General features: G+C 67.1%; 143 protein-coding genes and 4 tRNA genes (1 of these 147 cut by a window edge). 44 read left to right on the forward strand and 103 right to left on the reverse strand.

From position 1 onward, the window contains the following. Positions 1-114 precede the first annotated feature (114 nt). The 5 genes from LPA46_RS04815 to LPA46_RS04835 form a co-directional block, all read right to left on the reverse strand. Positions 115-185, reverse strand: a tRNA-Pro gene (locus tag LPA46_RS04815). Positions 186-237: 52 nt separating this feature from the next. Continuing rightward, on the reverse strand, positions 238-1,131 hold the full coding sequence (locus LPA46_RS04820; protein WP_230891640.1) for an RNA-guided pseudouridylation complex pseudouridine synthase subunit Cbf5: 894 nt from the start codon (positions 1,129-1,131) through the stop codon (positions 238-240). Positions 1,132-1,133: 2 nt separating this feature from the next. Beyond that, a complete protein-coding gene (cmk, locus tag LPA46_RS04825) occupies positions 1,134-1,712 on the reverse strand; it encodes a (d)CMP kinase (RefSeq protein ID WP_230891641.1) in 579 nt (192 codons plus the stop codon). 117 nt (positions 1,713-1,829) lie between these two features. Continuing rightward, positions 1,830-2,057 (reverse strand): Lrp/AsnC family transcriptional regulator, encoded by a 228-nt coding sequence (locus tag LPA46_RS04830; RefSeq protein WP_230887959.1) that lies wholly within the window; start codon positions 2,055-2,057, stop codon positions 1,830-1,832. Next, on the reverse strand, positions 2,058-2,738 hold the full coding sequence (locus LPA46_RS04835) for a potassium channel family protein (RefSeq protein WP_230891642.1): 681 nt from the start codon (positions 2,736-2,738) through the stop codon (positions 2,058-2,060). 88 nt (positions 2,739-2,826) lie between these two features. Between LPA46_RS04835 and LPA46_RS04840 the strand changes: the two genes are divergently transcribed. Beyond that, positions 2,827-3,063 carry an Lrp/AsnC family transcriptional regulator gene (locus LPA46_RS04840; protein WP_230891643.1) on the forward strand — a complete coding sequence of 79 codons (237 nt, stop codon included), beginning with the start codon at positions 2,827-2,829 and terminating at the stop codon, positions 3,061-3,063. Here LPA46_RS04840 and LPA46_RS04845 read toward each other — a convergent pair. Further along, positions 3,060-4,106 (reverse strand): thiamine pyrophosphate-dependent enzyme, encoded by a 1,047-nt coding sequence (locus LPA46_RS04845; protein ID WP_230891644.1) that lies wholly within the window; start codon positions 4,104-4,106, stop codon positions 3,060-3,062. The two genes, LPA46_RS04840 and LPA46_RS04845, sit on opposite strands and share 4 nt — an antisense overlap. A 64-nt stretch (positions 4,107-4,170) precedes the next feature. Between LPA46_RS04845 and LPA46_RS04850 the strand changes: the two genes are divergently transcribed. Then, positions 4,171-4,485: a hypothetical protein gene (locus LPA46_RS04850; protein WP_230891645.1), complete on the forward strand. Its 315-nt coding sequence runs from the start codon at positions 4,171-4,173 to the stop codon at positions 4,483-4,485. On the opposite strand, the gene LPA46_RS04855 is transcribed toward LPA46_RS04850, so the two are convergent. Together LPA46_RS04855 and tmk are read right to left on the reverse strand one after the other, a co-directional pair. Further along, positions 4,474-4,893: a hypothetical protein gene (locus LPA46_RS04855; protein ID WP_230891646.1), complete on the reverse strand. Its 420-nt coding sequence runs from the start codon at positions 4,891-4,893 to the stop codon at positions 4,474-4,476. The two genes, LPA46_RS04850 and LPA46_RS04855, sit on opposite strands and share 12 nt — an antisense overlap. A 2-nt stretch (positions 4,894-4,895) precedes the next feature. Further along, a complete protein-coding gene (gene tmk / locus LPA46_RS04860; RefSeq protein ID WP_230891647.1) occupies positions 4,896-5,486 on the reverse strand; it encodes a dTMP kinase in 591 nt (196 codons plus the stop codon). Positions 5,487-5,622: 136 nt separating this feature from the next. On the opposite strand from tmk, the gene LPA46_RS04865 reads away from it, so the two are divergent. The 7 genes from LPA46_RS04865 (at position 5,623) to LPA46_RS04895 (ending at position 12,998) form a co-directional block, all read left to right on the forward strand. Next, entirely contained in the window at positions 5,623-6,528 is a 906-nt protein-coding gene (locus LPA46_RS04865) for a complex I NDUFA9 subunit family protein (protein ID WP_230891648.1), read from the forward strand. Positions 6,529-6,701: 173 nt separating this feature from the next. Continuing rightward, positions 6,702-7,883 carry a tubulin/FtsZ family protein gene (locus LPA46_RS04870; RefSeq protein ID WP_230887967.1) on the forward strand — a complete coding sequence of 394 codons (1,182 nt, stop codon included), beginning with the start codon at positions 6,702-6,704 and terminating at the stop codon, positions 7,881-7,883. After that, positions 7,861-8,646, forward strand: a complete 786-nt coding sequence (locus tag LPA46_RS04875) for a hypothetical protein (protein WP_230891649.1) — start codon at positions 7,861-7,863, stop codon at positions 8,644-8,646. Before LPA46_RS04870 ends, LPA46_RS04875 begins: the two co-directional genes overlap by 23 nt. Positions 8,647-8,649: 3 nt before the next feature. Further along, complete coding sequence (cofC, locus tag LPA46_RS04880; protein WP_230891650.1) at positions 8,650-9,264, forward strand: 2-phospho-L-lactate guanylyltransferase; 615 nt, start codon at positions 8,650-8,652, stop codon at positions 9,262-9,264. Between the two features lie 51 nt (positions 9,265-9,315). Then, positions 9,316-9,762: a hypothetical protein gene (locus LPA46_RS04885; protein WP_230891651.1), complete on the forward strand. Its 447-nt coding sequence runs from the start codon at positions 9,316-9,318 to the stop codon at positions 9,760-9,762. Continuing rightward, on the forward strand, positions 9,759-10,883 hold the full coding sequence (gene cofG / locus LPA46_RS04890) for a 7,8-didemethyl-8-hydroxy-5-deazariboflavin synthase subunit CofG (protein WP_230891652.1): 1,125 nt from the start codon (positions 9,759-9,761) through the stop codon (positions 10,881-10,883). The genes LPA46_RS04885 and cofG overlap by 4 nt, the downstream gene beginning before the upstream one ends. 39 nt (positions 10,884-10,922) lie before the next feature. Continuing rightward, complete coding sequence (locus tag LPA46_RS04895; protein WP_230891653.1) at positions 10,923-12,998, forward strand: adenosylcobalamin-dependent ribonucleoside-diphosphate reductase; 2,076 nt, start codon at positions 10,923-10,925, stop codon at positions 12,996-12,998. Here the strand turns inward: LPA46_RS04895 and LPA46_RS04900 are convergent. Continuing rightward, positions 12,995-13,540 carry a metal-dependent hydrolase gene (locus tag LPA46_RS04900; protein ID WP_442908208.1) on the reverse strand — a complete coding sequence of 182 codons (546 nt, stop codon included), beginning with the start codon at positions 13,538-13,540 and terminating at the stop codon, positions 12,995-12,997. The two genes, LPA46_RS04895 and LPA46_RS04900, sit on opposite strands and share 4 nt — an antisense overlap. A 16-nt stretch (positions 13,541-13,556) precedes the next feature. Further along, a complete protein-coding gene (cofH, locus tag LPA46_RS04905) occupies positions 13,557-14,930 on the reverse strand; it encodes a 7,8-didemethyl-8-hydroxy-5-deazariboflavin synthase subunit CofH (protein ID WP_230891655.1) in 1,374 nt (457 codons plus the stop codon). Positions 14,931-15,080: 150 nt separating this feature from the next. Between cofH and LPA46_RS04910 the strand changes: the two genes are divergently transcribed. From LPA46_RS04910 to LPA46_RS04925, 4 genes are all read left to right on the forward strand, one after another. Beyond that, positions 15,081-16,133 (forward strand): phosphoribosylaminoimidazolesuccinocarboxamide synthase, encoded by a 1,053-nt coding sequence (locus LPA46_RS04910; RefSeq protein ID WP_230891656.1) that lies wholly within the window; start codon positions 15,081-15,083, stop codon positions 16,131-16,133. After that, positions 16,130-16,468, forward strand: coding sequence for a VanZ family protein (locus tag LPA46_RS04915; RefSeq protein ID WP_230891657.1), 339 nt, complete (start codon positions 16,130-16,132; stop codon positions 16,466-16,468). Before LPA46_RS04910 ends, LPA46_RS04915 begins: the two co-directional genes overlap by 4 nt. 62 nt (positions 16,469-16,530) lie before the next feature. Further along, positions 16,531-16,680 carry a hypothetical protein gene (locus LPA46_RS04920; protein WP_230891658.1) on the forward strand — a complete coding sequence of 50 codons (150 nt, stop codon included), beginning with the start codon at positions 16,531-16,533 and terminating at the stop codon, positions 16,678-16,680. 101 nt (positions 16,681-16,781) lie between these two features. Continuing rightward, positions 16,782-17,861, forward strand: coding sequence for an archaeosine biosynthesis radical SAM protein RaSEA (locus tag LPA46_RS04925; protein ID WP_230891659.1), 1,080 nt, complete (start codon positions 16,782-16,784; stop codon positions 17,859-17,861). A 19-nt stretch (positions 17,862-17,880) separates the two neighbouring features. Here the strand turns inward: LPA46_RS04925 and LPA46_RS04930 are convergent, their stop codons facing one another. The 3 genes from LPA46_RS04930 to purS are packed head-to-tail and all read right to left on the reverse strand — an operon-like array spanning position 17,881 to position 19,347. Then, positions 17,881-18,372, reverse strand: coding sequence for an MOSC domain-containing protein (locus LPA46_RS04930; RefSeq protein WP_230891660.1), 492 nt, complete (start codon positions 18,370-18,372; stop codon positions 17,881-17,883). 49 nt (positions 18,373-18,421) lie between these two features. Then, positions 18,422-19,096 (reverse strand): phosphoribosylformylglycinamidine synthase I, encoded by a 675-nt coding sequence (purQ, locus tag LPA46_RS04935; protein WP_230891661.1) that lies wholly within the window; start codon positions 19,094-19,096, stop codon positions 18,422-18,424. After that, positions 19,093-19,347, reverse strand: a complete 255-nt coding sequence (purS, locus tag LPA46_RS04940) for a phosphoribosylformylglycinamidine synthase subunit PurS (RefSeq protein ID WP_230891662.1) — start codon at positions 19,345-19,347, stop codon at positions 19,093-19,095. Before purS ends, purQ begins: the two co-directional genes overlap by 4 nt. Before the next feature lie 134 nt (positions 19,348-19,481). Between purS and LPA46_RS04945 the strand changes: the two genes are divergently transcribed. After that, on the forward strand, positions 19,482-20,495 hold the full coding sequence (locus LPA46_RS04945; RefSeq protein WP_230891663.1) for a formyltetrahydrofolate deformylase: 1,014 nt from the start codon (positions 19,482-19,484) through the stop codon (positions 20,493-20,495). A 56-nt stretch (positions 20,496-20,551) separates the two neighbouring features. Here the strand turns inward: LPA46_RS04945 and LPA46_RS04950 are convergent, their stop codons facing one another. From LPA46_RS04950 to LPA46_RS04995, 10 genes are all read right to left on the reverse strand, one after another. Continuing rightward, positions 20,552-22,396 (reverse strand): hypothetical protein, encoded by a 1,845-nt coding sequence (locus LPA46_RS04950; RefSeq protein WP_230891664.1) that lies wholly within the window; start codon positions 22,394-22,396, stop codon positions 20,552-20,554. A 67-nt stretch (positions 22,397-22,463) separates the two neighbouring features. Continuing rightward, positions 22,464-22,889 (reverse strand): CBS domain-containing protein, encoded by a 426-nt coding sequence (locus LPA46_RS04955; RefSeq protein ID WP_230891665.1) that lies wholly within the window; start codon positions 22,887-22,889, stop codon positions 22,464-22,466. A gap of 46 nt (positions 22,890-22,935) precedes the next feature. Then, entirely contained in the window at positions 22,936-24,690 is a 1,755-nt protein-coding gene (arcS, locus tag LPA46_RS04960; protein ID WP_230891666.1) for an archaeosine synthase subunit alpha, read from the reverse strand. Positions 24,691-24,747: 57 nt separating this feature from the next. Further along, complete coding sequence (locus LPA46_RS04965; protein WP_230891667.1) at positions 24,748-25,509, reverse strand: sensor histidine kinase; 762 nt, start codon at positions 25,507-25,509, stop codon at positions 24,748-24,750. Positions 25,510-25,588: 79 nt separating this feature from the next. Further along, positions 25,589-26,476, reverse strand: a complete 888-nt coding sequence (locus tag LPA46_RS04970) for a hypothetical protein (protein WP_230891668.1) — start codon at positions 26,474-26,476, stop codon at positions 25,589-25,591. 52 nt (positions 26,477-26,528) lie between these two features. Next, positions 26,529-28,001 (reverse strand): tRNA guanosine(15) transglycosylase TgtA, encoded by a 1,473-nt coding sequence (tgtA, locus tag LPA46_RS04975; protein ID WP_230891669.1) that lies wholly within the window; start codon positions 27,999-28,001, stop codon positions 26,529-26,531. 43 nt (positions 28,002-28,044) lie between these two features. Then, positions 28,045-28,218: a hypothetical protein gene (locus LPA46_RS04980; protein ID WP_230887987.1), complete on the reverse strand. Its 174-nt coding sequence runs from the start codon at positions 28,216-28,218 to the stop codon at positions 28,045-28,047. 41 nt (positions 28,219-28,259) lie between these two features. Continuing rightward, positions 28,260-28,817: an NUDIX hydrolase gene (locus LPA46_RS04985; RefSeq protein ID WP_230891670.1), complete on the reverse strand. Its 558-nt coding sequence runs from the start codon at positions 28,815-28,817 to the stop codon at positions 28,260-28,262. 56 nt (positions 28,818-28,873) lie between these two features. Beyond that, positions 28,874-29,410 (reverse strand): AAA family ATPase, encoded by a 537-nt coding sequence (locus LPA46_RS04990; protein ID WP_230891671.1) that lies wholly within the window; start codon positions 29,408-29,410, stop codon positions 28,874-28,876. A gap of 63 nt (positions 29,411-29,473) precedes the next feature. Beyond that, complete coding sequence (locus LPA46_RS04995; RefSeq protein WP_230891672.1) at positions 29,474-29,626, reverse strand: hypothetical protein; 153 nt, start codon at positions 29,624-29,626, stop codon at positions 29,474-29,476. Between the two features lie 314 nt (positions 29,627-29,940). Between LPA46_RS04995 and LPA46_RS05000 the strand changes: the two genes are divergently transcribed. Next, positions 29,941-30,384 carry a type IV pilin gene (locus LPA46_RS05000; RefSeq protein ID WP_230891673.1) on the forward strand — a complete coding sequence of 148 codons (444 nt, stop codon included), beginning with the start codon at positions 29,941-29,943 and terminating at the stop codon, positions 30,382-30,384. 207 nt (positions 30,385-30,591) lie between these two features. Here LPA46_RS05000 and LPA46_RS05005 read toward each other — a convergent pair whose 3' ends face one another. Genes LPA46_RS05005 through LPA46_RS05025 form a run of 5 tightly spaced genes read right to left on the reverse strand, consistent with a single transcriptional unit; the run spans position 30,592 to position 32,688 of the window. Further along, entirely contained in the window at positions 30,592-31,653 is a 1,062-nt protein-coding gene (locus LPA46_RS05005) for a tyrosine-type recombinase/integrase (RefSeq protein ID WP_230891674.1), read from the reverse strand. Further along, the gene (locus tag LPA46_RS05010; protein ID WP_230891675.1) at positions 31,650-31,793 is read right to left on the reverse strand and encodes a hypothetical protein; all 144 of its coding nucleotides are present in this window, start codon (positions 31,791-31,793) and stop codon (positions 31,650-31,652) included. The genes LPA46_RS05005 and LPA46_RS05010 overlap by 4 nt, the downstream gene beginning before the upstream one ends. After that, positions 31,790-32,029 (reverse strand): DUF7389 domain-containing protein, encoded by a 240-nt coding sequence (locus LPA46_RS05015; RefSeq protein ID WP_230891676.1) that lies wholly within the window; start codon positions 32,027-32,029, stop codon positions 31,790-31,792. The genes LPA46_RS05010 and LPA46_RS05015 overlap by 4 nt, the downstream gene beginning before the upstream one ends. Next, the gene (locus LPA46_RS05020) at positions 32,022-32,390 is read right to left on the reverse strand and encodes a hypothetical protein (protein ID WP_230891677.1); all 369 of its coding nucleotides are present in this window, start codon (positions 32,388-32,390) and stop codon (positions 32,022-32,024) included. Before LPA46_RS05020 ends, LPA46_RS05015 begins: the two co-directional genes overlap by 8 nt. Next, positions 32,383-32,688 carry a hypothetical protein gene (locus LPA46_RS05025; protein WP_230891678.1) on the reverse strand — a complete coding sequence of 102 codons (306 nt, stop codon included), beginning with the start codon at positions 32,686-32,688 and terminating at the stop codon, positions 32,383-32,385. Before LPA46_RS05025 ends, LPA46_RS05020 begins: the two co-directional genes overlap by 8 nt. A gap of 436 nt (positions 32,689-33,124) precedes the next feature. Here LPA46_RS05025 and LPA46_RS05030 point away from each other — a divergent pair, with 436 nt between their 5' ends. Then, positions 33,125-33,412, forward strand: coding sequence for a hypothetical protein (locus LPA46_RS05030; RefSeq protein WP_230891679.1), 288 nt, complete (start codon positions 33,125-33,127; stop codon positions 33,410-33,412). Positions 33,413-33,414: 2 nt separating this feature from the next. After that, positions 33,415-33,738 carry a hypothetical protein gene (locus LPA46_RS05035; RefSeq protein ID WP_230891680.1) on the forward strand — a complete coding sequence of 108 codons (324 nt, stop codon included), beginning with the start codon at positions 33,415-33,417 and terminating at the stop codon, positions 33,736-33,738. A gap of 24 nt (positions 33,739-33,762) precedes the next feature. On the opposite strand, the gene LPA46_RS05040 is transcribed toward LPA46_RS05035, so the two are convergent. The 28 genes from LPA46_RS05040 to LPA46_RS05170 all read right to left on the reverse strand — a co-directional run bounded on the left by LPA46_RS05040 (position 33,763) and on the right by LPA46_RS05170 (position 46,357). Beyond that, the gene (locus LPA46_RS05040) at positions 33,763-34,005 is read right to left on the reverse strand and encodes a hypothetical protein (RefSeq protein ID WP_230891681.1); all 243 of its coding nucleotides are present in this window, start codon (positions 34,003-34,005) and stop codon (positions 33,763-33,765) included. Between the two features lie 58 nt (positions 34,006-34,063). Next, positions 34,064-34,645 (reverse strand): tyrosine-type recombinase/integrase, encoded by a 582-nt coding sequence (locus LPA46_RS05045; protein WP_230891682.1) that lies wholly within the window; start codon positions 34,643-34,645, stop codon positions 34,064-34,066. A 166-nt stretch (positions 34,646-34,811) separates the two neighbouring features. Further along, positions 34,812-35,060 (reverse strand): hypothetical protein, encoded by a 249-nt coding sequence (locus LPA46_RS05050; protein WP_230891683.1) that lies wholly within the window; start codon positions 35,058-35,060, stop codon positions 34,812-34,814. Then, positions 35,057-35,716 (reverse strand): hypothetical protein, encoded by a 660-nt coding sequence (locus tag LPA46_RS05055; protein WP_230891684.1) that lies wholly within the window; start codon positions 35,714-35,716, stop codon positions 35,057-35,059. Before LPA46_RS05055 ends, LPA46_RS05050 begins: the two co-directional genes overlap by 4 nt. Positions 35,717-35,740: 24 nt before the next feature. After that, complete coding sequence (locus LPA46_RS05060) at positions 35,741-36,145, reverse strand: hypothetical protein (RefSeq protein WP_230891685.1); 405 nt, start codon at positions 36,143-36,145, stop codon at positions 35,741-35,743. Beyond that, positions 36,142-36,531, reverse strand: a complete 390-nt coding sequence (locus tag LPA46_RS05065) for a hypothetical protein (RefSeq protein WP_230891686.1) — start codon at positions 36,529-36,531, stop codon at positions 36,142-36,144. The genes LPA46_RS05060 and LPA46_RS05065 overlap by 4 nt, the downstream gene beginning before the upstream one ends. Beyond that, positions 36,524-36,787, reverse strand: coding sequence for a hypothetical protein (locus tag LPA46_RS05070; RefSeq protein ID WP_230891687.1), 264 nt, complete (start codon positions 36,785-36,787; stop codon positions 36,524-36,526). Before LPA46_RS05070 ends, LPA46_RS05065 begins: the two co-directional genes overlap by 8 nt. After that, a complete protein-coding gene (locus LPA46_RS05075) occupies positions 36,788-36,967 on the reverse strand; it encodes a hypothetical protein (protein WP_230891688.1) in 180 nt (59 codons plus the stop codon). Beyond that, positions 36,967-37,938, reverse strand: coding sequence for a hypothetical protein (locus LPA46_RS05080; protein WP_230891689.1), 972 nt, complete (start codon positions 37,936-37,938; stop codon positions 36,967-36,969). Before LPA46_RS05080 ends, LPA46_RS05075 begins: the two co-directional genes overlap by 1 nt. A 58-nt stretch (positions 37,939-37,996) precedes the next feature. Further along, on the reverse strand, positions 37,997-38,665 hold the full coding sequence (locus LPA46_RS05085) for a hypothetical protein (protein WP_230891690.1): 669 nt from the start codon (positions 38,663-38,665) through the stop codon (positions 37,997-37,999). Then, complete coding sequence (locus LPA46_RS05090; protein ID WP_230891691.1) at positions 38,662-39,282, reverse strand: H-type lectin domain-containing protein; 621 nt, start codon at positions 39,280-39,282, stop codon at positions 38,662-38,664. The genes LPA46_RS05085 and LPA46_RS05090 overlap by 4 nt, the downstream gene beginning before the upstream one ends. Position 39,283: 1 nt before the next feature. Further along, entirely contained in the window at positions 39,284-39,628 is a 345-nt protein-coding gene (locus LPA46_RS05095) for a hypothetical protein (protein WP_230891692.1), read from the reverse strand. Continuing rightward, on the reverse strand, positions 39,628-39,993 hold the full coding sequence (locus LPA46_RS05100; RefSeq protein ID WP_230891693.1) for a hypothetical protein: 366 nt from the start codon (positions 39,991-39,993) through the stop codon (positions 39,628-39,630). The genes LPA46_RS05095 and LPA46_RS05100 overlap by 1 nt, the downstream gene beginning before the upstream one ends. After that, positions 39,993-40,127 carry a hypothetical protein gene (locus LPA46_RS18790; RefSeq protein WP_269073606.1) on the reverse strand — a complete coding sequence of 45 codons (135 nt, stop codon included), beginning with the start codon at positions 40,125-40,127 and terminating at the stop codon, positions 39,993-39,995. Before LPA46_RS18790 ends, LPA46_RS05100 begins: the two co-directional genes overlap by 1 nt. Continuing rightward, on the reverse strand, positions 40,120-40,326 hold the full coding sequence (locus LPA46_RS05105) for a hypothetical protein (protein WP_230891694.1): 207 nt from the start codon (positions 40,324-40,326) through the stop codon (positions 40,120-40,122). Before LPA46_RS05105 ends, LPA46_RS18790 begins: the two co-directional genes overlap by 8 nt. 17 nt (positions 40,327-40,343) lie before the next feature. Further along, a complete protein-coding gene (locus tag LPA46_RS05110; protein WP_230891695.1) occupies positions 40,344-41,087 on the reverse strand; it encodes a hypothetical protein in 744 nt (247 codons plus the stop codon). A gap of 2 nt (positions 41,088-41,089) precedes the next feature. Continuing rightward, positions 41,090-41,617 (reverse strand): hypothetical protein, encoded by a 528-nt coding sequence (locus LPA46_RS05115; RefSeq protein ID WP_230891696.1) that lies wholly within the window; start codon positions 41,615-41,617, stop codon positions 41,090-41,092. After that, entirely contained in the window at positions 41,617-41,913 is a 297-nt protein-coding gene (locus LPA46_RS05120) for a hypothetical protein (protein ID WP_230891697.1), read from the reverse strand. Before LPA46_RS05120 ends, LPA46_RS05115 begins: the two co-directional genes overlap by 1 nt. A gap of 97 nt (positions 41,914-42,010) precedes the next feature. Next, positions 42,011-42,166: a hypothetical protein gene (locus tag LPA46_RS05125; protein WP_230891698.1), complete on the reverse strand. Its 156-nt coding sequence runs from the start codon at positions 42,164-42,166 to the stop codon at positions 42,011-42,013. Between the two features lies 1 nt (position 42,167). Next, positions 42,168-42,962: an ATP-binding protein gene (locus LPA46_RS05130; RefSeq protein WP_230891699.1), complete on the reverse strand. Its 795-nt coding sequence runs from the start codon at positions 42,960-42,962 to the stop codon at positions 42,168-42,170. A 3-nt stretch (positions 42,963-42,965) separates the two neighbouring features. Further along, on the reverse strand, positions 42,966-43,220 hold the full coding sequence (locus LPA46_RS05135; protein ID WP_230891700.1) for a hypothetical protein: 255 nt from the start codon (positions 43,218-43,220) through the stop codon (positions 42,966-42,968). Continuing rightward, positions 43,210-43,497: a hypothetical protein gene (locus LPA46_RS05140; RefSeq protein WP_230891701.1), complete on the reverse strand. Its 288-nt coding sequence runs from the start codon at positions 43,495-43,497 to the stop codon at positions 43,210-43,212. Before LPA46_RS05140 ends, LPA46_RS05135 begins: the two co-directional genes overlap by 11 nt. After that, complete coding sequence (locus tag LPA46_RS05145) at positions 43,494-44,072, reverse strand: hypothetical protein (protein WP_230891702.1); 579 nt, start codon at positions 44,070-44,072, stop codon at positions 43,494-43,496. The genes LPA46_RS05140 and LPA46_RS05145 overlap by 4 nt, the downstream gene beginning before the upstream one ends. Then, on the reverse strand, positions 44,065-44,619 hold the full coding sequence (locus LPA46_RS05150; RefSeq protein ID WP_230891703.1) for a hypothetical protein: 555 nt from the start codon (positions 44,617-44,619) through the stop codon (positions 44,065-44,067). The genes LPA46_RS05145 and LPA46_RS05150 overlap by 8 nt, the downstream gene beginning before the upstream one ends. Then, positions 44,616-45,278, reverse strand: coding sequence for a hypothetical protein (locus LPA46_RS05155; RefSeq protein ID WP_230891704.1), 663 nt, complete (start codon positions 45,276-45,278; stop codon positions 44,616-44,618). The genes LPA46_RS05150 and LPA46_RS05155 overlap by 4 nt, the downstream gene beginning before the upstream one ends. Further along, positions 45,275-45,502, reverse strand: a complete 228-nt coding sequence (locus LPA46_RS05160) for a hypothetical protein (RefSeq protein ID WP_230891705.1) — start codon at positions 45,500-45,502, stop codon at positions 45,275-45,277. Before LPA46_RS05160 ends, LPA46_RS05155 begins: the two co-directional genes overlap by 4 nt. Continuing rightward, positions 45,499-45,903 (reverse strand): hypothetical protein, encoded by a 405-nt coding sequence (locus tag LPA46_RS05165; protein WP_230891706.1) that lies wholly within the window; start codon positions 45,901-45,903, stop codon positions 45,499-45,501. Before LPA46_RS05165 ends, LPA46_RS05160 begins: the two co-directional genes overlap by 4 nt. Further along, positions 45,896-46,357 carry a hypothetical protein gene (locus LPA46_RS05170; RefSeq protein ID WP_230891707.1) on the reverse strand — a complete coding sequence of 154 codons (462 nt, stop codon included), beginning with the start codon at positions 46,355-46,357 and terminating at the stop codon, positions 45,896-45,898. The genes LPA46_RS05165 and LPA46_RS05170 overlap by 8 nt, the downstream gene beginning before the upstream one ends. Positions 46,358-46,479: 122 nt before the next feature. Here LPA46_RS05170 and LPA46_RS05175 point away from each other — a divergent pair, with 122 nt between their 5' ends. Next, on the forward strand, positions 46,480-46,728 hold the full coding sequence (locus LPA46_RS05175) for a hypothetical protein (RefSeq protein WP_230891708.1): 249 nt from the start codon (positions 46,480-46,482) through the stop codon (positions 46,726-46,728). A gap of 29 nt (positions 46,729-46,757) precedes the next feature. On the opposite strand, the gene LPA46_RS05180 is transcribed toward LPA46_RS05175, so the two are convergent. The 5 genes from LPA46_RS05180 to LPA46_RS05195 form a co-directional block, all read right to left on the reverse strand. Then, the gene (locus tag LPA46_RS05180) at positions 46,758-46,922 is read right to left on the reverse strand and encodes a hypothetical protein (protein ID WP_230891709.1); all 165 of its coding nucleotides are present in this window, start codon (positions 46,920-46,922) and stop codon (positions 46,758-46,760) included. Continuing rightward, positions 46,915-47,337 (reverse strand): hypothetical protein, encoded by a 423-nt coding sequence (locus tag LPA46_RS05185; RefSeq protein WP_230891710.1) that lies wholly within the window; start codon positions 47,335-47,337, stop codon positions 46,915-46,917. Before LPA46_RS05185 ends, LPA46_RS05180 begins: the two co-directional genes overlap by 8 nt. A 214-nt stretch (positions 47,338-47,551) precedes the next feature. Beyond that, entirely contained in the window at positions 47,552-48,139 is a 588-nt protein-coding gene (locus LPA46_RS05190) for an SWIM zinc finger family protein (RefSeq protein ID WP_230891711.1), read from the reverse strand. After that, complete coding sequence (locus LPA46_RS18795) at positions 48,136-48,258, reverse strand: hypothetical protein (protein ID WP_269073607.1); 123 nt, start codon at positions 48,256-48,258, stop codon at positions 48,136-48,138. Before LPA46_RS18795 ends, LPA46_RS05190 begins: the two co-directional genes overlap by 4 nt. A 186-nt stretch (positions 48,259-48,444) precedes the next feature. Then, positions 48,445-48,517: transfer RNA gene (locus LPA46_RS05195), tRNA-Pro, on the reverse strand. 172 nt (positions 48,518-48,689) lie between these two features. On the opposite strand from LPA46_RS05195, the gene katG reads away from it, so the two are divergent. Further along, positions 48,690-50,909 carry a catalase/peroxidase HPI gene (katG, locus tag LPA46_RS05200; RefSeq protein WP_230891712.1) on the forward strand — a complete coding sequence of 740 codons (2,220 nt, stop codon included), beginning with the start codon at positions 48,690-48,692 and terminating at the stop codon, positions 50,907-50,909. Positions 50,910-50,966: 57 nt separating this feature from the next. On the opposite strand, the gene LPA46_RS05205 is transcribed toward katG, so the two are convergent. Both LPA46_RS05205 and trmY read right to left on the reverse strand, forming a co-directional pair. Then, positions 50,967-51,410, reverse strand: coding sequence for a TIGR00725 family protein (locus LPA46_RS05205; RefSeq protein WP_230891713.1), 444 nt, complete (start codon positions 51,408-51,410; stop codon positions 50,967-50,969). Continuing rightward, positions 51,410-52,000 carry a tRNA (pseudouridine(54)-N(1))-methyltransferase TrmY gene (gene trmY / locus LPA46_RS05210; RefSeq protein WP_230891714.1) on the reverse strand — a complete coding sequence of 197 codons (591 nt, stop codon included), beginning with the start codon at positions 51,998-52,000 and terminating at the stop codon, positions 51,410-51,412. The genes LPA46_RS05205 and trmY overlap by 1 nt, the downstream gene beginning before the upstream one ends. Before the next feature lie 282 nt (positions 52,001-52,282). Here trmY and LPA46_RS05215 point away from each other — a divergent pair, with 282 nt between their 5' ends. Then, on the forward strand, positions 52,283-53,566 hold the full coding sequence (locus LPA46_RS05215) for a tRNA pseudouridine(54/55) synthase Pus10 (RefSeq protein WP_230891715.1): 1,284 nt from the start codon (positions 52,283-52,285) through the stop codon (positions 53,564-53,566). Next, positions 53,563-54,201, forward strand: a complete 639-nt coding sequence (gene rnhB / locus LPA46_RS05220) for a ribonuclease HII (RefSeq protein ID WP_230891716.1) — start codon at positions 53,563-53,565, stop codon at positions 54,199-54,201. Before LPA46_RS05215 ends, rnhB begins: the two co-directional genes overlap by 4 nt. Here rnhB and LPA46_RS05225 read toward each other — a convergent pair. After that, a complete protein-coding gene (locus LPA46_RS05225) occupies positions 54,198-55,805 on the reverse strand; it encodes a Na+/H+ antiporter NhaC family protein (protein ID WP_230891717.1) in 1,608 nt (535 codons plus the stop codon). The two genes, rnhB and LPA46_RS05225, sit on opposite strands and share 4 nt — an antisense overlap. A 112-nt stretch (positions 55,806-55,917) precedes the next feature. Between LPA46_RS05225 and nucS the strand changes: the two genes are divergently transcribed. Beyond that, positions 55,918-56,670, forward strand: a complete 753-nt coding sequence (gene nucS / locus LPA46_RS05230; RefSeq protein WP_230891718.1) for an endonuclease NucS — start codon at positions 55,918-55,920, stop codon at positions 56,668-56,670. On the opposite strand, the gene LPA46_RS05235 is transcribed toward nucS, so the two are convergent. The 4 genes from LPA46_RS05235 to LPA46_RS05250 all read right to left on the reverse strand — a co-directional run bounded on the left by LPA46_RS05235 (position 56,667) and on the right by LPA46_RS05250 (position 60,839). After that, complete coding sequence (locus LPA46_RS05235) at positions 56,667-57,719, reverse strand: sensor histidine kinase (protein WP_230891719.1); 1,053 nt, start codon at positions 57,717-57,719, stop codon at positions 56,667-56,669. The genes nucS and LPA46_RS05235 overlap by 4 nt on opposite strands. 67 nt (positions 57,720-57,786) lie before the next feature. Continuing rightward, entirely contained in the window at positions 57,787-59,325 is a 1,539-nt protein-coding gene (locus LPA46_RS05240) for a preprotein translocase subunit SecD (protein WP_230891720.1), read from the reverse strand. Next, positions 59,322-60,182, reverse strand: a complete 861-nt coding sequence (gene secF / locus LPA46_RS05245) for a protein translocase subunit SecF (protein WP_230891721.1) — start codon at positions 60,180-60,182, stop codon at positions 59,322-59,324. Before secF ends, LPA46_RS05240 begins: the two co-directional genes overlap by 4 nt. Positions 60,183-60,236: 54 nt before the next feature. Further along, positions 60,237-60,839: a metal-dependent hydrolase gene (locus LPA46_RS05250; RefSeq protein WP_230888001.1), complete on the reverse strand. Its 603-nt coding sequence runs from the start codon at positions 60,837-60,839 to the stop codon at positions 60,237-60,239. Positions 60,840-60,938: 99 nt separating this feature from the next. Here LPA46_RS05250 and LPA46_RS05255 point away from each other — a divergent pair, with 99 nt between their 5' ends. Then, positions 60,939-61,244: a hypothetical protein gene (locus tag LPA46_RS05255; protein ID WP_230891722.1), complete on the forward strand. Its 306-nt coding sequence runs from the start codon at positions 60,939-60,941 to the stop codon at positions 61,242-61,244. On the opposite strand, the gene LPA46_RS05260 is transcribed toward LPA46_RS05255, so the two are convergent. Both LPA46_RS05260 and LPA46_RS05265 read right to left on the reverse strand, forming a co-directional pair. Continuing rightward, a complete protein-coding gene (locus LPA46_RS05260; RefSeq protein WP_230891723.1) occupies positions 61,241-61,708 on the reverse strand; it encodes a DUF5812 family protein in 468 nt (155 codons plus the stop codon). The genes LPA46_RS05255 and LPA46_RS05260 overlap by 4 nt on opposite strands. An 8-nt stretch (positions 61,709-61,716) precedes the next feature. Further along, on the reverse strand, positions 61,717-62,283 hold the full coding sequence (locus LPA46_RS05265) for a hypothetical protein (protein WP_230891724.1): 567 nt from the start codon (positions 62,281-62,283) through the stop codon (positions 61,717-61,719). A 308-nt stretch (positions 62,284-62,591) separates the two neighbouring features. On the opposite strand from LPA46_RS05265, the gene LPA46_RS05270 reads away from it, so the two are divergent. From LPA46_RS05270 to LPA46_RS05280, 3 genes are all read left to right on the forward strand, one after another. Next, positions 62,592-63,869, forward strand: coding sequence for a glucose-6-phosphate isomerase (locus LPA46_RS05270; RefSeq protein ID WP_230891725.1), 1,278 nt, complete (start codon positions 62,592-62,594; stop codon positions 63,867-63,869). Between the two features lie 42 nt (positions 63,870-63,911). After that, the gene (locus LPA46_RS05275) at positions 63,912-64,943 is read left to right on the forward strand and encodes a CPBP family intramembrane glutamic endopeptidase (protein ID WP_230891726.1); all 1,032 of its coding nucleotides are present in this window, start codon (positions 63,912-63,914) and stop codon (positions 64,941-64,943) included. Between the two features lie 62 nt (positions 64,944-65,005). Next, positions 65,006-65,140, forward strand: coding sequence for a ribbon-helix-helix protein, CopG family (locus LPA46_RS05280; protein WP_230888007.1), 135 nt, complete (start codon positions 65,006-65,008; stop codon positions 65,138-65,140). On the opposite strand, the gene LPA46_RS05285 is transcribed toward LPA46_RS05280, so the two are convergent. Continuing rightward, positions 65,137-65,595, reverse strand: a complete 459-nt coding sequence (locus LPA46_RS05285; protein ID WP_230891727.1) for an NOB1 family endonuclease — start codon at positions 65,593-65,595, stop codon at positions 65,137-65,139. The two genes, LPA46_RS05280 and LPA46_RS05285, sit on opposite strands and share 4 nt — an antisense overlap. After that, entirely contained in the window at positions 65,595-65,837 is a 243-nt protein-coding gene (locus tag LPA46_RS05290) for a PRC-barrel domain-containing protein (RefSeq protein WP_059057654.1), read from the reverse strand. Before LPA46_RS05290 ends, LPA46_RS05285 begins: the two co-directional genes overlap by 1 nt. Before the next feature lie 144 nt (positions 65,838-65,981). Between LPA46_RS05290 and infB the strand changes: the two genes are divergently transcribed. Together infB and LPA46_RS05300 are read left to right on the forward strand one after the other, a co-directional pair. Beyond that, entirely contained in the window at positions 65,982-67,784 is a 1,803-nt protein-coding gene (gene infB / locus LPA46_RS05295) for a translation initiation factor IF-2 (RefSeq protein ID WP_230891728.1), read from the forward strand. 101 nt (positions 67,785-67,885) lie between these two features. Beyond that, on the forward strand, positions 67,886-68,065 hold the full coding sequence (locus LPA46_RS05300) for a hypothetical protein (protein ID WP_230891729.1): 180 nt from the start codon (positions 67,886-67,888) through the stop codon (positions 68,063-68,065). Here LPA46_RS05300 and LPA46_RS05305 read toward each other — a convergent pair. From LPA46_RS05305 to LPA46_RS05350, 10 genes are all read right to left on the reverse strand, one after another. Further along, positions 68,062-68,433, reverse strand: a complete 372-nt coding sequence (locus tag LPA46_RS05305) for a DUF5811 family protein (protein ID WP_230891730.1) — start codon at positions 68,431-68,433, stop codon at positions 68,062-68,064. The two genes, LPA46_RS05300 and LPA46_RS05305, sit on opposite strands and share 4 nt — an antisense overlap. A 68-nt stretch (positions 68,434-68,501) precedes the next feature. Further along, the gene (locus LPA46_RS05310; protein ID WP_230891731.1) at positions 68,502-68,975 is read right to left on the reverse strand and encodes a pyruvoyl-dependent arginine decarboxylase; all 474 of its coding nucleotides are present in this window, start codon (positions 68,973-68,975) and stop codon (positions 68,502-68,504) included. Positions 68,976-69,033: 58 nt separating this feature from the next. Next, positions 69,034-70,266, reverse strand: coding sequence for a proteasome-activating nucleotidase Pan2 (gene pan2 / locus LPA46_RS05315; protein ID WP_230888013.1), 1,233 nt, complete (start codon positions 70,264-70,266; stop codon positions 69,034-69,036). A 110-nt stretch (positions 70,267-70,376) separates the two neighbouring features. Next, positions 70,377-72,167: an oligoendopeptidase F gene (gene pepF, locus LPA46_RS05320; protein ID WP_230891732.1), complete on the reverse strand. Its 1,791-nt coding sequence runs from the start codon at positions 72,165-72,167 to the stop codon at positions 70,377-70,379. A gap of 78 nt (positions 72,168-72,245) precedes the next feature. Further along, a complete protein-coding gene (truA, locus tag LPA46_RS05325) occupies positions 72,246-73,040 on the reverse strand; it encodes a tRNA pseudouridine(38-40) synthase TruA (RefSeq protein WP_230891733.1) in 795 nt (264 codons plus the stop codon). 3 nt (positions 73,041-73,043) lie between these two features. Beyond that, positions 73,044-74,342 carry a histidine--tRNA ligase gene (gene hisS, locus LPA46_RS05330; protein WP_230891734.1) on the reverse strand — a complete coding sequence of 433 codons (1,299 nt, stop codon included), beginning with the start codon at positions 74,340-74,342 and terminating at the stop codon, positions 73,044-73,046. A gap of 50 nt (positions 74,343-74,392) precedes the next feature. Then, positions 74,393-75,268 carry an EamA family transporter gene (locus LPA46_RS05335; RefSeq protein WP_230891735.1) on the reverse strand — a complete coding sequence of 292 codons (876 nt, stop codon included), beginning with the start codon at positions 75,266-75,268 and terminating at the stop codon, positions 74,393-74,395. 56 nt (positions 75,269-75,324) lie between these two features. Continuing rightward, positions 75,325-75,918: a DUF7411 family protein gene (locus LPA46_RS05340; protein WP_230891736.1), complete on the reverse strand. Its 594-nt coding sequence runs from the start codon at positions 75,916-75,918 to the stop codon at positions 75,325-75,327. 3 nt (positions 75,919-75,921) lie between these two features. Continuing rightward, complete coding sequence (locus LPA46_RS05345) at positions 75,922-76,281, reverse strand: DNA-binding protein (RefSeq protein ID WP_230891737.1); 360 nt, start codon at positions 76,279-76,281, stop codon at positions 75,922-75,924. Between the two features lie 96 nt (positions 76,282-76,377). Next, a complete protein-coding gene (locus LPA46_RS05350) occupies positions 76,378-76,833 on the reverse strand; it encodes a 30S ribosomal protein S19e (RefSeq protein WP_230888020.1) in 456 nt (151 codons plus the stop codon). 140 nt (positions 76,834-76,973) lie between these two features. On the opposite strand from LPA46_RS05350, the gene thiL reads away from it, so the two are divergent. Continuing rightward, positions 76,974-77,834, forward strand: coding sequence for a thiamine-phosphate kinase (gene thiL, locus LPA46_RS05355; RefSeq protein ID WP_230891738.1), 861 nt, complete (start codon positions 76,974-76,976; stop codon positions 77,832-77,834). Here thiL and LPA46_RS05360 read toward each other — a convergent pair. The 4 genes from LPA46_RS05360 to LPA46_RS05375 form a co-directional block, all read right to left on the reverse strand. Then, complete coding sequence (locus LPA46_RS05360) at positions 77,831-78,946, reverse strand: site-2 protease family protein (RefSeq protein ID WP_230891739.1); 1,116 nt, start codon at positions 78,944-78,946, stop codon at positions 77,831-77,833. The genes thiL and LPA46_RS05360 overlap by 4 nt on opposite strands. Positions 78,947-79,076: 130 nt before the next feature. Beyond that, positions 79,077-79,331, reverse strand: coding sequence for a DUF7123 family protein (locus LPA46_RS05365; RefSeq protein WP_230888023.1), 255 nt, complete (start codon positions 79,329-79,331; stop codon positions 79,077-79,079). A 272-nt stretch (positions 79,332-79,603) separates the two neighbouring features. After that, positions 79,604-80,365, reverse strand: coding sequence for a molybdopterin synthase (locus LPA46_RS05370; protein ID WP_230891740.1), 762 nt, complete (start codon positions 80,363-80,365; stop codon positions 79,604-79,606). Between the two features lie 41 nt (positions 80,366-80,406). After that, a complete protein-coding gene (locus LPA46_RS05375) occupies positions 80,407-80,673 on the reverse strand; it encodes a hypothetical protein (RefSeq protein ID WP_230891741.1) in 267 nt (88 codons plus the stop codon). Positions 80,674-80,776: 103 nt separating this feature from the next. Here LPA46_RS05375 and pyrH point away from each other — a divergent pair, with 103 nt between their 5' ends. From pyrH to LPA46_RS05390, 3 genes are read left to right on the forward strand one after another with little or no spacing between them, the layout of a single operon-like run. Then, positions 80,777-81,502 (forward strand): UMP kinase, encoded by a 726-nt coding sequence (pyrH, locus tag LPA46_RS05380; protein WP_230891742.1) that lies wholly within the window; start codon positions 80,777-80,779, stop codon positions 81,500-81,502. A 2-nt stretch (positions 81,503-81,504) separates the two neighbouring features. After that, entirely contained in the window at positions 81,505-83,151 is a 1,647-nt protein-coding gene (gene lysS, locus LPA46_RS05385) for a lysine--tRNA ligase (RefSeq protein WP_230891743.1), read from the forward strand. A 51-nt stretch (positions 83,152-83,202) separates the two neighbouring features. After that, complete coding sequence (locus LPA46_RS05390) at positions 83,203-84,993, forward strand: site-2 protease family protein (protein WP_230891744.1); 1,791 nt, start codon at positions 83,203-83,205, stop codon at positions 84,991-84,993. Positions 84,994-85,007: 14 nt separating this feature from the next. On the opposite strand, the gene LPA46_RS05395 is transcribed toward LPA46_RS05390, so the two are convergent. After that, positions 85,008-85,529, reverse strand: coding sequence for a PadR family transcriptional regulator (locus LPA46_RS05395; protein WP_230891745.1), 522 nt, complete (start codon positions 85,527-85,529; stop codon positions 85,008-85,010). Positions 85,530-85,834: 305 nt separating this feature from the next. Between LPA46_RS05395 and LPA46_RS05400 the strand changes: the two genes are divergently transcribed. Continuing rightward, on the forward strand, positions 85,835-87,307 hold the full coding sequence (locus LPA46_RS05400; protein ID WP_230891746.1) for a heme-binding protein: 1,473 nt from the start codon (positions 85,835-85,837) through the stop codon (positions 87,305-87,307). Positions 87,308-87,479: 172 nt separating this feature from the next. Here LPA46_RS05400 and LPA46_RS05405 read toward each other — a convergent pair whose 3' ends face one another. After that, a complete protein-coding gene (locus LPA46_RS05405) occupies positions 87,480-88,538 on the reverse strand; it encodes an aldo/keto reductase (protein WP_230891747.1) in 1,059 nt (352 codons plus the stop codon). A 163-nt stretch (positions 88,539-88,701) separates the two neighbouring features. Here LPA46_RS05405 and LPA46_RS05410 point away from each other — a divergent pair, with 163 nt between their 5' ends. From LPA46_RS05410 to LPA46_RS05425, 4 genes are read left to right on the forward strand one after another with little or no spacing between them, the layout of a single operon-like run. After that, positions 88,702-89,613, forward strand: coding sequence for an acyltransferase (locus LPA46_RS05410; protein ID WP_230891748.1), 912 nt, complete (start codon positions 88,702-88,704; stop codon positions 89,611-89,613). 57 nt (positions 89,614-89,670) lie between these two features. Beyond that, positions 89,671-89,910 carry a DUF7577 domain-containing protein gene (locus LPA46_RS05415; RefSeq protein ID WP_230891749.1) on the forward strand — a complete coding sequence of 80 codons (240 nt, stop codon included), beginning with the start codon at positions 89,671-89,673 and terminating at the stop codon, positions 89,908-89,910. Then, entirely contained in the window at positions 89,907-90,617 is a 711-nt protein-coding gene (locus LPA46_RS05420; protein ID WP_230892060.1) for a hypothetical protein, read from the forward strand. The genes LPA46_RS05415 and LPA46_RS05420 overlap by 4 nt, the downstream gene beginning before the upstream one ends. A gap of 32 nt (positions 90,618-90,649) precedes the next feature. Beyond that, positions 90,650-90,910, forward strand: coding sequence for a glutathione S-transferase N-terminal domain-containing protein (locus LPA46_RS05425; protein WP_230891750.1), 261 nt, complete (start codon positions 90,650-90,652; stop codon positions 90,908-90,910). Positions 90,911-90,951: 41 nt separating this feature from the next. Here the strand turns inward: LPA46_RS05425 and LPA46_RS05430 are convergent. Then, positions 90,952-91,017: transfer RNA gene (locus tag LPA46_RS05430), tRNA-Gly, on the reverse strand. A 123-nt stretch (positions 91,018-91,140) separates the two neighbouring features. On the opposite strand from LPA46_RS05430, the gene LPA46_RS05435 reads away from it, so the two are divergent. Continuing rightward, the gene (locus tag LPA46_RS05435) at positions 91,141-91,947 is read left to right on the forward strand and encodes an NAD+ synthase (protein WP_230891751.1); all 807 of its coding nucleotides are present in this window, start codon (positions 91,141-91,143) and stop codon (positions 91,945-91,947) included. Here LPA46_RS05435 and LPA46_RS05440 read toward each other — a convergent pair. Next, positions 91,944-92,627, reverse strand: a complete 684-nt coding sequence (locus tag LPA46_RS05440) for an enoyl-CoA hydratase/isomerase family protein (protein WP_230891752.1) — start codon at positions 92,625-92,627, stop codon at positions 91,944-91,946. The two genes, LPA46_RS05435 and LPA46_RS05440, sit on opposite strands and share 4 nt — an antisense overlap. A 59-nt stretch (positions 92,628-92,686) precedes the next feature. On the opposite strand from LPA46_RS05440, the gene LPA46_RS05445 reads away from it, so the two are divergent. After that, entirely contained in the window at positions 92,687-93,349 is a 663-nt protein-coding gene (locus LPA46_RS05445; protein WP_230891753.1) for a DUF7114 family protein, read from the forward strand. Positions 93,350-93,393: 44 nt separating this feature from the next. After that, positions 93,394-93,465, forward strand: a tRNA-Thr gene (locus tag LPA46_RS05450). A 178-nt stretch (positions 93,466-93,643) separates the two neighbouring features. Here the strand turns inward: LPA46_RS05450 and LPA46_RS05455 are convergent. Further along, positions 93,644-94,483, reverse strand: coding sequence for an aldo/keto reductase (locus LPA46_RS05455; RefSeq protein ID WP_230891754.1), 840 nt, complete (start codon positions 94,481-94,483; stop codon positions 93,644-93,646). A gap of 153 nt (positions 94,484-94,636) precedes the next feature. On the opposite strand from LPA46_RS05455, the gene LPA46_RS05460 reads away from it, so the two are divergent. Then, the gene (locus tag LPA46_RS05460) at positions 94,637-94,843 is read left to right on the forward strand and encodes a DUF7501 family protein (RefSeq protein WP_230891755.1); all 207 of its coding nucleotides are present in this window, start codon (positions 94,637-94,639) and stop codon (positions 94,841-94,843) included. A 3-nt stretch (positions 94,844-94,846) separates the two neighbouring features. On the opposite strand, the gene LPA46_RS05465 is transcribed toward LPA46_RS05460, so the two are convergent. Continuing rightward, a complete protein-coding gene (locus tag LPA46_RS05465; protein WP_230891756.1) occupies positions 94,847-95,254 on the reverse strand; it encodes a hypothetical protein in 408 nt (135 codons plus the stop codon). A 55-nt stretch (positions 95,255-95,309) separates the two neighbouring features. Further along, positions 95,310-96,515: an inorganic phosphate transporter gene (locus LPA46_RS05470; RefSeq protein ID WP_230891757.1), complete on the reverse strand. Its 1,206-nt coding sequence runs from the start codon at positions 96,513-96,515 to the stop codon at positions 95,310-95,312. A 207-nt stretch (positions 96,516-96,722) separates the two neighbouring features. On the opposite strand from LPA46_RS05470, the gene LPA46_RS05475 reads away from it, so the two are divergent. The 3 genes from LPA46_RS05475 to LPA46_RS05485 all read left to right on the forward strand — a co-directional run bounded on the left by LPA46_RS05475 (position 96,723) and on the right by LPA46_RS05485 (position 98,979). Then, a complete protein-coding gene (locus LPA46_RS05475; protein WP_230891758.1) occupies positions 96,723-97,595 on the forward strand; it encodes a dihydrodipicolinate synthase family protein in 873 nt (290 codons plus the stop codon). A gap of 55 nt (positions 97,596-97,650) precedes the next feature. After that, a complete protein-coding gene (locus tag LPA46_RS05480) occupies positions 97,651-98,418 on the forward strand; it encodes a DUF6517 family protein (RefSeq protein ID WP_230891759.1) in 768 nt (255 codons plus the stop codon). A 90-nt stretch (positions 98,419-98,508) separates the two neighbouring features. Next, positions 98,509-98,979: a DUF7384 family protein gene (locus LPA46_RS05485; RefSeq protein ID WP_230891760.1), complete on the forward strand. Its 471-nt coding sequence runs from the start codon at positions 98,509-98,511 to the stop codon at positions 98,977-98,979. 1 nt (position 98,980) lies between these two features. On the opposite strand, the gene rdgB is transcribed toward LPA46_RS05485, so the two are convergent. The 10 genes from rdgB to LPA46_RS05535 form a co-directional block, all read right to left on the reverse strand. Further along, positions 98,981-99,535 (reverse strand): RdgB/HAM1 family non-canonical purine NTP pyrophosphatase, encoded by a 555-nt coding sequence (rdgB, locus tag LPA46_RS05490; protein ID WP_230891761.1) that lies wholly within the window; start codon positions 99,533-99,535, stop codon positions 98,981-98,983. 37 nt (positions 99,536-99,572) lie between these two features. Then, entirely contained in the window at positions 99,573-99,848 is a 276-nt protein-coding gene (locus LPA46_RS05495; RefSeq protein WP_230888049.1) for a DUF5808 domain-containing protein, read from the reverse strand. A gap of 40 nt (positions 99,849-99,888) precedes the next feature. Next, positions 99,889-101,511 carry a bifunctional N(6)-L-threonylcarbamoyladenine synthase/serine/threonine protein kinase gene (locus LPA46_RS05500; RefSeq protein ID WP_230891762.1) on the reverse strand — a complete coding sequence of 541 codons (1,623 nt, stop codon included), beginning with the start codon at positions 101,509-101,511 and terminating at the stop codon, positions 99,889-99,891. A gap of 8 nt (positions 101,512-101,519) precedes the next feature. Further along, a complete protein-coding gene (locus LPA46_RS05505; RefSeq protein ID WP_167245830.1) occupies positions 101,520-101,654 on the reverse strand; it encodes a 30S ribosomal protein S27ae in 135 nt (44 codons plus the stop codon). Further along, the gene (locus tag LPA46_RS05510; protein ID WP_230888051.1) at positions 101,654-101,965 is read right to left on the reverse strand and encodes a 30S ribosomal protein S24e; all 312 of its coding nucleotides are present in this window, start codon (positions 101,963-101,965) and stop codon (positions 101,654-101,656) included. The genes LPA46_RS05505 and LPA46_RS05510 overlap by 1 nt, the downstream gene beginning before the upstream one ends. A gap of 78 nt (positions 101,966-102,043) precedes the next feature. Then, a complete protein-coding gene (locus tag LPA46_RS05515; protein ID WP_230891763.1) occupies positions 102,044-102,577 on the reverse strand; it encodes a GTP-dependent dephospho-CoA kinase family protein in 534 nt (177 codons plus the stop codon). Position 102,578: 1 nt separating this feature from the next. After that, the gene (spt4, locus tag LPA46_RS05520) at positions 102,579-102,776 is read right to left on the reverse strand and encodes a transcription elongation factor subunit Spt4 (RefSeq protein ID WP_059057698.1); all 198 of its coding nucleotides are present in this window, start codon (positions 102,774-102,776) and stop codon (positions 102,579-102,581) included. Further along, entirely contained in the window at positions 102,777-103,340 is a 564-nt protein-coding gene (locus LPA46_RS05525) for a DNA-directed RNA polymerase (protein ID WP_230888053.1), read from the reverse strand. It lies immediately after the preceding gene. Next, positions 103,341-103,718: a twitching motility protein PilT gene (locus tag LPA46_RS05530; protein ID WP_230891764.1), complete on the reverse strand. Its 378-nt coding sequence runs from the start codon at positions 103,716-103,718 to the stop codon at positions 103,341-103,343. It abuts the gene before it with no gap. Further along, on the reverse strand, positions 103,718-103,765 hold the end of the coding sequence (locus LPA46_RS05535) for a translation initiation factor IF-2 subunit gamma (protein ID WP_230888055.1). The gene runs 1,191 nt beyond the window's last position; the window shows 48 of its 1,239 coding nt (coding positions 1,192-1,239); the start codon falls outside the window, past its right edge; its stop codon occupies positions 103,718-103,720. Before LPA46_RS05535 ends, LPA46_RS05530 begins: the two co-directional genes overlap by 1 nt.

Here is a 103,765-nt window from a genome sequence, read left to right on the forward strand (position 1 = left end):
ACTCACGCCGACCACCCCTTGATAAATGAGGGCGTTGAATACAGACGAGTCTTCTTGTAATTTGAGTCAGTAGGCCCGGAGAGTTCCGTAACCGGAATCCGGGCTAATTTGAAGTGGGACCGCCGAGATTCGAACTCAGGTCCGACGGACCCCATCCGCCGAGGATACCGCTACCCCACGGTCCCACGTATCGACCGAAGCGGCGTCCGGCATTAAGGCCTTCGTTTCGGAATCGCGCTACACGAGTACGCGTTCGAGTTCGACCACGGTGCCGGTGTCGGCGTCGGGGTCGCCGACGAAGCGACCGAGGCAGACCGCGGCGCCGTTGGGCGTGTAGCACGCGACGAGCTGATTCCGGTCGGCGTCCTCGGCGCTGATGACGCCGGGCGCGTAGACGGGTGCGCCTTCGGCGACCTGTTCGGCGGCGGAGGGCGCGATGGTCACCGACGGGATGTGTTCGAGCGCGCGTTCGGCGGGCACGAGCACGTCCCGGAGCGCGGCTTCGGGGTCGCCGCTCGGCGGGCTGGTGTCGTCCTCGTCGCGCAGCCACGCGAGCGCGTCCGCGAGGTCGTGCAGCGTCGACAGCGTGGTGTCGTCGAACGGCGTGGTGGCGGTGCGGCGGAGGTCGCCCATGTGCGCGCCGGTGCCGAGCGCGCGTCCGAGGTCGTGGCAGAGCTTCCGGATGTATGTCCCGGACTCACAGCGGATGCGCAACAGTGCCTGCCGCTCTTTCACTTCGAGCACATCGAGGTCGTGAATCTCGCGGACGCGCAGGCGGCGCGCGACCGCGGACTTCCGCGGCGGCTTCTGGTAGGTCGGGCCCTCGAACTCCTCGACGACGCTGTGGAGGTTCGCGGGCGGCTCCGCGTGCAGTTCCAGCACGGCGACGTACTCCTTGGGGCCTTCGAGCAGCGCGGGCGCGAGCCGGGTCGCCGCACCCGTCAGGACGGGCAGGCAGCCCGTGACTTTCGGGTCGAGCGTGCCCGCGTGCGCGGCCTTCTCGACGCCGACCATGTCCCGAATCCACGCCGACACCTGGTGGGCCGACGGCCCCGGCGGTTTGTCGAGATTGACGACGCCGAAGCCGAAGACGTCGTCCGGGTCGCGGTCCGCGGGGGCGTCTCGCAGCATCGTCAGAACTCGTAGTCGACGTTCTCGATTGGCGCGGGCCCCTCGTCGTTGGACGGCTCGTAGTTGTCCACGGCGTACAGGACGATGTCGGTGACGGCGTCGGGCCCCCATCGCGCGGTGTTCACCGAGAGGTCGTAGATGGTGAGGTCGTCGAAGTCGATGCCGTAGTAGTCGGCGTACCGCGCGCTCTCGGAGTCCTCGCGCTTCTCGGTCTCGGCGCGTGCGGTCGCTGGGGTCTTGTCCTCGCGCTCGGCGATGCGGCGCGCGCGCACGCTCAGCGGCGCGTCGAGCCAAATCTTGATGTCGGCGTACTCACCGGCCATCCAGCCCGAGAGCCGGGATTCGAGCACCACGTCGTCGCGCTCGCGAGCGGTCTCGCGGAGCTGTCGGTCGAGGTCCTTGTCGATTTGGGGGTCTTCCTCGGCGAGTTCGTTGAACTCTTCGAGGGTGAGCCCGCGGTCGTCGGCGAGCTCGCGGAAGATGTCGCCACCGGAGATGTGGTCGTAGTCGAGGTGGTCGGCAAGCGTGGACGCCACCGTGCTCTTCCCACTCCCCGGCGGGCCGGAGATAGTGACTAACATATCCGTGCTGGGAGCGGCGCGGACAAAGAGGTTTTGAACCTGAACCCGACGTGTGGCGGTTTCGCGCGGAGCGACCACCGAAAACGAGCATTCGCGCGAGCGCAGCAGAAAGTGCGATTACATGGAGATGTACGTCTCCGTGTCTTCGACGCCGTCCGTGTGCTGAATCTCGTCGGCAGCGATGTCCTTGACGTCGGTGGGGGAGTCGACATCGAGTTTGGCGATGACGTCGACGTCGCCGGCGACGATGTGAGCGTCGACGACGCCGTCGATGGCGGCGATAGCGTCCAGGAGACGGTCGGCTTCGCCGGTGTTGGCTTTGACGAGAACGTAGGCGGTGACCATCTATGCCACCTCCGTGGCGGCGGTGGCTTCCCCGACGAGTATCTGGCGGACGTCGTCAAGCGCGTCGAATTCGGCGAGGACGGCGATGCGGTCGCCGACTTCGAGCGTGTCGTCGGGTAGTGGGAGGCCGAGCGCGCCGTCTTTCTTCCCGAACGCGAGCAGGCGGGCGTGGGAGGGGAGTTCGAGTTCGCTGAGCGTGTAGCCGTGCATGGGGGCGTCTTCGGTGACGGCGAACTGCACGATTTGGAGGTTCTCGGCGAGGTCGGCGATGGCGGTGACGTTGCCGCCGAGGAGCGCGTTCTTCGCGCCGATTGCGCCGAGGCGTTCGGGGTAGACGATTTCGTCGACTTCCTCGGCGTACTTGCGGTAGATGTTCTCGCGGTAGTCCTCGTCGATGCGCATGACGGTGCGGCAGCCGTGGTGTTTGCCGACCATGCAGGCGACGAAGTTGGTGTTGAGGTCGCCGGTGAGTGCGCCGAGTGCGTCCACTTCGTCGACGCCGGCGCGTTCGAGGGTGTCCTCGTCGGAGCCGTCGCCTTCGACGACGGCGAATCCCTCGTTTTTCGCGCGCTCGGCTTTGTCGTAGTCGTTCTCGACGACCGTGACCTCGTGTCCCTCGTTGTGCGTGATTCGGGCGGTTCGGAGGCCGACGCGCCCGGCGCCGACGATGAGGATGTGCATACGCGTGGTAACGCGGGGGAGCGCCAAATAGGTTTGTGCTGCGTTACCACGCACCAATACTTTTGGTGTCGCCCACCGAACGAGGCGTATGGTTCACGCGTTCATCATGGTGAAAACCGGGGCAGGGACGGCCGCCGACGCCCGCGACCGCGTCGCCGACCTCGACGGCGTCGTCGCGTCCCACGTGGTCGCGGGCAAGTACGACGTCATCGCGGAAGTCGAGGGCAGCGAGATGCAGGACGTCCTCGGCACGGTGTCGAACCGCATCGGCACGGTCGCGGGCGTCACCGAGACGAAAACCTACATCTCGCTGTCCGCCGCCTAGAACTCCTGCTCCTGCGGGTCGTGGTCTTCAAGATACGACTCCAGCCACGCCTTCTGATCGTCGACGCGGGGCGTGCGCTCGGCGTACGCGTAGTCGAAGACCTCGTCCACGTCCGGTTCGCCGACCGCTTCGGCGGCGTCGATGGCGGCGTCGAGTTCGGCTTCGGCCTCCTCCCAGCAGGAGTCCACGAACTCGTCGTCGACGACGCCCTGCTCGCGGAGGTACGCCTCGTAGCGCTCCAGCGGGTCGGCAGTCCGCCACTCCGGCAAGTCCGCCTCCTCGGAGCGGTAGCGCTCGGGATCGTCGCTGGTGGTGTGCGCGCCCTGCCGGTACGTGAGGCTCTCGACGAGCACGGGGTCGCCCGCGCGGGCGTCGTCAAGCGCGTCGCCGACAGTCTCGTAGACCGCGACGGGGGCGTTGCCGTCAACCTGCACGCCCTCGAAGCCGTACGCCTCGGCTTTCACCGCGATGGAGTCGCTAGCGGTCTGTTTCTCGCGGGGCAGCGAGATGGCCCAGTTGTTGTTCTCGCAGAGGAAGACAACGGGCGCGTCGAAGACGCCCGCAAAATTCATCGCCTCGTGGAAGTCGCCCTCGCTGGTTGCGCCGTCCCCGAAATACGCCACGACCGCGTCCGCGTCGCCGGTGTAGTTCATCGCCATCCCGGCGCCGACCGCGTGGGGGAGCTGGCTCGCGATAGGGACCGCCTGCGGGAAGTTGTTGACCTCGTGGTCGGAGTGGAACTCCGCGTACCCACGCCGGAAGAGGAGGATGTCACTGGCGGGGACGCCGCGGGCCAACTGCATGGCGTTCGAGCGGTACGTCGGGAACAGCCAGTCCCCGTCGGCCATCGCGTGCGCGGCCCCGACCTGCGAGCCCTCCTGCCCGCGGAACGGCGGGTAGCCCGGCATCCAGCCGCGGCGCTGGAGGGAGAGCGCGCGCTCGTCGAACTCCCGCGCGAGAACCACGTCTCGAAAGAGGTCGCGTGCGGTCGCCTCGTCGACGGCCGTGTCGGCGAGGTCCCGTTCCCCGATAGCACGGTGCATACGAGTCCGTTACCGCACAGTCACTTACCGATAGCGAAAAACGGCCCGAGCACCAAGTCGGGGTATGGTCTCGGTCGTCACCGCCGCCGGCGTCGGCATCATCGTGCTCGTGCACACCGCGATTGCCGCCGTCGGCGCGCGCTACTTCCGCATCACCCTCGCGACGCGCTGGGGGTCGGTGCTGTACACCGCCGTCCTGATTCCGCTCGTCTACGTCGTCACGACGCTCGCGCTCGGCGTGCTCGGACTCGGCGCGGGCGCATTCGAGGACCCCGGCCAACTCATCGTCGTGACGTGGGCGTTCCCGTTCTTCCTCGGGTGGTCTATCGACCTGTTCTGGATTCCCGCCCCCGAGGAGTTCGAGGACTCACCGGAGTAGGCGGACGACGAACAGCGCGGTCAGCGTGGGAACGACGGTGAGTTCGCCGAACCCCGCTAGCGCCGCGACGGCCTCCCAGACGTAACCCACGCCCAGCGTACCGAACGTCGTCGCAGCGACGAGCGCGCCGCCGACGACGCGGACACCGACGACAGCGCCACTGTCGACCGCGAGCGCGAGCACGGCGTCCACAATATCGAAGAGGAGGACCGCTGCGAGGACAGCACGTTTCGAGACGCGACGCCGCGGCCCCTCGCCGGGTGCGGGCCACAGAATGCGGAAGTTCTCGGGGAACAGCGACGGCAGGCGAATCGGCGGCAGTTTCAGGGAGAGGCCGCCGTCGTCGCGCTCGCTGTCGTCGGCACGGCCGATGTGGTCGCCCCCGTCGCCGCGGTCGTCGCGGGGCATCGTTACTCGGCGGCGAGCACGCGGTCGAGGACGTCCTCGGCGTCCGCCAGGACTTCCTCGGGGGACTGGGTGGCGTCGATGCGGACGAACCGCTCGGGTTCGTACTCGGCCAGTTGTTCGTAGTTCTCGCGGACGCGACTGAGGAACTCCACCTGTTCGAATTTGTTCGTCGCGCCGGCGCGCGCAGCGCCGGTCTCGGGGTCGACGTCGAAGAACAGCGTGAGGTCAGGCGGGCGCGTCCACGGCTGGTGCATGCCGCGGACGTACTCCATCGGGCGGTCGACGACGCCGTCGAGGGCGACGCCCTGGTAGGCGTACCGGGAGTCCGAGTACCGGTCCGAAATCACGACGTCGCCGCGGTCGAGCGCGGGCTCGATGACCCGCGAGAGGTGGTCGGCGTGGTCGGCGGTGTAGAGGAATAGTTCGGCGACCGGGTCGGCGTCGTCTTCGCCGATGGACCGCCGGACGGCGTCGCCGTACCACGAGTCGGTGGGTTCGCGAGTGAACGTGTAGCCGTCGCCGCGGGCGTCCCGTAGGGCTTCCCAGACCGTGGTCTTGCCGCTTCCGTCGATGCCCTCCAGCGTGACGAGCATGCCGGAAGGACGGCGACGGACGTACTAACGGCTTCGGGTTCCAGTTCGGTTGGTTCACGAACCCGGCCGTTAACGCCGGTATATTACCCCCTGGTGCGGGCATAGTTTTAGGGAGTTGGCGGCCGTTCTCGGTGATATGGACGTGCTGGTCACTGGCGGAACGGGATTCATCGGGACGCATCTGTGCCGGGAACTCGACGAGCGAGGCCACGAGGTGACTGCGCTCTCGCGGCACCCGGAGGAGGCGGCCCTGCCCGACTCCGTGGAGACGGTGGTCGGCGACGTGACGGCCTACGATTCCATCCGGTCGGCCGTCGACGGGCACGACGCGGTCGTGAACCTGGTGGCGCTGTCGCCGCTGTTCAAGCCCAGCGGGGGCGACGACCGCCACTTCGAGGTGCACCTCGGCGGCACCGAGAACGTCGTCGAGGCCGCCGAGGAGGCCGGCGTGGAGTACGTGCTCCAGTTGTCCGCGCTGGGTGCGGACCCGGACGGGTCGACGGCGTACATCCGCTCGAAGGGCCGCGCCGAGGAGGTCGTGCGGAGTTCCGACCTCGAGTACACCATCGTGCGGCCGTCGGTCGTGTTCGGCGAGGGTGGGGAGTTCGTCTCGTTCACGAAGCAGTTGACGACGCCGTACGTCACGGGCTTGCCGGGCGGCGGCAAGACGCGGTTCCAGCCCATCTGGGTCGGCGACCTCGTGGGGATGCTCGCGGACGCGGTCGAGGACGAGTCCCACTGGGGGGAGACGTACGAGCTCGGCGGCCCCGAGGAGTTGACGCTCGGGGACGTGACGCGGCTGGTCTACCGCTCGGAGGGGAAGTCCGTCCGGATTCTCCCGGTACCGATGCCGCTGGCGGGCATCGGGATGCGGCTGGCGGACCCGTTGCCGTTCGTGCCGTTCGGCACTGACCAGTATCGGTCGCTGAAGTTCGACAACACGGTTGAGGACAACGACGTCGACGCGTTCGGCGTGGACGAATCCGAGTTGACGACGCTGGCTGAGTTCCTGGAGGGCGGCGCGGAACACGTCAGCGCGTAGAGGGTAGCCGTCAAACTTAAACATCCCGAGGGGTCCGGCCCGGAGCGTCCCCAGCGGAGAGTCCCAGACTGCGCCCCGTCTGGCGAAAACCAGTTTCTCCGCTGAACCGTCGGACACGTGTCTGCAAAAGCCTTATACCCTCGTTTCTACTCTAATTGTGCAAAGGGTTCCGTATGAAACTGGCAATGATCGGGTTCGGCCAGGCGGGCGGTAAAATACTCGACAAGTTCCTCGAGTACGACAAGCGGCACGATTCCAACATCGTGCGTGCCGCGATTGCCGTCAACACCGCTAAAGCCGACCTCATGGGCTTGGAGCACGTTCCACAGGAGAATCGCGTCCTCATCGGACAGTCCCGCGTGAAGGGACACGGCGTCGGCGCCGACAACGAACTCGGCGCGGAAATCGCCGAAGAGGACATCGACGAGGTGCAGGGTGCAATTGACTCTATCCCGGTCCACGAGGTCGACGCGTTCCTCGTCATCTCCGGGCTTGGCGGCGGAACGGGCTCCGGCGGCTCCCCGGTCATCGCCAAACACCTCAAGCGCATCTACACCGAACCCGTCTACGGACTCGGCGTGCTGCCCGGCAGCGACGAGGGCGGCATCTACACGCTGAACGCCGCGCGGTCGTTCCAGACGTTCGTGCGCGAGGTGGACAACCTCCTCGTGTTCGACAACGACGCGTGGCGCAAGTCCGGCGAGTCGATGCAGGGCGGCTACGACGAAATCAACGAGGAGATCGTCACCCGCTTTGGCATCCTCTTCGGCGCCGGCGAAGTTGAGCAGGGCGGCGATGTCGCCGAGAGCGTCGTCGACTCCAGCGAAATCATCAACACGCTCGCTGGCGGCGGCGTCTCCACGGTCGGGTACGCCTCCGAGGGCGTCGACAACGACGACTCCGGCAGCGGCCTGCTGTCGCGGTTCACCGGCAGCGACGACAACGCCGTCGAGGACTCCGCCTCGACGACGAACCGCATCACGAGCCTCGTCCGGAAGGCGGCGCTCGGCCGACTCACGCTCCCGTGTGAAATCGAGGGCACCGAGCGCGCGCTGCTGGTCACCGCCGGCCCGCCGAAGTACCTCAACCGGAAAGGCATCGAGCGCGGCCGCAAGTGGCTCGAAGAGCAGACCGGTTCGATGGAGGTCCGCGGCGGCGACTACCCCGTGCCGAACTCCCAGCAGGTCGCGTCAGTCGTCCTGCTGTCGGGCGTGAACAACGTCCCGCGCATCAAGGAGCTGCAGGAAGTCGCCATCGAAGCCCAGGACAACATCGACGACATCCGCGAGGAAAGCGAAGAGAACTTGGAGGAATTGGTCGAAGACGACGACGATGAACTTGAACCGCTGTTCTAAGCTAGCGGTCGCTCTCGTCGTCCTCCTCGCGGTCGCCGCGGTCCCAGCAGCTGCTGTCTCGATTAGCGGCGACGCGCCGGGTAGCGTGCAGGCTGGCGCACAACAGGAGACGACGTTCACCGTCGCCGACCCCTTCGAGAGCTACGAGGAGTGGACGCTCCAGGCGGAGACGGACCTGACCGACGTCACGTGGCAGATCGTCACGTTCGACAACGCGGGCAACCAGATCGACGAGGCGACGCTCACGGGGCAGTCGGTGAGCTACGACTTCGCGGCGTCCAGCGGTGCGGTGCGCGCCGAAGTCACCATCGTCGGCACGGTGCCGTCGTCGAACGCGTGGTCGTGGAGCTACGACCCCGCGCAGACGATTACGTACGCCGAATTCGTCCAGGCCCAGCCCGGCGGTGCCAGCAACACGCTGGAGACGTACAGCACGCGGCCGTACACGACTGCGAGCCAGGATGCACGCACCGCTATCAGTGACGCCGAGGCCGCCATCCAGCAGGCCGAGAACGCTGGCGCGAGCGTCGGCGGTGCGAAGAGCGACCTCCAGGACGCCATCGAGTTCTACAACGGTGGCAACTTCGAGCAGGCCGTTAGCAACGCCGAGCAGGCCGAGTCCGCCGCGAACAGCGCGGCGTCCTCCGCCGAGCGCACCGACCTCATCATCATGGTTGGGGCGGCGCTGGTCGTCCTGCTGTTGCTGGCTGGGGGCGTCTACTGGTACCTCCAGCAGCGGGACAGCTACGACAAACTCGGCTGAGGGATGCGAACCCTCGTCCCGTTCGACCCGACGAACCCGAACACGCGCCTCTCTTCGCTTCTTTCGGACGACGAACGGCGAGCGTTCGCTGCGTCGATGCTGGCCGACGTTCTCGACGCGATTCGTCGAGCGGGCGGCACGCCGACCGTGCTGGCGACCGCTCCACTCGAAGCCGACGTGGACGCGCCAGTAGCGGTCGACGACCGGTCGCTCTCGGTCGCGGTGAACGACGCACTCGCCGACGAACTTCCGACTGCGGTCGTGATGGCGGACCTCGCTCTCGCAACACCCGAGGCCATCCAGCGGCTGTACGACGCCGACGCCGACGTAGTCGTCGCGCCGGGTCGTGGTGGCGGGACGAACGCACTCGTCGTCCGCCACCCCGAATTCGGCGTGGACTACCACGGCACCTCGTTTCTCGACCACCTCGCCGCCGCCGATGCGGTGGGGGCGTCCGTCGAAACGGTTGACTCGTTCCGGCTCGCCGTCGACGTCGACGAGCCAGCCGACCTGCTCGACGTACTCGTTCACGGCAATCGTGGGGCCGCCGGCTGGCTCCGCGACGCTGGCTTCCGGGTCGCCGTCGTGGACGGCACGCCCGAGGTCGTCCGGGACTGAACGGGGCTGGGGAACCAAACGCCTAAACGACGGCCAGCCGACCGCACGGGTATGCAGCCGTTGCAACTCGCGCGGGCGGTCGCGGCGCTGCTCGGGCTGGCAGTGCTGGCGGCGGCGCTGTTCCAGGGGGTGCTGGCGGCGTTGGCCGAATTCGGCGTGCCGTCATGGGTGGCGTCGCCGACGGCCGTCGGCGCGGTGCTGCCGCCGATGCTAGCGCTTGCGGACGCGTACACGCCGCTGGGGAGCCACGGCCGGACGGCCGCGCTCCGTGAGCGGCCCGCTATTGGTCTCGCCGCGGACGCGCTGCTGGCGGCGGCGGTCGGTGGCGTCGTCGGCTACGCTGGCAGCCAACTCCTCCTCTCCGCGACTGCAGGCAGACTCGTGGAACTTGTTGTGGTGGCGGGGGCGTCGCTGGCGGGATACGCGACGTTTGTCGCGCGTAATCTCGACGCGTACCGCAGCCGAGAGCCAGACGTCGAGGAGGAGATGCAGCCGTGAGTTCGATTCCCGGTACTGACGAGTACGGCGTCGACGTCGAGATTCGGGACGCCGACCGGGAGGCCGCGCTCGCAGTCCGCCCCGGGGACGTCGAACCCGCCGAGGAGTTGACGTTCGCGCGCAACGTCTTCGTGCCGCTGACGACCGCGTGCCGGTACACGTGCACGTACTGCACCTACTACGACCCTCCCGGCGAAGCGGAACTGATGAGCCCCGAGGCCGTCCGGGAGACGTGCCGGAATGGCGCGGCAGCGGGCTGCACGGAGGCGCTGTTCACGTTCGGGGACGACCCCGACGACCGCTACACCGCCGTCCACGACCAACTCACAGAGTGGGGGTTCGACTCCATCCACGACTACCTCCGGCGCGCCTGCGAAATCGCCCTAGAGGAGGGACTGCTGCCGCACGCGAATCCGGGCGACCAGACGCGCGAGCAGATGAGCCACGTCGCGGACGTAAACGCGTCAATGGGCGTGATGCTGGAGACGACGGCGGACGTGCAGGCCCACGGCGGCCCACGCGCGAAGAACCCCGGCCAGCGCCTACACACCATCGAGGTCGCGGGCGACCTCGGCGTCCCGTTCACGACGGGTATCCTCGTCGGCGTTGGCGAAGACTGGAGCGACCGCGCGGACAGCCTGCTCGCGATTCGCGCGCTCCACAAGCGCTACGGGCACGTCCAGGAGGTCATCGTCCAGCCGGTCAGCCCGAACGAGCGCTGGACCGAGGACCCACCGAGCCGCGAGACGATGCGGCGCGTGGTGGCGATGGCGCGCGCGGTGCTGCCCGAGGACGTGGCGGTACAAGTACCGCCGAACCTTGCCGACGCCCGCGCCCTCCTCGATTGCGGCGTCGAGGACTTGGGTGGCGTCTCCCCAGTGACGAAAGATCACATCAACCCCGACTACGCGTGGCCGGCGCTGCGCGAACTGGAGGACATCGCCGACCACGGCGGCGTCCCGCTCCGCGAGCGCCTCCCGGTCTACGAGCACTTCCTCCCCAACGAGGGTGTCGAGAACGAGTGGGTGAGCGATCGCATCGGCCGCGCCATCGAATCCGGCGAGCGGTATCAGGCGGTGCTGTCGGGCGAACCGCTGGACGCGTCCGGCCCCCAACACTAACCGCGCGGGCGTCGAAATTCGGGTAACGCGGTTAGTCTCATGACTGAGGACGTCACGCTCCCCCGGAAGCGCGTGCGCGGCGATACGGTCGAAGAGCGACTCACCGACAACGCTGTCGAGCACATTCTGCCGGCGCGGTACCTGCTCCGCGACGAAACCGGCGAGGTCGTCGAGACGCCCGCGGAACTGTTTGAGCGCGTCGCCGACGCCGTCGCCAATCCCGAGGCCGACCAAGAGCTGTGGAGCGACCGGTTCTACGAGTTGATGACTGGCCTGGAGTTCGTGCCGAACTCGCCGACGCTGATGAACGCGGGCGGGCCGCTGGGCCAGCTATCGGCGTGCTTCGTGATGTCGCCAGAAGACGACCTGGACGACATCTTTGAGACGGTGCGGCGGGCGGCTCGCGTGTTCCAGTCCGGCGGTGGCGTCGGGTACGCGTTCTCAGACTTGCGGCCGCGGGGCGACGTCGTCGCGGAGACGGGCGGCGTGGCGTCCGGGCCGGTGTCGTTCATGCGCGTCTACGACCAGATGTGCGAGACGGTGAAAGCTGGCGGTAAGCGACGGGGGGCACAGATGGGCGTGCTGCGCGTCGACCACCCGGACGTCGGGCGGTTCTGCGTGGCGAAGCGCGAGGAGGGCGAGCTGGAGAACTTCAACGTCTCCGTGGCGGTCACCGACGACTTCCTCGACGCGCTGGACGCGGGCGAGGCGTACGAACTCACGAACCCACGGACGGGCGATACTCATGAGGTGACGGAGTCGACCGCGCAGTTCTACAATGCGAGCCACGCGGACGCCGACCCGCGAGCCGTCCCGGAGAACTTCTGGCGGGACTACGGAGACAGCGTCGCGGGCGTCGACGAGTTCCGCGGCGACCTCGTGGAGGTCGGCGAACCGATGGCACTGCCCGCAGAGTTCGTCTGGCGGCTACTCGTCGACGGCGCGTGGCGGAACGGCGAACCGGGCGTGTTCGCGGTTGAGCGCGCGAATCGCGAGCACTCCTTCGACGTTGACGAGCACCCCGAGCATCGCATCGAGGCGACGAACCCCTGTGGCGAGCAGCCCCTCGAGGACTTCGAGGCGTGCAACCTCGGGCACGTGAACCTCTCGCTGATGGCAGCCGACGACGCGCCACTGTACGAGGAGTTCGAGCACGACGGCGACCTCGAAGCCCAGGTGGACGCGTTCCTCGACGAAGCACTGGACACGGAGCGATTGGACCGCGTGACGCGCTGGGGGACGCGCTTCCTGGACGACGTGGTGACGGAGAGCGAGTTCCCGCTGCCCGAAATCGAGGAGACGGTCTCGGAGATGCGGAAAGTCGGACTGGGCGTGATGGGATTCGCAGAATTGCTCGTCCAGTTGGGCGTGCGCTACGGCAGCGACGAGAGCGTCGAAATCGCCGATCAGGTGATGGCGCGCATCGACCACGTCGCGACAGAGACGAGCCGCGAACTCGCCGCCGAGCGCGGGAGGTTCCCGAAGTGGGACGAGTCGAAGTACGCGAATCCGACGGCGTATCCGGAGTGGTTCCGCCAGCACACGGGCGAGGACCCCGAAGCGTGGGCGGACGGCTACCCGATTCGGAACCACGGCGTGACGAGCGTCGCGCCGACGGGCACGACGTCGATGATAGCGAACACCTCCGGGGGTTGTGAGCCCATCTACGAGGTCGTCTACTTCAAGAACGTCGGCCGGGACGTGCAGGGCGCCGAGCCGCTCGTGGAGTTCGACGACTACTTCCTGCGCGTGCTGGAGGCCAACAACGTCGACGTCGACGCCGTCGAGGGAGAAGCGAAGCGCCTCCTGCAGGCGGGGGAGTTCGAGGGCGCGCAGTCGCTGCCGGTGCCCGACGAGATTCTGGAGTTGTTTCCGACGGCGCGCGAACTCCCGATGGAAGCCCACGTGCGGGTGCAGGCGGCGTTCCAGGCGCACGTGGACGGCGCGGTCTCGAAGACCATCAACGTCGCCCACGACGCCACCCGCGGGGACGTCGCGGACGCGTACCGGCGCGCCATCGCCCTCGGGTGCGTCGGCGTCACCGTCTACCGTACGGGGTCGCGGACGGCGCAAGTGCTCACGACGAAACCCGAGGAGACCGGGAGCGTCGACTAGTCCAGCAGGTCGGGGAGGCGCTTGCGGGCGAACGTGTAGACGACCGACACCGCGAGCATCGCGACCGTGAGTCGACGCACGAGCCCGTCGTACAGCGCGAGCCCCGGAATCGATAGCACGACGACAGCGAGCAAGTCCTCGGGCGCGCCGTCGTAGCGAATCCAGCGCCGCGGGCGAATCCACCGGCGGCGGGTGTGCGAGTAGACGCCGCGCTGGTCGTCGTTCGCCCACGGGCGCGCGCCGAGCCCACCGCCGAACGCGTCAGTAACGGAGTGGACGGCCGCCGACAGCACGAAGAACGCGGCGGCGACCGTGAGCGTCGACGGCGCGCCGACGGCGATACCGAACGCAGCGGCGGCCAGCGGCCAGTAGTGCTCAGGGTAGTGCAGCGTCTTCCGGTGTTCAAGCACGCCCAAGTCGAGGTCCGGGAAGACGCCGCCGGCCATCGCGGCGAGCGCGGCGGGCACGGCGAACTCGGGCGCGACCCAGAACAGCGGTGTCGCGAGCAGCACGCCCATCGTGGCGTGGGTCGTCGCCATCACGGCTGGTTTCCTCCCATCAGTCGTCGGCGCTCGCGGTGCCGCGCGAGCCGTCGGTGTCGCGGTCGGGAACGAGCGGCGTGCCATCCGCTTGCGGGCCGAGTTGTGGGCCGAGCGTGTCGGCGTCGGGGTTGAGGACGCGGCGCTCGGTGTAGTCCGTAGAGCGCTCGACGGGCGTGCGGCCGATGGCCGAAATCATGTCCGCGTAGTCGGCGACCGAGCGGAACTCGCCGTGCTGGCCGCCCGCCCGCTTCGTAATCTCCTCGCTGAGGATGGTGCCCATGAAGTCGTCGGCACCGCAGTTCAAGAGTTTCAGTCCCTTCGCGTTCCCGAACTTCACCCACGACGACTGGATGTGTTCTATGTTGTCCAGGTAGAGGCGGGCAACGGCGACGAGGAGTTCGTCCTCGGCGTCGCTGGCGCCGGTCTCGACGACGCCGCGGTCGTACAGCGGCGTTTCCTGGTGGATGAACGAGAGCGGGACGAACTCGGTGATGTTGCCGGTGCGGTCCTGGAGGTCCCGAATGACGTCGAGGTGGTGGACGCGGTGGGCCTCGTTCTCGACGTGGCCGTACATCATCGTGGATGTCATCGGGAGGCCGACGTCGGCGGCGGCTTCCATCGCGGCGACCCACTCGCCGGTGTCGATTTTCCCGGGGCAGATGACGTCCCGCACTTCGTCGACGAGGATCTCGGCCGCGGTTCCCGGCACGGTGTCGAGGCCGGCGTCGGCGAGTTCACTATAGACGTGGCGATAGTCCCAGTCGACGCCGCGCTGGGCGTGGTGGGCTTCCTCGGGGGTCATCGAGTGGACGTGCGCGCCGGCGTCGCTCATCGCCGCGATTTGCTCGACGTACGTGTGCGGGTCCGTGGTGTAGCGCTCGGGTGGCTTGTAGTTGTGCTCGGGATTCTCGGGGTCAAGGGCGTCGCGGTGGTCGTCGTTCAGGCCGAACGCCGGGTGGAGGCCCGAGACTGAGGTGACCTCGTAGACGCCGCGCTCGACGGCGTCAGCCACGACGTCGTGGGACTCTTGGGGCGTCTTCGTGAAGCCGGCGTGGTCGTCGGGTTCGTCGACTTCGAAGTTGTGGGCGGTGTCCTTGAAGTTGCAGAACAGACAGCCCGTGTTGCAGGCCGTGGTGACGTTGTTGTTGACGTTCGCGACGAACGTCACCTCGTCGCCGACGACTTCGGCGCGGCGGCGGTCGGCGGCTTCGAGGACGAGTTCCTTCCGTTGCGGGTCGATGCCCTTGGTGTCGGTGCCGGTGGTGATGAGTTCGATGCCGTCCGCGATGGAGAGCCGGCGGCCGTCGCGGGCGTTCGCCAGCGCGTTCTCGAACGACTGGTCGGTCTCGGGGACCACGTCGAAGTCGAACTCGCTGGCGGCGTCGGACATGTTCGAATCCACCGCGGCCACCGCCAAAAAGCCTGCCACAGCGGCCACCCCTTCGATTGAATGCGCGAACGTGAACAACTCCACGCGAAGCACTGGGGTTGTGGGCACGAGAGTGAAAGATTCATGGTGGTCGCCGCCGCGCGTACAGCCATGACGAGCGTCAAAACCCTCCGCGTCGAGGAGGCGGCGACCCGGGACGCGCTGGGCCGGGGCGTCTTCGACTTCAGCGACCGCTACTCGGTGTTCGACTGGGGGGAGATGCCCGACCTGATTCCGGGAAAGGGCGCGAGCCTCGCCACGATGGGCGCGTTCAACTTCGAACTCCTCGAAACCGAGGGCGTCCCCACGCACTACGTAGGAGTCCGGGACAGCGACGGCGAGACCGTCCCGCTGGCGGACGCCGACGAACCGCCGACGGAGATGGAAATCGCCCTCACGCAGGTCCCCGACCTCCCCTTCGAGGGCCACGACGCCGAGGGAACCACCGAGAACATCCACGGTGGGTACGACTACGGCGCGTACCACACCGCCGCGGACGGCAACTACCTCGTGCCGCTGGAAGTCGTCTTCCGGAACAGCGTGCCCGTCGGATCGAGCCTCCGCAAGCGCCGGGAGCCCCACGAGTTCGACCTCGACTACGACGAGTGGCCCGACGAGCCAATCGACCTCCCCGAGCCGGTCGTGGAGTTCTCCACGAAGTACGAGGAACAGGACCGCTACCTCTCCCGCGAGGAGGCCGACGCCATCGCGGGCCGCGCGAGCATCGAGGAACTGGAGGGGTTGGCGCGCCGCGTGAACGAGGTCGTCACCGAGCGCGCCGAGGAAGCCGGATTCACGCACGAGGACGGCAAAATCGAGTGCCTCTACGTGGACGGCGAGGTGCAGGTCGCGGACGTCGCGGGGACGTTCGACGAGAACCGCTTCGCGTACGAGGGCCGGGAAGTCTCGAAGGAGGTCGTGCGGCAGTACTACAAGCGCACCGACCCCGTCTGGGTCGACGCCGTCAGCACGGCCAAGAAAGAGGCTGACGAGCGCGGCGTCGCGGACTGGCGCGAACTCTGCGAGGAGTCCCCGGACCCGCTCCCCGCAGACCTCGTGCAGGCGACCGCGGACATGTACGCCGCGGGCGCGAATCGCTACACGGGCCACGAGTGGTTCGACGCGCCGCCACTGGCCGACGCACTCGCCGCGTTCGAGGAGTGACGCCAAAACGCTGGCGCGTCCTCGCGGTGGTCTCGATAGCAGCCGTGCTCGCGGGGTCGCTCGCGCCCGGCTCGACAACTGGCGGGCTGTCCGCGGGTATGGACAAACTCCTCCACGCCGGCGGCTACGCGGTGATTGCGTTCTCGCTAGCGGGTGCACGGCAAGCCGAGACGGGTCGGGTACTCGTCTCTATCGTGCTCGCCGCGGCGCTGCTCGGCGTCGGCATCGAGGTCGTCCAGCCGACGGTCGGGCGGACCGCGAGCCTCCTCGACGCCGTCGCGAATCTCCTGGGTGCAGCAGTCGGCGCGGTCGGCTGGTGGATCCGGACGAACTGACCGCGGTCGACACCCGCTGCGACCACGAAGTTCATCCGCGCGAAGCCATAACATGGGGACAGATGCTGAAGCACGCAACAGTCATCGACGCGACAGTCGGTCAGAGTTCGCAAATCGGCGTCACAGTGCCCGACAACGACGAAGACGACGAGGAACAGCGCGCGGCAACGGTCGCGCGGCTGGTGTCGTGGTGTCGTCGTCTCGGCCTCTAATTCTCGGAACCTAGCGATTCGACGGTGAAACCGTCCGTTCTCGGCGCGCGGGCGAACGACCAGACGAAGCCGCTTTACGCCCGCGACGACACCAACTAGCCATGAGCGAGCCGAGCGCGGAGGTCTACGAGCAGGGGCGTGGGATGGACGCCCACAACAAGGTGATGCGGGAGCTGCGCGACGAGAAGGGCGCGAAAGACTACGCGCCCGACGAACCGACGCGCGTCTGGCTGGACGAGGACAACACGCCGGACGGCGTCTACCAGAGCCTCACCATCATCCTCAACACCGGTGGGTGTCGGTGGGCGCGCGCCGGTGGCTGTACGATGTGCGGGTACGTCGCCGAGTCCGTGGAGGGCGGGACGGTCGCCCACGAGGACCTGATGACGCAGGTCGACGCCTGCCTCGAACACGAACAGGAAGAAGCCGACGAGGAAAGCGGCCTGATAAAAATCTACACGAGCGGGTCGTTCCTCGACGAGCGCGAGGTGCCCGCCGAGACGCGGCAGGCCATCGCCGAGACGTTCGCGGACCGCGAGCGCATCGTCGTCGAGAGCCTCCCGGACTTCGTCGACCAATCGAAAATCGAGGACTTCACCGAAGTCGGCCTGAAGACGGACGTCGCCGTCGGCCTAGAGACCGCAACGGACCGCGTGCGCCACGACTGCGTGAACAAGTACTTCGACTTCAGCGACTTCGAGGCCGCGTGCGCGGAGGCCCGAAAAGCGAACGCCGGCGTGAAGGCGTACCTGCTGATGAAGCCGCCGTTCCTCTCCGAGTCCGAGGCCGTCGAGGACATGAAAAAGTCCGTGCGCGAGTGCGCGGACGTCGAGGGTTGTCACACCGTGTCGATGAATCCGACGAACGTCCAGCGGTACACGATGGTCGACCAACTGCACTTCCGCGGCGGCTACCGGCCGCCGTGGCTCTGGTCGGTCGCCGAGGTGCTGGAATCCACGGCGGACGCGGACGCCATCGTCGTCTCCGACCCCGTCGGCCACGGCAGCGACCGCGGGCCGCACAACTGCGGCGAGTGCGACGACCTTGTGCAGGAAGCAATCAAGGACTTCGACCTCCGACAGGACCCCTCCGTGTTCTCGGAAGTGTCCTGCGAGTGCGAGGCGACGTGGGACGCGGTCGTCGAGCGCGAGACGAGCTACAACCTCCCGCTCGCCGAGTAGCGCGGACCTCGCTCCCAGTTCAGTCTAGTGGCTCGACCGTGTCGCCAGGGCGAATCACGCCCGTTTCGAGGACGTCGGCCCGGAGGCCGCCGCGGTGGGCGAGTGCGTCGAGGACGTCTTCTCCGAGCAGGTCTTGCAGGTACCCGCAGGGTTCACACAGCCGGTGGCCCCGGCAGACGACGCTGCCGACGCGGAACCGCGTGCCGACGAGGTGGTTGAGTGCGACGTCGCGCGTGACGACGTTCCGGCGGTGCTCGCCGGGCGCGAGTTCGATGCCCGCCTCGCGCTCGATTGCCTCGACGGCTTCCGCCTCGATGAGCGTCAAATCGTAGCCGTCCTTTCGGTCCTCGTCTGCGTCCCACGTGACGAACGTCCCCGTTTTGATGTCGCTGAAGTAGCGGTCGCCGCGGAGGCCTCGTCCGGCGACGGCTTCGACGTCGCTGCGTTCGACCATCTCGACGCCGGCATCCGGCGCAGTATAAATTCGTTCGGCAGTGCCCACACCGTTCATACGCACCGAGTGGGCCTCCGAGGAGAAATACGTTCGCCGCGCGACCGTGTTACGCGAACGCGTCGAGGACGCCCTGTCCGTCCGTGAGGCCGAGTTCGGGGAGCGTCGCGCGCTCGGGATGGGGCATCAGTACCGCGACGGATTCGCGCTCGCCAAGGACACCTGCGACCGCGCCCGTGGAGCCGTTCGGGTTCGCGGCGTCGGTGACGTCGCCGTTTTCGTCGCAGTAGCGGAAGAGCACCCGGTTCTCGCTGACGAGGTCGTCGTAGCGCTCCTCGTCGATTTCGAAGCGCCCTTCGCCGTGCGCGATTGGGAGCGTGAGCACGTCGCCCTGGTCGTAGGCGGCCGTGAACGGCGTGTCGGCGTTCTCCACGCGGACGTTGACGTGCTCGCACTGGAAGCGTGCGCTCGCGTTCGTCGTGAACGCGCCCGGCGTGAGTTTCGACTCGCAGCCGATTTGCGCGCCGTTGCAGACGCCGAGGACGGGCACGCCGTCGTCGGCGAGGTCGCGTACCTCGTCCATAATCGGGGAGTGGGCGGCCATCGCGCCGGCGCGGAGGTAGTCGCCGTACGAGAAGCCGCCGGGGAGGACGACGCCCGTGGTGTCGGCGGGGAGGTCGTCCTCGTGCCAGACTATTTCGGCGTCGACGTCGAGCGCGGCGAGCGCGCGGACGGCGTCCCGGTCGCAGTTCGAGCCGCCGAAGCGGATAACGGAAACCGTCATTCTGCTGCTTCGACGGTTACGTCGTAGTCGTGAATTGTGGGGTTCGCGAGCAGGCGGTCGGCCATCTCGCCCGCGCGGGCGGCCGCTTCGTCGCTGTCAGCGGCGTCTAGGTCGATCTCGAAGCGGTCCGCCGACCGCAGGTCCCCGAGCTCGAAGCCGAGGCGTTCGAGGGCTTTCTGGGTGGTCTCGGCCTCCGGGTCGAGGACCCCGTGCTTGAGTCGGACCGTCACCGTCGCGGTGTAGGCGGTCATCGCGCTGATGTGTGCGTTCGTGGTCAAAGACTCTTTTGGAAGCGCACGAAGATACACGAACGTGTCTATTGTCGGCTGCGCCGATTCCTGCGCGAAGGACGCCGCTTATGTCCGACGACGCCCTGGGTGGGTGTATGCCGAAGCCGAACGGCAATCCAGAGACAGCAGCGACGACGAACGATCTGACCGAAATCACGGTCGTCGGAGCCGACCGCACGGGAATCGTCGCCGAAGTCACTGGACTGCTGTTCGAACACGGGGTCAACATCGAGGACATCGAGCAGACCGTCCGCGACGGCGTCTTCCGCATGACGCTGCTCGCCGACACCAGCCCTATCGACGACGCCGACGACCGCTGGGAGGCCGAGGACGAAGCCGAGCCCGCCGACCTCGCGGGCGACGCGACGACGCGCGCGGCGTTCCGTGAACGCCTCGCCGACATCGGCGACCAACTCGGCGTCGACGTCCGCGTACGCTTCCCCGACGAACGCGACGAAGGCGTCGCGGTCCTCGTCACCAAGGAAGACCACTGCCTGCGCGCGCTCCTCGACGCCGACTTCGACGCCGAAATTCGAGTGGTCATCGGGAACCACCCCGACCTCGAATCCGTCGCACGCGAGCACGACGTCCCGTTCTACGACGTCGGCGACGGCACCGGTACCCCCGACGAGGAGCGCCTGCTAGACCTGCTCGACGAGTACGACGTCGACCTTGTCGTGCTCGCGCGGTATATGCGCATCCTCAGCCCGGACGTCGTCTTCCGATACGCCGGCCGCATCATCAACATCCACCCGAGCCTGCTGCCCGCGTTCCCCGGCGCACAGGCCTACCGCCAAGCCGTCGAGGAGGGCGTCCGCGTCGCGGGCGTCACCGCCCACTACGTCACCACGGACCTCGACCAGGGCCCGATTCTCACACAGCGCGCGTTCGACGTGCCGCCGACGGCGACCGTCCAAGACGTCAAAGACCGCGGGCAGCCCCTCGAAGCCGACGCGCTCGTGGAAGCCGTCCGCGTCCACCTCGCGGGCGACGCGACGGTCCGCCGCGGTAGTGTTGAAGTCACCGGCGACCACCAGTTCGGGATGCCCGATGAAGCCAGCGCTGCCAACCCCGATCGGCCCGTCGACGCGCCGCCCGCCGACGACTGAAGCGAGCGCCTCCACTCGCTCGTACATCGTTCCGTCGTGCCAGGCCAATAGTGGTGTCAATTGTTTGTCTCGGTTGGATTGAGTACATTAGCGACCTGTTTGTGGTATTCCCAGATGGCGTTATATTGGTCGCGGGTGAATGGTAATTGTAGTGGGTAGTTCGAACCTTTTGGGCCCACTACCCCGAGTTTTGTGTCGTCACCCTGGATATCTCGGAAATGATCCCTTGACAATATGAACTCATCATCTAGCTGGTTACGATCACGTCTCGGAAGTTGAATTTCGTTGTTCGCTGCACGTTCAATCGTCTCTTCAAGCTTTTCGCGAGCCTCCTCAACTGTTCTACCGCCTGGCCCCTGTGTCGTCACGCCTAGCGCCTTTTCAATCTCAACATCACTTGGGTCAGGGCTATCAGATCTCACTCGAATGATGAGTGTGTCGAATTCACCGATCTGGTGCTTTCTCTCATCTAGGAGATCAAGCCCCGTTACTACATACTCGCCTTCGGAAAGATCTGAAGGGGTGAGTTTATGAACCGGGATGAGGCTTCGCTCCGGCACAGTCTGGGTGAGACTTACCGCCTGAACCAGCTCTGCAAACCGGCCTTTATCATGGCTCGAAACCCCGATGTTGACATTCCCAAGACGGTCGTTCGCGTGCCCAACAAGCTCGCGAGCCTGAAACATCACTTTTGGCTCGTAGAGGCGGTCAAGGATGTCCAAGACGCGTTTTCGCCCGTGAGAGGCTATGATGCTCATGACACCGCCACTTGCTATTCCGTTCGTAATCAGATCAGTTGCGGTGTCACCGATTAGATCCGATTTCATCACGAGCTGTCGAGCGGCATTTGCGAGTTTCATCGATGCGAGTGTCGACGCCGCCATTAGAAGCAAGTAGAAGAGTAGGTATCCGGTACCCCACCCGAAATCAAACGCATTCGCCTGATTCGAACCGTAGCTAGTCGGCAGATCAGATCTCATCTTCCGCTCTAAATCCGCGAGTATTTTTTCAATAGACGGAACCAGCGTGCGCCACGGATGAGCGATAATCTCACGAATGACTTTCTCAATTACTGGGACAATCTTGTTTGGGTTCGTGAGCAGGGTAATTGCCGTAGAAACTGTTTCTCCGAGCGACTCAATCGTATCATGGAACGCCTGTGCAAATCCTTTCGCACTCCCGTGATACCACGCACCGGGATGCCAGATCGTATCAATAAAAAGGTCCAGTACTTCTCCAGTAAGATTCACAGCGGAGTCAAGATTAAGCGTACCAATTGAGGGCGAATTAACAACCCGTTCTTGTGGAGCGGCAACAGCATTTACTCGTGTCGCATCCAACGAATGAGAAGTTGATGCAGGAAACGCAAGCATCGAAGACATCTGCTGGCGTGTCTGTGCTGTTGGCGACTCGCCTCTCGGAACTTCAAAATCACCGGTAAGCGAATTGTGGACGACGTTCTCGGCGATACGCTCTGGCGGTTTGTCGTCAAATGAATTTGTGGCCCGTGTAATCGAAACCGTGCCAGTGTACCGGCCTGGTTCGGCAGTTTCTGGAACGTCAATGCTAAATGTCCGATCGATTGCTTCTCCTGGGTTTAGAACCGTCTTCACATCAGCCCGTGGGTCGATGAAACCAGCGTTAGATGGTCCAGAGACAGTATATTCTAAGGAGACATTCCACGTTTCGGTCGAGCTGTTTGTAAAGCTAACATTTGCGTCTACTGTACCCCCAGGGTCAACCTCGGGAGGTTGATGGCTGATACCAAGAATCGAGATAATATCATCAGTATGGCTGTGTCGTTGATGGCGAAGCAGTTGATCAGTGCCTAACATACCAACTGCTCCGATAGAGGTACCGAGACCGAACAGGACGCTCCGACGGTTCCAGTAATCGTCCATACCCAATAATCCATGCTTAAGAATAACAATCGCACGGCCAACTATCACCGATAGGGAGCTACTCGCGTTAGCCGGAATCCCACTCGTCGCGGCGCTCGTCGGTCCCACGGGCTTCCACGAGCAAATCGTCCTGCGCTTCAAGGAGGTCCGTGGCGGTGACAATGCCGACGAGGTCGAGGCCGTCCGCGACTGGGAGGTGGTGGATGCCGTAGTCGAACATTCGCGCGGCCGCCGCGCTCACGGTCGCTGACGGCTCAACGGTAATCAAGGGCCGGGTCGCAGCCGCGTAGACGGGAATCTCGCTGAGTGGCCGGTCGTGCTCGTGGCCGGCCTGCATCACGTCGACTTTCGTGAGAATGCCTGCGGGGTTGCCGTCTTTTTCGACGACAACGCTGCCCGTGCCCTCATCGAGCATTTGCCCGACTGCGTCGCGGACGCTGTCGTCGGCGGCCGCCGCGAGTACGCCCGTGGACATTATCTCGCGCACCCGCATAGTTAATGGTTCACATACCACGGGCGTATCTCTTTCGCCCGCGTCGCTACGTCCGCTCGCTGTGCCGCACGTCGACCGCCATCCCGCGCGTCGCGTCGGCCATCGCGGGCCCGGGCATCGCTGCGCGCCCGATGGCGAACGCCTCGGGCCCCTCAACGACGACCTCGTCGCCGACCCGAATGTCGTCGTCAGCGTCAACGACGCCGGGCGCGAGCACGCTGCCCTCGGGGACGAACGCATCGATTTCCACACGCTTGGTCGGCGCGTCACTATCGACCCACTTGCGCGCACCGGCGAGCGTGAACGACAGCGTCCCATACTGGGGGACCAGCGCCGCCAACTGCTCGCCATCGCCGTCCAGCGCCTGCAGCTTCGGATACCGGCCCTGCACGGTGAGATCGTCGAACAACGCGTCGCCCGCGCCGTCCGCGATGAAGTAGTCGGCGACCGCGCGCAGCGTCGCCTTCTCGCGCTCCTCCACCCAAATCTTGGGCTCGCCCGCGAGCGCCGCGTTCAACTCGCCGAGGCTCTCGTCGGTCGTCGGGTGGTCCTCGACCGTGAACTCGAAGGGCACGTCGACCTGGCTGGCGACGCGCTCGCAGATATCGCGGTAGCCCTCCTCGGGGACGTGCGCGATGACGCGCGGGTAGTCCGTGCGGTCGATATACTGCTTCAGGACGCGCGCGACGAAGTCCTTCTCCTCCTCGCTCCACCGCCCCGTCACCACGCTGTCGTAGTGCTGGGCGGGGTAGGTGAGTTCGAGTTCCTGCGGGACGACACCGATGGGCGACGTCATCGAGACCATGTGCGCGCGGTAGTTGGCGGCGTCCTGGAACTGGCGGTGGCTCTGACTCTCGCTATACGGCTTCTTCGCCGAACACGGCACCAGCAGGAGGGGATGGCCGTCGAGGCGCTTCTGGTAGCGCGTGGTGACGCGCTCGGCGAAGCGCTGAATCTCGACGCGGCGGAGCGTGTCCTCGGTCGCCGAGAGCAACAGCGAGTCCCGCATGACGGGCGTGCGCTCCTCCAGGTAGCCGTACTGCTGGTCGAACTCGCGGAACGCCGCGGTGACCCACGCCTCGTGGCGTGCCTGCCCTTCAACGTAGTCGCGCAAGCGGCCGTCCCGAATCCGGCGGCGAACGCGGCCCAATTCGGCCTTCAGCGCGTTGACGTTGTGGTCGACGCAGTCCTCGCGGTCGAACGCCTCCACTGGCTGCTGGCACGCCGGGCACGAACACGGCAGTTCGTCCAAATCCTCGAGGTCGTAGGCGCCCTCGGTAGTGAGGTAGCGGCCCTGCGTTCCGCGAACGACGGCGCGGTCGGCATCCACGAGGTCGACGCCGGCGTACACGAGCACGGCGACGTTCCGCGGCGTCGCCACCCCGGAGAGGTAGAGCGCGGTGTCGTCGGGAATCGCCTCGCGCGTGTCGACGACGGCCTCCCGGAACGCCGCGCCGTGCCCGACGGTGCCGGGCGCTCCCGAGAGCACGTACGCGTCCGCGCCGTAGTCGTCGGCGGTCTGCGGGGAGACGACGGCCGCGCTCGGGAACTCCACGTCGAGGTAGTCGGGTGCGAACGACTCCTGGACTTCCTCGGCTGTGCCGGACGGGAAGCCGCGGTACGGCAGCACGGTCAACACGGACTCGTCGCCCTCGGGCGTGTCCTGTCGCTGGACCCACTCGCTGCCCGCGTCCTCGACGACGTCGTCCGCGAGCGTCGGCGTCGTCACCGACTCGGCGAGCCGGAGTTCGCCCACGCGCGCCGCGGCGTCGCGCGCGTGCACTTCGAAGTACTCGGTCATACACGCAGTTCGGGGCCGCGCGCCCAATTGCCTTGCCTTTCGCCGGGCCCCCGAGAGTCACTCCACGCGGTTCAACTCCACCACGAACGCGGCACCCCGCGGCTCCGCGTCCTCGACCCAGACGTCCCCGGCGTACTGGCGGACCAGCGTGTCCACGAGGTAGAGCCCGACGCCGCTCCCGCCGCTGTTCAGCCCCCGCTCGGCGCGGCCGAAGACGGCCTCCCTGCGTTTCTCCGGGAGCCCCGGACCGTTGTCCGCGATGCGGACGCGAACCGAGCCGTCGGTGGTCTGTGCCGACACGTCGACGCGGGGTTCGTCGGTGTCGTTGTGCTGGACGGCGTTGTTGAGGAGGTTCCGGAAGCCGGTGCCGAGGAGCGCGTTCGCCTCGACGCGCACTTCGGGAATCTCGCCGACCTCGAACGCGGCGTGCGGGTACGTTTCGCGGCAACTCTCGATAGTCTCGCGGAGGTGCTCCGAGAGCAATGTCGGCTCCAGGTCGGCCTCCGTCCCGGGTTTGAGCGCCTCCACGAAGTCTCGGAGCGTCTCCGTGAGGTCGATTGTGTGCTGGGTGGTGCGGAGGACGCGCTCCAGCATCGGCTCGCCGGCCTCGTCGACGTGTTCGCGGAGTTCGCCAGCCCAGCCGTTCGCGACGGCCATGTCGTTGCGGATGTCGTGGCGGACAATGCGGTTCACGAGCAGGAGTTCCTCGTTGCGCCGCGCGAGCGAGCGCTCGCTGGCGTCGAGTTCGTCGCCGAGGGGAGATGTACACCTGACGGGCGACGACGAACACGACGACGAGCGCGCCGAACAGGACGTCACCCCGGTCCAAGGAGTTCGTGAACCCGAGGTAGGAGACGACGCCCATCGTGGCGAGGAACGGGACGTACGGGACGGCGAGCTAGTGGAATTTGAAGTGGCGCGCATCACACACCTTCGGCGGCGCGCTGGCGTCGGGGTGGAGCGCGCCGAGCATGACCGCGAGGTCGCCGAGCAGCCAGAACAGCCCGAGTTCGTCGGCGGCGTAGCCGTCCCCGAATTCGAGTGCGATGAACGCGACGTCCCCGACCGCCCACGCGAACACGCCGCCGGCGACGAGGAGCAGCGACAGCCGCCGGCGACCGCGGGCGTTCATCGCGACGACGAGGCCGATGGACGCGACGACGATGTCGAGAACCGGGTAGGCGACGCTGAGCCAGGTTGCGAGCGCGGTGAGCGGGCTCGCCGCGATGAGCGGTTCGAGGCTGAAGTGCCAGCCGAGCGTGAGGAGCGCTGTCGCGATGACGAGGCCGTCGAGCGTGAAGCGGACGCGCGGTCGGGTGTCCCGGGGGTCGACGGCGAGCACGACGAAGCCCGCCGCGAGGAAGACGTACCCCGGGAGGTAGAAGACGTCGGCGAGGCCGGGGAACGGGACGTCGGCGGCGAGCACGCTGTAGGCCAGCCACGTGACTTCGCCGAGTGCCTCGAGCCAGAAGCCGACCGCGAGGAACTGCCAGCCGCGCCGCGTCTGCCCCGTCAGTTGCCGGACGAGGTAGGTGACGGCGAGTGCGGCCGCGACAGCGCCCGCGGCGACGACGACGTCCTGGAACACTTGCGACGTTCGCGGACCGCCGACCGAGTAGCGTATCCACGCGAACGAGACAGCCAGGAGGAGGCCCGCCGCGACCCACGCGAGCCGATATCGACGGGACCAGTCTGACGGAGGCGTCGCTGTGTCGCGTCGTTCGCCCCCATCGCTCTGTGCCCCAGCGTGGTCCGTCGGCTCCGGTGCCTCCGACGGCGAATTCATACTGTCGCCCTTCCACCCGGACTGGTATAAAACTACGACGGCGGCAGAATTCCTACTCGTCGTCCGCGGCGATGTCCACGGTGTCGACGTCGCCGGGCACGCGGTCGAGCGCGGTGTCCGGCCAGCCGCGGTGCGCGAGCGTGAACTCCGTCTCGGGGTTCGCTCCGGCGAGCGCGGCGACGCCGTCGGCGGCGGCTTCGTAGCCCGCGCGGTCCATCCGGTCGGGGGTTTCGGCGGTCAGCGGGTACGTCGTGGACAGCGAGCGCGGGTAGGGGCCGAACGGCGGGAGGACGTTCCACCAGTCGTCGAAGCGGTCGTTCCCCGAGCCCTCCGTGAGGAGGACGTCGCCCTCCGGGGAGAGGCGTTCGAGGCGACGGTGGTGACGTACGACCTCAGGGCGGCGCGCGCTGTCGGCGGACGTGTAGAAGAACGCGTCCTTGCTCGCGGGGTCCGTCTCTTCGAGTTGCTCGCTGTGGTCGAGGAGCGCGCGGAACCCGTCGAGAGTACGGGGGTGGGCGTGTGCGCGGGCTTCCACGAGTTCCATCAGGTTCCCGGATTTGATGGCCTGCTTGACGCGCCGGAGTTCGCCGAAGGAGACGTGGAGGTTGTGTTCGGCGAGCAGTTCCTCACGGGCGGCGTCGCCCATGCGCTCGACCTCGTCGGGCGTGTGCTCGGTGCAGACCGGGCACTCGCAGGGGAAGTAGTGGAGGCTGTCGAGGTGTTCGGTGCCGTGGACGGTGAGGTAGCGGTCGTCGCGGGCGTAGATGGCGTACGCCGCCGAGTCCAGCAGGTCGCAGCCCAGGGCTGCGGCGAGCGCGAACATCATCGGGTGGCCCGCGCCGAACAAGTGGACTGGCGCGTCCCGGCCGAGTCCGCGCTTCGCCGCGAGGACGGTCTCCGCGACGTCGTCGTAGCGGTACTGGTTCATCATCGGCACGACCGCACCCACGGGGAACAGGTCGAGGTCCGTGCCGTAGGCGTGACGCGCGGCCTCCTCGCGGAGGTCGGTGTACGTCGCGCCCTGTACGGGCGCGTTCACGAGCATGTCGCCGACGTCGACGGTCTCCGCGAGTTCGAGGCGCTCCTGGGTAGTCGCGAGTTCCTCCTCGGCCTGCTCGCGGCTGGCGTCCGGCGGCGTCGGGATGTCCACGGGCGTCCCGATGTCGCTGCCGACGTCGTGCTGGAACTGCAGAATCTCCTCGGTGGTCGTGTCGATTTCGCCGTACTCGGCGAGCTGGAAACTCCCCGAGTCCGTCATGATGGCGCCGTCGAAGCCCAGCATCTCGTGGAGGCCCTCGTCGAGCGCGCGCTCGTGGAGGTCCGGGTCGTTGTTGATGATGTAGGAGTTCGTGATGAGCATCTCCGCGCCGAAGTCCGGGAACCGCGACGGTTCCACGGTTATCAGGTTCGGGTTGACGACCGGCATCAGCGTCGGCGTCTCCACGGTCACGCCCGCTCGCGGGACCTCCAACTCGCCGATGCGGGCCGCGCCGTCCTGCGCGGTCACCTCGAAGACCTCTCTCATTACTCGTGGGTAGCCAGCGGCGGCGCGTAAGGGTTTCTTTGTGCTACTCGCTGGTCTCGACGTAGAACACGCGCTCGCGGGGGATGCGGCGGACGGTGCGGCCGTCCTCGCTGGTCACGAGCCAGTGGCCGGTGTCGTCGTTGAACCCGAGATTCGAGTCGCTGGTCTGCCAGTCCGTGACCCCGCCCTCGGGGTCCTCGTAGACGATGACGCCCATACCAGGGCGTCGCGGCCGGCCACGATAAAGACGGCGGCCGGCTACCGCAGTTCGTAGTTCAGCACGCCGAGCGCGGTGCGCCCGTCCCGAATCTCCCCGCTTCGGACTTCTTCGAGCAGGTCGTCGTAGGGAGTCAGCGTCACGCGAATGGACTCGTTGAAGTCGAGGTCCTGCTCGCCGGTCGGCTGGCAGCCCTCCGCGACGAAGTAGTGGTGGACGGCGTCCGCGACGCCGTTGGTCGGCTCGAACTCCCCGAACTTCTCGACGGACTCTGCCACGTAGCCGGTTTCCTCGGTGAGTTCGCGGTGGGCGGCCGCCGCGAGGCCGGAGTCCTCGCTCTCGACGCCGCCCGCCGGCAGCCCACGATTCACGCGGCCGACGGCTTGCCGCCACTCCTCGATGAGCACGACGTCGCCGTCGGGCGTGAACGCCAGCAGGACGACTGCGGGGTCGTCGACGAGGTAGTCGAAGTCCGTCTCCGTGCCGTCCGGCAGCCGGACTTCCTCGTGGGCGATTTCGAATCCTGGGCACTCGTAGGCCACGCGACGGCTGGTCGTCTCCCACGCCAACGGGTCGGCCGGCGAATCCTCCTCAGTCACGGGCTTGGGTTCGCGCCGCGCGGAAAAAAGGCTGCCGCGACTGCTTCCCCAGTCGTTCAGAACAGCACGTCGACCTGCTCACGGGTCGAGTCTAGGCCCTCGGAGTTGTCCACGACGGCGTGCTCGCGTTCGATGCTGTCGAAGGACTCGCGGTACTGCTGGTGGATGGCGAAGTCCGCGTCGCTCTCGTCGTCCGACCGCTGACGGATGCGCTCTTCGACGACGGCCTCCTCGCACTCGACTTTCACGAGCGTCGCCGGCACCCCGAGGTCGTCCGCGGTGTTCTGGACGCTGTCTCGGAGGTCGCGGTGCTGGAAGGTCCCGTCGAGCACGACGCTATCCCCACCGCGGACGATTTCGGCCGCGCGCTCGAACAGTTCGTCGTAGACCGCGCGCATCTCGGCGTCCGTGTACTCGGGGTCCGGGAACAGGTCCGTCCGGACGACGTCGGTCCGCAACAGCTCCGCGTCGAGCAGTTCGGCCGCGTGCTCCGCGACGGTCGTCTTCCCCGCGCCCGGCAGCCCGCAGACCACCACGACGTGCGGCTGCTGTCCGGTGTTCGATACGTTCGCTGTGGCGCGCTCCCCGCTCACAGTAATCGACTGAAAAACGGCGCGCCCGGGATATGAACCTGTGGAATCCGCGCCGCGGCCGACCTACTGCAGTTCGACGCCGGGCTCGGTGCGGAACTCCTCGGCGCACGTCGCACAGAGCACGAGCTCCATCTCCGTCGGCTCGGTGGTGCCCTGCGTGAACCGGACTGTGTACCCCTCGACGTCTCCCCCGTCGCCGCAGTTCGTGCAGGCCATCTGGTCGCCTTACTACGTCGGTCCGCGAACCGTTCACGCATGATTTGTCAAGCCGTTTTACGTGGCGGCTCTCGGAGCACCCAGCAGGTCCGAGCGACCCACACCGACCCGATTCGACCCCGCGAAACTGTCGATAAACCACGGTTAAGCAGTCGTTAACACGGCGCTCGGAACTGGTAAGCGCGGCGCCATTTGGCGATGGAAGTTAAGTACGGTGAGCCGTTAGAGGCGCTAAGCACGGATTCGGCACGGGGGACAGTTCCACGCGCGACGGGTCACCGTCGCAGCCGTTCCGGTCGCGTGCAGCAAACACCATGAAGAAAATCACTATGTTCGAGATGCCCGACGACGACGAACGCGGCGTATCACCGGTTATAGGGGTCATCCTGATGGTCGCGATTACGGTCATCCTCGCCGCGGTCATCGCGAGTTTCGTCCTCGGCTTCGGCGACTCGGTCAGCGAGAACGTACAGGCAGGCGCAGACATCAGCCAGACGAACGACGGCAACGCGAGTGTGACGTGGATCAGTGAGGGGAACGCAGAGCGCCTGAATGTCTCTGTTTCGGGGGATACTTCAAATAATGCCACAGTCGGTGATAGTGGCAATTTGAACGACACAATCGACAGTGTCGGAAGCACAGTACGCGTCGAAGCAGATAGCGAGTCCGACGTTACGATTACAGTAACCGCAGTCGGCAGCGGCGGGTCGCGCACAGTCGTGACGCAGGAAGAAATCACGATTGGGACTGGCAGCTAACGCACCAATCTCCGCTCGGCTTTTCCGTTATTTGCTACGCCCGCTAGCCACGGCTCCGAACTGCTGACGTTCGGAAAGACACTCTCTTCTGAAAGCCAGAGCCAACGCTCGTCGGTTGGAAATGCGGGAAAAGTGGGCCGGCACGAATGTGATTCGCGGCGGCTCAAGACCTTCTCGCGTGCTGTACTGGCCGGGCGTGTGATGGCGTCAGTCATCGTTGAGGTCGAGGTTTTCGAGGTGGTTGCGGCGCTGTTCCATCTGCTGGCGGCGTCGGCGCCAGAGTTCCTCCGTCGAGGGCTTGTCGTAGTACTCTTCGATGACACCGACACCGGCGTTCACGCGCTGTGAGACGACTTCGATGGGGATGCCACAGTTGAGTTGCCACGTAATCGAGCCGGTGCGGACGTGGTGGGGCGCGCGGCTCGATGGGCACTTGCTCGCCTGGTCGCGCTCCGTCCAGTCGCAGGTCGGCCGGTCTTTCCCGTGTGGGCAGGTGCCGGCCGTACAGGGGAGCGTAGCGAGGTAACTCCAGACGCGAACGGTGTTGTCGGTAGGTCGGCCGTAGCGGCTGGCGAGAAGCGGCTGGCGGCCGTGCTCGTCGTGGACGTCGTAGCGGTGCTTGTTGATGTACTGCGAGACCGCGCGGGTCGCGGGTCTCGGGATGCCGACGGCGCGCTCGCCGTGGAGTTTGTTCTTCAGCGGCGTGCCGGTGCTCGGTCGGTGCCGGAATTCGAGGCAGTCGTGCTGGGCGTCGAAGTCGCGGACGTCGAGGGCGCGAATGCCGCCCTGGCGGGCGCCGGTGAACCACGCGAGTTCAAGGAAGACGTGGGCGCGAGTGCCGAACGTCGCCGGGTTGTTGCGGTGGAACTTGATGAGCGCGAGCGCCTGGTCGGTGTCGAGTTTCTTGTCGCTCGACCGCGCCTCTTCGGGGACGTCCGGGATGGGAACCTTCTCGGCGAGGTCGTCGTCGACGGCGCCGAGTTGCTCCAGGAACTCGCAGAACTTCTTCAGGGTGTACATCTCGCCCTCGACGGTGCTGGGGGCGACGTCGCCGCTGCGGATGTCGTAGTACTCGTTGATGTCGTAGGGCTGGAGGTCGCCGATGCGGGTGATGCCGACGGCCTCGCACCACTCGACGAACAGCTTCAGGCGGCCGTGGAAGCCCTGGACGCTCTTCTCGGTCGAGTCGGTGCGGCGGCGCCGTAGGTAGCGTTCTTTCGCTTCGCGTGGCGTCAGGTCGCTGGGGTCGCGACGGCGGCGTTCGGTCACGAGTAACTCGCCCCCTCGGCCAGCGCGTGGTTGCGCCGAGCCCTCGCGATGGCCAGCGACGTGGTCGCGGTCTCGAGCTCGCCGACCGACGTCAGGCTTGCTGCGCGCCACTCGTCAGCGGCGTTCCCGCGAGCGCTCATGGCTTCACCTTCCCGAGTTCGGACTGGTTCTCACCCGTGCGGCGGCTCGTCTCGGGCTGGACGTCGCGGAGGTCGTCGGCCCACGACTCCATGTGTTCCTTGACGGCCTCGACGCGGTGTTTCAGCGTCTCGACGTCAGGCGCTGTAATCGTTGTTTTCAGCGTGTCGCGGTCATCGGTCGACGTGCCGCGCGTGAGCTTCACCGTCGTCGAAAACGCATCTTCGCCGTCACTCATCGGCCTCGCCTCCGTAGCGCTGTTCGAGGCGCTCGACTTCCTGCAGGAACGCGTCGGCCTCCTTCAGCGTGAGGTCGCCTTCGTCGGCGAGCAGCCGCTTCAGAAGGTGGCGCGTCGACTTCGCTTCGAGGTCTTCGAGCGTCTCGAAGCCGTTGCGGATGGCAGTCTTCGTAAGGTCGTTCGGACGGCCGTACAGCAGGCTGACGGTGTCGGAGTGCGTCAACCCGGTGTCGACGTCCGAGAGTTCCGCGGTGAACTCGTCGAGCGTGTGTTCGGCGCCGCGCAGCGCCTCGATGCCGCGCTCGAACATCTCCCGCGTCACCTCGACGTCTTCCTCGTCGTCGTCGGGCGCGTCACTCATCGGGCTCACCCCGCTCGAAGGGGTCTGTACCGTCGAATGGCGATTTCTCGATTGCGCCCTCGGCAGGGTAGTACTCGATGCCCTCGACGCGGTGCCACGGGAAGGAGACGACCTCGTCGACGTTGCCCTCGTCGTCGTAGTTGACGGCGCGAACCACGTTCGCGCGCTCCGCGACGTGGTCCGTGCTGTAACTGTAGTCCTCGGTGATGATGATGGCCGGCCGGAGAGTCCTCACGTCGGTGGTCTCGTACTGCTGGACGACGCGAGGCGGGTGCGTCTCGTCGTCGCTCTCACTCATCGCGACCACCCTGAGAAGCGGCGTCGTGGTCGGAGCCAGCGCAACGAGCGCACTCACGGCAGAGTGAACGGCCGTCTTCGTTCAAGCCGTCGGGGCGGCACTGGCCGCACTCTTCACAGATGGCTTTTTCAGCGGGCGAGTCGTCTGGGCTGTTGCCGGGATGATGTCCCGGCTGCGCGGTTGCGATTGCGTGCATGGATTACCTCGCAAGACCGCGTTACGGGACGTGTATCAGCACGTCCCGGCCTTCTACGCCCAACAAGAGTCTTCACACAGCACCGACCAGCGGTCTCGTATCTACCCCCAAAGTAGGCCCTGTGCATAAATGTACGGGTCGTGCTTAGAAACGGACTTTGAGTTTTTTAGCACTACTATAATTTTGTCACACTATTCCGTACAAATAGGGTCAAAGCGTGCCTCTGCGAGAAGTATGACCATGCGGAAGTCGGCCGACTGGATGACGCTCTGGGACGACAGATTGCTCGAATGGGCGGAAGCCCACGACTCGGTATCAGCGCCGGACGTGAAGGACACAGAATATTTCAAGATTACCCGCCCGCACATTTCTCGTCGGCTTCGGAAACTCGCCGACCACGGGCTACTGAAGGAACTCGGGAATGGGGTCTACGTCATCACCGACGAGGGCGAGGCCTACCTGGAAGGCGAGCTGAACGCGAGCGAACTCTCGGAACAAACGAACGGGGAAGACACGGCAGAGGTGTAGCGATGGGCGTTCGGAAGAGTGCTCGCTGGATGAAGCAGGTCGACGACCGCATTCTCGAACACCTGGACGAGTCGGGGGAGTCGAAGCCGAGCATGATGGCGAAGCATCCGAGGTTTGACGACATGACGGTCTCAACGGGGCAAGTTCGCGACCGCTGTCGGGTGCTCGCAGCGGCGAATATGCTCGTGCGCGACGACCTCGGCTGGTTCGATATCACGCGGTGGGGACAACTGTACCTCAGCGGCGACCTCGACGCCGAGAATCAACCGGAACCGCACCGCCACGGCTGGAAGTGGTTCCATCAGACAGCGCTCCCGGAGCCGTAACTTCAGCGCCGGCTACGTGCTCGATTAGTAGCGTTGTTGGCCGTGTCCGAGGCCGTACCAGGCGATACTCGCGCCGGCTGCGGCGACGACGAACCCGATTGACATCTGCTCGAAGACCCACTGCGGCCAGACGTCGAAGGCCTGGCCGATTTGGTAGGCGGTCGATGACTGTGCATCGACCATTGTCCAAATCATGAATCCGCCGCCGAAAATCACCAGCATGATGCCCATCATCGCGAGGGCGTTCCCGGTTCTAAGATTCCCCATGCCCGCGCCTCTCAGGGGAGATTAAAATACGTTCTGACACGCCGGAAATATCGCTCTGTCAGAGCCACGGGACTTTTTCGCGAGCGCGTTGCTGCGCGGTGACGCTGTACTGGCCGAGGTAGTGTTCGCGGAAGGTGTCCCAGTCCTCCCAGCCGCCGTACTCCATGACGAGGCCGGGCTCAACCTCGCGCTCGCAGAGGAGCGTGCCCCAGGTACGCCGGAGGTCGTGGGGAGTGAGGTACGTCCAGCCGTCGTCGGGGTGCTCGGCGAGCTGGTCGGCGGCGGCGTCGACCCAGCGCTCGACGGTGCGCGTCGTCACGTCGACGAGCGGTTCGTCGTCGGCTTCGTCGCGGAGGTCGGCGAGCGTGCTGATTGTGGTGGCGAGGTCGCCCGGCAGCGGCGTCTCGCGGTACTTGTCGCCCTTCCCGTGCTCGACGCGCAGGAACGTGCCTGCGGGGCCATCAGTCACGTCTCGCGGCGTCACCTCCACAATCTCCTTGCAACGGAGGCCGCAGCGGAGGCCGAGGCCGAAGGCGATGCGCTTCTGGGTGTCGTCGGCGGTGTCGATGAATTCGTTGGCTTCCTCTTCGGTGAGCCAGACTTTGCGTCCGTCGTCGTCGTCGTGGTCTTCCATCTGCATGGTGTCGTTCTTTTCGAGAAATGCGACGAAACTCCTAGAATCTTTCCCCTATCGAGGCCGATTCGCGGGTGAAGTGGCGTGTTTCTGTCGGAGATTCCAGTGTTCTCCGACAGCGCCCGAGACTTCTTTTCAGGATGAAAGAGAAGAAACAGGCGCTAATTAGGATTCACCACGGCACGCTTTCGCCGTCGAGCGTGAGGTCCCGCTTGTGAATCTCGCCTGAGACGGCGTCAACAAAGACCTCGCGGAGAACGTCCTGACCGAGCAACGAACCCCCTGGACCGTCCGCCGCACACTGCTCAGCCACGTCGTTCGGCGACGGCCACTCCGACCAGCCGCTGGATAGTGGCTCACTACCGTCCTCAGCATGGAGGCGTACATCGCCCTCACTGTGTTTGACAAGGTAGTGCGTCATCGCCACGCCCTCCGCATATGCCAGTGGCCTACACCTGTGATGGAGCAGGAACTATTCCGATTTTGGAACTGGACCTCGTAGTTAACTCCTGCGGTCAACTCGACAAGAGCCGTCAACTGCGGGAACTTGTTACCCGACTGTGCACTGGCGCTACGGAGGCTTGGAGGGGCGAAGACGGTGTTACTGTTCGTTACGTCGTAAAGTCGCGTATCGAGTCTGTCGCCGTCGCTGAGGAACGCTACTCCTGCTCCTGCGGACACCCAGTACCACCCAGATTCAACGGGTGTGAACTGGTTGTTTGCGGCATCAAACTCCCCCAGTTCATCTTTATTCGGAGTCCCCCAGTCATGCGACACCCACGTCGCCGAGGGAATGTCGACCCCATTCACTCCACGAGTTGTGAGGAGAGTCGCTTCGGTGATTTCTGCATCGCCTGTACTTATCGCTGGGGCGTGGACGCCATCCTCGTCGAGCCGCACGGTCTCGCCGGACACGTGCTCGACGAGGACGGCGCCCGCTCCGTCGTCAGTCAGCCACCCGACGACGTCGCCATTCTCGTCGACGACGCCGAACTTCTCCATCGACGGCTGGCTGGTTGCTCTGTGCTTCGGTTCTCCCTGCTTGTCCTGGGTTTCGATGTAATCTTTTTCAGTCATGGGTTAAGTGAAATGTTGGGTCAGTCAGGGAATGAGGTGCCAGACTTGTCCCCAGCCGGCGTCGAGGGGCGTCCAGATGCCGAAGGCGTGGCTCACGGCGTCGTCAAGGGCGACGAGGCCGCCCACAAGTGCGACGCCGCGCCAGTACCACGGGTAGACAGCCCACATCCCGCCGGGCCACGCGACGCCCAGCAGGGCGAGCACGACGCCCGCCAGCGTCATCGCGGCGCCGGTCATCGGGTAGTACTTCCAGACGAGGAGGAAGCCGACGAGCGCGAACACGGCGCCGACCATCGCGAGCAGCGGTTCGCGGTTCGCGTAGTTGTCCGCGACCACCCACACGGCCAGCAGTACCGCGAGTAGGCCGGTAATTAGGTGGTGGACTGCGAGCACGGCGCCGTCTGGGATGGCTTCAGCTGGGAACGTCATTTCTCATCGAACCTCCCGTTGTCGTCACGTGGCTGGCTGTCCTCGCTCGTCGATTCCTCGGCGGGCTGCTGTTGCTGGGGTTGAGGCGCGGGCTGCTGGCGCGCGGGTCGCCGCGACCGCGCCGGCTCCCGTCGGCGTTCCTGCTTGCCCCAGATGAACTCGCGGACGGCGGTCAGGGTTTCGCGGCCGAACGCCCACGTCGTCGCGAGCAGGATGGTGACGCTGAACACGTCCCAGAGACGCCCCGGCACCTCGATGTCTGCGAGCATCGCGGCGGCGAGTACGCCGACCTGTGCGAGCACGACGAGGCCTGCGAGCAGGTCGTTCGTCCATCGCCACCGCGTTTTTGTCGAGGTCGTTTCTGCGTTGCCGGGTTGGTCACTCATTTGAATCACCGAATTCGAAGACGTCTCCGCCGTCGGTGCGGAGGCCTTCGCGGCGGAGTACGCGTTTGTTGCGGGTTGATCGGCGTGCGTTTTCTGCGACGGTCTCGATGAGGCCGTCGCTGTGCTGTTCGCCTTCGAGGGCGCGGCGGCTCCAGCGGGCGTCGCGGGCGGCCTGTCGGACGTATCGAAGCGCGCCGACAGCGCACAGTGCCGTGACGACCGTGGAGGCGGCCATGATGATGTCGGCTGGGGTCATCTAGGTGTAGTCCTCCCAGACGCCGCTAGCGCCGTCTGCTGCGTCTTCGAGGTAGTCGTCTGCCTGTGTCGAGAAGCCGAGCGGTGCGGCTTCCAGCGCGTCGACAGCGATTTTCAGGATGACGAGCATCAGTGCGAGGAACACGACGGCTTCGACCGCCGAAATCGGGTCAGTGTCCATTAGAGACCATCCCCCATGAGCGGCGTGCCGTTGTCAGTCTCGCCCGGGTCGCTCGGCGAGCTGTCGTCGTTGATACCGCTCCACTCCTCGAAGCGCTCGCGCGCCTGCTGGGGCTGCATCCGTGGGACGCCCACGAACGCGAGCGACGACGAGACGCCGCTCCCGACGACCGTCCAGCCGGTCGCCGTGTACAGGATGGCGCCGCCCGTCAGCGCCGTCACACCGCCGATAATGACTGCCTTCCCCGGATTCTCTTGTGCGTACTCGACGGTGTCGTGGCCCATGTCCGTCACGGGGTCGCGGGCCTTCTGGTAGAGTTCGGCGGTCGGGAGCGCCAGCACGCTCGCGGTCGTCGCAATCTGGTTCGCGAGGTCGCCGGCGAGGTCCGCGAACGCGTCCGGGAGGCTGCCGCTACCAGAGCTGTCGGGGAGGTTGTCGGGGTCGCCGATGAGTCCCCAGTCGGTGTTCGGCCCATCGTCGGACGAGCCGCCGTCGTCGCTGCTGGAGCCGTCGCCGGGCAGGTCGTCGATGGGCGCGGTCGGGTCCCAGACGTAGTCGGGAATCGGATCGACCGGCGCAGGGTCCTCGGTACCGTCGTTATCCTCAGTTGGGTAGTCGTCGGTCGGCGCGCCGGGCAGGTCGTCGTTACCGGTCGGGTTCTCATCCCCGGTTCCGGTCCCAGTGCCGGGCCCGGTCGGCGACGGCGAGTTGTCGCCCTCGCCGGTCTCGTCTTCGTCTGGCGGAACCCACGGGTCGGGTTCTGACGACGAGTCCGAGTTGCTGGTTTCCTCGTCGTCGGGTTGGACGTAGATGTCCGGGTTCGTGTACGTGTTCGGGTCGCTCTGCGGGTCCGAACTCGGGCTCGTGGCCGGACTGGAGCCACCGGACGGCAGCCCGCTACCGAACGCCAGCAGGCCCAGAAGCGCCAGTAGCGCCGCCCAGGCCATCTGCATTTTCTTCTTTCTATCCACCGTCGATACCTCCGTTCGTACGGCCCTCAGGGGCCGGGTTCGTGGTCATCATCGTTCGTTAGCTGTCGCTCATCTGGTAGAGCACGACCGCGACCAGAAGCGCCGCCGCCAGCCCGACCACCGGAATCGCCGAGTCGGCTACACTCGACGAATCCGAGTTCGAGGGCGTCGAGACATCAGAATTCGTTGACTCGTCCTGATCCGTCCCGGTCGAGATCTGCTCGACCTGCTCGGCTGCGTCATCTGCCATCTCGTCATTCGGGACGGTCACCTCGTCGGCTTCTGCGACGTCCACCCACTCGCCCCACGACTGCCCCTCGGACGGGCTGCCGCTCGGAGCGTCTACTGCAACGTGGGACTTGATGACCGCCAGCGCCTCATCTGCGTAGTCGCGGGCCCACGGACCACTCCCGCGCGGTCCAGCCTCTGGCAGTTTGTAGAACGTGCCGTTAATCGCCCCACCAAGACGGAGCACGCCCTGCTGGGGGTTGACGCGGGAGCCGCTCGGGATGATACTCTCGTCCTCTAGCTGGTCGACGAGCCCCCGGATGCCGTACTGCGTTTCATGGTCGCCGTCCTGCGCCCCAACAATCCGGGCGTACGTATCGATTTCCTCGGTGGTGACGCCGTCGCCGTCGTCGAGGTCGCGGTCCCCGTACATGACGCCGCCGTCGAGCGTGGGACCGACGTAATCCGCGTCCAGCGTGTCGCCTTTATACTCACTCATGGTTCCATCACGATGACGTTGATTTCGGAGTCACTGTCCGGGAGAGCGGCAAACGAGCCGTCATTAACCCTCATAGAGATGTCCACCGATGTTGTCGTCTTATTTTCCGGATGTAGTGAGATGACGTTTTGTTCGTCGTCGGTCGCATTAGCGGTGACTACCGGCGGGTTGCTAAACTCCTTGTCAAAGTTGACAGTAACTGAGGAGTTGCCGGTGCTCCCTTTGAGAGTCACTAAGTGAGACTCGATATGCGGGAGGTCAGCCTGCGAGACGGCACCGAATGCGAGCATCGACTCTGTGACTCCGCCATCTTGCACGCGTAACCGACCGTCGGCATCCAGCGTGAGGCCATTCGCGGTCGCGAGGTCCAGGACCTGCCCGCTGGATACGCGGAGCGGTCCCTCGACGGAGACGGGGTTGTGGTGCGCGTCGCGCGTGATACCCGCGAGTTGGCCGTGGTCGATGATGTTTAGCTGCTGCCACTCGGTCCCCGTGTAGGCGAGCGAGCGGTCGTTGTCCATGTCGTACCACATCTCGCCCTCTTCGGGGTTGACCGGCTCACCCGTCTGCACGTAGTCGTAGCCCGCGAACTGCGAGCCATGCGCCCAAACGCCCATCTTAGACAACCTCCCGGATTTGGGTCCGGACTGGCGTTGCGTTCTCGCCAACCAGGCGGATGTTTGAGGCGTTGTACGGGATGTGTTCGATGGCCGAAGCGTCGTCAGACGGGACGCTCACGGGGGATTCGTCGGGTTCGTACCAGTGTTCCCCGCCGTCCGGGGAGAGGTACACCGAAACGTCGATAGCAGTCTGTGTCGAGACGCCGAGGTATAGGGTGAACGCGGTTGCGTCGGCGAGGTCGCCCTCGACGCCGTCGCTGATGTCTTGCTCACCGTCGGTGAGCCCACTCTCTTCGGCGGCGCGCTTTGTGAGGGTGTAGTCGCCGTAGGTTTCGCCCGCCATCAGTTCATCACCTCGTAGCCCAGCGGTTGGATGCTGTACCGCCGCTGGCCGGTCGTATCCTGCAGGTTCCGTACAGTCAGTTCGAGGCTCTGGCTGAAGGCGCGAGCCGGGATGAACGTCACTTGTAGGTCGTCGATGTCGGTGGGCGGAATCGGCGCTGGCCCGTACACGATCTCGTCGTCCATGCGGACGACGTACTCGCTGTCGGGGCGCTTGCTCATCGCGACCGTGCCGATGCGGAATTCGGCGTTGTTCTGGACCGGGACGAAGCGTAGCGTAGCCTCTGTGTTGGCGCCGAGCAGCACGCTCGTGGGCTCGCAGAACGGCCGGTCGCTCTCCTTTGGCTCGGGGAAGAGGTCCGGCATTACTGACCCTCCCGGCGCTTGTGCGCCTCGTTGAGCGTGCCGTCTGGGATGGGGCGTTTCTCACCCCGGATTTCTGCTTGTTCGCGCTGTTCGGTCCACGTCGTCGTTTCGTCGTTGGTGGTGTTGTCAGTCATTGTAGGTTGAGTAGAGCCAGACGGCGAGCAGCGCGACCTGTACGAGCTGGAGGGCGAGTTCGATGTCTTCGCGGCTCCAAGTCGACGCGTCGATGGCGGCCGCGAGCGGGGACTGCTCGCTCGCGGCGTTTGTGGTCGACGCGGCCGTGTCGGTGCTGTCGCTGTCGGTGTCTGTGGTGTCCCAAAGATTGGAGTTCATCTGTCAGCCCTCCAGGGCTACATGGAGTCCTTCACGTCGCTCTTCAGGCCGGGGACGACGCCGCGGCCCTGGAACGCCGAGAAGTTCAGTAGCGCGTTCGTTGCCACAGCGCCGTCGCCGTCTGGGTCCTCGAAGCGCGCGACGTACGGCACGTCCACGTACACGTCGAGGGTCATGTCGGAGGCGACCCACGGCTCTAGCTCGTCGCCCGGGTCGGTGAACTCGAAGTACTCGGGCTGCTCGCTGAGGTTCTTCCGGTGGATGTTCTTCACCGAGACGGTCTTGAGGTTCTTCGAGGTGCTCGTACTGCCCTCGATGGCCTTCTCCACTTCGAGCGTCCCCGCCTTGTCCGGGATGTAGAAGGCGTGGACGGTCGAGCCGGTGCCGGGGTCGGTCACGTCGATGGTACCGGTGCCGAGGTCGACGTTGTCGGGGGTGCCGTAGTAGTCGCCGTCAAGCCAGACGACGACGTTCTGGGTGTTCGGGCAGTCCCGAATCCCGTGGCTGACGGTGAACTGCTCGGTGTCGCCAGCGTTGCCGTCGGTCGGGCCGAGGCCTTCGTAGGCGGGGAGCGCGAGTTCGAGCGGGCGGTCGGCGCCCTTGCCGAGCAGCTTGTGGGGCGTGTCTGCGCGGAGGCGGGCAACGCGGCTGCGCTGCCCCATCGCGTTCGCGGACCAGTCGAAGGCCTGCGGCGAGATGTTCCGCCGGTCGTAGCCGGTCTTTGCAAGCGCCTGCTGGACGTTCTCTGACATTCCGGGCATGGTCAGTTGGAGAACGGCCCTTCGACGGCGTCGGTGTCGAGCTGGGCGACCGACTGGCTCTTGCTCCATGCGACCGTGGACTCGACCATGATGGCGAACTCGTCGATGTGCCGAATCAGCACGCTCGACGGCACGCCCTCCTTGCCGGAGGCTTCGGGGTACTGGAGGTCGACCTTCGACTGGTCGATGTTGTCGGCGTCCTGCTGAGTGGTGATGTCGTTGCGGACGTAGTGACCGATGTTGGTGATCTCCTCGCTGATGCGGTGGAAGGAACTCTGGCCGGCACGCTTGACCGCGAGGTAGACGGTCGTGGTGCCGACCGGGAGCGGGTCGCCGTTCTGGTCGCGCGGCTTCAGGTACAGCGGAAGCCCGGAACTCTGGCCAGCGGCGACGGCGTTGAGGAGGCGCACGGCGGTGCCGGGGTCGGGGTCGTAGGTGACGACGGCGGTCTCGTGGTTGGCGACGCCGTCCTGGGCCTCGACGTTGGAGCCGGTTGCGCCTTCGTCGAGGAAGATGTTGGCGGCGGCCATCAGTTACCGACCTCCGTGATGTGCTGCTTGAGGTTCATGCGTTCGGCGAACTTGTCGACGGAGTAGAGACCGCCGCCGAGCATGAGTTCGCGCGAGTAGGCAGGGGAGTACTGTGCGCCAGCGACGACGAGCGCGCCATACGCTTCGTCGGGGATGTCGTAGTTGGTGTTCGGTTCGATGAGGTTGCGGGCGACGGTTGGGCCGACGAACCCGGCGAATACGGCCCCGGCCTGGGACCAGAATTCGGGGTCGGCGAGTTCGTCGAGCGCGTCCATCGCGTCTTCGGTAGCTGCCATGATGCGACTAAGCCGAGCCCCGGCCCGTTTGTACCAGCCCGGCTTAGAAAGCAGGTGAAGGCGCTGGGTCCCGCTGGGTCCCGCTGGGACCCGCTGGCTATCGTTCGTGCTTGTTGTAGTACGCCATCAACTCGGCAATCACCTCTGCGTTCCCGGGTTCGAACCCCTTCTCGTCCGCCATTTCCCGTTGAATCTCGCGGAGTAGTTCGGCTTTATCGCCGTACAGCGTCGCGCTCGCGCTTGGTCTCGTCATCTTAGGTGCTCCCTGGTGCTTTCAGTGTCTCGCCCTGTGCGCCGTAGTGGGTGCTGTCCATCGAGACGTTGCGCGTGTCCTTTCGCTCTATGTGGCCGCTCTCGTCGCCGTACACCCATTCACTGCCGACCGTGTCGCCGTTCTCGTCCGTGAACTTCCGTAGCGGCAGCGCTTCGCCGTCGACGAGCAACTCGTCGGGAAGCGCCGCCGTGACGCGGTCGACGCTGGGGTTGTGGACTTCGACGGGATACTCGATGATGCTACGAATCTTCGAGAGGTCGCCGCTCGACGTAAACCCGCCGAGGATGGTGAACATCATCTGCGCGAGCACAGTCTCGTCGAGCTCGGTCAGCCGCTGCGTGACCCAGAGACTGCTCGCGCCCTCGCCGCGTCCGGTCGTCGCGAGCCCCTTCACGCCGTCCGGGACGTTGCCACGCTGCGGAGCGACGAAGTGCGCCTCATCGATGACCGTCAGCGACGTGCCGGCGAGTTGCCGGTTCGCCTTCATCACCGGGTCGGCCACCTCTTCGCGCCACGTCTCGGCGTCGACGTGCCGGCAGAGCACGACGCGCGGGTTCTGCTTCAGGAACTGCTTCCACTCCGCGACGCCGAACGCCTCCGCTTCGCGGGGACCGACGATGAAGTGCTTCGCGTACCCGGCCTTCACCAACCCGCGGTACTCGTCTTTGAAGTCAAGGACAGCGAGCCGGTCGTACTCCTCTGCGTTCTCCTCTGTCCATGCCTGCGTATACCACGATTTTCCAAAGCCGGCTTTCGCTGCGAGCAGCCCGTTCACGGCTTAGTCCTCCTCTTCGTAGGCGTTCCTGATGGGCTCAGAGAGCCCTTCAGTGACTTGAACCTGCATCTTGCCGCCGTGAAGGGGTACGACCGAGATGTCGTAGCCCTCTATCCAGAGGCCGTGAATCGTGGCAGCAGAGATGGAGCTGTCCGTGATGCCGACCCACTCCCCGGGACGGTCGCAGGCGTGGAGTTCCACGCCGTAAACGCGTGGTTCGGGCTTCAGTGAGCCCGGATGGCGGTTGTCAGTCGCCATTCCCATCCTCCTCGACGGGCTCGACGTCGATAACCTGGGCGCCGGTGAGCTCGAGGTCGCCGCCGTGCCACCGCGGGATAGTGACGGGTTCGCCGTCTTCGAGGCGGCGAAGGGCGTCCTCGCCGAGTGTCACCGACTGCTCGGTCTGGGGCGCGGGTTCGCTGCTGGGCGCGACCGCTTGGATGGCCTCCCAGAGCGCCATCAGGGTGAGGAACAACCCGAGAGCGAAGGCGAGTTCGTCGGCGAGGCCGTCGCTGTCGAAGTCGGTGTACGTCATACCTCGCCCTCCATGTCTTCCGCGACGGCGGCCATCACGGCTTCGACCGTCCGCAGGTTCGTCGTCAGTACGTCCTGAATCGCCTCCGATGGGCGGAAGTCGACGACGTTGGCCTCGAACTCTTCGAGAGGAACGCCGAACGTGTTTTCGACGTGGACGGCGGCGAGGTCGTCGTCGCTGAACGACTTCGCCTCGGGCGACGTACTGCGGTAGTTCTTCGCCCACGCCTCTTTCTGGTTCCCCCATTCGTCGTCGTTGAGGCCAGCGTACGCGACTGCTTTCTCGGGGTTGTTGAGGTGGTCGGGCGCGAACTCTTCGAAGTACCAGCCGACGAGGTCGGCTTGGCTGGCGCGCTCGGCCATCGTTTCGAGCTGGGTGGCGCGCTCTTCGACGTCCGGGAGTTCGTCGACGCTCACGTCGGCGTCGGAGGCGTCGGCGAGGCGCTGCGCGAGCTGTAGCTGGGCGCGCTCGCGCCGAGCGACCACCTTGGAGAGCGCCTGCATCTGGGGGCGGAAGCGGTCGAACATCTGTGCGCCGGTCTGCTGCGTCACGGTCTCTTGGAGTTGGTCAAACATCGTCGTCGGAGTCGCTGGATTTCGCTTTGCTGAGGGCCTTACTCGGGAGGTCGGTGCGGCTGACGAGCACGGTCATGGCGAGCGCGGCGGTGGCGATGAGCATCCCCTGGGCGGGGTCCATCTCGGCTTTGCCTTGCTCGGCCATCCAGTCGTCTACGTACTCGTCGAGGTGGAGGTCGCGGGCGAGGTCTTCGCTGATGTGGTCGGCGTCGTCGTGGCCGTACTCGTCGATGACGGCGTTCAGGCCGGTGGTGACGGTGCCGACGTAGAGGTCGCCCCAGTTGGTCGTGGAGCCGCCGGGCGCGGCTGGCGTGCCGGCCTCGTCCTCGGTGGCCGCGTCGTCGGTGTTGCTGTCCTCCTGGTCGTCGTCGACGTCGGCGCCGGCCTCTTCCTCGACCTGTTCGGCGAGGTCGGCGAGCCCGCCCATGTCGGCTTGCTCGTCGGGGTCGATGTCGGGTTGCTCGCCGCTGTCGTTCTCGCTGGTTTCGCTTGCTTCGGCCTGCTCTTCGGCGCCTTCTGCCTTCTGGGCTTGCTCGGCGTCGCTCATTCCCAGAGTTCCTCCGTCTCGTTCTGCTCGGTCTCGTTGCTCTCGTCGTCGCTGTCAGCGTCGACGCTGGCCGTACTGCCGGATGGCGAGCTGTCGTCGTCGCGGAGCACGAACCAGTAGATGGCCGCGGCGACCGCGACGGCGCCGACGACGAGCAGCACTGTCTGGGTGCTCGGCGCGGGCACACCCCCGCTTTCGCCGCTGCTCTCGTCGCCTGTAGGCGATTGCTCGTCGTCGCTAGGCGAATCGCCCGACGACTCGCCTTCGTTGCCCCCTTCGTCGCTGCTCTCCGAGTGCTGTTGCTCGTACTCTTCCTGTGTAGCCATGTCAGAGCCGTTTTCGTCCTGCTCTGAAGGCGAGGATTCGCCGCCTTCAGACTGCTCTCCGTCCGGTTCTGCCTCTTCGTCGCCGGAGCCGTCGGTAGCAGCGCTTTCTGGGGGCGTTTCGCCCTGCTCTGAAGGCGAGGGTTCGCCTGCTTCGCCCTGCTCTTCGGCGCCTTCTCGCTGCTCTTGGTTGTGCACCTCTTCTTTGAGGGCGTTCCAGTCGTGGCCCTCGCTGGTCTCGGCGTTGATGTGCGAGCGCACCGAGCCGAGCGAGCGCTCCGCGTCGACGCCGAACTCGCACTCGTCGACCGGGCACCAGTGCGGCTTCAGTGTCATTCGAGGTCGTCGACGGCGTCAGTCATCGCGCGAGCACCTGCCGCGGCTTCCTCGAAGAACTCCGCGAGGTCTTCGGGGTCCTCGACGTCCGGGAGCGAATCAGCGAGGTACTCTGGCGACACTTCTACGGTTGCTTCGATTGTTCCGTTCCGTTCGATTTCGAGCGAGTAGTAGCCCGTAGTGCCGGGATTCAGGTCGCTGGGGTCGGTGATGGTGAGTTTCATGATTGGGTTTCGGTGTGGCCCTCGGCGTCGTGGGCGTGCTCGCCCTCGACCGCGAGCCGGTCGCTTAGCTCTTCGAGTCGTTCCAGTTCGATGGGTTCCTGGCCGTGGTCGGCGCGAATCGCGTTGATGGCCGCGGCCGCCTGCTCGGCGTTCCGCTTCGCCTCCAGGGCGTCGTCGATCTCTTGGGCGAGCCGGGCGATGGCGGCCTTGTAGCCCTGCCACGCTCGGCCGAGCGCGCCTGCTGCCTCGCCCTCGATGTCCTGCTCGCTGTCGGGGTCGTTTTCGTCGAGAATCGCGGCGACTTCCTCGTCATCGTAGCCACAGGCGTCGCTCAGGAATTCGCAGGCGTCGGGGTCGCCGTGTTCGCAGTGGTCGCGGGCGTGGTCGCACTCCTCACCCATGGCAGATTCGGCACGGCTGAGGCGTTCGTCGGTACTGTCCTCGGCGTCGAGACGACGTCCCCCCCCCACCATCGCGGGCAGCACGGTCGGCGAGGTCGCGGTGTTCGTCGACGGTCAGCGTCGCGTCGTAGTAGCTGGTCCAGTCGTCTACGCCCGCGTCGAGCATCACGCCCTTCACGGCGGCGGCCTTCCGGTAGTTGTTCGAGCCGGTGAACGGCCCGAGGCGGTCTTTCTCGCTGTCGGTCAGCTCGACCTGGCCGCCGTCGGCGGTGCGTTCGTCGCGGCTGCTGGCGGCTTCAACTTGCGCGCGGTCGAGCAGCCAGTCGGGCGTATCTGAGACGAACGCGACGGTTTTCCGGCGCTCGTCGTCGTCGATTGGACACACCCATTCGTCGTGGTCGCGCCGGTACGCGTCGGCGGTCTCCATACTCCCGAACTCAACTTCGATAGACACGGTTCACCTCGCCGCAGGAACAGGCGCGAGAGGCGCAAAGCGGCGTGGATTACTTGAGTCGGACTAAAGTCTCAGTAAGTCTTAACGGGCTACTGTGCGAGGGTATTGCTGTAGTCATGGCGATGAATCAGTTGGTGTCCATCGGCGGTACGTCGGCAGGCGTTTCGATACCGCTCGATGAACTACGCGACGAAGGAGTTGTAACGGGCGGGAAAGGCGGCGAACCCCTCGAAATCGAGGATACGATGATGCGCGTCGAGCGCTTCGACCGGGGCGCGTGGCAGGTCGTGCGCACCGACGTTCACGACTTCCCGGCGTACATGGAGAAACCCGCGTTCTGCCAACAGGCGGAACCGACGGTAACGGCCTGAGAAGGCGAGAAAGAGCGGTCTACTGTTCTTCAGACGGCTCGCTTCAGCTTCGGGAGTTGGTCGCGACGGGTCCACGGCCGAACGCGAGCGCCTCCGCCGCCGAAGGCCCAGACGGTCGCGCCGAGCACGTGTTCGCGAGCGATGGCGCGACGACTTCTACGGCCGTACTCCGCGCTCTCGTCGGCGTCACTCATCGCGGGCCTCCCAGTGGTTGAGCTTCCAGTAACTCTCACTGGTGTACGGCGAGCCGGTCGGCCGGATGTAGCCGCGCCGATGGAGCTGCTTCAGAACGAGGTCCTTCGCCTCGCTCTTCGCGATGTTCTCGGGACCGCCAGAGACGATGCGGCAAGCAGTATCGTCGCGGACGTTGCCGTTGCTCGTGGCGGCCGCACAGAGTTTCCTGTAGCCGCGAGCGAGTCGGGGCTCCGTCGGCGGGATAAGCGGCGTGTCGTAGCCGTCGGGCTCGCTGTTGACCTTCTCTCGAATGTACTCCTCGATGTCGCCGCTCATCGAATCGACTTCAGTGCGGTACCGCTCCTTCAGATTCTCGTCGACGCGGACGGTGATGGTCGTCGTCTTGTCGCCGCCTGCGAGGGTGTTGCCGCTCACGCCCCGACACCTCCGTTGTGTGTTACAGGACTCGGGTTTGTCACACAGACGGAGACGACGCGAGTCGACCGATTCTGAGCGACTCGGCGATTCGCGGTGTGTTCGTGTGACGACCCCCTGGGGAGGGTTCTGAGAGCGGCTTCGCGCGCTCCCGTGTGTGCGTGCGTGAGGCTGGCGGCTGTCCGTTCGTCGTCGCTGTGGGCATTCTGTGGGGTCATAGTTGGGATTCGGGGCGGCCGAACTCGCGGCCGTCGTGGCCGGCGGCGGGCTCGATGGGCTGGCCGCCGTCGGTGGCGGGCGTTTTCTGTGGCTGTTCGGGGATGCGGACGCGGTCGCCGTCGTCGCTCTCGACGTGGACGAAGGCGGCTTGACGGAGCGTGCAGAGGTGCGCGCAGGGGCCGCCGTTGTACGTGAAGCCCTTGCAGTCGCACCAGCCTGCGAAGTAGTCCTCGCGGCGGAGCAGCGCGGTGACGTGGCGCTGGCCGTTGGGAAGGCGTACGGTCCACGCGTAGCTGTTGAGTTTGCGTATCTCGGTGGCGTCGGCCATCGGCGCGGCGCGCTCCCAGCTCGTCGAGCGGCGTTCGCACTCGGTTTCGAACTCGACGGGCGTGGCGGCGGCCGCGAAGTCGTCGGCGGCGTCTGCGAGGTTGTCTTCGGCGCGGCTGAGGTGGTTGCCGACGGTGCCTTTCGAGCGCTCGGTGTCGCTGGCGAACTCGGTCACGGGCATCTCGCCGGGTGCGCGGCAGTGACGCCATGCTTCGAGTTGCTTCTCGGAGAGCGCGGCCTCGATGGGGTCGGTCATGGGCCTGCGAACACCCCCGAGGGACCGCCGCCGCAGTCGGGACAGACGCGGTGCGGGATGCCGCCGCGGGTCGAGGTGACTTCGAGGCGGGTGCCGCAGTTTCCACAGAAGCGGTTCATGGGCGGCACTCACCTCGGTCGAGGGCGGGGCAGAGTTGGCCGTCGTAGTCTATCCAGCCGCCGCAGTAGCGACAGATGTCACTGTCGTCGCGGTCGTCGTGAGAACGGGCTGGGGCGCTCACGCAGACCACCCCGTAAAGCGGTCGCTAAGTGTCGAGAAATGCGGGAAAAGGGGTATATGTGAAGTGGGCCGGCACGAATTTGAATCGTGGTTACGGCCACCCGAAGGCCGAAGGATACCAAGCTACCCCACCGGCCCGCGTCTCTACGTTGTCTCGTCGTCGGTTTAACGCTTCCGAATCGCAGGAATCGATCGGGTGGGAATGACACTCTCGTCGGCGAATTCGGCGTGCTAACTCACTGCACAGTTGGTAATTGCCAACGTCATCGTTAACCGGGAGGCACGTCTGGTCGTGCGTAGGTAGTACTTCATGAGCAACGACAAACCCGAGCGCGATGCGGACGACCTGCGACCCGACGGGGGAAGCGGGGACCACTGGGAACCGAAAGGCGTCGACGACTGGTGGCCGAACCTGCTCGACGTCGACGTGCTCGACGACAACCTCCGCAACGTCGGTCCGCTCGAGGAGGACTTCGACTACGCGGACGCGTTCGAGGACGTCGACTACGAGGAACTGAAAAACGACATCCGGAAGGTCATGATGGACTCGAAGGACTGGTGGCCGGCCGACTACGGCACCTACGGCCCGCTGTTCATCCGGATGGCCTGGCACAGCGCCGGGACGTACCGGACCATCGACGGGCGCGCCGGCGCGTCCGGCGGCCTCCAGCGACTCCCGCCGGAAAGCAGCTTCCCGGACAACGTCAACCTCGACAAGGCCCGCCGTCTGCTCCAGCCGGTCAAGGAGAAGCACGGCCGCAAACTCTCGTGGGGCGACCTCATCATCCTCGCCGGGAACGTCGCCCTGGAGACGATGGGCTTCGAGACGTTCGGCTTCGCGGGCGGCCGCGACGACGAATTCAAGCCCAACCACGCCGTCGACTGGGGGCCCGAGACCGAGTGGGAGACCACGTCCCCCGAGCGCTTCGAGGACGGTGAGGTAGGCAACCTCAAAGACCCGCTCGCGAACACCGTGATGGGGCTCATCTACGTGAACCCCGAGGGGCCGTACGGCGAACCGGACGTCGAAGGCTCCGCGGCGAACATCCGCGAGGAGTTCAGCCGGATGGCGATGGACGACGAGGAGACGGTCGCGCTCATCGCCGGCGGCCACACGTTCGGGAAAGTCCACGGCGCCGACAACCCCGAAGAGCACGTCGACGCCGAACCCGAGGACGCGCCGATCGACCTGCAGGGGCTCGGCTGGGACAACGACCTCGGCGAGGGCAAGGGCCCGGACACGATTACCAGCGGCATCGAGGGTCCCTGGAACTCCGCGCCGACCCAGTGGGACATGGGCTACATCGACAACCTCCTGAACCACGACTGGACCTCGGTCAAAGGTCCTGGCGGTGCGTGGCAGTGGCGGCCGGTCGGCGAAGACGTCGAGGACGCGCCGGCCCCGCACGACCCCGAGGACACCGAGGAGCCGATGATGCTGACGACGGACGTCGCCCTCAAGCACGACGACGACTACCGGGAGATTCTGGAGCGCTTCCAGGAGAACCCCGACGAGTTCCAAGCGGCGTTCGCGAAGGCGTGGTACAAGCTCATCCACCGCGACATGGGCCCGCCGGAGCGCCTCGTCGGCCCCGAAGTCCCCGAGGAGACGTTCGTCTGGCAGGACCCGCTCCCGGACGCCGACTACGACTTCGTCGGCGACGAGGAGGTCGCCGAGCTCAAGGAGGCCCTCCTCGACTCGGACCTCTCGCGCCAGCAGCTCGTGAAGACCGCGTGGGCGTCTGCGTCGACGTACCGCGACAGCGACAAGCGCGGCGGTGCCAACGGTGCACGCGTCCGCCTGGAACCCCAGCGCAGCTGGGAGGTCAACGAGCCCGACGAACTGGAGACCGTCCTGGAGACCCTCGAAGACGTCCAGGAGGACTTCAACAGGTCGCGCTCGGACGACGCGCGCGTCTCGCTCGCCGACCTCATCGTGCTCGGCGGGAACGCGGCCGTCGAGCAGGCGGCCGCCGACGCCGGCTACGACGTGGAAGTGCCGTTCGAGCCGGGCCGCACCGACGCCACGCAGGAGCAGACCGACATCGAGTCCTTCGAAGTGCTCGAACCGAAGGCCGACGCCTTCCGGAACTACCTCGGCGGCGGGTACGACGACCGCCCCGAGGACCGGATGATCGACAAGGCCGACCTGCTGGACCTGTCGGCCTCCGAGATGACGGTGCTGGTCGGCGGCATGCGCGCGCTCGGCGCGACGTACGGCGACGCCGACCGCGGCGTCTTCACGGACGAACCGGGCACGCTCACGAACGACTTCTTCGCGAACCTGCTCGACATGAGCTACGAGTGGGAGGCTGTCGACGAGGACGAAGAGGTCTTCGAGGTCCGCGACCGCGAGAGCGGCGACGTCGAGTGGGAGGCCACTCGCTTCGACCTCATCTTCGGGTCGAACGCCCGCCTCCGCGCCATCGCCGACGTCTACGGCGCCGACGACGCCGACGAGAAGTTCGTCGAGGACTTCGTCGACGCCTGGAGCAAGGTCATGAAGCTCGACCGCTTCGACCTCGAATAAGCGCGCTATCGCGCTTCGATTCTTTCTTTCGCGCTCAGTCCGCCAGCCGTGCGGCCGTCAGTCGACGCGGGCTTCCACGTAGTCCACGGCGTCCGCTGGCGTCTCGACGTCCTCGACGTGCGGTGCGTCGGGCGCGCCGAGCCCCGCAATCGGCCGGTCGTAGATTGAACTGAAGCCGACTTCCGAGAGCGTGCCGCCCGCGCCGTCCACCGCGATCACGGCGTCGCCGTTCACGACGACGAGCGCGTTCCGCGCGTGCCCCATGCTGGTCGCGATAGCGGTCTCCACGTACTCGTTGGCGGCCGCTCGGTCCTCGCCCGGGAGGATGCCGATTGTGTGACCGTCGGCTTCGCTCGCGCCGCGGCAGGCTGCTCGCATCACACCACCGAGCCCGCCGCAGACGACGGTGTGTCCGCGCTCCGCGAGGAGGCGGCCGACTTCGTGGGCGTTCTCGACGGCTTCGTCCGGTGGCGCACTCGCGCCGATGACACTGACGCGCATCAGTACTCGGTGAAGCCGTCGGTGTCGAGGTAGTTGTGTGCGACCGTAATCGTGTGGTCGGCGTGCAGGATTTCGGGGCCGACGCGCACGCGCTGGTCGCTACGGTCCGCGAGGAAGACGGCTTCCTCCTCGGTGAAGTCCTCGTGGTCCGAGAGCACGAAAATCGGGTCCTCCGGGGGTTCGACGGCCGCGAGCGCGTCGCCGTCCTCGTGGAGTTCCACGACGGTTCCGTCGAGGTCGTCCAGCACCGTCCGGAACCCGCGCTTGGAGACGTGGATGCCGGGTGTCGACTCGGCCTCGCGGTGGCCGATGGCGCGGTCTTTCGCCTCCAGCGCTTGCTTGAGCAGGCCGGCGATGTTGCGCTCGTCGGGATTCATGTACCGCAACTCACTGCCGTCGATGCGGACGGTCACCTCGTCAGCGAGCACGAGGTGCACCTGAACGTCTCGACGGAGGTCGTGCGAGAGGAACAGCGCGGCGTTGACGCACCGGCAGAGCACGTCCAGACGCCCCGCGCCGCCCGCGAGGTCGTCCAACGAGAAGTCGGGGTCGGTCGGCGCGTGGTGGCCGAGAACGACGAACTGGCGCATACCGACCCATCGCAGCCCCGCGATTTACCCCTATCGACCGACCACGGAACAGCCGATTGAACAGTCGTCTCCTGGCGGATCGAAAGGGCGAGCGGCGGTCGACGACGGCGGACGAAGCAAGCACGCGAGCCCAGCGAGCACGCACAGCGAGCGCGCACAGCGAGTCCCCCGAGTCGAGCGGCGCGAGGGCTTTCTGGGGGAACAGAGTGGACACTAGCGGCTGCGAGAAGTCGACACTCGAGGACCGAAGAGTACGTACCAGCGGCCCCCGACACAACACCCATGACAGTCTTGGAGGACGCGCGACGGGTGCTGGCGGAGGACCCGATTTGCGACGCGTGCGTGGGTCGGTGTTTCGCGGAGCGGAGTTTCGGGTTAACGAACGCCGAGCGCGGGCGGGCGCTCCGGACGACCATCGCGCTGGAGGACGACAAGCCGTACGAGGACGTCGAGCCCTCCGAGTGCTGGGTGTGTGAGGGCACGTCGGGGCGCTTCGACGAATTCGCAGACCTCGTCGTGAACGCGCTCTCCGAGCAGAACTTCGACACGTACCAGGTGGGGACGCGAGCGCCGCCGCTCGTGGAGGAGAACGAGACGATGCTGCGGGACATCGCGGACTTAGAGGAGGACGCTGGCGAACTGTTCAAGTCCGAGTGCAACCGCGAGGTCGGCAAGCGCGTCGGCCAGGAGACGGGCGCGGACGTGGACTTCGAGCGCCCGGACGTGCTCGCGATACTGGACGTCGAGCACGAGACGGTGGACGTGACGGTGAATTCGGCGTTCGTCTACGGCCGGTACCGCAAACTCGAGCGCGGGATTCCGCAGACGAAGTGGCCGTGCAGCGACTGTAACGGGACGGGGACGCTCGTGGACTCGCCGTGTCCGCACTGCGAGGGGACGGGCTTCCTCTACCCGGAGAGCGTCGAGCAGTTGACCGCGCCGCCTGTCATCGACGCGATGGACGGCGAGTCGGCGTCGTTCCACGGCGCGGGCCGCGAGGACATCGACGCGCTGATGCTGGGGACGGGGCGGCCGTTCGTCGTCGAGGTGGACGAACCACAGGAGCGCCACCCGGACCCCGAAGAACTGGAGGACGCCATCAACGAGTACGCCGACGAGAAGGTCGAAGTCGAGGGGATTCGGCTGGCGTCCTACGAGATGGTGGCTCGCGTGAAGGAACTGGACGCCCGTAAGCGTTACCGTGCGCAGGTGGAGTTCGGCGAACCGGTCACGGAAGAGGAGTTCGACGCCGCACTCCTCGAACTGGACGGCGCGACCATCCAGCAGGAGACGCCCCAGCGCGTGAAACACCGGCGTGCGGAGAAGGTCCGCGAGCGCGAAGTGTACGATATCGAGGGCGAACTCACGGACGACACGCACGCCGTCGTCGAAGTGGAGGGCGAGGGTGGCCTCTACATCAAGGAACTCGTCTCCAGCGACGAGGGCCGCACGGAGCCGAGTCTCGCGGGCGTGCTCGGCGTGGAGGCGACGGTGACGGCGCTGGACGTGGTCACCGTCGAGGGCGAGCGCGACGAGTTCGAGGACGAGGAGTTCTTCGTGGAATGAGCGAGCGGTTCGGCGTGGACGAGGCCGGCAAAGGTCCCGTTCTGGGGTCGATGTTCGCGGCGGCAGTCGTCGGCTCCTCCAAGGACCTCCCGGATGAGATCGCAGACTCGAAGCGGCTCTCGCCCGCGCGACGCGAGGACCTAGACGAGCGAATCCGCGAGCGCTGCGAGGTCGGCGTCGCCGAGGTTCCCGTCGAGCGCATCGACGACCCCGAGACGGACATGAACACGCTCACCGTAGACGCGCAGGCAAGCGCGTTCGACGCGGTTGCGGCGGATGGACTCGCAGGCTACGTGGACGCAGGGGACGTGGACGAGGCGCGGTTCGGCCGGCGGGTTGCCGAGGGCGTCACGGCCGACGTGGACGTGACTGCCGAGCACGGCGCGGACGACGAGTACGCGCTCGTGGCGGCAGCGAGCATCGTCGCGAAAGTCGCCCGCGACAGCCACGTCGAAGAACTGAGTGTGGAGTACGGCGACGTGGGCTCGGGCTACCCGAGCGACCCGACGACGCGGGACTTTTTGCGGGAGTACGTCCGCGAACACGACGCGCTGCCGGATTGTGCGCGGGAGTCCTGGCAGACCAGCCGGGACGCGCTCGCTGCTGCCGAGCAGTCCGGACTCGACGAGTTCTAGTCGCTCTCGGGCGTCGGGACGTCGCTCTGCTTGGGGTCAATGCCGCGGCGGTTGGCGTCGAGTTCCGAGAGGCCGTAGACGAGCGCGACCAGCAGGCCGACGCCGACGGGGAGCAGCAGCCACGGCGTGATTCTGGTGTACCCCCAGACGACGAGCAGGAGCGCGGAGACAGCCACGACAGTAACTGCGTAGTACAGTTGCGTACGCACGTGGTCGATGAGGTCCGCGCCCGTGAACGTCGCCGACAGCACCGTAGTGTCGGAGATGGGCGAGGCGTGGTCGCCGAAGATGGCGCCCGAGAAGACGACGCCGACGGCGGCCGCGACCATCGTGTGGCTGCCCGCGAGGTTCCACGCGACCGGCACCGCGATGGGCGTGACGATGCTCATCGTCCCCCACGAACTCCCCGTGGAGAACGCGACGAACGCAGCGGTGAACAACACGATGACGGGCAGCAGTTCGGGCGTGAGGAACTGTTCGACCGCGTTCGCGACGTACGTGCCGGTGCCGAGCGCTTCGACGACGTTCCCGATGGACCACGCGAGCACGAGAATCGTCACCGCGGTGAGCATGATGCCGAACCCGTCGATGGTGGTGTCGACACTCTCCCCCAGCGAGAGCACGCCGTACGCGAACCCGAGCACGTACGTGGAGACGACCATCGCGAACGACCCGAAGATGAGCGCGAGCGCGTAGTCGGCGTCCACGACCATGTCGTATAGACTGGCGCCGGGCGCGTACCCCGTGTACAGCGCGGAGCCGACGGTGACAGCGATGAGCACCGCGATGGGCGCGAAGAACGAGAGCAGTTTCGGGTTCTCCGTCTTGGGTTCGCCGAGCGTGGCTTCGACGTCCTGCATCGGGCGGGCGTCGTCGCGGGTGACTTTGCCCGTCGTGGAGGCGCGGTGTTCGGCGCCGAGCATCTCGCCGTAGTCCCGGCAGGAGAGCACGACGATGGCGACCATCGCGATGGCGAGAATCGCGTACATGTTGAACGGAATCGACTGCAGGAACACCGCGAAGGCGTCGGGGCGGTCGGCGACCGCCACGCCCGCCGTCTGGTAGCCCGTCTCTATCATCGAGAGCTGGAACGCCACCCACGAGGAGATGGTGAGGGTGGCGACGGGCGCGGCCGTGGAGTCGACGATGTAGGAGAGTTTCTCGCGGGAGACGCCGAGGAAGTCGGAGACGTCTTTCATCGTGGAGCCGACGACCGCGGAGTTCGCGTAGTCGTCGAAGAACAGCAAGAGACCCAGGAGCCACGCGACGACGCCCGCGGTGCGCTTGCTGTCGATGTGTTCGAGCGCCCAGTCGCGGACGGCGTGGGAGCCGCCGAGGCGCCAAATCATCGCGACCGCCGACCCCAACAGCAGCGTGAAGATGATGATTTGGGCGTGGAAGATGGAGCCCTCGCCGTCCGCAGACACCTGTGAGATGGAGCGCGCAATCCAGTCGAAGGTCTGTGCGAGGCCGACGCCGCCGGTGAAGATGACGGCGCCGGACCACACCCCGAGGAACAGAGACAGCACCGCCTTCCGCGTAATGATGGCGAGTGCGATGGCGAGCAACGGGGGGACGATAGAGAGGACGCCGAAGTCGGACATATCTCGTCCTTTCGCTCTATCGGCTTAAATCCCACTCTGGAGCGCTGACACCGCCAGGCTACCGAGAGCAATCCACAGTTTTATCGGTCGGCGCGGCAACCGAGTGGAGACGATGGTCGTACAGCGATTGGACGCGCCCACCCCCGGGGAGGTCGTCGACGCGGCGAAGGCGGCGGTCCGGGACGGCGCGGTGTTGACCGTACAGGCCCGCTGCGAGGTCGAGTACGAGGGCCGCACCAGTGGCTATCTCGGCGAGGGCGACCGGCTGCTCGTCGCGAAGCCCGACGGAACCTTCCTCGTCCACCAGCCGACCGGCCACAAGCCCGTCAACTGGATGCCGGGCGGCGGCACCGTCGAAGTCCGGGAGAGCGACGGCGACGCCGTCCTGCTCGCGCGCCGCAGCAACCCCAGCGAGCGCGTGGAAGCCCGCATCCTGGAAGCGTATGGCGTCACGCGCTTCGAGGCCGACGACGGCGCGACCTACGAGGAGTCCGGCACGGAAGCGGAGATGCACGAGTACATCCAGAACAACCCCGAGAGCCTCGAAGACGGTCTGCGCATCGTCGAACACGAGCGCGAGACGAAGTACGGGTTCGTGGACTTCTACGCCGTCGACAGTGAGGGCACGCCCGCAGTCGTCGAGGTCAAGCGGATTCAGGCGACGCTCAACCACTTCGACCAGCTCAAGCGCTACGTCGAACTGTACTCCGAATCGAACGAGAACGTCCGCGGGATGTTGGTCGCGCCGTCCGCCTCCGAGCGCGTGCGGCGCGCGCTCCGCGACAACGACATGGAGTTCGTGGAATTGTCGGAGTTCGGGCTGGACGCGAAGGGCGCGACCGAAGCCAAACTCACCGACTTCTAGGCGGCGGGGAACGAGAGCACGACCTCGTTGCCGTTCTCGCGGTCGCCGAACGAGAGGTCGCCGTCGTAGGCGTCGAGAATCCAGCGCACGAGCCAGAGGCCGACGCCGCTGCCGTGGCTGAGCTGCGTGATTTCGCGCTCGCCGGTCACGGTCTCCCGCTCGACATCGGGAATCTCGGGGCCGTCGTCGCGGACGACGACTTCGACGCGACCGTCCGTCTCGGTGACTTCGACGCCGACCCACGGCTCGTCGCTGTCGTTGTGCTGGATGGCGTTCTCGACGAGTTCGCGAATCGCGTCCGCGAGGTAGTCCCCGGCTACGGCCGTCGCGTCGGCAGCGTTCACCTCGATGGTCGCGTCCGGGTGGTCCTCGCGGAGGTCGGTGACGACGTCGGCGACGGCGCTGCCCAAGTCGTAGGGACGGGGTTCGGGCGGGTTCTCGACGAGGTCGCGGATGGTCGTGATGTGTTCGTGGAGTTCCGCAAGGCGTTCGCCGGAGCCGTGGACGTCGTCGGCGAGGTCGTCGCTCGACTCGTCGTCAGCCATTCGGACGCGCGTCGAGTAACTGTACAGCCGCTGGGCTTCCGTGCGGAGGTTGTGGCGGACGAGCCGCGAGAGCACATCGAGTTTCTCGCGTTCGCGGGCGAGTTCGCGGGCGCGGATGCGGCGCGCGTCGTTGACGCCGATGAGGACGTGCGCGACGGCGCTGACGGCGACGACGACCGTGCCAGAGAAGATGGGCGCGGCGGGCAGCGACGCGACCGCGGACTGGTAGGCGTACAGCAACGCGAGCGCGGCACCGATGACGACGACGCCGAGCGCGTTCCAGCCGGCGATGCCGAGCGTCTGCCGGAGCGTGAAGCCCGCGCGATAGACGACGTAGCCGGCGGCGACGAGCGCGAGGCCGACGAGCGCGCCGAACCCGGCGAGCAGCCAGCCCGAAGTCGGCGGCTGCGTGTCGAGGACGTGTCGCGCCATCACGGCGACGACGACGAGCCCCGTGAGGCTGATGGTGGCGCTGGCGGCGGCGCGCCACGTATCTGTGTGCATAGTCGGTATGCGTCCGTAGGCAGGTTAAGCGTGGTGCTCGCGGCGGCCGACGAAAAAGACGGCGGCGTCAGTGCTCGCCGGTGAGGAGCCGGCGGAGGATGTCCCCGTACGCCGGGCGCGTGACGAGCACGCCGATGAGCACGCCGAGGATGGTGATGATGGCGAACCCGCGGAGGTCGCCGAGGCTGAGCACCGCCAGCGGACTCATCGCGATGATGGTCGTGACCGCTGCGGCCCCGATGACCCACAGCGCCTTGCGGAATCGGCTCTTGAACACGCGCTGGGAGCCGATTTCCTTGGTCATCACCTCGTCGGCGATGATGACGAGGTCGTCGACCCCGGTCCCGATGACGGCGATGAACCCGGCGATGTGCGAGAGGTCGAGCGCCAGCCCGCTCACGGCGGCGAACCCGAGCAGGATGACGACTTCCGCCAGCGCCGTGAACACCATCGGTATCGCGACCCGGGGGTCGCCGTACCGGGCGAACACGACCAGCGCCATCGCGATGGCGGCGGCGATGCCAGTCACCAAGGACAGCGGCTTGTACCGCTCGGCGAAGCTCGGGGAGACGTAGTAGGAGTCCTGGAATTCGAGTTGCGTCGGGAGCGCGCCTGCCTGGAGGTTAACGCGCAGTTCGCGGGCTTCCTCCATGGAGTTGGCCGTGATGACGAACCGTGGGTCCTGCACGAAGTCGCCGTTCTCGAAGCTCTGGGCGAGGTTCGCGCGGACGCCGGCGTCGTAGACGACTTCGCCGTCGAGGACGGTGAGCAGGCAGTAGCCGCCGTCCGGGAACTGGCAGTTACTGGTGCCCTGGCTGGACGTGAAGCCGTACTGGCGCATGTCCGCTGCGAACTCCTCGGCGGCGTCTTGGGTCAGCGAGACGGGGACCGACGGCCGGCCGTCGATGACTTGCGCGGTGCTGACGTCGCTGCGCTGGAGTTGGGCGTGCGAGAGCACCGTGGCGTTCGTCTGGTTGCCGTTCTGTGGGTAGTACGCCCACATCTCGACCTCACCGCGTCCCTGGATGAGCGAGCGCACCTCGGAGGCGTTCTGTCCGGGGACTTCGACGACGATGTAGTTCCCGCCGGCCTGCGTCCGCGTGGAGTAGACCGAGGCCCCGGAGAAGCCCGTCGCGTCGATTTTCGTGGAGATGGTGTCGACGATTTCGCTCCGCGTCGCGGCCGTGACGCCGCTGGAGACCGAGTCATAGCCGTACCCCAGCGAGTCGAGGGCGGCCTTGACCTCCTCGGTCGTGTTGGCCGCGTACACTTCCACGACGTCGGGGCTGTCGGCGGCCCGCCGGTCGCGCGCGGTCACGCTCCCGGGTTCGAGCGAGAGCGCGTTGGCCACGTCGGATTCAAGGGCTTCGCGTGCGCTCTCGTTGGTCGGGACGTCGACGCCCGACGCGGTGACGCCGACCGCGGTCGCGCGCAGCCGCACGCCGCCGGAGAGTTCGAGACCGTACTGGAGGTTCGTCGGCCGTGACGCGGCCTCCTCGTCCCCGCTGGCGGACGCGCCGATGCCCGGCGCGAACAGCGCGACCGATGAGCCGAGCAACAGGACGACGAGGAACGCGACCCGCCAGTTCTCGCGGAGCCAGCTCATCGCGCCACCCCCTCGAATTTGTACCAGCGAAGCAGTGTGACGTTCATCATGTAGGTGTTCACGAGGTCAGTCGTCAGCCCGAAGACGAGCACCAGCCCGATGTCCGTGAGCAGCTGGATGCCGAAGATGTAGGAGACGATGGTCATCACGATCATCGTGACGATGGAGGTCACGGTCATCGTGACACCGGTGCGCATCGCGCGGTGGACGCTCTCCCAGAACCCACCGGAGCGCCGGAGGACGTGGTTGTTCAGGAGGATGTCGGAGTCGACACTGTAACCGATGAGCATCAACAGCGCGGCGACGGTCCCCAGCGAGAGCTCGATGCCGAAGACGTTCATCAGCGCGATGGGGACGATAATGTCGCTGAACGCCGACAGCACGACCGCGATGGAGGGGACGAACGTGCGGAAGAGGAGGAAGACGACGGCGCTCATGCCGAGGAAGGCGATGGCGAGCCCGAGAAGTGCGAGCTGCTGGGTGGAACTACCGAACGAGGGCGCGATGCCCTGTGACTGGACGACTTCGAAGCCGGCGTCCCTGGCCTGCTGGGAGAGGGCTTGCGTGTCGTCGGACTGGAACGTGATGAGGTACTGGGAGCTGCTCGTGCCGATTGAGCGGATGGACTCGTGGTCCTGCTCGAACGCAGCCGTAATCTCCGATTGGGGTGCGTCCGATTCGACCACGAGCTCCGTTCCGCCGGTGAACTCGATGCCGGGGTCGGCCGGCCATCCCGTGAGGGCGAACGACGCGCCCACGACTGTGAGCGCGATTACCAGCAGCGCCAGCGGCGGGGCGACGAGCTGCCGCATGGAGTACTGACTGAGGTCGACCTCAGGGACCTCGAAACTGGGCATGACTGCCGGTCGGGAGCGAGCGAGGTTAAGGCTTCTTATACCTAGCCAGCAGGACTACGGCGCGAACCGCTCGGGGACGTGGCGGCGGACGCCGTCGGGCACCTGCGCGAACAGCCACGTCGCGATAGCGGGGAGGCGCTTGCGGACGACGACGTAGCCGGCCGAGAAGACGAGCGCGCCGGCGACGACCTGCTGGACGCTCGGGCCGAACGCCAGCGACGCGGGCACGCCGAAGACGGCCGCGACGGCGAGGTCCTCGGGGGACCCGTCGTAGCGGACGAGCCGGCGCGGCGGGAGCCACCGGCCGTGGAAGTGGCTGTAGACGGCGCGTTCGCTGGTCCCCTTCCACGGTTCGAGTTCGAGGCCGCCGCCGAGCGCGTCGCTGGCGGCGTGGAGCGCGGCGGCGGCGAGGAAGACGGCCGCGGCGACGGTCCACGCCGTCGGCGAGACGAGCGCGACGACGCCTGCGACGGCCGCAGCGACGCTGTAGTAGACCGGGAAGTGGAGCGTGCGGCGGTGGCCGGCGTAGAGGTCGAGGTCGGGGAAGACGCCACCGGCGAGGCCGGCAGCGGCTACAGCGACCCCGAACTCGGGCACGACGAGTGAGACGAGCGCGGCGACCGCCAGCCCCACGAGCGCGTGTGTCGTCGCCATCATAGATGTGCTCTCTAGGCGGGCGGGAGGCTTGAAGATGTCGCCTACAGAAGAACAGAATTCGGCGGTGAGCGTAAGGCAGTGCTACGCATACACAAACATATGGCGACCACGGTCACCGTCTCGTACCCGGCGGACGTCAGCGATTGGGAGCGCGACCAGTTGACGACCGACCACATGCGGGCGTACCTCAAGCGCTCGAACGACCACGCTCGGGAGGGAGACACGTGGGACGTGTTCGTCGACGTCGGGTGCTGTGGCACCAGCCCGGACATCCCGCTCCGCGTCGAGCACGTCGCCGGCGACGCGAGCCTCGACGAAACCGCAGAACTGGCGTTCGTCGAACGCGAATCCGCCGGCGTCGACGCCGGCTGGGACGTCCAGAGCGAAGCGAGTCCGGAGAACTAGGGGAGGTAACGGACGCTGACGAAGTCCTCGCCGGAGCGGACTTCGACGCGGTTGATACCGATACGAGCGGCGCGTTCGACCGTCTGTTCGTCTGCAAGTACGTCCTCGACAGTCTGTTCGACGCCGTCCTCGGGCACGCCGAGCACGTGGACTTCACCGATGCCCGCGCGCTCGACGGTCTCCAAGTCACCGGCGTCCAGCCCTTCGGCGATTTCCTTGGACTTGGGCGTCGGCGTCTCGTCGCTGGCTTCGACGGGAATCTGCTTGCGCTCGGCGACCTCGACGACGCTGTACGTCACGTTCATCGGCGGGTCCGGCGCGACCGTCGCTTCCAGCACGTCGCCCTCCGCCAGCCCCGGGTTCTCCGAGAGCGTGTGGACCTGCGCGTCCGTCACGTCCGAGAGCACCGCGGAGCCGTCCTCCGCGCTGGTGACGAGGAACGTCGCGGTCTTCTCGTCTGTCATCGACGGGCCTAGGCTGTCTCGCTGTTTCCGTGTTTCGACGCGAAGCGCCGGTGGACGCCGTAGACGACGAGCGCGCCCGCCAGCACGAGCAGTGGCGACGCCACGGACGGAATCGCGTAGAGGAGTTCCACGACGGGCGCGAAGACGCCCGGGGGTTCCGGGCGCGTAATCGTCTCGCTGCCCGTCCCGAACTCCGCGGGCATCGACGCCACGAGCGCGAGGTAGACCGAGACGACGAAGACGTAGCCGGCAGCGCCGAGCGCGGCGTCGTAGCGGTCAGCGACCTGGCGCTCGCGGCGGTGCCGGTTCGCCACGAACAACACCGGCGCGACGATGGGGACGAACACGAAGAGGCCGACGACGACGTAGAACGTCCGCGAGAGCGTCAGCGACCCGCCGCCAGCGCCCGTCGTGTTCCCGATGAGCACGAGCAGCCCACCCACCGCGAGCGCGACAACCATCGCCGCGACGACGGTGCTGACGACCACGTAACTCCGGAACAAGAGCGAGTCGGACTGCCGGAACGCGTACGGGTACGCCGTCAGCAGCCCGGAGTAACTGTCGAACCGTCCCATTACTCGAGACTCGGCGCTACCGGAGCAAAAGTACGGCGACTCGCTGTAGTCGATGCACACAGTTCGGAAATCGAAACGTGGACGTAGTCCGAGAACCAGAAAGCCCCGGCGCGCTCGCTACCTGCGACTCGTTGCGCGCTTCGCTCACTTTGTTCGCTGTAGTGCTTACGTCGTCTCGGATAGCGAGCGCGCCGCCCCTTTCAGTCCCGGAAGACTCGCTCCGCTCGTCTTCCGGTTCCCCGCCTGCTACCGGGTGGTCGGGCAGCGAGAGGCCAGCGCTTAAGCACACCGCCGTCCCGGTACCCCACATGCACGTAGACGTGGGCAACGCCCTCGCGGTGGAGGCGACGCCGGGCGTCCCCGAGGACGCACTCGAACGACTGGACGACCGCGTCAGGGACGCACACGAGCGCATCGTCGCGGGGATGACCGGCGACGAGTTCGGGTACGCGGCGCTGAACCTCCCGAAGACCGCGGACCCGGCCGCGATAGAACAGGCGGTCGAGCCGTTCGCGGACAGCGACGTCCTGCTGAACGTCGGCATTGGCGGGAGCGCGCTCGGCGCGGCGACGCTCGTAGACGCACTTGACGGCGACCTGGACGCGTACTTCCTCGACAACGTCGACCCCGAGCACGTCACTGCACTTCTGGAGGATATCGACCTGTCGCAGACTGTCGTCCACGTCGTCTCGCGGTCGGGGACGACCGCAGAGACGCTCTCGAACTTCCTCGTCGTGCGCGACGCGATGGCGGACGCGGGCGTCGACTGGACCGAGCGCACGTTCGTCACGACCGGCCCCGAAGGAAACCTCCGCGACCTCGCTGACGAGCACGACCTGCCCGCACTCGACGTGCCCGAAGGCGTCCCCGGGCGATTCTCCGCGCTCTCGACAGTCGGACTGCCGGCTGCCGCGCTCGCCGGCCACGACGTCGAAGCGATTCTCGATGGTGCGCGCGAGGGTCGCGCGTCGCTCACGGGGTCGCTGTTCGACTGCCCGGCGTACGCGTACGGCGCGACGGCCTACGCCCTCGACGTCCGTGGCGCGGGCATCAACGCGATGATGCCGTACGCCGAGTCGCTGGAGACGTTCGCGGAGTGGTTCGCGCAGTTGTGGGCGGAGAGTCTGGGGAAGGACGGCCTCGGGCAGACGCCGGCGCGAGCGCTCGGCGCGACCGACCAGCACAGCCAGCTCCAGCTCTACCGCGCTGGCCCCCGGGACAAACTCGTGACGCTCGTCCGAGCACGCGAGCGCGACGACCGCGAGATTCCGGAAACCGAACTGGAAGGGCTGGACTACCTCGCCGGTGGCAGCCTCGGCGAACTGCTGGACGCGGAGTTCGAGGCCACGGAAGCGAGCCTCGCCGAGTCGGGCGTCCCGAACGTCCGCATCGAAATTCCGCGAATCGACGAGCGCTCGCTGGGTCGCCTGCTCTACGACGTCGAAGCCGCCTGCATCCTCGCGGGCGAACTGTACGAAGTGGAGACGTTCACCCAGCCCGCGGTCGAGTGGGGGAAAGACGCCGCTCGCGGCCTGCTCAGCGGCGAGCGCGGGCTCCCGGAGAAGACCGAACTCGTCGTCGAGTAGGACAACGGCACGCCTTTGTCTGAGCAGGCCGGATTCGGCAGCGTGAACGACCGGTACGCACAGACCGTCGGCTTCGTCGTCGCGGGCGGCGGGCTCGCTGCCACGTTCCTCGGCTGGCCGGCCGACGCCACGCTCGCCGCGCGCGCCGCCACCGGGTTCGCGCTGCTCGCCACCGCCGCGTTCGGCGCGCGCCGGCACGGCGTCGACGTCCCGCGGCTCGACCTCGTCGCCGGCCTCGCGAGCGGGGGACTCGTGGTCGCAGCAGCGTTCGGCGTCAACGCCGCGACGGGTGGATTGCCGCGTGGCCCGCCGCTCGCGCTGCTCGCTGGACTCGGAACGGTCGGCGCGGCAGTCGCGGCGAACGCGGGGCTGGACGCCGACGCGGTCCGCGCTCGCGAGAAACACCTCGTCGTCGGCGCGGTCGTCTCGCTGGCCGCACTCGTGTTCGGGTCGCTGCTCGCGAGCGTCGCTATCGGACTCGTCCCCGACGGCCCCCTGGTCAGGCTACCCGTCAACGTCGCCGTCGCGAGCGTCGGGTACGGACTCGCGGGCGTCGCGTTCGTGGCGTGGTACGACGGGAGCATCGACGTCAGCCGGCCGTCGCGCAGCGACCTGAAAGTCGCGGCCGTCGGCGTCGTCGCCATCTTCGCGGTCCACTACGCGCTCGTCGGGCTCGTGGTCTTCTTCGACCTCCCGCAGACCACCCACACGCTCGTCGAGACCGCGCGCGAGCACCCCGAGATTCTGCCGCCGCTAGTCGTCCTCTCCTATCTCGCGGTCGGCCCCGGCGAGGAACTGCTCGCGCGCAACGGCGTCCAGAAGTACTTCTACGGCGCGTTCTCGCGGCGCGGCGCGGTCGTCGTCGGCTGTCTCGTGTTCACCGGCGCGCACGTCCTCGCGTACGCTGGCGCGACGCCTGGCGCGGTGCTCGTGACGCTCGGCCGGCTGTTCGTGGTCTCGCTGGTGCTCGGCGCGACGTACGAGCGCACGGACGACCTGTTCGCGCCGGTCGTCGTCCACGGCACGTACGACGCCGTCCAGTTCGCGATGGCGTACGTCGCGTTCGCGGGATAGGACAGCGTCGTCTGACGCGGGGCTGACTAAGTATTACGGGCCGTGCTACCAAACCAGATGGTATGCCCCGGAAGTACTCCGTCGTCTGTGGGGACTCTCTCGCTGCGGACGTCGAGGAGTTGGCGCGGGAGTACGGGCTCTCCGAGCAGGAAGTGCTGCGCCAACTCATCGAGAACGGGCTCGAAGAGGTCGACTAACGGGGGCGCTTGCGTGCGAGGTCGCTGCCACAGACTGGGCAGCGCTCCTTCGACTCGTCGAACTCGCGGCCACAGCCCTGACACTGGAAGTTCCAGTTCCGGCGCTCGCTGATGCCCTCCTGCTCGATGACGTCGACGCCGACGCCCAATTCGTCGGCGGCGTTCTGTACCGCGTAGTCGTCGGTGACGACCGTGCCGTCGAGTTCGTACGCCGCCGCGAGTAGCCGCAGGTCCGTCTCGGAGAGCACGTCGAGGTCGCCGGTCGCGCGCGCGGCTTCGCGGGCCGCCGCGAGTGCGGCGTCGCCCGGTACCTGTACCTGCATGCCGCCGCCCGCCATCGCGTCGTAGCGGTACGCCGCAGCGTCCTCCAGTTCGTCCCGGACGGCGGGAATCGACGCCGTCTCACCATCGGGCTTATAGTCGTGGATGAACGCGGAGGCGTCGAGGACGTACACTATCGCTGGACGACGATGTAGTCTTTGACCGCCTGCACGCGCCCGACGGGGACCCGGTAGTGGCCCTCGCCGTCGGTCGGGAAGTTGACGGTCACGTTCGAATCTTCGAGCGGCTCCACGAGGAGGTCTTCGAGTTTCCCGCTCTTGAGGTCCATCGTGATGTTGTACAGCATACCCAGTTCCGTACCGTCCGACCCCATCACGGCTTTCCCGGAGAGGTTCTCGGCGAGGATGTCGGCCATACCCGGGAGTCTCGGCTGGGATTCATATAAACCCCGCGGGGTCGTCGGACGCGCGACGCACGAGGCCGGCGGCTCGTGACGATGGAATTATACGCCGCCGCCCGCTCTGTTCGGTCAACAACCGTTCTCTCGGAGGATTCTACTATGTCCGACGCAGACACCACCGAAGACCCCGGGGAGCTGCGGACGCCCATCGTCGCGGTCCTCGGCCACGTCGACCACGGGAAGACTAGCTTGCTCGACAAAATCCGCGGCTCCGCCGTCATCGAGGGCGAAGCCGGCGCCATCACCCAGCACATCGGCGCGACCGCCGTACCGCTGGACGTCGTCAGCGAGGTCGCCGGTAGCCTCGTGGACCCCACGGAGTTCGACCTCCCCGGGCTGCTGTTCATCGACACGCCCGGCCACCACTCGTTCTCGACGCTGCGCTCGCGGGGCGGCGCGCTCGCGGACATCGCCATCCTCGTGGTGGACGTCAACGACGGCTTCCAGCCCCAGACGGAGGAAGCCATCCGCATCCTCAAGGACACGGGGACGCCGTTCGTCGTCGCCGCGAACAAAATCGACACCATCCCGGGCTGGAACCCCACGGAGGACGCCCCCGTCCAGCAGACCTACGAGAACCAGTCCGACCGCGTGCGAAGCCAACTCGACGAAGCGCTGTACGAGCTCATCGGCGAACTCTCGGGCGCGGGGTTCTCCTCGGACCTCTACTGGCGCGTCCAGGACTTCCAGTCGAACATCGGCGTCATCCCGGTCTCCGCGGAGACCGGCGAGGGCGTCCCGGACCTTCTCACCGTGCTGATGGGGCTCGCACAGCGGTACATGAAGGCCGAGATGGAGGTGAACATCGACGGCCCGGGTGCGGGTACCGTCCTCGAAGTCAAGGACGAGCGCGGGTTCGGGACGACGCTGGACGTGATTCTCTACGACGGTACCATCCGGCAGGGCGACCAAATCGTCGTCGGCGGCACCAACGACACCATCGTCACCGAGGTGCGCGCGCTCCTGAAGCCGCGCGAGCTCGCGGAGATTCGCACGGAGAAGCGCTTCGACGACGTGGAGTCGATGCAGGCGGCGGCTGGCCTGAAGATTGCCGCACCGGACCTCGACGAGGCGATGGCGGGCGCGCCGGTCCGCGTGGTCGGCAACCGCGACGTCGAGGACGTCGTCGAGGAAGTTGAGGCGGAGCTCGCGGAGGTCGCCGTCGAGACCGCCGAGGAGGGCGTCGTCGTGAAAGCTGACACGCTCGGCAGCCTCGAAGCGCTCGCGAACGCCATGGAGGAAGCCGAGATTCCCGTGATGGCCGCGGAAGTCGGCGACATCGCGCCCCGCGACATCGCGATGGCGACGACCGCCGACGACGACAAACACCGGACGATTCTCGGGTTCAACGTGGACGTGCTCAGTGACGCCGAGCAGAAGGCCGAGAACGAGGACGTCCGCATCTTCGACAGCGACGTCATCTACCAGCTCGTCGAGAACTACGAGGAGTTCGTCGAGGAGCGCGAGCGCGCCCAGCAGGAAGCCATCTTCGAGAATATTGTCCGGCCCGCGCGCTTCCGCATCCTCCAGGACCACGTGTTCCGGCAGAACGACCCCGCGGTCGTCGGCGTCGAAGTGGTCTCGGGGACGCTCAAGCGGAACACGCCCGTCGGCTACATGGAGGGCAACGAACTCCACCGCGTCGGCGTCGTGAAGGGCATCCAGAACCAGGGCGAGGACGTCGACGAGGCGCGTGCGGGCAACCGCGTCAGCGTCTCCATCGACGGCCCGACGGTCGGCCGCGACATCGAGGAGGGTGACGAACTCTGGGTCGACCTCCCCGAGAAACACGCGAAAGTACTCGAACAGGAACTCTCCGACGAAATCCCCGCCGACGAGCGCGAAGCGCTGAAGGCGTACCTCGAAATCCAGCGGAAACGCGACCCATTCTGGGGGAAGTAGCGCTACGACTATTCGGTGCGTGATAGGTTAGCGGGTAGCCACAATACAAATCCCTCAGCCAGCAGTCCTCGTAGACTCTGGCAACTGACTCCGACCAGCCGTTGGTCCGTTCGTGGTCCCGGTACGACGTCGGGCTCGTTGGGATACCGCTGGCGTTCGCCGTCGCGTTCGTCTTCGGGGCAGCCGTCTCGGCGTCGCACGTCGAGCGCGCGGCTTTCGGCGCGGCTGGTGCGGTGCCGATGACGGCGTACGCGTTATTCTTCGTCCCGCCGGAGAACTAGCGTGCGGTCTGCGGAACGTCGTCGCCGAGCGCGTGCTTCACCTGGAGGGCGGCGCTGGCGGCGAGGCCGCGCGCGACCTCCTCGCGGTCGTCGTCCGGAATCAAGTCGTCGTCGGCGACACCGTCGAACTCCGGAGTGAACCCGGCGCTGACGGGGTTGCCGGCGGGCGGTCGGACGGCGACGGTGACCTGGATGCCGTTCGAACCCGAGCTAATCTCGGAGCCGACGACGTACTCGTCGGGCAGGAAGTCCCGCGTGCGAGCGGTAATCTGGGAAATGCTGTCCTGGAGCGCGCGCCGCTGCGACCCCGTGAGGTCGGGTTCGGGTTCCGACGGCTCGGCACCACTGTACGGCGTGTTCCCGTGCATTCGCTGTTAGTAGGGCACCCCCACGTAAAGGCCTTTTAGTTTGGGTGGTATTCACACAGTCCGGCCGCTCAAAGAATTGGTTCGCTGTCACCGTACGCCGCGACTACGACCGCCGCCGCGTACTCGCCGGCGTCGGCTTCGGTGCTGGTCGCGCGCACCGTCGCGTCGTCGAACGACCAGTCACGGAGGTCCATGCCCGCCTCGATGCCGGTGCGCACGCGCGCCTCGACGTCCGCGGCGTCCGTCTCGCCCGCGACTTCGTAGAACAAGCCCGGGCTCTCGTCGCTTTTCGCCCACGCGAGCGCGGCGCTGACGTGGCGCGGCCCCGCGGCGTTGGCGTGTGCTTCCACGACCGTCAAGCGGTTCCCGGCGGGGCCGAGGTCCGGCGCAGTCCCCACAGCCTCGACGTCGGCGTCCGCGGGAATCACCGACGACACCGTGACGAGGTTGTAGTTGTGGACGCCCGCGTCCGCGAGCGCGGCGTCGTAAGCCGCCATCTCCGTGGGCGCGGTACCCGTCCCCCAGACGACTCTAATAGTCATACGAATGCGTCAGAGCGCGCGATACAAGAGCGTTCCAATCCGGAACGGCAGAGAAGTACTACCGAATGTAGCTCGGGTAGCTCGGGCCGGCTTCGTCCTCGCCCTCGGCGACGAGCTTCTCGTAGGCCGCGTCGAAGTCCTCGCGGCGGACCTCGTCGCGGTCGTCCCGAATCGCGAACATCCCCGCTTCCGTGGCGAGGCTCGCGAGCTGTGCGCCGGAGAAGCCCTCGGTCTCCCGCGCGAGGTCTGCGAACGCCACGTCGTCGGCGACGTTCATGTCGCCCGCGTGGATTTCGAGGATGCGCTCCCGGGCTTCCTCGGTCGGGTTCGGCACCTCGATGAGGCGGTCGAAGCGGCCGGGCCGGAGAATCGCGGAGTCGAGCATGTCGAAGCGGTTGGTAGCGGCGATGATGCGGACGTCGCCGCGTTCGTCGAAGCCGTCCATCTCCGAGAGTAGCTGCATCATCGTCCGCTGGACCTCGGCGTCACCGCTGGTCTTCGAGTCCGTGCGCTTGGCGGCGACGGCGTCGATCTCGTCGATGAAGATGATGGCGGGCTCCTTCTGATCGGCGAGTTCGAAGAGGTCGCGGACGAGCCGCGAGCCCTCACCGATGAATTTCCGGACGAGTTCGCTGCCGGCCATCTTGATGAACGTCGCGTCCGTCTGGTTCGCGACGGCCTTCGCGAGCATCGTCTTCCCGGTGCCCGGCGGCCCGTGGAGGAGCACGCCGCTCGGCGGCTCCACGCCGACCTTCTCGAACTTCTCGGGGTTGACAAGCGGGTCCTCGACGGCCTCCCGGACCTCCCGGAGCTGCTCGTCGAGACCGCCGATGTCGTCGTACTCGACGGTCGGGGACTCGTCGACTTCCATCGCCTGCGCGCGGGCGTCCGTCTCGTCGTCGAGGACGCGCTGCACGCTGAACGAGTCGTTGATGGCGACGCGGTCGCCCACTTCGAGTTCGTCGGCGAGCCGCGGGGACAGTTCGGTGAGGACTTCCTGGTTGTTGCCGTGCTGCTTGATGACGGCGCTGTCGTCCTCGGGCAGGTCCTCGACGGTGGCGAGGTACAGCGACGCGGTCTTGAGCGTCTCGTTCTCCCGCTGGAGGCGGTCGACCTCCTCGCGGAGCTCTTCGCGACGCGACTCGACGTCCTCCAGTTGGGACTGCAGCTGCTCGTGGACGTCGAGAATCTCTCCGTAGTGGTCTTGGAGCGCGTCGAGGTGTTCGTCCGGCGACGACTCGGGGTCGACGTCGAGCGTCGGCCGGTCAGGTAGTGAAGGACTACGCGACATTCGTTGTCGGTTGTAGGGGCCGCGCGTAGAAGTTCCTTTGGGTAGGCGGAACGCCTACCGGCGTTCGGGCGTCTGACACGGTCGGAAAGAACTGACCGTCCGTGGCGTCCTCAGACGAGTTCCTCGGCCTGTTCGAGGCGTTCGTCGTAGACGTCGAGCGCGCGCTCGATTGGCTCGCTCGTGGACATGTCCACGCCCGCAGCGCGCAGCAGTTCCAGCGGGTACTCGCTGGAGCCCCGCTGCAGGAAGTCCAGGTAGCGGTCGGCAGCGGGCTGGCCCTCGTCGAGGATGTCCTGAACGAGCGCGACGGCCGCCGAGATACCCGTGGAGTACTGGAAGACGTAGAAGTTGTAGTAGAAGTGCGGGATGCGCATCCACTCGCGGCGGATGTGGTCGTCGACGGCGGCGTTCGCGTAGTAGGCCTCCTTGCGCTCGCCGTACACCTCGTCGACGCGGTCCGGCGTCAGCGCCTCGCCCTCCTCGGCCAGCGAGTGCAGGCGATGTTCGACGTCCGCGAACAGCGTCTGCCGGTACAGCGTCGAGCGGAACCGCTCGAGGTACTCGTTGAGGATGTGCTTGCGGAAGTGGTCGTCCTCGACGGTGTCCAGCAGGTGGTTGACGAGCAGCGCCTCGTTGACCGTGGAGGCGACCTCCGCCACGAAGATTTCGTAGTCCGAGTAGACGTAGGGCTGCTGTTCGCTGGTGTACTGGCTGTGGAGGCTGTGCCCAAGCTCGTGGGCGAGCGTGAACATCGAGGAGATGTCGTCCTGATAGTTCATCAGGATGAACGGCTGCGTGTCGTAGGCCCCCCCGGAGTACGCGCCCGAGCGCTTCCCGCGGTTCTCGTAGACGTCCACCCAGCGGGACTCGAGGCCGTCAGCGACCCGGTTCTGGTAGTCCTCGCCGAGCGGCGCGACCGCCTCCACGACGTGTTTTTTGGCCTCCTCGTAGGGGACTTCGGGGCTCTCGGAGTCCACGATGGGCATGTAGAGGTCCCACATCTGGACCTCGTCGACGTCGAGCGCCTCGCGCTTGAGGTCGACGTGGCGGTGGAGCTTGTCGAGGTTGTCGTCGACGGTCTCCACGAGGTTGTCGTACACCTCCGTGGGGATGTTCGCGCCGTCGAGGGCGGCCTCGCGGGCGGTGTCGTAGTTGCGCGCCTCGGCAAGCTTGACGTCCTTCTTCACCTGGTTCTTCATCGTCGCGCCGATGGTGTTGCGGACGTCGCCGATGGTCTCGAAGAAGGACTCGTGGACGGTCTGGCGGAACTCCCGGTCGGGGTTCTTCAGGAGCTTCGTGAAGTTCGCCTGCGAGATTTCGACGGCCTCGCCCTCGGGGTCCTCGACGGTCGGGAACTCGAGGTCCGCGTCCGTCAGCATGTTGTACGCGTCACTCGGCGCGCCGAGCACCTCGCCGAGGTCGCTGAGCAGTTCCTCGACCTCCGCGGAGCGCGTGTGCGGCTTCATGCGGAGGACGTCGTCGAAGTAGTGCTCGTAGGTGGCCAATTCGGGCTCTTCTTCGACGAGTTCCTGGAGCTGCTCGCGCGTGCAGTCCTGGAGTTCCGGGCCGAAGAACGAACTCGCACTGGAGACGTCCGCCATCAGGCTGGACGCCCGTGCCCGGAGCGCCTGGTAGTGCTGGTCGCGGGTGTCCTCGTCGGAGCGCATGCGGGCGTACGCCGACACCTTCTCGGCTTCGCGGTGGATTTCGTCGCGGAGCTGGAGGGCTTCGAGGAGGGTTTCGCCGGACTCGGTGAGCCGCCCCTCGTAGGCTTCGAGGTCGTCGAGCCGCGACGCGACGTCCTCGTAGGCCGCTTCCCAGTCGTCGTCGGTCGCGTAGATGCTCTCCAAGTCCCACGTGTGTTTCTCGGACAGCTCGCTGCGTTCGGGAACGCTGCTCATGGCGTGTTCGTTCGGTGCAGGCCGGTTAAACGTTGATGAACGACGGGGCGATTGCCGGCGCTCGACCGCGAAAATAACTCACAACGAGTCCGCGACGTGCCCGGCGACGCGCGCTCTCGCACGGCGTTCCTCGCGCAGGTCCGCGAACATCGCCCGCGTCGCGGCCGCAGCGGGTGGCTCCGCGGCGAAGTCGATGTCGTAGTCGACGTCGTGGAGCACCAGCGGGCCCGCTGGCGCGGGTGGCACGCCCTCCGGCCCCTCGATTGGCTCAGGGGCGAGCAGTCGGTCGATGCGGTCGAAGTCGTCGCCGCCCGTGACCGCCTGCACGAGCGCGACGACGCGACGCACGAGTTCGCGGCAGAACCCGCTCGCGCGCAGCGTCACCACCAGAAAGTCGCCTTCGCTCTCGATGCCACCCGACACTTCGCGGACCGTATTCGCGTCGTCGGTCGTGAGGTTGTGGAAGTCGTGCTCGCCGAGCAGCCGGTCGAGCGTGCGGCGTGCGCGGGTCTCGTCCTCGTCCCCAGCGAGCCAGAAGTACCGGTACTCCCGCCAATTCGCGTCGTGAGTCGCGTGGAAGTCCGGGGGCGCGTCGGCGGTCGCCCACGCGCGGAGCGGCCCGGAGAGTTCGCTGTTCAGCCCGGACGGCGTCAGCCACGTGGGCGCGTCGAAGGCGATGGTCTGCGCGCGCGCCGACACGCCGGCGTCCGTGCGGCCGGCGGCAGCGTACGCCGGTGGTTTCGCGCCCTCGAAGACGTCGAGGCGTCGGAGCGCGCCGAACAGTTCGCCTTCGACGGTCGTGACGTCGGGCTGGCGCTGGAAGCCGTAGTAGGGGCGGCCGTCGTAGGCGACGCGGAACGCGCGACGGGGCATTCGCTATTGGAAATCAGCGAGCGTCGGTGCGTCCCGGTCGCCGGGGAAGTCCTCGAAGGGCGCGGTGGTCTGGTCGCCGCTCTCCATGTCCTTGACCGTGACTTCGCCGTTCACGAGGTCCTGTTCGCCGACGATGACGACGGTCTCCGCACCGATGCTGTCGGCGTAGTTCATCTGCGCACCGAAGCTCCGGTCGGAGACGTCGCTCTCGACGACGTGGCCGCGGGCGCGGAGGTCGCTGGCGACGCGCGCCGCCTCTGCCTCCGTGTCGCCGACTTGGAGCACGTAGTAGTCCGTCGCGAGGCCGCCCTCGGAGCGGACGCCAGCGCGCTCCAGCAGGAGGTTCAGGGGCGCGTGACCGGGCGCAACGCCGACCGCGGGCGTGGGCTGGCCGCCGAACGACTCGATGAGGTCGTCGTAGCGGCCGCCGCCGAACACCGAGCGACCGATGTCGCCGGTGGCGTCGAAGCACTCGAAGACGACGCCGGTGTAGTAGTCGAGGCCTCGAGCCGTGGTCAGCGAGATGTCGCAGTACTCGCGCACGCCGAGGTTCTCGGCGGCGTCGAGGACTGCCTGGAGGTTCTGGACGGCGTCCTCGACGCGCTCGGTGCCGGCGAAGTCGACGAGTGCGTCGAGGTCGTCGCCCGCGAGCAGGTCGTCGAACTGTTCGGCCTGGTCGTAGGAGAGGCCGGCGTCCGCGAGGCCGTCGAGGTACTCCGCGCGCTCGATTTTCTCGCGCTTGTCCACGACGCGGATGGCGTCCTCGGTGTCGACGTCGGCGTCGAAGGCGTTTAGGAGGCCACCGAGAATGTCGCGGTGGGAGACGCGGAATTCGAAGTCCTCGCCCGTCAGCCCGAGACTCGTCAGGCCGTCGGCGGAGACGGCGAGCACTTCGGCGTCCGCGCGCGGGTCGCTGGAGCCGAAGATGTCGACGTTCGTCTGGTAGAACTCGCGGAAGCGGCCCTGCTGGGGCTCCTCGTAGCGCCAGAACGCGCGCGTCGAGTACCACTTGATGGGCTTCGAGAGCTCCTGCTGTTTCGCGACGACCATGCGCGCGACCGTCGGCGTCAGTTCGGGCGTGAGCGCGATGTCGCGGCCGCCCTGGTCAGTGAACGAGTAGAGTTCGTCGACGATGCCCTCGCCGGACTTGTCGACGTACATCTGTGTCGACTCCAGCGCGGGCGTCCCGATTTCCCGGAAGCCGTAGCGGCGCGCCGCGTCCTCGACGGCGTCCATCGCCTCGCGGCGCGGCCCCATCTCCTCGGGGTAGAAGTCGCGGAATCCCTTGAGTCGGTCGTACATACCCCGGAGTTCGCCCGTGCCGCGCTTGAAAGCTTCCGTTCGCGGGGACGTCACACGGCAATCAGGCCGACGCCGACCACGGCGAGCACGGCAGCGCCGAGTCGCCGGCGCAAGCCGGGTTCACCGAGCAGCACGCAGCCGAGCAGGACGGCGACGATAGCCTGTCCGTTGACGAGCGTGGACGCGATGCTCGCGGGCACGCTGGCGAACGCGAGTGCGGTCACGTGCTCGGCGACCGCGACCCCGGCTCCAGTCACCGCGAACTTCCCGAGGAACGGCCGGATGCCAGTCGTCGGCCAGCGCCGGAGCGCGAGCGGCACGACCACGACGGCGACGCTCCCGAGGTACACCGGCACCCAGAGCCGCGTCGGGAACGTGAACCCGTCGAGGACGACCCGGCGGCCGACGTCGCTGACGGCGAACAGCGCCGCGGAGACGAGCGCGAGTTGGGCGGCCCGGGAGTGGACGGCGCGGCGGAACGGTTCGACGACGTCCCCGCCCTCGTAGTTGGCGAGGTAGACCGCGGTGGTGGCGACGACGATGCCGGCGACCGCGGTCGGTTCGAGGTACGCGCCGAGTACGAGCACCTCGATGGGGACGACGAACACGGGGACGATTTTCGCGATGGGCGCGACGTAGGAGACGTCGCCGACCGCCAGCGCCTGCACGGAGACGATGAACGCGAGCGCGCCGAACACGACGGTGCCGGCGAACACCGCAATCGACCACGCGTCCATCGGCGGGAACGCCGGCAGCCCGTTGCCGCCGGTCGCGACAGCGAACGGGAGGTACCACGCGATGGCAGCGGCGTTGACGAACACCGTGAGGACGGCACCGTGCACGCCCACGAAGTAGCGTTTCAGAGCGAAGAGATACACGCCCCACAGGCCCGCGGCGGCGAGCGCGTAGAGTAACCCGGACTCCATTCACGCGAACGGAATCCGCGCCGAGAGAAGAGTGGTTCGATTGCGGGACTAGGGGACTACTCGCGGAGGCCGTGGACGTACGTCTGGTCGTGGTCGGGGAACACGTCGCGGATGGCGTCCTCGCCGTGTTCCTCGCGGAGAATCGCGCGCAACTCGGCCTCGTAGTCGGCGCGCGGAATCTCCTCGCTGGGGCCGACCTCGACGTCGAGTTCGGCGTCCACGAGGCGGTCGACGGCGCCGCGGCCGAAGCCGGCCAGCGGCGAGAGGTAGTCGACGCCGTGGCGGTCTTCGAGGCTCTGGGCTTGCGCTCGCGACACCGTGGGTACGCGGTCGTCGCGGCGCGTGCCGTCGGCGACGGCGTCGAAGTCGAGGCCCGCGACGGCTTCCAGTGCTTCCTCGTGGACGTGCTGGATGCCGTTGCGCGGGTAGCCGTCCTCGCGCATGCGCTCGACGGCCTCCTCGGCGACTTCGCGGTCGAGTTCCAGCGCACGGAACTCGAAGCCGGCGGCGTCGGCCGCTCGCTCGGCGTGCTCGTGCTCGTCGGTCACGCCGAAGTGCGCGGTGACGAGCGTGACGTCGTAGAACCGCTCGACGAGCAGCGCCGCCAGCGTGGAGTCCTTCCCGCCGCTGTAGAGCAAGCCCAGCCGCATCGCCTACCGGCGGTTGATGTTGAAGCTCTTGGAGTCGGGCTTGAGTTCGCGGAGCAGGTCTTTCATCTGCTCCTCGTCGATCTGGTCCTGGAGGCGGCCGGACTGGGCGAGCGCGAGAATCTGCTGTTCGGCCTTCTCAGCGAAGTCCGGCTTGCTCATCTTGATGGTGTTCAGCCGCTTGCGCGCGCCGTCAGTGAGGTGCTGTTTGAGCAGCGCCTGCTTCTGCTGTTCGGCCTGCTCGCGCTGGGCCTGCTGTGCCGCGCCGGCGTCACCGCCGCCCTGCTGCTGTTTCTGCTGCTTTAGCTGTTCTTTCTTCTGCTGGCGCAGTTCTTCGAGCCGGTCGTCGTCCGGGCTCCCACTCATACGCGACAGTAGTCGGTGAATCCGGATAATTCTGACGCAACGGGGTGGTAGCGCCGCGGCTACGCGGGCGAAAACGGCGGAGAAGCGGCGGCAGCGTTACGCGTAGCGTTCGAGCTCGGGACGGTCGAGCGCTTCGATGACGTCGCCGGCCGTCTCGTCGAGGAGGCTGCGACCCTCGGCGGTGACGACGCGACCACGGTTGTGCTGTTGCTCGACGAGGTCCTCGTCTTCGAGCTGCTGGAGCGCGGTGCGGACGATGTTCCGGGAGCTGGACGTGCTGTCCGGCGGGGAGACACCGTAGCGGTTGGAGCCGTCGGTGGTGTCGCCGTAGGCCGTCGCGAGGCGCTTGACGCCGATGGGGCCTTCCATCGCGACCTTGCGGAGGATGCTGGCGGCGCGGCGCGCCCAGAAGTCTTCCTGTTCGGGGGGGAGTTCGCGGCCAACGCCGGTCTTCGCGAACTGCGCCCAGTCCGGTTCGTCGAGTCGGTCTTCGAGCTCGCTCGCGAGCTCGTCGACGAGCTCGTCAGCGGGAGCGTCGTAGAGGGTTGCCATTACGCGGAATTCACGTCGGATTCGTTTAAAGCCATCGTTAGGGACTCGTGCGGCGTCGTCGGGGCCTTCCAGCCGCCGACCGCGAGAGCGAGCGCGCACGCATCCGGGGCGTTTTAGGCCGCGACTGCGAACCCGGGGGCATGAACGAACGGGCGGCCCTCGACGTGGTCGGTGGGCTCGTCGCGGGTGCCGGCGACGACGCCGCGGTCGTCGACGAGACGGTGTTCACCATCGACATGCTCCACGAGACGACCGACTTCCCGGACGGCACGACCCGGTACACGGCGGGCTGGCGGTCCGTGGGCGCGTCGCTGTCGGACGTCGCCGCGATGGGCGCAGCAGCGACGGCGGCGGTCGGCGTCTACGGCGCGCCCGACTTCGACGAGGACGAACTGCGCGCGTACGTCGGGGGCGCGCTGGACGTCTGCGAGGCGGTCGACGCGGAGTACGTCGGCGGCGACTTGGACGGCCACGACGAGTTCACGGTGGCGACGGCCGCCATCGGCCGCACCGACGACCCCGTCCTCCGGGACGGCGCGAGCCCGGGCGACGCCCTCGTCGTGACGGGGACGCTGGGCCGGACTGCCGCAGCCATGCAAGACTTCGACTCCGGGAACGTCGAGCGGGCGAACGAACTGTTCCGGTTCGAGCCGCGCGTCCGAGCGGGCCGCGCCCTCGCCGGGAACGCGACCGCGATGATGGACTCCAGCGACGGCCTCGCGCGCTCGCTCCACCAGCTCGCGGAAGCCAGCGACTGCGGATTCGCGGTGGACGGCGACAGCGTCCCGGTGGCCGACGAACTCCGCGGTGTCGCCAAGGACCCGCTCGATACGGCCGTGACGTACGGCGAGGACTTCGAACTCGTGGCGACCGTCCCCGAGAACGCGGTCGAAGCGGTTCGTAACGCGGCGGACGTCCCAATTTCGGTCGTCGGCGAGGTCACGGCGTCGGGCGTGACGCTGGACGGCGAGCCGCTGGCGGACCGCGGCTGGACGCACTAACCGACGATTTGGATGGGGACGGGCATGAAGCAGAGCGCCCCGAGGACGAACGTGAGCACGCCGACGGCGACCCGGCGCGGGTCCAGCGACGAGTCGTCCACGGGGTCGACGCCGCCCGCGAACGTGATGACCGTCGCGATGATGCCCCAGACGACCCAGATGCCGGCAGTGTCGCCGGCGTCCGCGACGAGCCACTGGTAGCCCGCGAGTGCGAACAGCGCCGTCGGGACGAGGGGGGCGACGCGGTCGGCGTGCTCGCCGACCAGCGACCGGAGGACGTGGCCGCCGTCGAGTTGGCCGACCGGGATGAGGTTCAGGAACGTGACGAACATCCCGATCCAGCCGCCCATCACGACCGGGTTGATGGACTTCGCGGGGTCGCTGTAGGAGAGCGGTTCGCCGAGGACGGCGGCGATGGCCTGCAAGAGCGGCGGGTACGCGAATTGGACTTCGACGGCGTCCGCGGAGTTGACGAGTTCGGGTGGCACCGTCACGGGCGGCAGCGAGAGCCCGATGGCGGAGACGACGACGGCGGCGACGAGCCCGGCGAGCGGGCCGGCAGCGCCGATGTCGAAGAGGGCCTTCCGGGAGGGTATCCGGCCGCGCATGCGGATGACCGCGCCCATCGTCCCGAACAGCGACGGGAACGGGATGAAGTACGGGAGGGAGGCGTCGACGTCGTGGTAGCGGCTCATCGCGTAGTGACCGAATTCGTGGACGGCGAGCACGCCGACGACCGAGAACATGAACGGGAGCGCCTGCACGACCGCGGGCGAGAACGCGTCGACGTAGTACCAGTTGGCCCCGACGAACAGCGTCGACGCCAGCGTCGCGACGAACAGCGCGACGTTCGTCCACGGGACGCCGCCGTCGTCGCTGGCGGCGTCGTGGGGTTCCGCGACGAGGACGAATTCGCCCGTGCGGCGCGCGAGCCGGACCTCGTAGCCGTGCTGGCGGAACGCCGGCCAGACGGTCTCCATGAGTGTCTCGCGGTCGGTCGCGGGGTCGCCGAAGTAGAGCACGCGGCCGTCCTCGCGGCGCACCTCGTAGACGTCGAAGACCGACGCGAACGAATCCGGGCTCGGAGCGCCGTCGGGCGGCTGTGCCGACATCACCGGTGCTTACCGTTCCAGCGGTTTAAGCACTTAGTCGCCGGAACGCGCGGCTACCAGGTGTGAAAAACGGGACGCGAAGGGGGAGGCTGCCGTTGTTCAGGGCGGACGATGCGAGCGCGAGCGGGGGTTACGCCGACTGGACGCGCCAGGTGGTGGCGCTCGTGTACGACCACTTCTCGACTTCGAGGTCGGTCGCCGACTTCGAGAGCTTCACCATGAGCGCGCCGATTTCCTTCGGGGAGAGGTCGACGTCGTCAGCGATGAACTTGCTCTTGAAGTACACCTCGCCGTCGGCGGCCTTCTCGCGGAGGTACGCCTTGAGCCGCGTCTCCTTGTCCTGCGGTTCGTCGGCGTCGGCGGAGGGGGATTGGGTTGCGCTCATCTTCGATTCAGCCTACTGGCTACGGGAGGTTATAAAGGGGTGAACGTTCGGGCAGATTCGAGCGATTTCAGCCGTAAACCGAATTCGGAGAACAATTTACGACCGTTCGAGAATCGTTTAGACATTTTATAGCGGCTGCAGAGAGATTATTTCTATTCTATTTTGTCGTTACTAATGTCGGACGCACGGCGGTCGAAATCCGCCGCAGAACCGCGGTTTGGCGGCAGTATCGGCGGTGAAATCGTCGGCGCGCGAGAAAGTGGCGGCCGCGACTACTGCTCGTGTTTCCAGAACTCGTCCTCGACGGTGACCTCCTTCTTGAAAATCGGGACCTCCGCCTTGAGCCGGTCGATGCCGTCCTCGACCGCGTCGAAGGCCTCGCCGCGGTGGCCGGCGAGCACCGCGACGAAGACGATGTCATCGCCGGCTTCGATGCGGCCGACGCGGTGGTGGAGGCGAACGTCGAGGACGCCGTCGCGGGCTTCCAGTTCCTCGCGGATGGCCGCGGTGCGCTCGGCGGCGACGGCGTCGTACTTCTCGAAGGTCAGCGACTCCGTCCACTCGTCGTCCTCGTCCTCGAGCGCGCGGACGCGCCCCGTGAACGTCGCGATGGCGCCCGAGTAGTCCGCACGCGGCGAGCGCTTGAGTTCTGCCACCAGCGAGGCCAGCGTCTCGAACGAGTCGGCAGCCTCGACGGCTTCGACGGCGGCGTCGAGTTCCGGATTCTCGGCGTCCACCCGAAGCGCAGGGTCCTCGACGGCGGCGTCGCCGACGGCAATCTGGGGAACGCGCGCGTCCGGGAAGCCCACCAGGAGCGCGTAGTCGTGGTCTCGCGCGAGGTCGTCGAGCACGTCGTCGACCGAGCGGTCGCCCCCGGCGCCCGTCCAGCCGTCGCCGACGGTGTACGTGGTTCGATTTGGAGTGTCGGGGTCGCCGGCGCGAACGATACCGACACGGCCGCGCTCGTCAAGCCGGTCAGCGAGGCGGTCCGCGACGCCGTCGACGTCGTCGCCGACGATGCCGTGTAGTTGCATACTCGCACGTGGGGGTGCTCGCGGCTTGTAGGTGTCGCCAGCTACCGCGCCCGCCACCACCGCCAGCCCACCGACAGGCCGGCGACGATGAAGGCGATTGCGACCACGTTGAGCACGTCGTCGTAGGGCGAGGAGAGCAGGTCGCCAATCTGGAGCAGTGAGTACGCCAGCCAGAGGAGCGCGGCGGACGTCAGCACGAGCGCGCGGGTCGGCGGCAGCGAGCCGAACTGGTACCGCCACGCCACCCCGAACAGCACGAGCAGCCACGCGAGAGTCAGGAGGACGGCCGGGTCGGTGACCGCAACCATACCGGGACGACGAGCGGCGACCGGATAACTGTTCGTCGCGTTCGCAGCCGCTGCTCGGGAGTTGACAACCCTTAAGGACGCAACAGGGCTATCACGGTGTAGTATGCGTGTCGTTGTTTCTATCGGCGGAAGCGTCCTCGCGCCCGACCTCGCCCACGACCGGGTCGAGGAGCACGCCGCCGCCATCGAAGAACTCGCCGACGCCGGCTGCGAAATCGGAGCCGTCGTCGGTGGCGGGGGTGTCGCGCGGGAGTACATTACGACGGCGCGGGAGCTCGGCGCGAACGAAATCGAGCTCGACGACATCGGCGTCGACGTCACGCGCCTGAACGCCCGTCTGCTCATCGCGGCCCTCGACGGCATGGCGGCGCCGAGCCCCGCCGAGGACTACGAGAAGGCCGGCGAGGCGATTCGCCGCGGCGACGTCGCGGTGATGGGCGGCGTCGTGGCCGGGCAGACCACGGACGCCGTCAGTGCGGCGCTCGCGGAGTACACGGACGCCGACCTGCTGCTGTACGCGACCAGCGTCCCCGGTGTGTTCAGCGCGGACCCCAACGAGGAGGCCGACGCCGAGCGCTTCGAGGAGATGACCGCGGGCGAACTCGTGGACATCATCGCGGACATCGAGATGAGCGCCGGGTCGTCGGCGCCCGTCGACCTGCTCGCCGCGAAACTCATCGAGCGCTCGGGCGTGCGCACCATCGTCCTCGACGGCACCGACCCCTCCCGCATCGTGGACGCCGTGCTGTACGGCGAGCACGACGGGACGGACATCATCCCCGAGGGCACCACCGACCAGATGACGTACTGGGCGGACAACGAGCGGTAACGATGCACCCCGAAGACGACCCATACATTCTCGGCGACGAACGCGGCTTCTGGGCGGACACCGCCGCCGACCGCGTCCTCAACCGCGACCCCGAGGAGCCAATCGTCATCAAGGGCGGCATCTCGCCGTCGGGCGTCCCGCACCTCGGGAACATGAACGAAATCGTCCGCGGCTACTTCGTCGCGGAAGTGCTGCGCGAGCGCGGCTACGACGTCCGCCAGATTTTCACGAGCGACGACCGCGACCCGCTCCGGAAGCTCCCGCGCAAGCTCGCGGACCTCGACGGCGACCTCGTCGACCTCGGGGACGTGAACGCGGGCGCGCTCGGGCAAAACCTCGGCGCGCCGTACACCGCGATTCCTGACCCGTTCGGCTGCTGTGAGTCGTACGGCGCGCACTTCTCGAACCTCATCGAGGAGTCCGCGGAACTGCTGGGCATCGACGTGGCGATGGTGTCGAACACCGAACTGTACGAGGACGGCGACCTCGAAGCAGTCACGGAGTTCCTCCTCGAGAACCGGGAGACGGCCCGCGAGGTCCTCGGCGAGTACCAGGAGAAGGTCGACGCCGACTACGTGCCGTTCCGCCCCATCTGCGAGAACTGCGGGCACGTCACCGAGACCGACGCCATCACCGGCATCGACCTCGACGAGGGCGTCGTCGAGTACGAGTGCAGCGACGTCGAAGCCGGCGACCGCACCATCGAGGGCTGTGGGCACGAGGGCACCGCGAGCCTGCGGGACGGGAAGCTCCCGTGGCGCTTCGAGTGGCCCGCGCAGTGGCAGGTCCTGGGCGTGGACTTCGAGCCGTTCGGCAAGGACCACGCCGAGGGCTCGTGGCCGTCTGGGACGGACGTCGCGCGCAACGTGCTCGGCGACGAGCCGCCCGTTCCGATGGTGTACGAGTGGTTCACGCTCGACGGCGAGCCGTTCTCCTCCTCAGAGGGCCACGTCGTCCTCGTGCAGGACGTGCTCCGGCTGCTGGAGCGCGAAGTGATTCGGTTCTTCTTCAGCAAGGACCCCCAGCGCGCCCGCGACTTCTCCGTCGAACGCCTCGACCAGCTCGTCGACGAGTTCGACCGCATGGAGGCCGTCTACTTCGGCGAAATCGACGCTGACGAGGACGAGCGCGAGCACGCCGAGCGCGTCTACCCACTCATCGTGGACGAACCCCGCGAGGAGCGCATCCGCATCCCGTACACGTTCGCGGCCGTGCTCGGGATGACCGACGACCCCGCGCTCCGCGAGGAAATCGCGCGCCGCGAGGGCCACATCCCCGACGACGCCCCGGACTGGGCGATCGAAGCCGCGCTCGAACGCGTCGAACGCGCCCGCGAGTGGGCTCGCCGCACGGACAACGAGTTCAACTACGACCTCAAGCGCACGGAGATGCCCGACCACGACTTCGACGACGCCACCGAGGCCGCCCTCGACGAGGTCGCGGACTTCCTCGAAGCCGAGGACCCCGACGGCGACGCGCTCCAGGGCGAAATCTACGAGGCCGCCAAGCGCCACGACGTCGACATCGGTGCGTTCTTCTCGGCGGGCTACCGGCTGTTCTTCGACGAGGACCAGGGCCCGAAGCTCGGCCCGTTCCTCGCGAAGCTCGACCGCCAGTTCGTGCTCGGGCGGCTCCGCCGGCGACGCTGACCGCTTCGGATACCCAACGGCTTTTGCCGCGCGACCCCTGATTTCCCCGTAATGGATATCTGGACGGTCCTCGGCGTCGCCCTGCTCGCGTACTGGGCCGGCGTGTCGTGGGCGAAGGCCCGCAACCTACTGCCGTCGTTCGTCTCCGCGACCGGACCGATTCTCACCCTCCACACGAAGCGCGGGAAGCGGCTGTTGAAGCGCGCCGCGGCCCCGAAGCGGTTCTGGCGCGCGTGGGGGAACTTCGGGCTCGGCGTCGCGCTCGTCGTCGCCGCCGGCACGCTGTTCATGCTAATCACGTCGGCCATGGGCACGCTCGCGAACCCGCCCGCACCCTCGGCGGTGAACCAGCCGCGGAACGCGCTGGTCATCCCCGGCGTCAGCGACTTCATGCCGCTGTCGGTCGCCCCCGAAATCGTCGCCGGCCTGTTCATCGGCATGGTCGTCCACGAATTCGGCCACGGCCTGATGTGCTACGTCGAGGACATCGACGTGGACTCGATGGGCGCGGTGTTGCTGGCGGTGCTCCCCATCGGCGCGTTCGTCCAGCCCGACGAGGAGAGCCAGCGCCGCGCCGACCGTGGCTCTCGCGCACGGATGTTCGCGGCGGGCGTGACGAACAACTTCCTCGTCGTCGTCGTGACGTTCGCGCTGCTGTTCGGCCCGGTCGCGGGCGCAGTCGGCGTCGCCAGCGGCGGGCTCGTCGGCGACGTCCACGAGGACTCCGCGGCTGCCGCCGCCGGCATCGACGCGGGCGACCGCGTCACCGAGGTCGGCGGCGTGCCGGTCGCGAACAACACGGAGTTCCAGCAGGCGCTCGCCGACACCGAGAGCCGGGCAGTCACGGTGACGCTGGCTGGCGGCGAGCAGGTGCGCGTCGACCGCCACCTCCTCGTGAGCGGGGTCGCCACCAACTCGCCGCTGGCCGACATCGGCACCGGGAGCGTCCTCACAGAAGTGAACGACACCGCGGTGTACACGCAGGCCGGCCTCAAAGCCGCCGTCCAGAACCGGACGGTCGCGACCTTCGAGACCGCCAACGGGACGAGCGTCACCGCGCCCGCCGGCGCGTTCGTCACCATCGTCCCGAACGCCCCCGCAGACGAGCACGGCCTGCCCGCCGAGGACGACGTCATCGTGACCCGGATGGGCGGCGAGCGCATTGCCACCGGCGCGGACATGCGGGACGCGCTCTCGGCGCGCGAACCCGGCGAGACGGTCACCGTCGAAGCGTACGTGAACGGGACCGTCGAATCCTACGAGGTCACGCTCGGCGAACAGGACGACGGCTCCAGTTACTTCGGCGGCGTCATCGCCCCCGGCGTCAGCGGTCTCACCGCGTCAGGGTTCGGCGCACAGCTCTACCCCGCGGAGGCGTTCCTCACGCTGGTCTCCGGGAACGTCGACGGCACGGGACTCGGCCTGCTGCTCGGCGGCGCAGCCAGCGGCCTCGTCGGCTTCCTCCAGGGCATCGCGGCAGCGCTGTTCCTCCCGCTACTGAGCCTCATCGACCCCACGCTCGCGTTCAACTTCCCCGGGTTCGCCGGCATGAACACGAACTTCTACGTCGTCGACGGTCCCGTCCCGGATACTGTGGTGTTCGTGCTGGCGAACGTCCTGCTGTGGACCGGGTGGATAAACCTCAACCTCGCGTTCTTCAACTGCATCCCCGCGTTCCCGCTGGACGGCGGCCACCTGCTGCGAACGGTCGCGGAAGCGCTCACGGCGCGACTCCCGATTAGCGACCGGCAGACGGTCACCCGCGCCATCACCACGAGCATCGGGCTGACGATGCTCGCCAGCCTCGTCATCATGTTCTTCGGGCCGCAGCTACTGAGCTAGAACAGGACCGGCGGCTACTCCTCGAAACCCATCCGCTCGGCGAACTCCTCGGGCGTGTCCTCGACGCGCTCGAAGTCGTCGAAGTAGTACTCGTGGTGGCGAATGAGCTGCTCGGCAATCCACGCCGAGAACGCCTCGTCGAAGCGCCACCCGTCGCCCTCCTCGGGGTTGTCCACGGCGAAGCGCTCGTCGGTCGCCAACACCGCGAACACGTGGTAGAACCCGAGAATCACGTCCGTCACGTCGTCGGCCGTCTGGCCGACCTCCTCGCGCTTCTCCGCGAGCTTCTCGCGGCCCGCCTCCGTGATTTCGAAGTACTTGCGGTCGGGCTCGTCCTCGACCTCGATGCGCTCGGCGTATCCCTCCTCCTCGAATTTGTACAGAATCGGGTAGACGGAGCCGTAGGAGGGCTCCCAGTGGCCGCCGCTGAGGTCCGTGATTTCCTTGAGAATCTCGTACCCGTACCGTGGTTGTTCCTCGAGCAGTTCCAACACGAGATACGAGACGAGCCCTTTCGGCGGACCGCTCTTGCGCATTCGAGCGCACGTTTCGCTGTTCGGCGGGAAAACGTTTCGGTCGCGGCTATCTGTCCCGTTTTCGGAGACTGACGAGGCGAACAACTCCGACGAGACTTCCTCGAAAGCCCCGGCGTGCTCGCTGCCTGCGGCTCGCTGCGCTCCTTGCTTCGCTGCGGTGCTTGCGTCGCCTCGGCTAGCGACCACGCCGCCCTTTCATTCCACCCGTCTGCTGGCTGGTCGGTTCTACACGAGATAGCGGGAGCAACGGCTGCTGACAGGACTGGTTAGGAAAACCCTTCTACGGCGAAACCGAACACCCGAGTATGGTAGACGCGCCGCAGACGGAGGAGGGCTGGTTCGCACTCCACGACTTCCGTACCGTGGACTGGGACGCGTGGCGGGACGCGCCCGAGCGCGACCGCGAGAGCGCACTGGCCGAAGCCGAGTCGTTCCTGCAACACCGCGAGGCGCTGGCCGACGCCGAGGCGGGCGACTCCGCGGTGTTCTCGATTACCGGCCACAAGGCCGACCTCCTGTTCGTCCACTTCCGGGAGACGCTGGACGAACTCGACCGCATCGAGCGCCAATTCGAGGGCACGGCGTTCGCGGAGTACACCGAGCAGTCGTACTCCTACGTCTCGGTCACCGAGATTTCGGGATACACGAGCCCCGAGTACTTCGAGGACCCCGAGAGTGTCGACGCGGGCCTCCGGAACTACATGGAAGGGAAGCTCACGCCCGAGATTCCCGAGGACACGTACGTCTCCTTCTACCCGATGAGCAAGCGCCGCCAGCCCGAGCAGAACTGGTACGACCTCCCGATGGAGGAGCGCACGGAGCTCATGGCGGGCCACGGCGAAGTCGGCAAGCAGTACGCGGGCAAAATCAGCCAGGTCATCGCCTCGTCCGTGGGTCTCGACGACTGGGAGTGGGGCGTCACCCTGTTCGCGGACGACCTCACGGACGTCAAGGACATCGTCTACGAGATGCGCTTCGACCCCGCGTCCTCGAAGTACGGCGAGTTCGGCGACTTCTACGTCGGCCGCCGCTTCCCGCCCGCGGACCTCGCGGCGTACATGGACGGCGAGGAAGTCCCGACGCCCGAGGACGAAGGCCACGCGCACGCCCACGGCGAAGGTGACCACGGACACGGTGACGGTCACGAGCACGGCGACGGCCATCACGACCACGACGAGGAGGAGGAAAGCGAGAGCGAGGGTATCCGCGGCGAACTCGAGGACCTCGACATCTACGCGGGCCAGCCCCACGGTGAGGACGTCTACGCGACGGTCCTCTACTCCGAAGCAGACACCGACGAACTGTTCGAGGAGGTCGAGGGCCTCCGGAGCAACTTCGACCACTACGACACGCACGTCAAGACCGCCGTCTACGACGGCCGCACGACGGACCGCGCCGCGGTCGTCTCCATCTGGGACACCGCCAGCGCCGCCGACACCGCCGCCGGCTTCCTCTCCGAACTCCCCGACGTCGTCTCCCGCGCCGGCGAGGAGTCCGGCTTCGGCACGATGGGGATGTTCTACGAGACCAAGCCCGAGCACACCGACGACTTCGTCGAGAAGTTCGACACCGTCGCAGACGTGCTCGAAGAGATGGAGGGCCACTTCGAGACCGACCTCATGGTGAACGTCGAAGACGAGAACGACATGTTCATCGCCAGCCAGTGGGCCTCCAAGGAGGACGCCATGGCGTTCTTCCGCTCGGACGACTTCGCGGACACCGTCGACTGGGGCCGCGACGTGCTCGCGGACCGCCCGCGGCACGTGTTCCTGGCCTAGTACCTTTTTACTGCGCGGGGTTTCCTCGCTCGCTTCGCTCGCTGCGGGAACCCCGCTTGCAAAAAGCTACGCTAAAACTCCCCGCGACTCGCTACGCTCGTCGCGGTGAAACGCCTCGCTCGGGTTCTCCGAACCGCTCGCTCGGCGTATGCTTCTCCGCGGTGGTTCGCTCTTAGTCCGCGGAGCCGATGAGCCCGGCTTCCTGGAGGTCTTCGCCGTCGACGCTCGTGCGGTAGTCCTCGTGGCTCATGCCGTCGAAGCGGTCGACGCCGAAGTTGTCCGCGTAGAGGTCCGCGACGCGCTTGCGCTCCTCGTCGCTGATGGCGGGCGTGTCGGGCGCAGCGACCCACTCGTCGATGTCGGCCTTCGAGCGGAACGTCGGCGTGACGGTCGCGACCTCGTCGAAACTCAGGAGCCACTGGATGGCGGCCTGGCCCATCGTGCGCTCGCCATCGCGTTCGAGGAAGCGGAGCGCGTCGACCTTCTCCCAGCCCGTCTCGTACCACTCCTCCGGGCGGAAGCCACGGTGGTCACCCTCGCCGAGTTCCGTGTCGGGGGTGACCTGCTCGTTCAGGAGGCCCGAGGAGTGCGGGACGCGCGGAACGAGGGACGTGGCGGCGTCCTGCTCGCGGACGTACTCCACGAAGTGGTTGTGGACGTCCTGTTCGAGCATGTTCCCGACGTACTGCACGGAGTCGAACGCCTCCTCGATTGCTTTCTCGCCCTCCGCGAGCCAGCCGATGGAGGGACCGAGCGCGACGCCGATGGCGTCCGCGCGGCCGTCTTCACGGAGTTCGTCCAGCAGTTCGATGACGTCGGGTGTGAGTTCGGCGACGTCCGGGTTGTGGAGCTGGAGCACGTCGACGTGGTCGACGCCGAGGCGGTCCATGGACTTCTCGACGGCGTCGCGGAGGTAGTCGACGCTCATCTCCTTCGGGAGTTCGCCGTGGCCCGCCTGCGGGTTGTTGTAGAAGTCGTAGCCGACCTTCGTCGCGACGGTCATCTCGTCGCCGTGCTCGGCCAGCACTTCCCCGAGGAGCTCCTCGCTGCGGCCGTGGCCGTAGACGTCGCCCGTGTCGAAGTACGTGATACCCTGGTCGAGCGCGTACTCGACCATCTCGAGGGCGTCGTCCTCGTCGCGGTCGCCCCACCAGTCGGTGCCGACGACCCACGCGCCGAACCCGACTTCGCTGACCTCGACCCCGGAGTTCCCGACTTCGCGATGTTGCATACGCGCCAGTTGGGGAGACGCCCACTTAGCGGGTGCGGTTCCGGTGGGGTTCCCAGCGGGCGGAGTCGGCGTCGATACCGGCCCGCGAGCGGGTTCCGTGCCGATTCCGGGGCTTGCCGTCGGGACGGAAACCAATATCAGTGCCCGCGGCCGAGGTAGGGGTATGACCAAGCGCCACGTCTCCCTCCCGGACGACGCGGAGGCGACCCTCCGCGGGTTCGTCTCGGAGGTGGACGACCGACTCGCGGCCGCGAGCGGGCCCGACGAACTCGCGGACGCCGTCACGGAGACGCTCGTGGACCTCCACGGCGCCCGCGACGCCTACGAGAGCTGGCAGAACGACGAACACGTCTCGCCGACCGAGGCCGCGCGGCTGGCGAACTTCGACCCGCGCAACGCCACGCTCGAATCCGAGTACTACGCCGAGAAGGACGAGGACGCGTTCGCGCGCTCGAAGCCCGTGCAGTGGCTGTGGCGGCAGTTCGACAACACACCGCTGGCGGACAACGTGGCCTTCGCGCTGCGCTTCCGCCGGATGCTCGCCGGCCACCTCTTCGAGAGCGTCGGCGACGGCGTGCGGCTGTTCAAGGGCATCTCGATGACGTACGGCCACAACATCGAGATGGGCGACAACGTCGTCGTCCACGACGACGTCCACCTCGACGACCGCGGCGAACTCACCATCGGCGACCGCGCGAGCATCAGCGACGGCGTCCACGTCTACACCCACGACCACGACGTCGTCGACCAGACCGTCGTCGAGAACTACCACACCATCGTCGACGACGACGCCCGCGTCACGCAGGGCGCGCTCGTCCGCGCCGGCGTCCGCGTCGGCAAGAACGCCATCGTCGGGTCGCGTGCGGTCGTCCAGAACGACGTCCCCGACCACCACATCGCGGTCGGGATGCCCGCCAAGAGCATCAAAATCAAGCCCGGCTGGGAGTCGGAAGCCGAGCCGGTCGCCGAAGCGGGCGAGAACCGCCAAGCAGAACGCCGCATCGACTACAACCTCCCCGACGACCTCGATTCGTTCGACGAGTTCCAGCGCGACCTGAACCCGCCGGACGCCTGAATTCTCGCTGTCGGAACGGGCGAAGGGCTGAATAGGCTCGCCGTGTTACGCCAACACATGGAATGGGGGTTGTTCGTGCTCGCGGTGCTGGTCGTGGCGGCGCTGCAGTTCGCCGTGTGGCGACGCCTCCAGAGTGAGGACGCCGGGACGCCGGGGGAGTCGGGCGACGGCGCTCGCTCGGGGAGCGGGCAGTCCACGTCGGACGACGCTTCTAGCCTACTGTGTCCGGCGTGTGGGACCGAGAACGACGCGAGCTACCGCTTCTGTCGCGAGTGCGTCGCGCAACTGCACCCGTGACGCGGGCGGTCGCAATCAACGTCGCGGCGAACACGAACCAGCCGGGGTTCCGCGGGCCGCTGCGCGAGAACGGCTCGTTCGTCTACGTCCCGATTCCCGAGAGCGAGCCGACCAGCGAGCGCGCACCGACGTACGCGGACCTCGACCTCCCAATCGAGATTCCCGACGACCTCCGCGAGACGTCCGTGCACCTCGACCCGTCGTTCGCGGAGTATCCGTGCTGCGAGCGCTACACGTACGGCGACCCGCACGAGTTGAAGGCCCGCCCGCTGCTCGCCCTCGACGCCGGCGACCGCGTCTACTTCTACGCGACGCTCGACGCGCCAGCGGACCCAGCGGCGTGGATGGCCGACGACTGGGGGACCTACGTCATCGGCGACTTCGTGCTCGCCCGCGACCCCGTGACGGGCGAAGCGTTCGAGGACCTGCCCGAGCACGAACGCGCGGCGTTCGCGGGGAACGCGCACCTGAAACGCGACCCGTTCGACGCCGCCGTGCTGCTCGCTGGGACCGACGACTCACGGCTCTACGAGCACGCCGTCCCGCTGAGCGGCGCGCGCGGCGTCGACGCCAACCGCGCGGTCACCGAGTGGTCCAGCGACTCCGGGAAGGGGCCGTGGTGGCGGCGGGCGCTCCGCTACGACGACGCGGGCCACGAGCGCCTCCGCGAGTGGGTGCAACGGGAGTCGTACCCGCCGGTTCGCTGACGTTTACGTGGGAGGCCCGCCAAACCCCACACATGCTGGAACTGTACCAGTCCGAAGGCTGCCCGCACTGCGCGAAAGTCCGCGAGAAACTCTCCGAGCTCGGCGTCTCCTACGTCACCCACAACCCCCGGCTCCCGGGCGGCGCGGGCGGCGACGTCACGAACGAACAGACCTACGAGGAACTCCAGAACGGCGGCGAGGACCAGATTCCGTACCTCGTCGACACCGCCCGCGAGGAAGCGCTCTACGAGAGCGACGACATCGTCGACTACCTCGACGAACACCACGCCTGACGACGGCGACAGAGCAGTCGCTGTCCGGTTCGAGTGCGTGAAGCGTCCGGGAATTGAACCCGGGTCGCGGGCTTGGGAAGCCCGAGTCATACCACTTGACCAACGGCGCGCGCGGCGTCTGCGAGTAACTGACCGCCCCACTTGAACGTAGCGTTTCGGGGAGTGGACGCGCGTTCACGAATCCAGGGGGTGGAGTGGGTTTTAGTCGGCCGGCGCCGAACGACGAGACGATGACTGCGCCAGACACGATTGCGCCGCTGGACTTGCGCTTCTCCGAGTCGGAGTTAGCCGCGCGCCGCGACCGCATCCAGTCGTTCCTTCGGGAGACGCTGGAAGCCGCGGGCGCGGACCGCTGCGTGCTCGGGCTGTCGGGCGGTATCGACTCGACGACGGTCGCACACCTCGCCGTGGACGAACTCGGGACCGACGCGGTCCACGGGCTCGTGATGCCCGGCGAGGTGTCCAGCGAGCAGAACATGAGCGACGCCGAGCGCGTCGCCGAGGACCTCGACATCGAGTACGACGTCGTGGAAATCGACCCCGTCGTCGACCTGCTGACGGACCTCTATCCGCCCGCAGAGGGCGACCAACTCGCCGTCGGGAACGCCCGAGCGCGGACGCGTGCCGTGCTCAACTACCTCGTCGCGAACCACGAGAACGCCGTCGTGCTCGGTACCGGCAACCGCACGGAGGCGCTGGCGGGCTACTTCACGAAGTACGGCGACGGCGCGGTCGACTGCCACCCAATCGGGAACCTCTACAAGATGCAGGTCCGCCAACTCGCGCGCGACCTCGGCGTCGAGGAGGACCTCGTGACGAAGACGCCGACCGCGGAGTTGTGGGCCGACCAGACGGACGAGGAGGAACTCGGCGTCGACTACGACACCATCGACGCGGTGCTCGCGCTCCACGTCGACGGGAACGTCCCGGCGAGCGCGACGGCTGACCACCTCGAAATTCCGGACGGGGTCGTGGAGACGGTGCGCGGGCTCTACGAGCGCAGTAAGCACAAGCGCGCGGTGCCGCCGACGCCCTAGGTCTCGAAGGGCTCGTCGGCCAGGAGGCGCGCGAACGCGTCGGCCTCGGCTCGGTCGGAGTCGTCGCGGTCGTCCTCCGAAGCGAGCAAGCCTGCGAGTTCGCGGAGTGCAGCCGGGTCGTTGGCTGCGATTTCGTCCGCGACCGCGCGGGGCTCCTCGACGATTCTGGAGACGAGCCCGATTTCACGGGCCGTCTCGGCGTCGATACTGCGCCCGGACAGCGAGAGGTCTGCAGCGTGCGTGGACCCGACGGCGGCGGGGAGGCGGCGGGTACCGCCCCACGCGCCGAACACGCCGAGTGAGACGCCGGGTTCGGCGAACGTCGCGTTCGGCGTGCAGACGCGGACGTCGCAGGCGAGCGCGAGTTCGACGCCGCCACCGCGTGCCGCGCCGTCCAAGCCCGCGACGACGACGCTGTTCGCGTCCTCGATGGCGTTCATCGTGCGCTGGCCGCGGCGCGCGAACGCCTCGCCGCGAGGTCCGTCGAGGCCCCGGACGGTGTCGAGGTCCGCGCCCGCACAGAACGCATCGCCTGCACCGTGAACGTACACGACCGGCTGGTCGGCGTCCGTCACGGCGTCGCGGAGGTCGTCGAGGGCTCGCGGCGTGAGCGCGTTCCGGGCGGCCGGCCGGTCGAGGGTCACCACGCGGACGGCCTCGTCGTCTTCCACGCGAAGCATACCGGACCGTGGCGGTGGTTTCCAAAGGTCTTTGCCGTTCCCGCCGCTACCTTCGGTCGATGGAGGAGGCCGAGCAGGCGCGGGCTGCCGCCCGGGACGCCGTCGCGGACATCGAACCCGACGGCCTCCGGGTGGTCATCGACGACTACGTCGCGTCGTCCTCGATGCTCCCCGGCGTACTCACGGTGCTGAGCGCCCGCGTCGTCGACGGCTCAGTCGACGACGACGCGGTGACGCGGCGAGCGGCGGGCGTCCAGCTCATCTACGAGGGACTGCGCACGACACGCGACCTCGTCGCCGAGGAGCCGTGGGCGGACACCGACGAACAGGACCCCAGCGACGACCTCGACGTGCTCGCGGCGGACGTGCTCGTCGCACGGGGCTTCCGACTGCTCGCGCGCACTGAAGCTGCGGGGCACGCGGTCCAGACGGTCCGCGAGTTCGGCCGCCAGCAGACCGACGAACAGGAGGGGCGGACGTCGGCGTCGCGCTCGCTGGAGTCGAACGTCTTCGAACTCGCGGCCATCGCGGGCGGCACCGCGGCGGGCGGCGAGACACCGGTCGCGCTCCGCCAGTACGTCGTCGGCCTCGCGGACAACGCGGCCGTCCCGCTGCCGGGCGCGGGCGACGCGCTCCCCGAGGAAATCGAGGACGTGATGGCGCGAGTCGGCAGCCGGCAGGGGGACGAACGGGTCAGCCCGACGTCGACTGCGGACCGCTGAATCGAAACGCCTAAAGAAGTCCCCGTGCCTTCTAACGAATGCGTGCCTGGGTAGCTTAGCGGTAAAGCGCGTCCTTGGTAAGGACGAGACCCCGGATTCAAATTCCGGCCTAGGCTCTTCTTCCGAGCGATTCACCGCGGAGTCCCATCTCCGCGGCTCCGTAGCGAGGCTGCGAGCCGACCGGGATTTGAATCGAGAGAAGACGCAGTGCGAACGGAGTGAGCGACCGTCTTCGCGTAGTGCAAATTCCGGCCTAGGCTCCTTCCTCTCGACCTTAATCGAGTAGCGCTGTGGCTACTCGGAGATGCCGTACGTGTCGCCGGTCCAGTCCCGCGCGGGGAAGTCGTAGACGGGCTGGTGGTGGTCGATGTCGTCGATGCGCGCGTGGTCTTCGTCGTCGAGTTCCCAGTCGAAGACGTCGAGGTTCGCGCGGACGTGCTCGGGCGTCGAGGACTTGGGGAGCGGGACGACGTCGTTCTCGACGGCCCACCGGAGCACGACCTCCGCGGGCGAGCGCTCGTACTTCTCGGCGACTGCCTGAATCGTGTCGTCGGCGAATACTTCGGTACGTGCGAGCGGTGCGGCGGCTTCGACGACGGTGTCGGTCTCCCGGCAGTAGTCGACGACGTCGTCCTGGGTGTTCCAAGGGTGGTACTCGATCTGGTTGACGGCGATGGGGACGTCGCTGACGTGGTGGGCGCAGCTGAGCTGGTACGCGCTGAAATTCGAGACGCCGACGTTCCGGATTTTGCCCTGCTCGTGGAGCGTCGCCATCGCGTCCATGGTCTCACGCAGCGAGATGGCGGGGTTGGGCCAGTGGACGAGGTAGAGGTCGAGGTAGTCGGTGCCGAGGCGGTCCAGCGTCGCCTCGCAGGACTCGACGACGGACTCGTAGTCGAGGTGTTTCGCGAGGACTTTCGAGGTGAGGAAGACGTCGTCGCGGTCGTACTCCGCGAGCACGTCCCCGATTTCGGCTTCGTTGCCGTAGCCTTCGGCGGTGTCGACGTGGGCGTAGCCGGCGTCGAGGCCGGCTCGCACGGCGTCGCGGACGGTGTCGCCGCCGATGTCCCACGTGCCGACGCCGATTGCGGGGAGTTCGTCGCCACTCGGGAGCGTCTTCGTCGGTGGTGTCATCGTCGCATCGTTGCGCGGAAATCCCCAAAGGCGTTTGGCTCGTCGACAGTCTCGCGGAACCACGCTCCTATCCTAATTGGGATATAACCACATCATACCAAAATAATCTGTATACGGAACAGCGTTATATTTCTTCGCTGCCGAGGCCCGGATATGGCAACGAAGAACCCCAGCACCGACGCACACGAATCGGACACGTACGAATCGGACCCTCACGAGTGCCCGTTCTGCGGGGAGTACGTCGCCTCGCCGGGGAAGGGATTCATGCTGCACGTCGAGGAGAACCCCGAGTGTGACGCGGACTTCGACGCGTGGCGCGACCGCGTCGCCAACGACGTCCCCGGCGGCTGGGCGGGGTAGAACTCAGGCGGAGGGGTCGCCGACCACGTCGGACTGACGCGGGTCGGCGTCCTCGATGTGTTCCTCGACCTCTTCTTCGACGCGCTCCTGGACGCGGTCGTCGACGTGTTCCTCGACGTGGTCTTCGACGTGCGTCTCCACTTCGTCGGCCACGGCACCCGACACCTGGTCGTCGACCTCCGCGGCGACCTTCGTCTCCGCGGCCTGTGCGACCTGCTCTTCGAGAATCTGCTCGTAGATGCTCATGTTCTCCCAGACGCGCAGGAAGTAGCCGAGCACGAGCCCGCCCTGGAGCGCGGCGACGCGGGCGTCCATCCCGAAGACGAGCAGGTAGCCGAAGCCCAGGCTGAACGCGACACCGTAGACGACGTCGATGTAGAACTGCGTCTGTCGTCCACTGAGCGGTGGCATCACCTGTAGGTTCGGTCCGGCGCGTACAAAGGCCCTGTGCCCGGTTGAGGCGTCGTCAGCCGAAGAAGACCAGCTCGAACGCGAGGAACGACCCGACCGTGGCGACGACGGGGACGAGGTTCTGCATCGCGACGACGCGGATGGTTGTCGACGGGTCGAACAATTCGGAGCTCTCGGGGAGGTCCTCGGGGGAGGGCTCGCCGATGTCGCGGGTCGTGTCGTCGCCGTCGAGCTCCGGGTCGCCGACGGTCGGCGCGTCCTCGTCGGTCGCGAGCGCGCCAACGGACATCCGGGGGGTGGCCTGGCCGCGGACGGCGTCCACGATTGCGAACGTCCGGGTCGCCTGCCCCCAGCCGAGGCCAACGATGGACATGGTGGCAATGACGACGAAACTCGCTGGGATGCCGGCAGCCGACAGCGCGACGACGATGGTGGAGCTGATGACGGCGACGACGATGGCCGCGGTCAGCGGGAGGTCGGTGATGTCGTTGCCGAGCGTCTCCATCGTGCGGCGCGCGATGGTGAACGCGCCGACCGCGACGGCCGCCGAGCCGACGAGGATGCCGACGTTCATCCCGAGTTCGCCGCTGCCGACGAGCGGCGCGATGGCGTTGGCGACGTTGCTCGTCCCCGAACTGAACGCCATCAGACAGCCGATGGCGACGACGACGACCGTCCCGACGAACTCGCGTCGGGTCGTGTTCGGGCCGAGCACGGGCCGCGGGAGCGCGCCGTCGCGCTCGAGGGCGAGCAGCGGGCCGTCGCTCTGGTCGATGGCGAACACGTTGTCGATGCGCGGGTAGAAGTACCGCCCCACCATCACGGACACCCAGAAGCCGATTGCGGGGGAGACGAGCCACCAGCTCGCGATTTCGCCGACCACCGCCCAATTCACGCTGTCGGACGCGAGCCCGAGGCCGACGATAGCGCCGACCGCGGTCATCGACGTCGACGCGGGCGCGCCCGAGAGGTTGCCGACGAGGAGCGCCCCGCCGACGAAGAACAGGACGGTGATGCTGACCGGGAGCGTGAACACGCCGGGGTCCGCGAGCAGCCCCTCGCCGAGCGTGTCCACGACGCGGCGGCCGAGCGTCCACGCGCCCACGAAGAAACACACCGACATGAGCGCGGCGGCGGTCACCTTCGTGATGGCGCCGGCACCGACTGCGGGCCCGAACGCCGGGCCGGTCGTCGCGCCGCCGATGTTGTACGCGACGAAACACGCGATGAGCACGCCGACGGCGAGCAGTGTCTCTGTCACGGTCGCCGGGACGGTAGGAACGAGTCGATAATAACGTCTTCTCACTCGGTGTCCGAAAGCGGGAGTGGGGAGTGCCGGACGCGCGGGGGGAGAGTGGGGGAGAGTCGAACGCGCGTCCAGATGATGGGTCCCCCTCGTGCGTAATAAAGATTCGTCAGACGCGACGCGGCACGAAAGGCTACAGGGCAGGGAGCCGTCCAGCCAGGCATGAACGGACTCGGTGTGCCACTGGTGACGCCCTTCGACGGAACCGGTAGCGTCGACCACGACGCGCTGGCGGACCTCGCGGCGTGGGTAATCGACGAGGGTGCGGACTTCCTCGTGCCCTGCGGGTCGAACAGCGAGGCCGAACTGCTCACCGCCGGCGAGCGCGCGGCGGTCGTGGAGACCGTCGTCGAGGCCGTACCAGCCGACGTGCCCGTGCTCGCTGGCACGGGGAGTCCCGGGCTTCGGGAGACGCTGGACGCGACCGTACGAGCGGCCGACGCGGGCGCGGACGGCGCGCTCGTCGTGACGCCGTTCTACTACGACCACGACCAGGCGGACTTCGCGGCGTACTACCGGGAGGTCGCCGAGCAGTCGCCGCTCCCGGTGTACCTCTACAGCGTCCCCGCGTACACGGACGTGCGCCTCGACCCGCGGACCGTCGAATCGCTGGCGACCCACCCGAATATTGCGGGCATGAAAGACTCTGCGGGCGACCTCGCGGCGTTCCAGCGTACTCGCGAGTACACCGCCGACGCCGACTTCGAGCTGTTCGTGGGGAGTGGCGGCGTGTTCGCGGCCGCACTCGACGCGGGCGCTGACGGCGGCATCCTCGCGGTATCGAACGTCGTCCCCGAGCGCGCCGACGAAATCGCGGAACTCCACACCGCCGGCAAGGACGAGGCGGCGCGCGACGTGAACCGCCGCATCCTCGACCTCGACCACGCGGTCACCGCGGAGTACGGCGTCCCCGGGCTGAAGGCCGCGATGCGCTCCCGAGACCGGCCCGCGGGTATCGTCCGGTCGCCCCACCGACCCGTCGACGACGACGCCGCGGCGGAACTCGCGGCGCTCGTCGACGAAGCGTTGCCGTAGCTCGGGGTTGCGGGCGTCGGAAGACCCTTTAGCGCGGAGCGACCGATGTTGTGGCATGAACCGACGCAGATTCCTCGGCGCCGCCGGCGTCGTCGGACTCGGCGCGCTCGCGGGCTGTTCGGGCGCGGTCGGCTCCGTCGCGCCGCCGAACGTCCCGGAGGACCAGCTCTCCGAAGGCGGATGGACGAAGACCGACGAGAGCGAGCAGACCGTCTTCGAGCAGAGCTACGGCCCCGTGACGGTCACCGCGAAGTCCACGACCGTGGCCTACGAGGACGAGGCGCTCGCCGCAGCCGTCCGCGAGAAGACCCTCGGCCAAATCGACGGCACGCTGGCCATCTACTCGGCCTCGCACATCAACTTCTCCCCGGACCTCAACAACCTCCCGGGCGGCGTCGGCCGCTCGGAGGTGCTCTCGGAGGTCGAGTCCGCCGCCGAGTCCCAATTCGAGCAGCGGATGCGGGACAACGGCCTGGAGAACGTCACGAAGACCGGCGAGACGGAGTTTCAGACGGATTCGGGAGCCAGCCCCGGCATCAGCACGTTCCGCGGCGAGTTCCCGGTCGGCACGATGGAGTACGAAGCCAGTGGGGAGACGTTCACCATCGACGCGGGCGCCATCGAGGTCGCGGGCGACCTCGCGGTGTGGAACGAGGGTGACTACATGGTCGTTGCGGGCGGCGCGTACCCCGGCGAGAACTTCACGACGACCACCGAGAAGGAGCTCTCCGAGGCCATTTCGGTGACCGTCGACGTCGACCTCGGGCTCACCCCCGGCGAGTACCAGAACGAGGTCCGCGGGCTGATGGCGGCCACAGAATGACGACGTGGCAGGACCTCTTCGACCGCGCCGCCGACCACGATACCGACGTGGGCGACGTACGCGCGGCGTTGACCGAACGCCGGGAGGACGATGAGTGACGTGAGTCCCGCGCGGGTCGCCGCGGACGCCGACGTGCTCGCTGCCGACCTCTTCGTGGACGGCGATGCGCGCGCCGCCCTCGACCACGTGCGCTCGCACTCGTGGGTCGACCTCGTCGCCAGCGAGCCGTTGCTCGACGACGCCGAAGCCGTGATTGCGGCGCTCGGCGACCCCGCCCTCGCCGCCGACTGGCGCGAGCGCATCGAGGCCGAGGCGACGCTCGTGAGCCACCCAGAGGGCGACCAGCCCGCGCTCGGTGCCGCACACGCCGGCGACGCCGCGCATGTCCTCACGTACGACGAGACGCTACGCTCGGCGCGCACCGGCATGGAACTGAAGGGGCGCGTGGACGTCAGCGTGAAGGCGCCGGACGCGTTCGCGCGGCTGTTCGACCCGGAGAAACTGTACCCGACGGTCGTCGGCGGCAACTACCCCGGTCCGGACCGCGACCCCCGCGAATAACTCAGTGCTGCCGTTCCGCGAGCCAGTCGGCGAGTTTCGCGAGCGCGCGACCGCGGTGGCTGAGCGCGTTCTTCCGCTCGGTGTCCATCTCCGCGAACGTCTCGCCGTCGTACTCGAAAATCGGGTCGTAGCCGAATCCGCCCTCGCCGCGCGGCGCGACGATGGTTCCCTGCACGGCCCCGGAGAACGTTTCGGTCACGTCGCCGTCCGTGTACGCGACCGTACAGCGGAACGCGCCGCGGCGGTCCTCTAGGTCTTCGGCGAGGTCCCAGACACGCTCGATACCGAGCGTGTCCTCGACGTACGAGGAGTACGGGCCCGGGAACCCGTCGAGCGCGCGAACGAAGAGCCCAGCGTCGTCGACGATGATGGGAACATCGGCGTCCTGGGCCTCGTAGGCGTCCTCCGCGCCGCGGGCCGCGATGTCGGCGAGCTCGTCGCTCTGAATCTCGGTGTAGTCGTAGTCATGCTGAACGACGTCGTAGACGTCGGCGAGATACTGTTCGGCTTCCCGGACCTTTCCGGGGTTCGTCGTCACGAACCGGAGCGTGCGCATACCGAGGCGTCGGCGCGCACCGAGTTGGATGCGTCGATTAGTCGTCGACGACGACTTCCACGGCTTCCTCGACGGCACCCTCCTCGTCGTCGCCCTCGCTCTGCTGTTGCTGCCAGAGCAGCACGCCAGCGACCGCCAGCACGACCCACGACCGCCAATTCGCGAGGTTCAGCGTGTAGCCGATGCCGAACGGCTTCTCCACGAGCATCCCCTCGCCGGGCTGCCAGTACGACTGCAGCATCCGGCTGAGCTTCGGGCGCTCGAAGTTGTAGGGGACGCCGAACAGTTCGCCGCTGGACGGTTTCTCGACCATGCTCGTTGGTTCGGCGCCAGCCCCCAAATCAGTTTGGGGACTACTGGTAGCGCCCGCGTCCCTCGATGGCGCGCAACTGGTCGAGCACCGACTCGTCGCCCGCCTCGCGGTAGGCGTCCTCGAACGCTGCCGTCAACGGCTCGGGGTCGTCGGCGGTGCCCGCGAGGCTCTGCTCGAAGACGTGGCAGTCCATCGCGTAGTCCTCCACGTCGTCCGTGTTGTAGCCGAGCCCGAAGTCGATGAGGAACGTGCGGTCGTCGCCGTCGCGCTTGCGGGTCGCTTCGCTCCCCGCTCGTTCGTTCCGTGACCGCTTCGCGGTCACGCGAACATTACGAGTCGTCGGATCCCCGTGCACGAAGCCGGCGTCGTGAATCGTCGCGAGGTGGCGGCCCACGTCCCGGACGCGGGACTCCGTGAGGGCGTCCCGGAGGTCGGTGTCACCGACGTGCTGGAGCGTGAGCGTTGACTCGGGCACGTCGACGTCCCAGACCAGGGGCGTGGGGACGCCGTGGCGGCGTGCCTCGCTAGTGAGGCGGGCTTCGAGGACGGTGCGGTCGCGGCGCAGGCGGGCGTCCAGAGAGGGGTGGCGGTACCCCTTCGGGAGGCGCGCCTTCGTCACGTGGTCGTTCTCGAACGTGACCGTGGCCTCGGCGCCCTGCAGAACGTCGCTGTCGGGGCGCGCGGGCGGCTCGGGCTCGCGCCACGTCACCGGCACCTCGTCGGGCCGGAAGTTCGAGTCGATGGCGGACTCCTCGATTTCGAGGGTGTCGCCGGCGCGCGCCATCTTATCGCCGAGCACCGCAATCATCCCCGCGTTGTCCCGGAGGAAGCGCGGTTCGGGCGCGAAGAAGTCCGCGCCGCGCTGCTCGCACATCGCTTCGAGCATCCCGCGCAGCCGGTCGTTCTGGGCGACGCCACCCCCCAAGACGAGTTCGTCGCGGCCGGTCAGCGAGAGCGCGCGCTCGGCGACCTCCGCGAGCATCGCGAATACTGTCTCCTCGAGCCCCCGACAGACGTCCTCGACGGGCGTGCCGCTGTCGTACTCCTGCTTGGCGGCGCTCATAATGCCCGAGAACGAGAAGTCCATCCCCTTCACGACGTACGGCAGGTCGGTGTACTCGCCGTCTTTCGCGTAGGCTTCGACCTTCGGGCCGCCGGGGTGCGACCAGCCGACGTGGCGCGTGAATTTGTCGAGGGCGTTCCCGACGCCCGTGTCCATCGTCTCTCCGAGCACGCGATAGCGGCCGTTCCGATATGCGAGCACGTGAGCGTTCGCGCCGCTGGCGTTCAAGCAGACGGGCGCGTCGAAGCCGGAGCGGTGGCGGCCGATTTCCAGGTGCGCAACCATGTGGTTGACGCCCACGAGTGGGACGTCTAAGGTCTGGGCGAGCGCGCGCGCCGCGGAGCCGACGATGCGCAGGCACGGGCCGAGGCCGGGGCCGCGGGAGAACGAGACTGCGTCTATCTGGCCGTCGCTCTCGTCGAGGATAGTTTCGACGACCGCAGGAATCGCCGACCGCATGTGCTCGGCGGCCTCGCGCGGGTGGATGCCGCCGCTCTCCGGGGCGTACGCGTCGGACTCGATGACGACAGAATCAGTCTCGGAATCGTACAGCGCCGCGCTCGCACACCACGCAGTTCCCTCGATTCCGAGAACCCGCATCTACCGGGTTAGTCCCACTCGGTGTAGCCGCACTTCCCGCAGTACTGCCGGTCGCCGTGGTCCGCGAGGAAGGTGTCGCCGCAGCGCGGGCACATCTCCTTGTCCGTCGTGCCGTCGTCGTTGTAGTAGTCGCTCCGAGGCATTACTCAGCCTCCTCCGCCTCGGCTTCCTCCTCGGCGCCGATCTTGTTGCGGTCGAGCATGTGCTCGTGTTCGACTTCCGCGGCGTCCTCCGGGGAGTCGTAGGTCTTCGCGCGGCCGACGGTCTTGCGCATCCCGAACTTCGTGTCGAGTTCGTGGACGACGACCTCCTCGGAGTCCTTGTCGAGTTTCGCCGCGAGGCTATCCCGCACGGAGAGCCGCGACGGCGTGGCGTCCTCGTGTTCTATCTCGAATTTGACCTCAGTCCGGTGAAGCAGGGGGTTGTCCTCCTGCTCCAGAATCTCGATTTCCATGGTCAGTTGTTCCTATATGAACGCGAAATCAGTAAAAGCATTTCGAAGGGCTGATTGCGGCCGCGAGCGCGTTCGGGCTCACTCCAGCAGCGCCCAGAACGCCTCGGTCGTCTCCAGGAGTTCGCAGAGTTCGTGGGCCTGCTCTTCGAGCGCGCTCGTCACGTTCGCCAGCACCATCCCCTCGCCGGGCTGGCCGTAGACGATGCTCGCCCCGATAGGGGCGGCGACGACGGCCGGCAGCGTCGCGAGGTCCTCCTCGCCGTCCACGGACAACAAGGTCGACCCCTCGGCGTGGATTGCCTCGACGAGCGCTTCGAGGAGTTCCTCCGAGATTGTGCCCGGGTCGCTGGCGACCTCGACGGTGCGGTCGGCATCGGGCCGGCCGCCCGCGACCTCCGCAGTGACCGCCTCTCGTTCGGTCTTCCCGTCGACGACCGCGACTTTCGGCGGCGCGCCCGCCGCGACTAAGTGATAGGTGACGACGTCGCCGACCGCGATGATGGGGTCGCCGGCGTCCGCCAGCAGTCGCTGGGCGTCCTCGTAGACGGGGCCCAGCGGCTCCTTGAACGCCCCGCGGGCGTCCGATGGGAGCGTCGCGGCCGCGCGAGCCACGCTACCGGACCTTCAGCGCGTACTCGCCCGGCTCCGAGACCTCCATCTTCTCCGCGATTTCGGACTCCTCGGGGTGCGTGATGACCACGTACCCCGCCCAGTCCTCCGTGAGGCTCGTCGACGAGCAGTACGGACACATCTCCTCGTCCGGCTCGACGATGCGGTGGCAGTCGTGGCAGGCCAGGCGGTTCGACGCCATCTACTCGGCCTCCTCGCTCTGCTCGCGCTCCTCGCGGAGCCAGCCGTGCTTCCCGAGGCCGGGCTGTTTCGCCGTGAGCCCGATTTTGGACTCGCGGGGGTTGCGCTCGTCGATGCTCTTCGTGACGATGCGGGCCCGCACCGAATCGCCAGTGCCGATGACGCTGTTAGACTCCCGGGAGGCGAGTTGCTGGTTCTCCTCGTCGAACGCGAGGTACTCGTCGGAAATCTGGGAGACGTGCAGGAGCCCGTCGACGGGGCCGATACCGACGAACGCGCCGAAGCTCACGACTTCGACGATTTCGCCGTCGACGACTTCCTGCATCTCGGGGTCGAACGTGACGGCGTCGAACTCCGCTTTGAAGTAGACGCCAGGACGGTTCGGCAACACCGCACCCTCGCCGAGGTCGTGGACCTCAGTGACGGTGACGATGCTCCCGATGTCCTCGTCCATTCGCCCTTCCAGTTTGTCCTGCAGCAGCCGCTTCACGAGGTCCGGACTCACGTCCCCGAGGTGCTCGGGCGGAACCTCTATCGTGTCTTTCAGCCGTGCTCGCTTGTACATTTATGGTCGAGTGATAGTCATTTGATTCCGGCCCCTTAAATGAATTACCGGCACGCCCGCGTCGAGCAGGCGCTCACGGAGGGGGCCGTCGTTCGTGACGACCGCGTCGGCGTCGCCGTCGACGGCGAGCGCGTACAGCGCGTCGTCTGCGTACGATTCCTCGGTCTCCACGGTCTCACAGCGGTCTGCCAGGTCCGCCGCCACGCTCGCAGCCGTCGCTTCCTCCCCGCTGCCCGCGCCGAGCTTCTCCAGCTCCGCGAGGACCGTCTCGGGGACGACGGCGTCGTAATCGTCTAATACGCGGTCGAGTTCGTCGAAGACCCGCACTCCGGCCTCGACCGGCATCATCAGCGCGTTGGCGTCCATGGCGACCCGCATCACTCCGTGAGCGTACCCACGCCGATGAGGCGCCAGCGCGCGCCAAC

Source organism: Halobacterium sp. KA-6 (assembly GCF_021029015.1).
Taxonomy (GTDB): Archaea; Halobacteriota; Halobacteria; order Halobacteriales; family Halobacteriaceae; genus Halobacterium.

Bases quoted from the DNA above. Each gene is read 5' to 3' on its own strand.
- LPA46_RS05030 (WP_230891679.1), top strand. From the start codon at position 33,125: ATGCGGAAGTCGGCCGACTGGATGACGCTCTGGGACGACAGATTGCTC.
- LPA46_RS05215 (WP_230891715.1), top strand. From the start codon at position 52,283: ATGACAGTCTTGGAGGACGCGCGACGGGTGCTGGCGGAGGACCCGATT.
- LPA46_RS05480 (WP_230891759.1), top strand. From the start codon at position 97,651: ATGAACCGACGCAGATTCCTCGGCGCCGCCGGCGTCGTCGGACTCGGC.
- LPA46_RS05435 (WP_230891751.1), top strand. From the start codon at position 91,141: ATGACTGCGCCAGACACGATTGCGCCGCTGGACTTGCGCTTCTCCGAG.
- LPA46_RS05310 (WP_230891731.1), bottom strand. From the start codon at position 68,975: ATGACTATTAGAGTCGTCTGGGGGACGGGTACCGCGCCCACGGAGATG.
- LPA46_RS04970 (WP_230891668.1), bottom strand. From the start codon at position 26,476: ATGAATTCGCCGTCGGAGGCACCGGAGCCGACGGACCACGCTGGGGCA.
- LPA46_RS05350 (WP_230888020.1), bottom strand. From the start codon at position 76,833: ATGGCAACCCTCTACGACGCTCCCGCTGACGAGCTCGTCGACGAGCTC.
- LPA46_RS05000 (WP_230891673.1), top strand. From the start codon at position 29,941: ATGAAGAAAATCACTATGTTCGAGATGCCCGACGACGACGAACGCGGC.
- LPA46_RS05025 (WP_230891678.1), bottom strand. From the start codon at position 32,688: ATGAGTGAGAGCGACGACGAGACGCACCCGCCTCGCGTCGTCCAGCAG.
- purS (WP_230891662.1), bottom strand. From the start codon at position 19,347: ATGACCGCCTACACCGCGACGGTGACGGTCCGACTCAAGCACGGGGTC.
- LPA46_RS05525 (WP_230888053.1), bottom strand. From the start codon at position 103,340: ATGTACAAGCGAGCACGGCTGAAAGACACGATAGAGGTTCCGCCCGAG.
- tgtA (WP_230891669.1), bottom strand. From the start codon at position 28,001: ATGAGAGAGGTCTTCGAGGTGACCGCGCAGGACGGCGCGGCCCGCATC.
- LPA46_RS05085 (WP_230891690.1), bottom strand. From the start codon at position 38,665: ATGAGTGAGTATAAAGGCGACACGCTGGACGCGGATTACGTCGGTCCC.
- LPA46_RS05240 (WP_230891720.1), bottom strand. From the start codon at position 59,325: ATGAGCTGGCTCCGCGAGAACTGGCGGGTCGCGTTCCTCGTCGTCCTG.
- LPA46_RS05040 (WP_230891681.1), bottom strand. From the start codon at position 34,005: ATGGGGAATCTTAGAACCGGGAACGCCCTCGCGATGATGGGCATCATG.
- infB (WP_230891728.1), top strand. From the start codon at position 65,982: ATGTCCGACGCAGACACCACCGAAGACCCCGGGGAGCTGCGGACGCCC.
- LPA46_RS04980 (WP_230887987.1), bottom strand. From the start codon at position 28,218: ATGGGCGTCATCGTCTACGAGGACCCCGAGGGCGGGGTCACGGACTGG.
- cofH (WP_230891655.1), bottom strand. From the start codon at position 14,930: ATGTCCGACGCCGCCAGCGAGTTCGACTTCGACGTGGTCCCCGAGACC.
- LPA46_RS05250 (WP_230888001.1), bottom strand. From the start codon at position 60,839: ATGATGGCGACGACACACGCGCTCGTGGGGCTGGCGGTCGCCGCGCTC.
- LPA46_RS05020 (WP_230891677.1), bottom strand. From the start codon at position 32,390: ATGAGTGACGCGCCCGACGACGACGAGGAAGACGTCGAGGTGACGCGG.
- LPA46_RS05425 (WP_230891750.1), top strand. From the start codon at position 90,650: ATGCTGGAACTGTACCAGTCCGAAGGCTGCCCGCACTGCGCGAAAGTC.
- LPA46_RS05070 (WP_230891687.1), bottom strand. From the start codon at position 36,787: ATGACCCCAGCCGACATCATCATGGCCGCCTCCACGGTCGTCACGGCA.
- LPA46_RS05235 (WP_230891719.1), bottom strand. From the start codon at position 57,719: ATGCACACAGATACGTGGCGCGCCGCCGCCAGCGCCACCATCAGCCTC.
- katG (WP_230891712.1), top strand. From the start codon at position 48,690: ATGAGCAACGACAAACCCGAGCGCGATGCGGACGACCTGCGACCCGAC.
- LPA46_RS05360 (WP_230891739.1), bottom strand. From the start codon at position 78,946: ATGTCGGCACAGCCGCCCGACGGCGCTCCGAGCCCGGATTCGTTCGCG.
- cofC (WP_230891650.1), top strand. From the start codon at position 8,650: ATGCGAACCCTCGTCCCGTTCGACCCGACGAACCCGAACACGCGCCTC.
- LPA46_RS05505 (WP_167245830.1), bottom strand. From the start codon at position 101,654: ATGCCTCGGAGCGACTACTACAACGACGACGGCACGACGGACAAGGAG.
- LPA46_RS04845 (WP_230891644.1), bottom strand. From the start codon at position 4,106: ATGCACCGTGCTATCGGGGAACGGGACCTCGCCGACACGGCCGTCGAC.
- LPA46_RS05125 (WP_230891698.1), bottom strand. From the start codon at position 42,166: ATGACGAGACCAAGCGCGAGCGCGACGCTGTACGGCGATAAAGCCGAA.
- LPA46_RS05180 (WP_230891709.1), bottom strand. From the start codon at position 46,922: ATGAGTGACGCCGACGAGAGCGCGGAGTACGGCCGTAGAAGTCGTCGC.
- LPA46_RS05290 (WP_059057654.1), bottom strand. From the start codon at position 65,837: ATGGCCGACATCCTCGCCGAGAACCTCTCCGGGAAAGCCGTGATGGGG.
- LPA46_RS05375 (WP_230891741.1), bottom strand. From the start codon at position 80,673: ATGGTTGCGGTCACCGACCCGGCCGTCCTCCTGACTCTCGCGTGGCTG.
- LPA46_RS05415 (WP_230891749.1), top strand. From the start codon at position 89,671: ATGGAATGGGGGTTGTTCGTGCTCGCGGTGCTGGTCGTGGCGGCGCTG.
- rdgB (WP_230891761.1), bottom strand. From the start codon at position 99,535: ATGCGCACGCTCCGGTTCGTGACGACGAACCCCGGAAAGGTCCGGGAA.
- LPA46_RS05225 (WP_230891717.1), bottom strand. From the start codon at position 55,805: ATGTCCGACTTCGGCGTCCTCTCTATCGTCCCCCCGTTGCTCGCCATC.
- LPA46_RS04895 (WP_230891653.1), top strand. From the start codon at position 10,923: ATGACTGAGGACGTCACGCTCCCCCGGAAGCGCGTGCGCGGCGATACG.
- LPA46_RS05060 (WP_230891685.1), bottom strand. From the start codon at position 36,145: ATGACGTTCCCAGCTGAAGCCATCCCAGACGGCGCCGTGCTCGCAGTC.
- LPA46_RS05440 (WP_230891752.1), bottom strand. From the start codon at position 92,627: ATGCTTCGCGTGGAAGACGACGAGGCCGTCCGCGTGGTGACCCTCGAC.
- LPA46_RS05035 (WP_230891680.1), top strand. From the start codon at position 33,415: ATGGGCGTTCGGAAGAGTGCTCGCTGGATGAAGCAGGTCGACGACCGC.
- LPA46_RS05280 (WP_230888007.1), top strand. From the start codon at position 65,006: ATGCCCCGGAAGTACTCCGTCGTCTGTGGGGACTCTCTCGCTGCGGAC.
- LPA46_RS04835 (WP_230891642.1), bottom strand. From the start codon at position 2,738: ATGCACATCCTCATCGTCGGCGCCGGGCGCGTCGGCCTCCGAACCGCC.
- LPA46_RS05115 (WP_230891696.1), bottom strand. From the start codon at position 41,617: ATGGCCGCCGCCAACATCTTCCTCGACGAAGGCGCAACCGGCTCCAAC.
- LPA46_RS05205 (WP_230891713.1), bottom strand. From the start codon at position 51,410: ATGCGCGTCAGTGTCATCGGCGCGAGTGCGCCACCGGACGAAGCCGTC.
- nucS (WP_230891718.1), top strand. From the start codon at position 55,918: ATGGTCGTACAGCGATTGGACGCGCCCACCCCCGGGGAGGTCGTCGAC.
- LPA46_RS05140 (WP_230891701.1), bottom strand. From the start codon at position 43,497: ATGACGTACACCGACTTCGACAGCGACGGCCTCGCCGACGAACTCGCC.
- hisS (WP_230891734.1), bottom strand. From the start codon at position 74,342: ATGTACGACCGACTCAAGGGATTCCGCGACTTCTACCCCGAGGAGATG.
- LPA46_RS05460 (WP_230891755.1), top strand. From the start codon at position 94,637: ATGGCAACGAAGAACCCCAGCACCGACGCACACGAATCGGACACGTAC.
- LPA46_RS04855 (WP_230891646.1), bottom strand. From the start codon at position 4,893: ATGCCCCGCGACGACCGCGGCGACGGGGGCGACCACATCGGCCGTGCC.
- pyrH (WP_230891742.1), top strand. From the start codon at position 80,777: ATGCGTGTCGTTGTTTCTATCGGCGGAAGCGTCCTCGCGCCCGACCTC.
- LPA46_RS05390 (WP_230891744.1), top strand. From the start codon at position 83,203: ATGGATATCTGGACGGTCCTCGGCGTCGCCCTGCTCGCGTACTGGGCC.
- spt4 (WP_059057698.1), bottom strand. From the start codon at position 102,776: ATGGCGTCGAACCGCCTGGCCTGCCACGACTGCCACCGCATCGTCGAG.
- pepF (WP_230891732.1), bottom strand. From the start codon at position 72,167: ATGAGCAGCGTTCCCGAACGCAGCGAGCTGTCCGAGAAACACACGTGG.
- LPA46_RS05255 (WP_230891722.1), top strand. From the start codon at position 60,939: ATGGCGACCACGGTCACCGTCTCGTACCCGGCGGACGTCAGCGATTGG.
- secF (WP_230891721.1), bottom strand. From the start codon at position 60,182: ATGCCCAGTTTCGAGGTCCCTGAGGTCGACCTCAGTCAGTACTCCATG.
- LPA46_RS05455 (WP_230891754.1), bottom strand. From the start codon at position 94,483: ATGACACCACCGACGAAGACGCTCCCGAGTGGCGACGAACTCCCCGCA.
- LPA46_RS05260 (WP_230891723.1), bottom strand. From the start codon at position 61,708: ATGACAGACGAGAAGACCGCGACGTTCCTCGTCACCAGCGCGGAGGAC.
- LPA46_RS04820 (WP_230891640.1), bottom strand. From the start codon at position 1,131: ATGCTGCGAGACGCCCCCGCGGACCGCGACCCGGACGACGTCTTCGGC.
- LPA46_RS18790 (WP_269073606.1), bottom strand. From the start codon at position 40,127: ATGACTGACAACACCACCAACGACGAAACGACGACGTGGACCGAACAG.
- LPA46_RS05400 (WP_230891746.1), top strand. From the start codon at position 85,835: ATGGTAGACGCGCCGCAGACGGAGGAGGGCTGGTTCGCACTCCACGAC.
- LPA46_RS05050 (WP_230891683.1), bottom strand. From the start codon at position 35,060: ATGACGCACTACCTTGTCAAACACAGTGAGGGCGATGTACGCCTCCAT.
- thiL (WP_230891738.1), top strand. From the start codon at position 76,974: ATGAACGAACGGGCGGCCCTCGACGTGGTCGGTGGGCTCGTCGCGGGT.
- LPA46_RS05365 (WP_230888023.1), bottom strand. From the start codon at position 79,331: ATGAGCGCAACCCAATCCCCCTCCGCCGACGCCGACGAACCGCAGGAC.
- LPA46_RS04950 (WP_230891664.1), bottom strand. From the start codon at position 22,396: ATGGACGATTACTGGAACCGTCGGAGCGTCCTGTTCGGTCTCGGTACC.
- LPA46_RS05500 (WP_230891762.1), bottom strand. From the start codon at position 101,511: ATGCGGGTTCTCGGAATCGAGGGAACTGCGTGGTGTGCGAGCGCGGCG.
- cmk (WP_230891641.1), bottom strand. From the start codon at position 1,712: ATGTTAGTCACTATCTCCGGCCCGCCGGGGAGTGGGAAGAGCACGGTG.
- LPA46_RS04945 (WP_230891663.1), top strand. From the start codon at position 19,482: ATGCCGAAGCCGAACGGCAATCCAGAGACAGCAGCGACGACGAACGAT.
- LPA46_RS04910 (WP_230891656.1), top strand. From the start codon at position 15,081: ATGACGAGCGTCAAAACCCTCCGCGTCGAGGAGGCGGCGACCCGGGAC.
- LPA46_RS04840 (WP_230891643.1), top strand. From the start codon at position 2,827: ATGGTTCACGCGTTCATCATGGTGAAAACCGGGGCAGGGACGGCCGCC.
- LPA46_RS04865 (WP_230891648.1), top strand. From the start codon at position 5,623: ATGGACGTGCTGGTCACTGGCGGAACGGGATTCATCGGGACGCATCTG.
- LPA46_RS05090 (WP_230891691.1), bottom strand. From the start codon at position 39,282: ATGGGCGTTTGGGCGCATGGCTCGCAGTTCGCGGGCTACGACTACGTG.
- LPA46_RS05485 (WP_230891760.1), top strand. From the start codon at position 98,509: ATGAGTGACGTGAGTCCCGCGCGGGTCGCCGCGGACGCCGACGTGCTC.
- LPA46_RS05120 (WP_230891697.1), bottom strand. From the start codon at position 41,913: ATGGCAGCTACCGAAGACGCGATGGACGCGCTCGACGAACTCGCCGAC.
- LPA46_RS05475 (WP_230891758.1), top strand. From the start codon at position 96,723: ATGAACGGACTCGGTGTGCCACTGGTGACGCCCTTCGACGGAACCGGT.
- LPA46_RS05065 (WP_230891686.1), bottom strand. From the start codon at position 36,531: ATGAGTGACCAACCCGGCAACGCAGAAACGACCTCGACAAAAACGCGG.
- arcS (WP_230891666.1), bottom strand. From the start codon at position 24,690: ATGACCGAGTACTTCGAAGTGCACGCGCGCGACGCCGCGGCGCGCGTG.
- LPA46_RS05160 (WP_230891705.1), bottom strand. From the start codon at position 45,502: ATGAAACTCACCATCACCGACCCCAGCGACCTGAATCCCGGCACTACG.
- LPA46_RS04885 (WP_230891651.1), top strand. From the start codon at position 9,316: ATGCAGCCGTTGCAACTCGCGCGGGCGGTCGCGGCGCTGCTCGGGCTG.
- LPA46_RS05190 (WP_230891711.1), bottom strand. From the start codon at position 48,139: ATGACCGACCCCATCGAGGCCGCGCTCTCCGAGAAGCAACTCGAAGCA.
- LPA46_RS05530 (WP_230891764.1), bottom strand. From the start codon at position 103,718: ATGCGGGTCGCCATGGACGCCAACGCGCTGATGATGCCGGTCGAGGCC.
- LPA46_RS05135 (WP_230891700.1), bottom strand. From the start codon at position 43,220: ATGGCGACTGACAACCGCCATCCGGGCTCACTGAAGCCCGAACCACGC.
- LPA46_RS04995 (WP_230891672.1), bottom strand. From the start codon at position 29,626: ATGGCCTGCACGAACTGCGGCGACGGGGGAGACGTCGAGGGGTACACA.
- LPA46_RS05335 (WP_230891735.1), bottom strand. From the start codon at position 75,268: ATGGAGTCCGGGTTACTCTACGCGCTCGCCGCCGCGGGCCTGTGGGGC.
- LPA46_RS05265 (WP_230891724.1), bottom strand. From the start codon at position 62,283: ATGGGACGGTTCGACAGTTACTCCGGGCTGCTGACGGCGTACCCGTAC.
- LPA46_RS04920 (WP_230891658.1), top strand. From the start codon at position 16,531: ATGCTGAAGCACGCAACAGTCATCGACGCGACAGTCGGTCAGAGTTCG.
- LPA46_RS05010 (WP_230891675.1), bottom strand. From the start codon at position 31,793: ATGAGCGCTCGCGGGAACGCCGCTGACGAGTGGCGCGCAGCAAGCCTG.
- tmk (WP_230891647.1), bottom strand. From the start codon at position 5,486: ATGCTCGTCACGCTGGAGGGCATCGACGGAAGCGGCAAGACCACGGTC.
- LPA46_RS05175 (WP_230891708.1), top strand. From the start codon at position 46,480: ATGAATCAGTTGGTGTCCATCGGCGGTACGTCGGCAGGCGTTTCGATA.
- LPA46_RS04930 (WP_230891660.1), bottom strand. From the start codon at position 18,372: ATGAACGGTGTGGGCACTGCCGAACGAATTTATACTGCGCCGGATGCC.
- LPA46_RS04955 (WP_230891665.1), bottom strand. From the start codon at position 22,889: ATGCGGGTGCGCGAGATAATGTCCACGGGCGTACTCGCGGCGGCCGCC.
- LPA46_RS05405 (WP_230891747.1), bottom strand. From the start codon at position 88,538: ATGCAACATCGCGAAGTCGGGAACTCCGGGGTCGAGGTCAGCGAAGTC.
- LPA46_RS05015 (WP_230891676.1), bottom strand. From the start codon at position 32,029: ATGAGTGACGGCGAAGATGCGTTTTCGACGACGGTGAAGCTCACGCGC.
- truA (WP_230891733.1), bottom strand. From the start codon at position 73,040: ATGCCCCGTCGCGCGTTCCGCGTCGCCTACGACGGCCGCCCCTACTAC.
- purQ (WP_230891661.1), bottom strand. From the start codon at position 19,096: ATGACGGTTTCCGTTATCCGCTTCGGCGGCTCGAACTGCGACCGGGAC.
- LPA46_RS05410 (WP_230891748.1), top strand. From the start codon at position 88,702: ATGACCAAGCGCCACGTCTCCCTCCCGGACGACGCGGAGGCGACCCTC.
- LPA46_RS04830 (WP_230887959.1), bottom strand. From the start codon at position 2,057: ATGGTCACCGCCTACGTTCTCGTCAAAGCCAACACCGGCGAAGCCGAC.
- LPA46_RS05045 (WP_230891682.1), bottom strand. From the start codon at position 34,645: ATGCAGATGGAAGACCACGACGACGACGACGGACGCAAAGTCTGGCTC.
- LPA46_RS04925 (WP_230891659.1), top strand. From the start codon at position 16,782: ATGAGCGAGCCGAGCGCGGAGGTCTACGAGCAGGGGCGTGGGATGGAC.
- LPA46_RS05370 (WP_230891740.1), bottom strand. From the start codon at position 80,365: ATGCAACTACACGGCATCGTCGGCGACGACGTCGACGGCGTCGCGGAC.
- LPA46_RS04870 (WP_230887967.1), top strand. From the start codon at position 6,702: ATGAAACTGGCAATGATCGGGTTCGGCCAGGCGGGCGGTAAAATACTC.
- LPA46_RS04850 (WP_230891645.1), top strand. From the start codon at position 4,171: ATGGTCTCGGTCGTCACCGCCGCCGGCGTCGGCATCATCGTGCTCGTG.
- LPA46_RS05110 (WP_230891695.1), bottom strand. From the start codon at position 41,087: ATGCCCGGAATGTCAGAGAACGTCCAGCAGGCGCTTGCAAAGACCGGC.
- LPA46_RS05145 (WP_230891702.1), bottom strand. From the start codon at position 44,072: ATGTTTGACCAACTCCAAGAGACCGTGACGCAGCAGACCGGCGCACAG.
- LPA46_RS05270 (WP_230891725.1), top strand. From the start codon at position 62,592: ATGCACGTAGACGTGGGCAACGCCCTCGCGGTGGAGGCGACGCCGGGC.
- LPA46_RS05105 (WP_230891694.1), bottom strand. From the start codon at position 40,326: ATGAACTCCAATCTTTGGGACACCACAGACACCGACAGCGACAGCACC.
- LPA46_RS04875 (WP_230891649.1), top strand. From the start codon at position 7,861: ATGAACTTGAACCGCTGTTCTAAGCTAGCGGTCGCTCTCGTCGTCCTC.
- LPA46_RS05395 (WP_230891745.1), bottom strand. From the start codon at position 85,529: ATGCGCAAGAGCGGTCCGCCGAAAGGGCTCGTCTCGTATCTCGTGTTG.
- LPA46_RS05305 (WP_230891730.1), bottom strand. From the start codon at position 68,433: ATGCACGGGAACACGCCGTACAGTGGTGCCGAGCCGTCGGAACCCGAA.
- LPA46_RS05100 (WP_230891693.1), bottom strand. From the start codon at position 39,993: ATGCCGGACCTCTTCCCCGAGCCAAAGGAGAGCGACCGGCCGTTCTGC.
- LPA46_RS05510 (WP_230888051.1), bottom strand. From the start codon at position 101,965: ATGGAAATCGAGATTCTGGAGCAGGAGGACAACCCCCTGCTTCACCGG.
- rnhB (WP_230891716.1), top strand. From the start codon at position 53,563: ATGAGCGAGCGGTTCGGCGTGGACGAGGCCGGCAAAGGTCCCGTTCTG.
- LPA46_RS05055 (WP_230891684.1), bottom strand. From the start codon at position 35,716: ATGACTGAAAAAGATTACATCGAAACCCAGGACAAGCAGGGAGAACCG.
- LPA46_RS05095 (WP_230891692.1), bottom strand. From the start codon at position 39,628: ATGGCGGGCGAAACCTACGGCGACTACACCCTCACAAAGCGCGCCGCC.
- LPA46_RS05340 (WP_230891736.1), bottom strand. From the start codon at position 75,918: ATGCGGCTGGGCTTGCTCTACAGCGGCGGGAAGGACTCCACGCTGGCG.
- LPA46_RS05150 (WP_230891703.1), bottom strand. From the start codon at position 44,619: ATGAGCGACGCCGAGCAAGCCCAGAAGGCAGAAGGCGCCGAAGAGCAG.
- trmY (WP_230891714.1), bottom strand. From the start codon at position 52,000: ATGCGCCAGTTCGTCGTTCTCGGCCACCACGCGCCGACCGACCCCGAC.
- LPA46_RS05165 (WP_230891706.1), bottom strand. From the start codon at position 45,903: ATGGGTGAGGAGTGCGACCACGCCCGCGACCACTGCGAACACGGCGAC.
- LPA46_RS05495 (WP_230888049.1), bottom strand. From the start codon at position 99,848: ATGGTCGAGAAACCGTCCAGCGGCGAACTGTTCGGCGTCCCCTACAAC.
- LPA46_RS05445 (WP_230891753.1), top strand. From the start codon at position 92,687: ATGGAGGAGGCCGAGCAGGCGCGGGCTGCCGCCCGGGACGCCGTCGCG.
- LPA46_RS05155 (WP_230891704.1), bottom strand. From the start codon at position 45,278: ATGACACTGAAGCCGCACTGGTGCCCGGTCGACGAGTGCGAGTTCGGC.
- LPA46_RS05465 (WP_230891756.1), bottom strand. From the start codon at position 95,254: ATGCCACCGCTCAGTGGACGACAGACGCAGTTCTACATCGACGTCGTC.
- LPA46_RS05075 (WP_230891688.1), bottom strand. From the start codon at position 36,967: ATGGACACTGACCCGATTTCGGCGGTCGAAGCCGTCGTGTTCCTCGCA.
- LPA46_RS05345 (WP_230891737.1), bottom strand. From the start codon at position 76,281: ATGAGTGGGAGCCCGGACGACGACCGGCTCGAAGAACTGCGCCAGCAG.
- LPA46_RS18795 (WP_269073607.1), bottom strand. From the start codon at position 48,258: ATGAACCGCTTCTGTGGAAACTGCGGCACCCGCCTCGAAGTCACCTCG.
- lysS (WP_230891743.1), top strand. From the start codon at position 81,505: ATGCACCCCGAAGACGACCCATACATTCTCGGCGACGAACGCGGCTTC.
- pan2 (WP_230888013.1), bottom strand. From the start codon at position 70,266: ATGTCGCGTAGTCCTTCACTACCTGACCGGCCGACGCTCGACGTCGAC.